Below are 112,152 nucleotides of genomic sequence, written 5' to 3'. Positions count from 1 at the left end.
GAGGCCGGCTACCGTGTCATCACCTACGACCGTCGCGGATTCGGCAAATCCACTCAGCTGACCGTCGGCTGCGACTACGACACCTTCGCCGCCGACCTCAGGGTCGTGCTCGACACCCTCGACTTGACCGACGTCGTGCTCGACACCCTCGACTTGACCGACGTCGTGCTGGTTGGCTTCTCAATGGGCACCGGAGAGGTAGCCCGATACATCGGCAATTACGGGACCACCCGCATCGCGAAGGCTGCCTTCCTTGGCTCACTCCAGCCCTTTCGTGTGAAGGCCGACGACAACCCGACCGGGGTACCGCAGGAGGTGTTCGACGGCATCCGCAATGCGGTCAAGGCCGACCGTTCCGCGTTCTTCACCGGCTTCTACCAAAACTTCTACAACCTCGATGAGAACCTCGGCAGCCGGGTGAGCCAGGAGGTCGTCGACGTGAGCCAGTCGATTGCTGCCGGTTCATCGTTCTACGCCTCGGTCGCCGCGCAGCCCACCTGGCTCGAAGACTTCCGTGGCGACATCCCGAAGATCGACGTGCCCACGCTGATCGTTCACGGCACTGCCGACCGCGTGCTCCCGATCGATTCGACCGGCCGCGTCTTCGTCAAGTTACTACCATCGGCTGAGTATGTAGAGATCGAGGGTGCCCCGCATGGCATGCTCTGGTCGCACTATGCAGAGGTTAACGCCGCACTGCTCGCATTCCTCGCGAAGTAGCGGGTCCCGAAGTAGTGGGGCTCGACGAGTGAGACGCCCCTGCTGGCGGTGCGAACTACTCGACCATCAAGTGCGAGGAGAGCCATCCGATCGTGTCGGCGTAGACCTCGTCGCGGTTGGTCTCATTGAAGATCTCGTGGCGAGCATCCGTGTAGATAATCAGTTTCACATCGCTGAGCTTCGACCGGGTGAGGTAGTCCTGCGCGAGTAACTGCGCGCTGCGCACCCCGCCGAGAGTGTCTTCGCTACCGATCTGAATGAGCACCGGGATGTCGTGGGCCAGATTCCTCGCCGGTCGGCCGAGCAGGCGAAGACTGTCCCTCACCCCGAACAGTTTCATGCCGTTGGCCTTGAAGGTGAGTGGATCGTTGAGGAATGCCTGCCCCACCGACTGGTCACGGCTCAGCCATTCGTATCCGGTCGTGCCGAGGTGGGCGTGCTTCTTGGCGAGGTCACCCCCGTTCATGTGAATCAGGGTGCGGTAGGCGGTGCCGGTGAGTATCAGCGCCTGATAGTCGTCCGCATGCTCATTGATGATCGACTGCGCGATGAGTGATCCCCAGCTGTGGCCGAGCAGCGCGAGGGGCAGCCCTCCATTCTCGTCACGGATGATCGGCAGCAGCTCCCGCACCGCGCGGATGGTCGAACGGATGCCCCCCGGGCCGAGCTTGCCGAGCTGCGAGTGGTCGCCGCCCCACTGCCCGAGACCGGTCTGGCCGTGTCCGCGGTGATCATCGGCATAGACGGAATACCCGGCGGCAACGAGCTTCTGGGCGAGCTCTTCGTAGCGTGCGGCGTACTCGCCGAGGCCGTGCGCGATCTGCACGACGCCGATCGGTTTGCCCGCCTTCCACTGGAGGAAGTGGATCGTCACGCCATCGGAATCGACGAACGTGCGCTCCTGCCGTACGGCGGTGAACTGGACCATCGGGCCTCCTTGCAGCGCGCTGTTCGCGAGTGCTTCAGTGTAGAGGCAGCGAGGGCGGGTTGCGGCTGAACCGCACGCCCACATGCACGAGCCGCGAGCCCGGCACGAGTCCGAAGTGGCCACACTCCTTAGCATGACTAATAAGCTATGCTAAGCAATATGGCACCGGATAATCTGAGCGACGACCAGGACCTGCGCCTGACGATCCAGCGGCTGGCCCGCCGCATCCGCTCCATGCAGGCCGACGATGACGTGACAGAAGGCCAGCGCGCCGTGCTGTTCGCTCTGTCGAAGAACGGCACCCAGACTCTCGGGTCGCTCAGCGAGCACGAGCGGGTGACACCACCGAGCATGAACCGCACCGTCAATGCCCTGGTGCAACTCGACCTGGTGACTCGGGAGCCCGCGCCGGATGACGCTCGCAAGGTGAGCATCGACCTCTCGGCCTCCGGTCGCGCTTTCATCAGCGAGACCCGCCGTCGTCGCGATGCCTGGTTCACGACCCGACTCGATGCGCTGCCATCCGACCAGCGTCAAATGCTGCGCGAGGTCGCCCCGATCCTGCGGGACCTGGCTGACCGGTGAGCGCAACGTTCCGCTCGTTGAGCGGTTTCAACTACCGCGTCTGGGCGGCCGGAGCACTGGTCTCCAACGTGGGCACCTGGATGCAACGCACTGCCCAGGACTGGATCGTGCTGACCCAGCTCACCAACCACGATGCCGCAGCCGTGGGATTCGTGATGGCACTGCAGTTCGGACCTCAGCTGCTGCTGTTGCCCCTCACCGGCCTGGTGGCAGATCGCTTCGACCAGCGCAAGATCATCATGGCCACGCAGGCGGCCGGGGGAGCGCTCGGGCTGGGACTCGGCATCCTCACCGTGACCAACCAGGTGCAGCTCTGGCACGTCTACGTGTTCGCCGCGCTCCTCGGCTGTGTCGCCGCGTTCGATGCGCCAGCCCGCCAGACCTTCGTCTCCCAGCTGGTCGGCGGCAAAAACCTCTCCAACGCAGTCGCCCTCAACTCGGCATCCTTCAGTGCGGCGCGGATGATCGGACCCGCCGTCGCCGGGCTCCTCACCGCCGCTGTGGGGGCCGGGTGGGTTTTCCTGATCAATGCCGGATCGTTCGGCGCGGTGCTACTTTCGCTGATGTTCCTGCGGGTCGGCGAGTTGCAGCATTCCCCGCGTGCGAAAGCGAAGAAGGGCAACCTCGTGGAAGGTTTCCGCTACGTGCGATCGCGGCCCGACATCATGGTGATCCTCGTCATGGTCTTCCTCATCGGCACCTTCGGCCTCAATTTCCCCATCTTCATCTCGACAATGTCGACGACGGTGTTCCACCGGGGCGCCGCGGCGTTCGGGGTGCTTTCCTCGGTGATGGCAATCGGATCCGTCATCGGCGCGCTGCTCTCGGCGCGCAGGGACAAGCCGCGGCTTCGATTCCTGTTCGTGGCATCCGCGGTGTTCACAATCGCCTGCACCGCCGCTGCCCTCATGCCGAGCTACTGGGCTTTTGCCGCCGTTCTTGCGGTGGTCGGTCTCGCGTCACAGACCATGATGACGACGGCAAATGGTGCCGTACAGCTCTCCACGCCAGCGCCGGTGCGCGGCCGGGTGATGGCCATCTATATGGCGATCTTCATGGGCGGCACTCCGATTGGCGCCCCATTCGTCGGCTGGGTTGCCAATGAGTTCGGGCCGCGGTGGGCACTCGGCGTTGGCGCAGCATCCGGAATCGTGGCGACTATCGTCGGCCTGCTCTGGCTCGTGAAGTACCAGCACCTGCGTGTGCACTACTCGCGGCGGCGGCTGAGCGTGTCCCACGACGGCCGCGCGCGCGCAGCGGAGCTCGCAGCAGCGGAGCTCGCGGCAGCAGAGGCCATCGCGCAAAAAGGCTGACCCAGCCTGCCCTGCGCGGGTCAGCTCTCGCGGGTGATCTCCACCGTGACGAACAGCGCCGACTTGAACGGGCCGGCGTAGACGCCACGCAGCGGGGGCACGTCGTTATAGTCGCGGCCTCGACCGACGGTCACGTGACGGTCTCCGATGTCGATCTGGTTGGTCGGGTCGAATCCGCGCCACTGATGGCCGCAGAACCACTCGATCCAGGCATGAGATTCACCCGCGACGGTCTCGCCGATTGCCGCGTTGGGCTTCGGATGCAGGTAGCCAGACACATACCGGGCCGGGATGCCGACCGACCGCAGTGCACCGAGCGCGAGGTGGGCGATGTCCTGGCAGACTCCTGTGCGGTGTGCCCACGCCTCCGTGGCGGTCGTGTGCACGCCCGTGACACCCTGCCGATACTCCACGCTCTCGCCGATCTTCACGCAAATGGCAAGGGCTGCTGCGCACAGATCACCCGTGCCGTCGGCGATCTCCCGCGCGAGAGAAATCACCTCAGCGGGCGGCTCGGTTCGCCTGGTCTGCCGGCGCTGCTCCACGTATTCGGTGGCGCGTTCCGCAGCCTCGGCAAGGTCGGCCCAACTGATCGAATGCTCGGCATGATCGCGCGGCCGCACCTCGACGAGGCTCGTCGCCGTGAGCGAGAGTTCGGTGTGCGGGGAGAGCACCTCGAATGACGACACCCGACTTCCCCAGTAGTCCACATAGCCGTGCTGGGCGGACATCGGCAGAATCTCGAGATGGGAATACAGCACAAGCTGGTCGACGCCGCTGGCGGGAAGCATCCGCGCCTCGTTGTAGCTTGCCGTCACCTCTCCGCCGTAATGGAAGCCGGTCAAATGGGTGATACGAAGTCTATTCACGTGTTCTCACCGACCCAGCTCGGCGCGGCATTGGTCAGGAAGTAGCGCTGGCGGATGGCCTCGGATGCCGCGCTCGTGGCGGCCTGCACGCTGTCCATGTGCAGAGTGAGATCCTCCAGGATCTCAGCGATGGGACGGTATTCCAGCTCGCTGCGGATCTGCCCGAGCAATCGCTGAGCCTGGTCGGAGACCCCGACTCGGTCGGTGCGCGGCTCGATATCACACAGACACATTTCGGCGCGACGTACCGAGAAGAGGATGCTTCGCGGGAACAGCCGATCGAGCAGCAGGAACTCGGCCGCATTGCGTGCGCTCGGCACTCCCCGATAGGTGCGCAGATAGGCCTCGTAGGCGCCGCAGGATCGAAGGATAGTGGTCCACGACGGTCCGCTCGCCTCGGTGAGGCTTCGGGTCGCCAGAAGTCGCGCGGTCATATCCGCGCGCTCGATCGAGCGCCCGAGAGTGAAGAACTGCCAGGCCTCATCGCGGCTCGTCGCCGACTCGATGATACCGATGGCGAGCGCGGCACGTTCCCGCACGAAGCCGAAGAACTCGTGCACCTTGTCGGCGGCGATTTTGCGAGGCATCCGTGCCCGGGTGGTGTTGAGGCACTCCCACAGTTCGCTCGATACGATCTCGCGGGCCCGCCGGGCATTCTCCCGGGCCGCACCGAGCGAATAGGCGATGGATGCCGGCTCGGAGCGATCCACGGCAAGGATCTCGAGCACACTCTGCCGGGTGAGCACCCGATCCTCCGGCACGTGGCTGCCCATCACGCTGAGGAGCGAGCGGCAGGCGAGATCCTCCTCGATCCACGGGTCTTCGAGCAGCAGCTGGAGGTGCACATCGAGGATGCGCGCAGTGCCGTCGGAGCGCTCGATGTATCGCCCGATCCAGAACAGACTTTCGGCGATGCGGCTCAGCACGGGCTGACTTCCGTCTCGGGGCACCCGGATGCCGGGCTGCCGCTGCCGGATGACGGGCCAGTTCGGACAATCGGGGCCGGCATGCCAGCCCGGTTTGTCCGTAATGGCCCGGATTGCGAGGCGCACCCGGATTGCTGCTGCTGCTCCTGCTGCGCCTGGCCGAGCGTGCGGTCGCGCGGAGCCTGGTCGATATGGTGCACCTCGGAGTTGATGATCGGCACGGCATCCATTGCTGTGGCCTGGTCGGCAACCAGACCCTGGATGGAGTGGCGCAGCACCTGCAGCGGGTTCTCGCCCACGACCCAGGTATCTTTCGATCCGCCGCCCTGCGAGGAGTTGACCACGAACTCACCCTCGGGAAGCGCGACTCTGGTGAGGCCACCGGGCAGCACCCAGACATCCTTGCCGTCATTTACCGCGAACGGGCGCAGGTCGGCGTGCCGCGGGCGCATGCCATCTTCGACGAGCGTGGGAATGGTCGAAAGTTGAACCACAGGCTGCGCAATCCAGCCACGCGGATCAGCCAGCAGGGTCGAGCGCAGCTTCTCGAGCTCGGCGGGGCTGGCAGCGGGACCGACAACGAGACCCTTGCCGCCCGATCCGTCCACCGGCTTGATGACGAGCTCGTCGAGACGGTCAAGCACCTCCTCGAGCGATGCCGGATCTTCCAGCCGCCGGGTATCGACATTGGGGATGATCGCCTCCTCGCCGAGGTAATACCGGATGAGATCGGGCAGGTAGGTGTACACGAGCTTGTCGTCGGCCACGCCGTTGCCGATCGCGTTGGCGATGGTCACGTTGCCGAGTCGAGCCGCGAGCAGGAGACCGGGGCTGCCAAGCATCGAATCCGCACGAAACTGAAGCGGATCCAGAAACTCGTCGTCGACCCGGCGATAGATCACATCGACACGCGTCGGGCCGGATGTTGTGCGCATCCACACGCGACCGCTCGAGCAGAACAGATCGCGGCCCTCCACCAGCTCGACCCCCATCAGTCGGGCGAGAAGGGTGTGCTCAAAATATGCTGAGTTGTAGACACCGGGAGTGAGTACGACGATGGTCGGGTCATCCACCCCCTCCGGTGCGCTCGCGCGCAGAGCCTGGAGCAGCTTGTGCGGATAGTCCCCCACCGGACGCACCCGCATGGAGACGAACAGTTCGGGGAGGGTCTGCGCCATCACCCGGCGATTCGAGATGACATAGCTCAGGCCCGACGGCGCGCGCTCATTGTCTTCGAGCACACGCCAGGCACCCTGTTCATCACGGATGAGGTCAATACCGGAGACCTGGATCCGCACGCCGTTAGCCGGATGGATGCCAGCGGCCTCCCGGTGGAAATGACTCGAGGAGCTCACCAGAGCGGCGGGGATCACCCCATCCTTCACCGCGTTCTGAGCGCCGTAAATGTCGGAAAGAAAGGCCTCGAGGGCGCGAACACGCTGTTTTATCCCGGCTTCGACGGTGACCCACTCCGCAAGCTCGATCACCCGCGGAACAGCGTCGAGCGGGAACGGTCATTCCTCGCCGGCGAAGTCGAACGTGACGCCCTGCGCAAGGTAGGAACTGGCGAGGGCATCCGTGCGGCCGCGCAGCTCATCCTGCGTCATCTGTGCAAGCGCGGAATGAATCTCACGGTAGGCCGCGCGCACCGTGGACGGGTCGGCGAACATCTCATCCCATGGCGCCGACCCGATCTTACGACCCTTCACCGACCGGGTGGCGTATCCCTCGAACAGGCCTTCCATGGCTTTACCTTAGGCCCCGCGTGTTGCAGCGTTGTTTCGACCGCGCGTCGCGCCCAGTGCCGGCCGGTCCCTGTCGATATTCACCCAGCGCCCGCCCAAAAAGGGGAAACCCTACACATGTTTCAGTATGTGTACGGCAACCCTCGAACGTCGCGTCCAGATCTTGCTCGACCCCGCACAGTACGCCGCACTCGAGCACGAGGCCTCGGTGCACCGGCAGAGCGTGGCCTCCCTCATCCGCGAGGCGGTCGATGAGCGGCTCAAGCGCAGCAAGCAGACGAAAGTAGAGGCGCTCGAGCGGCTGTTTGCGAGCGCGGACGTTACCGGCCAGCCGATCGTGTGGGAGGAAGTCAAAGACTCCTTCGAACGCGACTACTTGCGAGACCTCCCATGAAGGACGATTCGATACTGCTCGACACTGCCGTCGCGATCTACGCGCTCGGCATCGATAGCGAATGGCGCCTCCCTTGCCAAGCAGTCCTCACCGCGGTGAGTCGCGGCAATCGACGGGCCTATGCGAGCGTCGAGATGATTCAGGAGCTCGTGCATCATCGTCTTCGCCGAAGTGGCGATCACACCCGGTCAGCCCAGCAGGGTCGGGGCGCCGCCGCTATCTGCACCCTGCTCTTCTTCGACCGCGAGGTGCTCGACCTCTCGCTCGACCTGATCGAGCACATCCCCATGATCCGGGGCAGGGATGCTGTGCATGCGGCAACCGCGCTCGCCTACGGCATCGACACCATCGTCTCGCCCGACCACGCCTTCGACGGCATCCCCGGTCTCACCCGGGTTGACCCGCGCGACTTCAGCTGAGGTGGCCCTCCCCGCCGGCGCGTATCTCGCTGTCGGCTGGGCCCGAGCCCTCCTGCAGCTCGACATGCGGGTTCTTCACGAGGTTGAAATACCAGACCGGATGCTTCGGGGCCCCGCCGAGTGAAGCGACGACGGCATACTCACCCTCGTGTTCGACGCGCATCAGGGCGGTCTTCCGCAACATTCCGCTCTTCGCGCCGACCGATGTCAGCACGGTGACAGGCATACCTTTCATCTCGCCGCCCTCGGCGCCGTTGGTCGCCTCCACCAGCTCGGCTTGGACCCGCGCCCAATCGGACGTGCTCGGTGCATAGTTGCCCTGCAGAGGCATAGTTATTCCGCTCCCCGCCAGTCGATGACGATTCCGTTGAGATGGTTGCGCTCCGGGGTGAAGAGGCGCCGGTAGGTGGCGTCAGCCTCGGTCCAGTTCACCTGGTTGGTGATGAGCGGGTCAAAGTCGAGCTCACCGGAGACAATACGGCGCAGCACGGTGCGGCGCACTTCGGAGGTGCCGATGAACCACGGGAACACAGCATTGATCTGGCGTTCATGCGCGAGTTCGTAGGTGAAGGAGACCTGGTCGGGATAGACGCCCTCGAAGACCATGGTGCCCTCGAAGCGCAAGCATTCGAGCGCACTGTCGATAAGCGCCGCTACGCCGGTGGACTCGATCACCATGTCGAATCCGTCGGGAAAGTCGGGCTGCAGCTGCGACCACGGCGAACCGGCTGAGCCGTCGATCACCCGATCGGCGCAGTGCGCAGCGGAGATGGCCCGGCGCTCCGGCGAGACCTCGGACACCACTACATAGGCACCACGGTCGCGTGCGAGCATTGCCGTTGCCTGCCCGATCAGCCCCTGCCCGAGCACGAGCACGGTGTCGCCACTCTCGAGCCCGGCCTTATCGATGGCATTGAGGCCGACCGCAGCTGGCACGAACAGGGCGGCCATGTGGTACGAATCAGTCTCCTCGATTGGATACGTCAGCTCGAGGTCTGCGACGAAGTACGCGCCATGGGTACCATCGCCGAAGCAGGCGACCGCCTCACCGAGCGTGAGGCCGTGTCGCTCTTCTCCATCACCAAACGCGACGATATGGCCGACGCCCTGATAGCCGGGGGTGAATGGTGCCGGGCCCCAAGAGGGTCGCTCCCCGGTGGCGGCCAGCATCTCAGTACCGACACTCACGCCCGTGAAGTCAGTGCGGATGAGCACCTTCCCCGGTCCCGGATGCGCGACGGGGCGTCGCCCCAGCTCAATGCGGCCAAACTCGGGCACGATAAGCGCGGGAGCGTCGGCGGGAATCTTCGTCGGCATGATCCGTCTACGCTATCGTCTCGCACCGCCGGTTCGGGCTGTGATGCGGCCTGCCGAGCAGGCGTTGGAGGATCGGATGCCGTTCTGGAAATCTTGCCCACCACCAAAGCCGCCAGACCGACATTTGACTTATTCAAAACAACTGCTGTCGTTGGATCCATGATGCATTCGGGTTCCGGAGAGTCGGCCAGCCTGGCAGTCTCCGTACGAGCCGCCGGACTGAAGGTCACCGCGCCGCGGTTGGCCGTGCTGGCAATGCTGCAGGATGCCCCACACTCCAGCGCAGAAGATGTTTTTGCTCGCGTTCGGAGCGAACTACCAACAACCTCTGTGCAAGCCGTGTACGGAGTGCTGGCAGCGTTTACCTCCGCAGGTCTAGTGCGTCGTACCGACCCAGCGGGCTCGCCCGCACTGTTCGAGTGTCGGGTCGGAGACAACCACCACCATATTCTCTGCGTTCAGTGCGGGGATCTGAACGATGTCGATTGTGTGATCGGTGCGGCTCCCTGCCTCACCCCGTCCGACGTTTCGGGATTCACCGTTCTCGCCGCTGAAGTCACATTTACCGGCATCTGCGCCAGCTGCCAGCTGCAGCCAGCGCTCGAAGAAACGGCGTAGCGCCAGACCCGCGCCTTGCCGGTATTTTCCATCGGAGCAATAGCGCATCCGCTCGCAGCCTTCATTGGCGACCGCAACAGGCCATCCCGACACATCGTGATGTCGTTGGTCGGTCGACCAGGAAACGGCCGCGGTCTTCTCACCCTGCACAGAACTTCTGTCTCGTGCGCGAGATGACCTGTTGCGGGGAGTTGCCGAGGGCCGCGAGCGACCCACAGGCATCACTCGTCGCAGTCGCAGGCCCGATATCCACTCCATCAAAAATTCCACCCGCAAGACTCACCAATCGAAGGACATCACCATGACAACCACACACGAAATCAACCTCTCCGCTCTCTTTGACCTGCCGAGCGAGCCGCAGGATGTCGCAGCCGCGAGTCACCTGGCCTCCGACTCCTACGTCTCCCTGAGCACCGCCCGGTCGGCGCACCGCGAGGATGGTGGCTACGTGACCGTTTCCGAGCGCGTGGCGACGGCCGACCGCTCCCGCGGCAGCTATGTCTCCGACGCCATCGCATCCGCAACGTCGGCCGGCAGCTACATCTCCCGGTAATTGCTGCCCATTACCGGCCACCGTACCGCGCACTCGCGTCGCGGTACGGCGCGCAGGTGTCGTGATTGACCCGCAGGGCTCAACCGCCTACCCAACCGCCCGCCCGGGCCAGCGGGCGAGGCGGGTGGGCCTTAAAAGACGATTGGGGGAGCACCTCCGGCGCAAACCGATGCATACTTGTCTAACAATGTTGTCGCAAAGCGCCCCCGCTGTCACCGAAAAGCGGCCAGCCCCCCTCCGAACCACCTCGGTGCCCGAGGCCGTGTACGAGGCTCTTCGGGAGAGTATTGTCTCCATCGCAGAGCCGCCCGGTGCGGTGTTCACCGAGACCGCGATCGCCTCCCGCTACGGCGTCGCCCGGCCCACGGCGAAGGCGGCCCTCGAGAGGCTCGTCGCCGAAGGATTGCTTGCGAGGCGGGCCCACCACTCGGCACAGGTTCCGGAGCTGAGCCGGCACGATATCGATGACCTGTACGGCAATCGCGCCATCCTTGAAGAGGAGGCGATGCGCCACCTCGCCCTCGAGGGTGTCGTGCCGGTTGCCGCGCTCGCCAGGCATCGAGAGCTGCTCGAGAACGTGAGATCCGACGACCGCGCCGCCCTCGCCCGCGCCGACATCGACTTCCACCGGGCGCTCGTCCTCGGGCAAAGCAGCCCGCGCCTTGCAAAGATGCACGGCCTACTGATGGGCGAGATCGAACTCTGCATCGGGCAGGTGCAGTCGCACCAGTTGATCCGGCCGACAGATGTCGCCGAGCAGCACCAGGGAATCCTCGACGCCATCGCGGCAGGCGACGCCGCCCTGGCCGGTCGGCTCACTCGCGAACACATCTTCACCGCACGGGACCGACTGCTGAGCAAGTTCGACGCAGACCACACCGTCGACCGTCCGGAGGCGCCATGAGAACCATCACCGTCGCGGTGCCGGACGAAGCGATGCTCCACCGTCTGGCGCCGATCGAGAGAGGGACAGAAATAGGCGGCGGCAGCAAAAATGGAACCGGCACCCCGACCGAAATCGCCCTCGTCCTCTGGACAACGGAGGACGCCCCGCTCGACCGCCCGATCGACCTGTTGGTGCTGCCGTACTCGGTCTCCGCGACTGCGCTGCCGAAGCTCGCCGACTCCCAGGTCTTCGTGGTGCAGAGCCAAGCGCTCGGGTATGACGGCGTCGCCGAGCACCTACCCGCCGGCATCGCCTACTGCAACGCGGTCGGTGTGCACGAGGGTGCGACCGCGGAGCTCGCGCTGGCCCTGATCCTGTCTAGCCAGCGCGGCCTGGATGTCGCGGCGCGCGCCCAGCCGGCTGGCCTGTGGAAGCGGGACTGGTATCCGGGGCTTCTCGGGAGCTCGGTTCTGATCGTCGGTGTCGGCGGAGTCGGCAGCGCGATCGAAACGCGCCTCGCCCCCTTTGATGTCGCGATCACCAGGGTTGCTCGCAGTGCGCGCAGCGACGACCACGGCCTCATCCACGCCATAACCGACCTACCAGCGCTGTTGCCCCTCGCGGATATCGTCATCATTGCCGTGCCTCTCACCGGAGAGACCACGAAAATGGTCGACCAGACCTTTCTCGGCAAGATGAAGCCGAGGGCCCTGCTCGTGAACGTGTCGCGTGGGGCGATCGTCGACACGGATGCCCTGACCGAGCGGGCGGGCGCGGGAGCAATTCGCGTCGCCGTCGACGTCGTCGAACCGGAACCGCTCCCCGCGGACCATCCGCTCTGGATGCTGCCCGGCGTAATCATCACCCCACACCTCGGCGGCAATATCTCGAGCATGTCTTCGAGGGTCGATCCCCTCGTGCGCCAACAGATCGCCCGCCTGCGCAGCGGCCTCTCCCCTCTCAACATCGTCGTCGACAGAAGGACACAACCATGAAACTCGAACGCCACTTCCCGAAGATCCGCGACCTCGCACCCCTGATGCACTTCGCCACACCGGAGTTCAACGCGAAGAAGCGTCGGCTCGAGAAGGCACTGACGATTCAGGATCTGCGCGCGATCGCCCAGCGCCGCACCCCGAAAGCCGCCTTCGACTACACCGAGGGAGCCGCCGAGGCCGAGATCTCGCTCGGCCGTGCGCGCCAGGCCTTCGAGGACATCCAGTTCAACCCATCGATCCTTCGGGATGTCTCGGTGGTCGACACCTCCCGAACGGTGCTCGGTGGCCCAACCGCGCTGCCATTCGGTATCGCCCCGACCGGCTTTACCCGCATGATGCAGTCAGAGGGCGAGATCGCGGGGGCCAGCGCCGCGGCTGCCGCGGGCATCCCGTTCTCGCTGTCGACCATGGGCACAACCACGATCGAAGACGTGAAAGCAGCGAACCCGAACGGGCGCAACTGGTTCCAGCTCTACATGTGGAAGGATCGCGACCGCTCGATGGCACTCGTGGACCGGGCCGCGAAGGCCGGGTTCGACACCCTGCTGGTGACGGTGGATGTTCCAGTGGCCGGTGCGCGCCTGCGCGACAAGCGCAACGGATTCTCCATCCCGCCGCAGCTCACCCTCGGAACCGTGATCAACGCCCTGCCGCGGCCGGAATGGTGGATCAACTTCCTCACCACCGAGCCCCTCGCCTTCGCCTCCCTCGACCGGTGGTCCGGCACCGTGGGCGAGCTGCTCGACACGATGTTCGATCCGACCGTCACTTTCGATGACCTCGCCTGGATCAAGAATCAGTGGCCGGGCAAGCTCGTGGTCAAGGGAGTGCAGAACCTCGATGATGCCAGACGACTCGCGACGATGGGGGTCGACGGCATCATCCTCTCGAACCACGGCGGTCGCCAGCTTGACCGCGCACCCATCCCGTTCCACCTGCTTCCGGATGTCGCCCGCGAGGTGGGGAAAGACCTCGAAGTTCACCTCGACACGGGCATCATGTCCGGGGCCGACATCGTCGCCGCCATCGCCCTCGGTGCGGACTTCACCCTCGTGGGTCGTGCCTACCTGTACGGCCTCATGGCGGGTGGCCGCGAGGGAGTCGACCGAATGATCGAGATCCTCGGCGAGCAGATCACCCGCACGATGCGCCTGCTCGGGGTCACCACGCTCGCCGAACTGACACCGGCCCACGTGACGCAGCTCGAGCGACTGGCCCCTCGGGCACTCAGCAGCGCGGCGGCGAGCGCACCGCGATCTACGCCGCGCACCGCCGCTAAGCCAGCGGCTTCACCGAATACTGCGCCACCAAAGACTGCACCACCAAAATCTGCACCACCGAAGACTGCACCACCGAAAACCGGCCCGCGCAGGTCACCGATCGCGTAGCTGACGCGTCCACGAGCGGACACAGCTCCCCTAATAGCCCGATTATTCGGGCAGTCCCAACTGGCGTCGCGCCTCGTCGATGGTCTCGAGCACGGCAATCGAGACATCGAGCGGATGCAGCGGTGACTCGGTCATCCCGTCAGCAATGTGCTGCGCCGCGGCGACCGCCTGCCACACCAGTCCGTCGCGCCAGCGCAGCGGCGTTGGATCGTCCCAGCGCAGCGGTTCATCGGCGCCATCCCGGTACAGGGTGAACCCTCCGGGAGCGATGAACGGTGCATCAATGTCGACGCTGGCGAGGGAGCCGCTCACCGTGGCCCGCACCGGGGTCGACACGATCATGCTCGTGCTCAGTTGGGCTTCAGCGCCGCTCTGGGTGCTGAACAGGATCGCGGCCTGGCCATCCACTCCCGTCGACGTGATCGAACCACTCGCAACAACCCGGCTGGGACGACCGAGCACGAAATGCGCGAACCAGATCGGATACACCCCCAGATCGAGCAGCGCTCCGCCCCCGAGTGCAGGATCGTACACTCGGCTCACGGGATCGAAGTCGAAGATCGAGCCGTAATCCGCAGCGACGAGGCCGATATCCCCGAGCATCCCATCGGCTAACAGTGTGGCGATCACGGTGGTCTGCGGCAGAAAACGCGCCCACATCGCCTCCATCGCGAACACTCCGGCTGCGCGCGCAGCCTCCGCGATCTCCCGCGCCTCCGCTGCCGTGAGTGCGATCGGCTTTTCGATGAGCACATGCTTACCCGCGGCGATTGCGAGCAGCGCGAGCGCGCGATGCTCACTGTGCGGGGCCGCCACGTAGACGATATCGATGCCAGGATCCGCCACCAACTGCGTGTAACTGCCGTACACGCGATCGATGCCGAATCGAGTGCCGAACGCAGCGGCCCGCTCATACGAGCGCGACGCAACCGCGTGCATCCGCTGGTCTGAATTGGCATGGAGGGTCTCGACAAAGGCAGCGGCGATTCGGCCGGGGGCAAGCACTCCCCAGCGCAGCGCCGGACCACCCCTGAGCGGAGTCGCAGACGATTCGGGAAAATGGTCCATCGCTTCACCCCCTGGCCGGTCACCCACAGTTGGAACGATACTCGACGGGGAGGGTCCGCTGCACCTGCGAAACACGCGCGGGAAAATAGCACTCTCCCGGGAGGACACCCAAGATTTGTGGAATCCACAACATTAGTTTCGACATCCACAGAATCCCGGTTGCACGCCGAGGTTGACGCCGAAACTGAGTGCGGACGGCCGCAGAACGAGTAGCGGTCGGTCCGCCGATGAACGGAGCCAAACCAATGACATCGAAAAAAATCAGCTGTGGGGTTCTGGGCGCACTGGCGCTCAGTGTGGTCCTCATCTCGGGAAGTGGCGCCAGTGCCACGGCCGCAAACAGCCCCGAACTATCGTCCGCCGGGGTCACTACCTGGATCGTGCCTCAGACCCAGCAGGGCGGGAACTATTGGACGGCGGAACGGATGAAGGCGGCCACGCCGGGCGACGCGCTCGTGGCCAACAGGTCATCAGCGGCCGTGAAGGCAGCACAGTCACAGCCGGTCACGGCCGGGAAGTCCGTCAGCGTGCCCGGCCAGCCGGCGGCCAAGAAGGCGATCCCCGCCGCGACACAAGAGTCGACCGTCAGCCATATCGGTAAGGTCTTCTTCACTCTCGGTGGCACCGATTACGTGTGCTCGGGCAACGCAATTGCCGCCACCAACCGGAGCACCGTCGCTACGGCCGGGCACTGCGTGAATGAGGGACCCGGTGCATTTGCCACACGCTGGGTCTTTGTTCCCGCCTATCAGAACGGCACTGCTCCCTATGGACAGTGGACGGCCACCGCACTGACCGCACCAACCCGGTGGACCTCCGGGGGTGACATCAGCTATGACACTGGATTTGCGCGGGTGGCGCCGGTGAACGGCACATACCTCAGCAACATCGTGGGGGCGTCAGGCGTTTCCTTCAACCAGGCACGGGGGCTCACCTACAAGGCATTCGGGTATCCGGCCGCTGCGCCGTTTACGGGCGCCACGCTGCAGTCATGCAGTGGCACCGCGCAGCCTGACCCCTACGGCCAGTCGCAGTCGCAGGGTATCCCTTGCGACATGACCGGCGGCTCCTCCGGTGGCCCCTGGTTCATCGGCAGCAGTTCGGGCGGATCACAGAACTCCGTCAACAGCTTCGGTTACACCAGCGTGCCGAACACGATGTTCGGCCCGTACTGGGGTTCGGTCATCCAGAGCACGTATTCGTCGGCCGCAGCCTAAGGATTCGTGTTGTCCGGCGTTCCCGCCTCGTGCGGGGGCGCCGGGTGCTCGTCGTGCGGGCGAGTTCGTCAGGAAACCCAGCTCATTGGCCGACCGGAACGGCGCCGACCGGAACAGTGCCGATGCAACTCGGCCGTGAGAGCTGCAAGCAGGGTTATCGGCGCAGTTCGAGGGTGCAGCACTTGACGCCGCCGCCGCCGAGAAGCAATTCGGAGAGGTCGACGCCGATGGGGTTGTAGCCGCGCTCGCGGAGCTGTCGCTCGTAGTCCGTGGCGCGCGAGGCGATCACCATGTTGTAGCCGTCGCCGAAGGAGTTGAGGCCGAGCACAGCGGCATCCTCCTCCGTCACCAGAATCGCGTTGGGAAAACGCTCACGCAGCACCGTGAGACCCTGCTCGTTGAAAGCACTCGGCAGGTAGGCGATGTTGGGCCCTGACCCGTCCGGTCCGACGTAGCCCGGCTGGGGGTCCAGCACGGCGATCGCGGTATCGAGATGGTAGAAACTCGGGTTCACCAGCTCGAGTGTGATGACGTCACGCCCGTACAGCTCGGCGAGCTCCTGATGGCTGTTGGAGGCACTGCGAAAACCGGTGCCGGCGAGGATCACATCGCCGACGAGGAGAAAGTCCCCCTCGCCCTCGTTGATGTTGTCCGGCACCTTCACATCGAAGCCATTCTCGCGGAACCAGTCCATGTAGGCCGGTCCCTCGGGCTGGCGCTCCGGGTAGGTGAAGCTCGCACCGTAGGCGATGTTGTCGAGCACGAATCCACCGTTAGCGGCATAGACCATGTCGGGCAGGCCGTCGATCGGATCGATGAGGTGGACATCGAAGCCGAGGTCGAGGTACGTCGCGTACAGTGCCTCCCACTGGCGCACTGCGAGCGCGGTGTCGGTGGGGAGCTGCGGATCCATCCAGGGGTTGATCCGATACACCACCGTGAAAAACTCGGGGCGACACATGAGGATGGTGCGCTTGGACGGGGTGCGGACAGTGGCAACATTCGTTGCAGGCATGGTGGCCGACACGAGGGCTCCTTTGGAGATCGGGGTGTGGGGTCATTCCAGTCTCACACGCACAGTTGTGAGCTTTGGCCGCGTAGGGCGCACGAAATCTTTGAAGATAGCGTGCCCAGCACAACAATGCACCATAAGGTAAGAACATGGACAGTCTCGACTACGGCATCCTCGACTTTCTCCGCCACAACGCGCGCGCCGGATACGGTGATATCGGCGAGGTGATCGGGCTCTCTGCGTCCGCGGTGAAACGCCGCGTGGACCGGCTGGTTGCCGACAAGGTCATCCGCGGGTTCACCATTCAGGTCGATCCTGCGGTCGAAGGTCTCGGCACCGAAGCATACGTCGAGCTCTTCTGCCGCGGCACCGTTGCCCCGGAGGAATTGCGGCGCATTTTGTCGGGCATCCCCGAGGTCGTGGATGCCGGTACCGTCACGGGGAGCGCGGATGCCATCGTGCACATGCGCTCTCGCGATATCCCATCGCTCGAACTCGCGCTCGAGCGAGTGCGGGTAGCCCCCAACGTGGACCACACCCGTAGCGCGATCGTACTGTCGAAGCTCATCCACCGCGCACGCGAAGCATAGGCGTCGCCGGCCTCAGCGCAGCGCGGCCCGCGCAAGCTCGAGAGCATCGGCAGGGCTGATCCGTAATTGGCGGATGCGGGAAGCGAAGGCCGTCGCGGCATCCTGCGCCTGCCGCCTGGTCGCGTCTCCCGAGGGGGCAATAAATGAGCCGGCTCGTCCACGTGTCTCGATCACGGCATCCCGTTCCAGCTCGCGATAGCTGCGTGCGACCGTATTGGCAGCAATGCCGAGGGCATCAGCGAGACCGCGGACAGTCGGGAGTTTCGCGCCGGCTGCGATTGCACCAGCGGCAACCGCATCGATGATTTGCGCGCGCAACTGCTCGAACGGCGCAATCGACGATGACGCATCCACCTTCACGGTAACGCCACCGATCGAGATCTCTCGCGGTGGGACCATGGAAGAATTCGTCATTGGAGCCTGCCGCGATAGGCGACCGGATGCGTAGTTCGGGTACACACCCGGCCGAGTGTGCACGGCCGTGCTCGGGATACCCGGTCGCATTGGGATCACACTGTTTTCTTCCCAAACAAGAGTATGTCGGGACTCCCAAGGTTCTCACAATGGCAGGCATGCGGCCAGTTCGGGGGTGTACAGCAGCGTTGGCCTGTGGATGATCGCACTTCGCAGCCATCGCACTTCGCAGCCATCGCGCCGAGTGCCGGACGCGCGGTTCGACGCGCGGTTCGACTCGGGTTCGACTCGCGGTTCAACTCGGGTTCAACTCGGGTTCAACTCAGTGACGCAGTGGGTCGCCAAGCGACGGGTCGGGTGCACCGAAGCGGTGCGCGGTCATGCTGATCGCCTGCTCCCGCAGGAACGGGAGTAGCTCGATCCGGCCGGAGGTGGTCACCGGGCCGGCATAGATCGCCACATCTGGGTCGCCATCCAGCACCGTTGCAAGCGCGAGCCGGTCCCCGCCGAGCAGACGGATCCGGCTGGGCCGGGCCCCGGACTGCACGCGGGCGTGCCAGCGGGCATCCGTCTCCACGACCACGGACTCGATTGCCACCGGCTGCAGCGCGGAATTCAACAACCGCAGGAGTCTCGACGCCACGGGGACCGCGGAACTGATCGAGAGTGGTGCTCCTGCCCGCGTGGCCGCCGCGATCGTGCGAACGAGTTGGGCTGGGGATGCCCCCTCGGCCAGGCGAACTGTTACGGGCACCGATCGGTAGCGCAGCACATTGCGCTCGACATCGAGATCCGAGGCATCCCGCACCATGCCATATTCAGTTATCCAGGCGCGCTGGTCACTTTCAGCCCCGGCACGCACGCGATCGAACTCGAGGAACTCCATGCCCTGCTGCGCCGCTTCGATCACGCGCGCGACCTTCTCGCTGAGGCCGTCGAGAACGACCGTGCGACCGGGCTCCGCGAATACGGGCCGCCAGTCGCCGAGCGTGAGCAGAAAGTTCGGACCGCCAGCCTTCGCGCTCCCACCGACGGTCGACCGTTTCCAGCCCCCGAATGGCTGCCGACGCACGACGGTGCCGGTGATGCTGCGGTTGATGTAGAGGTTGCCAGCCTGAGCCGTCGCGACCCACAGCGCGATCTCGGCGGCATCGAGGGAATGGATGCCCGCAGTGAGTCCGTAGTCCGGAGCATTCTGCAGCGCGATCGCCTGTTCGAGCGTGTCGGCTCTCATGATTCCGAGCACCGGGCCAAAAACCTCGGTGAGGTGGAATTCGGATCCGGCGGTCACCCCGTCTCGCAGTCCGGGCGACCACAGTCGGTCGCTCTCATCCAGTGAGCGCGGTTGCACCAGCCACGACTCTCCCTCGGAGAGGGTGGTCAGAGCCGCGCGGAGTGCACCGGGCGGAGGCTCAATGATCGGCCCCACCACGGTGGTCGCCTCCTGCGGATAACCCACCCGCAGCGTACTGACCGAATCGATGAGCTGGCGGCGGAACCGCTCGGAGGCCGCGACGGATCCGACCAGGATCACGAGAGATGCCGCTGAGCACTCCTGGCCCGCGTGCCCGAATGCGCTCATCACGACATCCGCGGCGGCGAGATCGAGGTCGGCGCTCTGGGTCACGATGATTGCGTTCTTGCCACTCGTCGCGGCCAGTAGCGGGAGGTCGGGGCGCCAGGAGCGGAACAGCTTCGCGGTCTCCCAAGCACCGGTGAGGATGACGCGATCCACCGACGGATGCGCGATCAGTTCACGGCTGAGGTCGCCCTCGTCGAGATCGACAAGGCTGAGCACGTCGCGAGGTACCCCGCCAGCCCACAGCGCCTCGACCAACACAGCCGCGCTCCGCCGTGCCTGAGGTGCCGGACTGATGATCACGCCAGCGCCCGAAGCGAGGGCTGCGAGCACGGAACCAGCCGCGATTGCGACGGGGGAGTTCCCTGGCGGCACGACCACGATCAGCTTGGATGGCTGGAATTCGGCATCGGCGACCCGGTCGAGCTCGCGGGCGCATTCCGCGTAATAGTTGGCGAAGTCGATGGCTTCGCTCACCTCACCATCGCCCTCCGGAAAAGTCTTGCCGGTCTCGCTCGCCATCACCTCGATCAGGTCGGCCCGGGCCGCGGCAAGCGCCTCACCCGCGCTGTGCAACACGGTGGCCCGGGTATCCGATCGGCGCTGCCCCCAGCTCTCCCCGGCCCGGGCGGTGGCAGTAATCACGGCCTCGAGAGCGGGAAGACCGGTGATGCGGGCGGCAGCGACGCCGGTATCGCCGAGCGTCGATGTCGCGACCCGGGACAGGATCTGACGACCCCACTCCCGATTTCCCGCAATCGACGGATCCGTATCGGGTTCGTTGACGAACGCGCGTGGCGCGGTGTCCACTGCAGCGATCGGCACCGGCTGCCGCCGGTCCTGCACGCGATGCGGTTCTGGAACTTCGTCCCAGTGCCCGTCAAGCGAGTCGAGAAAGCGCCCGGCCTCCCGATCGAAGATGCCGGCATCGAGCGCGAGGTCGAATACTCCGGACAGAAAATTCTCCGGTGCCACATTCTGCTCGAGGAGACGGATGAGATGAGGGGTCGCCGAACCGAATTCGCCCGTGCGCACAACGGGTGCATACAGAAGCAGGCCGCCGGTGTCACGCGTGACGGCATCCGACAGCCCGGTTGCAATGCCGAGAGTCGACTCGAACTCCACTCGTGTCTCCACCCTGCGCTGCTTCGCGAGCAGCCAGGCCCAGGCGATATCGAACAGGTTGTGGCTGGCGACTGAGATGCGCACGGCGTCGGTTCGCGTCGGCACAAAAGACCAGTCCAGGATGCGCTTGTAGTTGGCATCGGTGTCGCGCTTCGTGCCCCAGGTGGCGAGCGGCCAGCCGTGCAGTGTGGCATCCACTCGCTCCATCGCGAGGTTCGCACCCGTGACGACACGCACGGTGATGCCGGCTCCACCCTGTGCTCGACGTTGGCTCGCCCACGCGGTGAGACCCTGCATCGCGCGGAGCGCATCGGGAAGGGACGCCTGAATGACAATTCCGGCCTCGAGATCCTTCAGTTGCGGCTGTTCGAGGATGCGGCGAAATACCTCGATCGTGAACTCGAAGTCGCGAGATTTCTCCAAGTCAAGGGTGATGAATTTGCTGGTGGGGGATGCCGCAGCCCACTCGTAAAGCGGTGTGAGCCGCATGACAGCCCGGTCGACCGCCTCGTCAAATGACCACATCGAGAGCTGGCTCGTGACAGCGGAGACCGTGAGTGAGACGCAGTCCACGTCGTCTCGCTGCAACAGCTCCCTGGTGCCTGCGAACTGTCGATCGGCCTGGTCATCGCCGAGCACAGCCTCGCCGAGCATGCTCAGATTGAGGCGGATGCCCGGGCGGCGGCGTGCGCGAATGCTGCGGTCGAGCTGTCGGGGGCTCGCATCGAGCATGAGGTGGCTCACGATGCCGCGCAGCACCCACCGCGTGAGAGGCACGATCGGCCACGGAAAGAGGGGAGCGAACCCTCCCGCAAGCTGGATCGCGGCGCGAAGATACCAGGGCAGGGACGCCGGAATAGCACGGGAGAGCTGTTCACAGTTGCGGCCAGCTACCCGCAGATCCTCCGGGCGCACGACACGATCAAGCAGCCCGATAATGAAGGCGAGACCGCGCGGGTCCCTGAGCAGTGCAGCCAGGCGCCCTGCCGAGCGGTCGGACGCGACATCCGCACTCTCGACGAGCCAGCGACGCACCGTTGCCACGGCCTCCGCGGCGAGCAGATCGGGGCTCGCGGGCAAATCGGCAGCGGTCGAAAGCATGCATTCAGACTACTTGGGTGCACCACGGGCGGGGATTTCGGGCCCTCGCGAGAGAGCCGCCCTCGTAGAATCTGATTTATGGCGAGCAATCTGCAAGACATCGTGATCGTCGGCGGCGGCCACAACGGTCTGGTTGCGGCGGCCTACCTCGCCCAGTCGGGTCGATCCGTTACCGTGCTCGAGCGGCTCGACCACCTCGGTGGCGCGGCGGTCTCGGCGCAGGCCTTCGAAGGCATTGAGGCGCGACTATCCCGGTATTCGTACCTTGTCAGCTTGCTGCCATCCGCCATCATCCGCGATCTGGGGCTGGAGATTCGCCTCGAACGCCGCCGGTACAGCTCCTACACGCCGCTGCCCGGCACCGATCATGGACTGCTCGTTGACAACGGCGATACCGCTGCCACCCGCCGCTCCTTCGAGTCACTCGGTGCCGACTTCGATGCCTGGCAGTCATTTTACGAACGCACCGCAGCGCTCGCCCGCGCCGTATTCCCCACCGTGACCGAACCGTTGCTTCGTCGTTCGGAGTTGAGACGAATGGTCGGTGAAGCTGACTGGACCGACTTCATCGAACGCCCGATCGGCGAGGTCATCGAGCGCAGCTTCCACAACGACCTCGTGCGTGGTGTCGTGCTGACAGATGCCCTGATCGGCACTTTTGCCCCGGCCAACGATGAAACACTCGCTGCCAACCGCTGCTTCCTCTACCACGTGATCGGCGGGGGAACCGGGGACTGGGATGTTCCAGTCGGCGGAATGGGCGCCGTCACCAGTGCCCTCACGAGTGCTGCCCGCACGGCCGGGGCCACGCTCGTGACCGGAGCCGATGTGGTGTCGATCACCCCCGACGGCGAGGTGCGCTATCGCCTCGGCACCAACGAACACAGCGTGCACGCCGGTACCGTGCTCTCCAATGTCGCACCGCAGGTACTGTCCCAATTGCTCGGTGACTCCGGCTCGCTCGGCCTCTCCGGAATGCTCGGCGAACAGATCGCGCCGGTCGAGGGCGCACAGGTGAAGGTCAATCTGCTGCTACGGCGACTTCCTCGTCTGCGTGACGCATCCCTCGATCCGGCTGCGGCATTCGGCGGCACCTTCCACATCAATGAGGGCTACGAGCAACTCGAGCGGGCCTTCCGTGCGGCGAGTGCTCGTAACATCCCCACCCCCCTCCCAGCGGAGATCTACTGCCATTCGCTTACTGATCCGAGCATCCTCTCCCCGGAGTTGTCGGCCTCCGGTGCCCAGACCCTCACCGTCTTCGGACTGCACACGCCGCACCGGTTAGTCACGTCGCACAATGCGGCCGACCTCAGGCAATTGCTCGAACGGGCAGTGATCGACTCGCTCAACAGCGTGCTCGCCGAGCCGATCGAGCCACTTCTGCTGACCGATGCCGCGGGCCGCCCCTGCATCGAAACCAAGACCACGTACGACCTCGAGTTGGCTCTCGGGCTGCCCGGAGGCAACATCTTCCACGCTCCGCTGTCGTGGCCCTTTGCCGAAGACTCGGCCGATCTCGGCACTCCGGCGGCGCGCTGGGGTGTCGCCACCGCTCACGAGAAAATCCTGATCTGCGGAGCCGGCGCACAACGCGGCGGTGGCGTGAGCGGGCTCGGCGGTCATAACGCTGCGATGGCTGTGCTCGAGGGATAGTTCCCTGCGCTGCGGCTCCCTTTGCCTCTCACCTCAGAGCTGGTTAAACTCGGTGTCAGCGGTGTGATGAGAGCGCTGCGGGATCAGAGGAGCTTCGCCATGGCAACATTCGACCAGTTCGCCAACCAGGGCGGCGCCGCCGCGGGCGACGAGTCAGAGGTGGCTGTAGCCAAGGCCGAGGCCGAGGAGTTGCTACGCCAGAGAGCGGATGTCGCCCAAGCTGCAGACTTTGGTGGCGGCCCGCTCGGTGCCCATCCCGAGCCCGCCGAGGAAGAGCAGGCCGCCGAGCCCGCCGAGGAAGACAAGGCCGACTCCGTCTAGGAAGCCCGCACCGCCCGCACCGCGGTCGAAGTCGCACGTCGCACGTCGCACGTGAGGGGTCATGATCGCATGCCAAGCGGCTCCGTAAGCCTGCGAAGGTGACACTCGAGAAGGGTGGGCCTCGCGAAACCGCGGCCCCGCGAACCCCAGTGCACGGTGCACGGTGCACGGTGCACGGTGCCAAAATAGTGGGGAACTCAGTCCCACTCCCTGGGAGCGGCGGCGCGCGCGGCCGGGAGTGCGACATCCGCGGCCCATCGTGCCACCCATTCGGGCAGCGGATGACCGGAGATGTCGATGCCGGCAACGGCGGCGAGTTCGGCCGTGCCGACGGTGCCGCCGGTCTTCCTCACGAACCGGCCGCGCGTCGTTGCACGAGCATAGATCTCACCCGCAACAACAGCTCGCTGCTCAACGTAGACAGCCTTCGCGTCGTAACCGACAATGCGGGTTTCTAGCGTGAAACGCTGCCAGGGCATCAGCGAGCGTCGAAAACTGATCGTCTCATCCGCCATCACCGGGAAGATCCCGGCTCCGATCAGCCGGGACCAGACGCCGCAACGCTGAAGCAGATCCATGCGGCCGAGGTCCATTATCGACAGGTACACGCCATTGTTCATGTGGCCGAGCACGTCAAGATCGGTGGGGAGTACGCGAAACGTGATGCGGCCGACATCGTGGGGATCCAGCCGCGGACCGTTGCGGCGCAGCCAGACAAGAAAGGTACGAAAGATGAGGTGCACGAGGCAACGCTAGTGGCGCCGGTGATCCTGGATCGTCATCCGCGGCCCAAAGCGAGGCTTCGCGAAGCCACTCGCCTCGATCAGTCGCATCACGCGCTGCCGTTGGCCGGCCCAGGGGGCGAGCAGTTCCAGCATTCCGTCGTCGTCGACGGGCGACCCGATGAGGGCCCAGCCGACGACCGCAGGTAGATGGTAGTCGCCGACACTCACCGAGTCGGCGTCACCGTGGGCGCGCTGGGTGGTCTCCGCCGCAGTCCAGATGCCGATGCCGGGCACGCTGCGTAGTCGTTTCGCCACCTCGGCACCTCCTCGGCCAAGAGCCAGCGTGCGCTCGAGTCCGCTGGCGACGGATGCAGCGGCGATCGCCGTGCGCGAGCGCTGCGGGTCGACACCCGCCGCATGCCATTCCCAGGAGGGAATCAGTCGCCAGGCGCCGGCGGAGGGGAACACCCGCATGCCGCTCGGTGCAGGCCCCGGTGCGGCCTCCCCGTGGGCGCGAACGAGCGTTGCCCAGGCCCGGCGGGCCTCCTTACCTGTCACTTTCTGCTCGAAGATCGCCGCAATCATCATCTCCAGCACGAGGCCCGTGCGCAGCAGCCTCAGCCCGGGATTGCGTCGCTGTGCCTCGAGCAGGAACGGATTGCCCGACACATCAAAGTCGCCGGCGTCATCTCCGGCACCGAGCAACTCTGGCACCGCCGCGATCGCCCACTCCGCGCCATCCCCCCACGCGGTTGCGTCCACCGTGCCGCGGTTCTGGGCGAGGTGCAGTGTCGCCGCGCCGAGTGGCGTCGGCAGCGTTCGCCAGACGCCCGAGGCATCCCACTGCATCGTGGGGTCGGCGGTTCCCCGACTGAGCGGTCGCAGCGTCTGGGCGAGATCGAGCGGGTGCGGCGGGGAAAAGCTGCTTCGCAGCGGTGCCGGATCCATAGTCTCGAGACTACGGGTGGGTGAGTGCCCCGGTAGGCACACCGGCAGGTCCGGGCGATGGTTATCAACAGGAAGGGGTGGTGAGATTGAGTGCTCCCATTGAAAGAGGCCCCGTGACACCCGCAACCCCACCAGTCCCGTCGTCGTCGAAAGCCAGCCGCAACGGCAAGCTCGAGGCTTTTCGCGCCGGCGAAAAGCGTCGCGCACGCGTGCGAATCATCGCCATCACGAGCGGGATCGTGGGGGCTGCGGCCGTAATCACGCTCGTGGTGACGTCGATCACGCTGACGCCGCGGCCCGCCGCTACTGAATCCGCCAGCGGCAGCATCCGGGGCGTCACGACCTTCAGCAACACGGCCGGGCACGTGGAGGGATCGGTCTCCTACGATCAAACCCCACCGGTTGGTGGGCCACACAGCGCGCTCTGGCTCAATTGCGGGATCTACACGCAGCCCGTGCCGAACCAGAACGCGGTGCACGATCTGGAGCACGGTGCCGTCTGGGTCACCTACGATCCATCGCTGCCTGCCGCGACCGTCAGCTCGCTGCGTGACCTGATGCCCTCCACCTACACCCTGCTGTCGCCCTACCCGGGTCTGCCTGCGCCGATCGTGCTCAGCGCGTGGGATGCCCAGTTGGCGGTGTCGTCGGTGACGGACGCCCGAATCGGGCAATTTATTCAGAAGTACCGGCAGAGCGCGAGCGCGCCGGAGCCCGGAGCTCCCTGCACGGGTGGGCTCGACGCGCCGGGCAAGCTCTAGCCCGAGGGCGCGTCGGCTGTTGCCCGCGCGCTTGCCGAAGGCCGGGGGGTGAAGGGCGACCGCCCAACCTACGGGATGATGGGCACATGAGCATTGGAATTCTCACCAGCGGTGGAGACTGCCCCGGGTTGAACGCGGTCATCCGCGGCGCCGTTCTCAAGGGCACCCAGATCTACAACAAGAAATTCGTCGGCTTCCGGCACGGCTGGCGCGGTGTCGTCGAAGGCGACGTCATCCCACTCGAGCGCAAAGACATCCAGGGCATCTCAAAGCAGGGTGGAACCATCCTCGGCACCTCCCGCACCAATCCGTTCGAGGCAAACGGTGGAGCGGATGTTGTGCGAGCCAACATGGAACGTCTCGGCGTCGACTCGCTCATCGCAATCGGCGGAGAGGGAACCCTCGCCGCAGCCAAGCGCCTGACGGACGCCGGAATCAAGATCGTCGGCGTGCCCAAGACCGTCGACAATGACCTCTCAGCCACCGACTACACCTTCGGTTTCGACACCGCCGTGCAGATCGCGACGGATGCCATGGACCGCCTCCGCACCACCGGCGACTCGCACGGCCGCTGCATGGTGGCCGAGGTGATGGGGCGACACGTCGGCTGGATCGCCTTGCACTCCGGAATGGCAGCGGGGGCTCACGCCATCCTCATCCCCGAGCAGAAGACCTCCATGGACCAGATCGCTGCATGGGTGCAGTCCGTGGTGGACCGTGGACGCGCACCACTGGTCGTCGTGGCCGAGGGCTTCCACCTCGACACGATGGATGACGCCCACTCCGAGCGCGGACTCGACGCGTTCGGGCGCCCCCGCCTCGGCGGCATCGGCGAACTCCTTGCCCCGGAGATCGAAGCGCGAGTGGGAATCGAGACGCGCGCGACGACTCTTGGCCACATCCAACGCGGTGGTACCCCGACTGCATACGACCGGGTGCTCGCCACACGCTACGGGATGGCGGCGGTCGACTCCGTGATCCACGCCCGCTGGGGCCGTATGGTCTCACTCAGCGGCACTTCCATCACCCACGTTGCCTTCGAGGATGCCCTCGGCAAGCTCAACACGGTTTCTCAATCCCGCTACGACGAGGCTTCGATCCTGTTCGGCTGACGTGAGCCGTCGGACAACCCTGATCCGGGATCTGCGCTGCTGAGGCGGGCCTGCTGAGGCGGGCCTGCTGAGGCGGGCCTGCTGAGGCGGGCCTGCTGAGGCGGGCCCACTCGGTGAATCCACTTGGTAGCAGTTGCAGGTTTTGCGCCGTGGGAGTCGCAACTGCTACCAAGTCGAATTCTTCAGACCTGCAGATCCGCGATCTTCAGACCCGCAATCTTCAGACCCGCAGTTTTCAGACCTGCAGACCCGCAGACCCGCAATCCCGCAGACCCGCAGACCCGCAGACCTTAGACCGCGGGGGGCAGACCGCAGGCAGCACAGACCGTCGACCTCGGAGCGCAGGGCTCGGACCGCGGGCAGCTCACTGCGGGCGTGGCCGCCGCCGCAGCGCGAGCCGCCGCCGGCAGCGCCTCGAGGATGCGAGAGACCGCCGCATCGTCATGCGCGGCCGTGACGAACCAGGCCTCGAACACCGACGGGGGGAGTGACACCCCCGCATCCAGCATGGCGTGGAAGAACGGTGCGTAGCGGAAACCCTGCTGTGAGCGCACATCATCGTAGTTGCGCGGCTTCGTGGGGGAGAACGCGAACGAGAACAGGTTGCCGGCCCGCTGCACGGAATGCTCGACGCCCTCGGTGCTGAGTGCGGAGGACACGGCGGCGGAGAGCTGGTCGGCGACCGCATCCAGGCGCGCGTACACCGAAGCATCCGCCAGACGCAGTGTTGCGATCCCAGCGGCAACCGCCACCGGATTGCCGCTGAGGGTTCCGGCCTGGTAGACCGGACCGAGAGGCGCGAGAAAGTCCATGACATCCGCACGGCCACCGAGCGCGGCGAGCGGAAGTCCACCACCGATGACCTTGCCGAAGGCGAAGAGGTCGGGCATCCAGCCCGCGCCGTCGGGCACCACACTGGCGGCCTCGAGCCCCCACCAGCCGGCCGGGCCCACTCGAAAACCGGTGAGCACCTCGTCGAAAATCAGGAGAGCGCCATGCTCTCGCGCAATGGCGGCAAGCTCGCGGTTGAATCCGCGATCCGGTGGTACGACCCCCATATTGGCGGATGCCGCTTCCACGATCACCGCGGCGATCTTCGATCCCTGCACGGCGAACAGCGCGCGAACAGCATCGAGGTCGTTATATGGCAGAACAATGGTCTGCGCGGCGGTCGCGGCTGTGACGCCGGCCGAGCCGGGCAGCGCGAGTGTTGCGAGTCCCGATCCGGCTTCCGCAAGGAGCGCGTCGGAATGTCCGTGATAGTGCCCGGCGAACTTCACCAGAAGATCGCGTCCGGTGAATCCGCGGGCGAGGCGGATGGCCGTCATCGTCGCCTCGGTACCGGTGGACACCAGGCGGATCTTCTCGATCGCCCTCTGCACAGTGCCGGTGAGCTGACCAGAACTGTTGGTCGACTCAACGCTTACACGCTCACGCACGAGTTCGGCCAACTCGGTCTCGCCGGGAGTGGACGCCCCGAACGACAGCCCGCGCGCCGCACTATCCTGCACCGCTTTAACGACGGACGGATGCGCGTGCCCGAGAAGCGCAGGCCCCCAGGTGCTGACGAGATCGACATATTCGCGACCGTCAGCATCCGTGATGTAGGGGCCGCGTGCCGACACCATGAATCGCGGCGTGCCGCCGACCGAGCCGAACGCCCGCACCGGCGAATTGACACCGCCCGGGATAGAGAGCTTCGCCCGGGTGAAGTAGGTCTCGTTCGCGCCCATTAGAAGCACAGTCCCATCAGAAGCACAGTCCCATCAGGAGCACAGTCCCATCAGAATCACAGTCCCATCAGCGCAGCCACGCTGCCAGTTCGACGGCCCAGTAGCTGAGGATTGCATCGGCTCCGGCGCGTTTGATGCTCAGCACAGACTCTTCGACCGCTCGGCGACGATCGATCCACCCGTTGGCGGCAGCGGCCTCGATCATCGCGTACTCGCCGGAGACCTGGTAGGCCCACACCGGCACCGGGCTCACTGCGGCGGCATCGGCAAGCACGTCGAGGAAGCTCATCGCGGGTTTCACCATCACGATGTCGGCGCCCTCTTCAATATCGAGCATGACCTCGCGGAGGCCCTCTCGACGGTTACCGGCATCAAGCTGGTAACTGCGACGATCACCGACGAGCGATGAATCGACGGCTTCACGGAACGGCCCGTAAAACGCCGACGCGTACTTGGCCGCATAGCCCAGGATGGCGGTGCCGGCAAAATTATTGGCGTCGAGAGCATCGCGCACAGCGGCGACCTGGCCATCCATCATGCCGCTGAGCCCGAGCAGCTGGGATCCCGCGGCAGCCTGCGCAACGCCCATGTCCCGGTAACGCAGCAGGGATGCGTCGTTATCGACGCTGCCGTCCGCGGCGAGCACTCCGCAGTGGCCGTGATCGGTGAATTCATCGAGACAGAGATCGGTTTGCACCACGATCGCGTCCCCCACCTCGGCAACGACTGCACGGGTGGCCAAGTTGAGAATGCCGTCGTCAGCCGTCGCGCCGGATCCGATGGAATCCTTATGCTCAGGAACGCCGAACAGCATGACACCCCCGACGCCAGCATCGGCGGCCTCGACCACCGCGCGGCGCAGCGAGTCGAGTGAATGATTGACCACGCCGGGCATCGACGAGATCGGTACCGGTTCGCGGAGCCCCTCGCGCACGAACATCGGCAGCACAAGTTCAGCCGGGTGGAGCCTGGTTTCCGCAACCAGGCGGCGCAGGGCCGGAATTGCGCGCAATCGACGGGGACGGATGCTCAGCCCGGTCATGAGGAGGCCACCGGCCCATCAGAAGACCCGCCGTTGTTGTCGCGGGAGCCATCCGCGCTGTGGTCGTCACCGTTGGAGATCACGTATTCAGCCAGACCCTCCACGAGGGAGCCCGCGGAGCGGGATTCAGCGATCACGTGCACGGTGAGTCCAGCAGCGCGGGCGTCGAACGCAGTGCGCGGCCCGATGGCGGCAACGACGGTCTCGCCGAGGAGCGGTGCGAGCTGTGCCTGCACCTGCCGGGCCACGCTCCCAGAGGTCACGAGTACGGCGCGGATGCGACCGGACGCGACATCCGCCGCCACATGCTCCGAGACCGGCACGCCGACCGTGCGGTAGGCCGAGACGTACTCCACCTCGAGTCCGAGGGTAGCCAGTCCGGCGACGAGAGTCGGCTCGGCGATGTCTGACTGCGGGATGAGCACGCGTCCAACGATGTCGGAGGCCGGCCACTCCTTCACGAGTCCACGGGCCGAGTTGTCGCTCTCTGGCACGAAGTCGACACGGTAGCCCGCGAGGATCAGTGCGGCGCTTGTCGTCTCGCCGACGGCCGCGATGCGGGTGCTTGGTGGGATGGTGACCTGCTGGCTGATCAACACATCGACAGTCGTTGCGCTGGTGATTACCAACCAGTCGAACCTGCCATTTTCGAGGCGCTTGAGGGCATCAGAGAGCTCCATCGCGTTCTCGGCGCTTGCAAAGTTGATCATCGGCGCGATCACGGGAACGGCGCCGTAGGTGCGGAGGTCGGCGGCGACCAGGTCGCCCCAGTTACCGCCACGGGGCACGAGCACCCGCCATCCGGCCAGTGGTTTCAGGCTGCGGCACGGGCTCATGCGAGCGCTCCGATCGGCGCGATATCGGCCGCTCCGAGAGCGAGAAGTTCGGCGGCGACCCGATCCCCGAGCTCGCCGGGGAGTGCGGCTCGCTCGGATGCGCTGCCTTCGAGAACGAGGGCGTGCGAACTGGTGAGTGATTTCGTGCCGTCGGGTGCGTACACGGTGGCGGTGAGGAAGAGCATGTCTCCGTCAACGACACCCGCGGCCCCGATCGGCGCGGCGCAGCCAGCCTCGAGGCGTGCGAGCACTGCGCGTTCCGCGAGGACGGCGAGCCGGGTGGAGGAGTGATCGAGGGCTTTCAGCATCGCAGCGAACGAGCTCGAGTAGCTGTCCCGCACCTCGATAGCCAGTGCCCCCTGACCGGGAGCAGTAGCCCACTTCCCGAGCTCGAAGAACTCGCTGACCGCATCCAGTCGCCCGATCCGGCCGAGACCCGCAGCGGCGAGCACAACGGCGTCAAGCTCACCATCGGCGACCTTGCGCAGACGGGTATCGACGTTGCCGCGGATGTCGACGACCGTAACATCCGGCCGCCAGCCGCGCAGCTGGGCGGCGCGGCGCGGCGAGCCGGTGCCAACCCGTGCCCCGGGAGCCAGCTCCTCGAGGGTGAGGCCGTCACGGGCGCAGAGGGCGTCCCTGGCATCCGCCCGCTTCGGAATCGCACCGATGCGCAACCCGGGATAGGCATCGGTGGGAAGGTCTTTGAGGGAGTGCACGACGAGATCGCAGGTGTCCGCGATCAGCGCCTCGCGCAGGGCAGAAGCAAACACACCGGTACCGCCGATAGACGCAAGTGAGGCAGTGGAATGGTCACCCTGGCTGGCGATCGGTACGATCTCCACCCCGAGACCGGATGCCTTGGCAACGGCTGCGGCGACCAGTCCGGTCTGCGCGAGGGCGAGCGCGCTGCCTCGGGTGCCGATGCGCAGCGCACTGCCGGCACCGCTCACGGAATCTGCCCCCCGAGCGCCGGCTTGAATCCGAGTCGCTCGTTCTCGCAGCATCCGGCGCGGCACACGTCGTACCAGGGGCCGAGCGCGGTGAGCGACGGACGTTCGGCCACGGGCAAAGCATCCCGACGCTCGAGAACGAGATCGATGAGCCCGGAGACGTAGGCCGCATGGATGCCGGGAGTCGGCACTCGAATCGCGAGCACACCGAGCTCTTGTGAGGTCTCCATCGCCTCGGTGTCGAGATCCCACTTCACTTCCATGTGGTCACTGACGAAGCCGAGGGGCACAATGACGACCGCGCGGATGCCCGTGGCAGCCAATTCGCGGATGGCATCGTTGATGTCTGGCTCAAGCCACGGCTGGGTGGGTGGGCCACTGCGTGACTGGAATACCAGGCTCCACTCCACCTCGACGCCTTCCACCACGACCTCCGCGACCGCCCGGTGCTGGGCGGCGTAGGCGCCACCCTCACCGAAGTCGCGGAACGGCGGACCGCTCTTCGCGGCATCCGACGACGGGATCGAATGGGTCGAGAACAGCACATGAGTCTCGTTCAGTGGAATACCAGCCGCGGCAACCTCGGCGAGGCCCGTGCGCAGACCCTCGATGAACGGCGTGACAAACCCGGGGTGATCGAAGAACTGGCGGATCTTGTCGATCTGGATCACACCGTCGAGTCCGGTGTCAGTGAGCGCAGCGGCATAATCTTCGCGGTACTGGCGGCAGCCGGAATACGAGCTGTAGGCGCTCGTCCCGATGGCAATGAGCTTCGTGAACCCGCGGTCGTGTGCCTCGGAGACGGCATCGCGGATGAAGGGCGGCCAGTTGCGGTTGCCCCAGAGCACCGGCAGGTCGATGCCGCGACGTTCGAGTTCGGCTTCGAGCGCTACCTTGAGGTCGCGGTTCTGCTGGTTGATCGGGCTGATGCCGCCAAAGGCGCGATAGTGGTGCGCGACCACTTCGAGACGTTCGTCGGGGATACCGCGGCCGCGAGTCACGTTACGAAGGAACGGGATGACGTCATCCTGTCCCTCTGGCCCGCCGAAGCTCGCGAGCAGAATTGCGTCATACGCTGTCGGCTCGGTCACGTGCTCCGGACCGTGCTTCGCGGCATCCGTCGCACCGCGGACCAGTTCGTCGCCCAGTTGACCGGCGAGCTCGCCATTGGTAATTGTCATCGCAGGATCTCAGCAATCTCGGCGACCGGAATGCGGCGGCCGGTGTAAAAGGGAACTTCTTCGCGCACGTGGCGGCGCGCTTCGGTCTGGCGCAGGTGACGCATCATGTCGACGAGGTCGACCAGCTGTGGCGCTTCGAGCGCCAGGATCCACTCGTAGTCGCCGAGGGCGAAGGATGCCACGGTGTTGGCGAGCACTTGCGGGTAGGCGCCGCCCTTGCGTCCGTGATCCGCCAGCATCGCTCGGCGCTCTTCGTCGGGCAGGATGTACCACTCGTAGGACCGCACGAAGGGGTAGACCGTCAGCCAGGCCTCCGGATGCTTGTCGCCCATGAAAGCGGGGCGGTGGCTGGCCGAGAACTCGGCGTCCACGTGAACACCCATCGCGTTCCAGGTGGGCAGGAGGGTGTGGAGCAGCGCGCTGCGACGCAGTTCGCGCAGAGCCCATTGGAGTTTCTCCGGCGCTCCGCCGTGCAGCCAGATCATCAGGTCGGCATCGGCCCGAAGGCTGGAGACGTCGTAGAAGCCGCGCACGGTTACCCCGGCCGCTTCCACGGTGGCGACGGCTGCGGAGAGCGAGGCAGAGTCATCGCCCACCGGCACTGTGCCGTCACGGCGAAGGACGGCCCAGAGGGTGTATCCGGTCAGCGTGTGGTCTTCGAGGGTAGTGGCGCTCTCACCGGGACGCCCATCCGGAATCAGGGTGGTACTCATACCTTCTATCCTCCCCCGCATTACTGCGAGAACACAAAGCGGCCATGCGCCGGTGCGGGAGAGCATCTGTCGTATTGCCGGTGATGAAACCGTCTCTAGTCGTCGCTGAAGATCGCCCAGGCAACGATGCCGCCGATGACGATCGCGGCTGCGATCGCTCCGACCTTCCACGGTACGGGGTTCTGCTCAAAGGACGCCTGCGCCCTTGCTGTCAGTTTGCCGACCCGCTTCGGCACATCGAGCTTGTCCTCGATCGCGTCGAGCGTGCGCTCAAGCTCCGAACGGGTGGCAGCGATCCGGGTTTCGATCGACTCGCCTACTGATTCATCACTCATCGACTCTCCCGCTTTCCCAGACCCGTGAGGGCGTTCACATCTTTTTTCACGCTCGTGATGGTCTTGGTCGGCGTCGGCGGCACTCCCCGCTTCACCTGGCGCACACCGATGAGCAGGAGGACGACCATGATCACGAGCAGGATGGCGGCCACGATGAGCGCGGCGAGCCAGCCGGGCACGACGGTTGCAAACGCCAGGATAGCGGCCGTGATCAGCACTGCGAACAAACAGAAGGCGACAAATCCCGCACCGATGAAGAGACCGGCACCGATCCCGACGTGTTTGAGCTTGGCGATCATCTCGCTCTTGAGCTGCTCGATCTCGTTTTTTACCTGCCCGATGACCAGGCGTGGCAGGTCAGCGATCAGGGCAAAGAGCGACTTGCGGGCCGTGCTGTCGTCGTTCACGACGCTCTACTCAACGCTGGTGGAGGCCGGCTTGGCCGCCGATGATGAACGCGCGGGCGCAGATTTACCCGATTGGGATGTGCCCGATCGCTTTGCAGCTGATCGAGTTGTGTCTGACCGCTTTGTGTCTGACCGCTTTGTGCCTGATCGCTTTGTGTCTGATCGCGTTGTGCCTGATCGTGAGACGACTTTTTTCGCCCCGTCACTGAGAAAGTCGATGACCCCGGATGCCCTGCCCTGGGCGAAATCCAGTGCGCGCTCTTCGGCCTTCTTCACCTGGCGCTGCACTCGCGGGTTGCTCCAGAGCGTGTCGGCGGCCCGTTTAATTTGCTCGTAGCGGTCCCGCCCCGCCTTCGCGCCGAGCACATACCCGGCCGCCAATCCAACAACAAGCAGAATCTTGCTTCGCATGGTTGCTCCGTTCTGTACGTGCCCGGATGAGCATATGAATGCTCCCTTTCCACAGTAGCCCCCGGGGGCTACGCCCCCATATTCTTCAGCAAACGTCCAGATTCGAGCCGCACCTGGGCAATGACGGCAGCAAGGCCGGTTCCTGCAACACCTTCACCAATGACGGTCACGCCCTCGATGGGTGCCGGCCGGTCCGCCGGGGCGCTCCAGTGCACCCGGGCAAACTCGACGACGGATGTCGCGGTCAGGGCGACCCCGAGCAGCACCCCGGCATCCCGCAGCGCGAGATCGCGCAACTCGGAGTCGGTGAACTTCTCGGCTACTGCGCCGTCATACGACAGTCGAAGTACATGGCGATGGCGCGCCGCCCGCGCGGCCAGCCAGTCCCACTTGGCCGTCCCATGGGTGAGGGCCTTGGCCTGAAGTTGTGAGCCGACGGGCGGGCGGGCGACCAGCACGCCAGTGCCTCGCGGTGCAGCATCCAGTTCCGGCGCATCCACAACGAGCGTCGCGAGCACGATAGCTGCAGTAGCGGCCACAGCACCTTCGGCCGTCAGAGGTGCCGCGAGAACCACGGTGTCGGCCTGAAGAGTTTGCCCATCGACCAGAGTCGCGGTCGATGCGCTGATCGCCGCCACCGGGGAGTTGAGTCGTACCCTCACACCGAATCGCTCAAGATCACGGGTCAGCGCTTCGACCAAAGAAAATATCCCGCCAACCAATCCGGAGACCGCTGTGCCAGCCGGGGCAGACTCCCGCAGCGAGCGAACTCCGTTCGACAGCGACCCGGTAGACAGCATCGCCGCCCGAAGCCCCGGGGCGACAACATCCACATCGAGTTCGTCAGGGTGTCGGGAGTGGATGCCGAGCGTTACCGGTGCGACCAACCGTTCGAGCACGCGTCGGCCCATCCTCCGCCGCACCAGGCGCCCGAGGTTGCGTTCCTTCGACCCGGCAAAGCCGAACATCAGGGCGTCGAGCTGGCCACGCAGTGCGCCCCAGAACCCGACGACCTCAATCACGTCTGCCGCGAGCGCTATGCCGGGGATTCCGAGGATGCCAGTGCGGGGCATCGGGTGGGCGAGGCCCTCGGCCGTCAGCAGCCACGCTCCCCGCGGGTTCGGGCGGGCGACATCCGCTCCCAGGCCCAGCTGCTTGGCCAGGTCTTCGACAGTGTTGCGACGGGTGGCGAAGCTCTCCGCGCCGGCATCGAGGTCGATCCCCGCGACCGTATGGCGGGCGACCTTGCCACCGAGATGATCAGAGGCCTCAAGCAGTGTGACGTGCAGTCCGCCGAGTGCAAGGTCGCGTGCCATCACGAGACCGGCGATCCCTCCGCCGACGACGATCGCATTAGGCATGTGCAGCACCATCCCGATGAGCGAGCTGCACGATTCGGGTAAGCACGTCGGGGTCGGTCTCCGGCGGCACGCCGTGGCCGAGGTTCAGCACGTGGGAAGTGGCCGTTCGTCCGCGAGCAATCACGTCGAGTACGTGAGCTTCGAGCACCGGCCAGGGCGCGGCGAGCATGGCCGGGTTGATGTTGCCCTGCAGCGGCACTGCTGCGCCAAGACGAGCGGATGCCGTATCCAGGGGCAGCCGATCGTCGACCCCCATCACATCGGCTCCGATCGCGTGCATTGAGCGCAGCAGTTCACCGGTGCCCACACCGAAATGCACGACCGGCACCGCGAGATCGGCGACGTGCGCGATCGCCTGGCGGGAGAATGGCGCGACCCGTGACTCGTAATCGGCCACCGACAGCGACCCCACCCAAGAATCGAACAGCTGCACAGCGCTGGCGCCAGCAAGCACCTGCGCTCGCAGAAAGGCTCCGGTGACGCCCGCTGCCCAGGTGAGCAGGGCATCCCAGACGAGCGGATCGGCGTGCATCAGGGTGCGAGCGCGCAAGTGGTCCTTCGATGGCCCACCCTCCACGAGGTAGGCGGCCAGGGTGAACGGTGCACCCGCGAAGCCGATCAGCGGGGTGGTGCCGAGTTGCGCGACCGTGCGCGCGACGCCCTCGGAGATGGGAGCGAGGGCATCCGGGGCAAGCTCACGGAGAGCCGCGACATCCGCCGCCGACCGGATGGGGGCCCCGAGCACCGGGCCGCGACCCGGCACGATATCCACGTCGACGCCGGCGAGCTTGAGGGGAACGACGATATCGCTGAAAAAGATGCCGGCGTCCACGCCATGGCGGCGCACCGGTTGGAGGCTGATCTCGCTCGACATTTCCGGGTTGAGACACGCGTCAAGCATTTTGGTGCCCACCCGCAGCGCCCGGTACTCCGGCAGAGAGCGGCCAGCTTGGCGCATGAACCAGACCGGCACGGTGTCTGGACGGTCCCCGCGATAGGCCCGGATGATCGGGGAATCGGCCGTACGACCGTCCATGAGCGGATGACTAACGGGAAGGTTCACATGCTTAAGTATGGTCGAGGGCCCTGCGAGTCGCGCGCGCGTCGACCCCACATCTTGCGGACGTAAGCTATAAGGGTGCTTATGTGTCTGACCGCCAACCACCGCAACACCAGTTTTGAGATGCTCGAGAAGCTCTCGATCGGTGCGCCGCGGGCGGCTGGCATCCTCGTTTCCGACAGCGTCGCCATCTCGGGTGCCGTCGTGCTTGCCACCTGCAACCGTTTCGAGGCCTACCTCGAAATCGATGACTCGCTTGCTGCCGATTCGGCTGCCGCTATGGAGAACTCGATGCAGGTCATCGGGCTGGCGAGCGGCGTGGATGCGGAAGAACTCCGATCGTCGGTAACTGTATTGAGCGGTACTGACGTCGCCGAGCACCTGTTTGCGGTGTCGAGCGGACTGGAGTCAGTGATCGTGGGAGAAGATGAGATCTCGGGTCAGGTGCGTCGCTCGCTCGCACAAGCCCGGATCGCCGGCACCACGTCATCCGGTCTCGAGCGGCTATTCCAGAAGGCAGCGAATACGTCTCGCGAGGTCAAAAGTCAGACAGCCGTTGGCGGCGCCGGACGTTCACTGGTGCGGCTCGGCCTCGAACTTGCGTCAAGTCGCATCGTCGACTGGTCCTCCTCCCGCGTGCTCATCGTCGGCACCGGACAGTATGCGGCGACCACCGTCGCGGCTCTTCGCGATCGCGGCGCAGAAGACCTCACAGTTTTTTCCCCGTCCGGTCGCGCGGCGAAGTTCGCTCTGCGTCTCGGCCTCACCGCGAGCACGAATCTCGTCACAGCACTCGCGGCTGCCGATGTTGTGATCACCTGCACGGCATCCGAAGCTCCTGTTGTCAGTGCCGCGCACCTGGTTGCCGGTGATCGGCGTATCGTCATCGACCTCGGTCTTCCCCGCAATGTGGATCCCGATGTCTCCACGATCACCGGCATCGAACTGCTCGACCTCGAGACGATCAGCCTGCACGCTCCGCTGGAGGAACTCAGCGCCACCCGCGACGCACGGGCTCTGGTGAGCAGCGTCGCGAGCGAATTCGCTGCGTCCACTACGGAGCAGCAACTCACTCCCGCGATAGTCGCCCTGCGCAGCCACGTCTTCGGGCTGTTGGAGGCCGAGATCACCCGGGCCCACTCCCGCGGTGACGAGGATGGACGCATCGAAGCCGCTCTCCGCCACCTCACCGGCGTGCTGCTCCACACGCCATCTGTTCGCGCTCGGGAGCTCGCACGGGCGGGCGACGGGCAGTCCTTCAGCGATGCGGTGACCGCCCTCTTCGGCATTGATGCGGTTTCTGAGACTGCGACTCAACTCACTCGGGACAACCTAAGCGCCTGACGCTAACAGCACATCCAGCGCTTCAGGCGGGTCTCGAGCCTTGGGTCCCGCCAGAGCCACACACCGTCCTCCTTCACGCCGTCCTCGCTTCCGACGTCCTCATTGCCGGGCGGCGCGCGTTGGACTCTCTAGATCATGCGGGAATCCTTCCTCGTCGGCGTCCCAATCGACTCGGTAGCAGTTGTGACTTTGCCACCGAGTGAAATCGCAACTACTGCCACGTCGATTCACACAAGCGAGATGCTCGAGCACTGGTGGGGACCCGAGGGTGGAGCTAGTACACGTACTCAAGCAGGTCGAAACCGAACACGCGCATCGCGTCGAGCACGCGGAGTCGTGCTGCAAGATCGGTTTCACTGAACTGCACGGTGACGGCATAGGCGACGCCGCTGCGGGATCCGCTCAGGAGGCCGGCCTCCGCGCGCACCCCCGCGTCGGTGCCGGTCTTATGAATGAGGCGCAGCCCCAGATCCGGCGTGCGGTGCGAGAGCGGATCCAGCCCGAATGCACTCGACACCAGGGAGAGATCTGGATTGTGGGAGAGCCAGTCGAGCACACGCGTGCTGGTGACAGTGTCGACGATCTGTCCGGCAGCGAGCGCGGAAAACAACCACGCCAGCTCGGCGGTGGATCCGATCGACAGTTGCGGCGCATCATCCTGACCACGATGGTCCCGCACGAGATCGAGCAGTGCGGTTCGCGCGAGCCCGAGAGACTCACCTCGCGCCCGCACGGAATCCAAACCGACCTGGCGAAGAAGCACGTTCGTGGCGAGGTTGTCACTCGTGGCTCCGACGAGAAGGGCCAAGTCGACCACCGGAAAAGCGGGAGCTTGCAGCTGCTGCCAGATGCCGGAATCGCCCACCGCGTCACCCGGTGTCTTATCGAGAATGCCGAACCCCGAAGCATCCCGGGCGGTGATGCGTGCCGAGACCTCAATGAGCAGGAGGATCTTGCCCACACTCGCTGTCGGCATCGCGACCTGATCATCGATTGAGACCAGGGTGCGACCGGTGCGCAGGTCGATGACACTGGCGGATACCGCGGCCCCCGCATAGGCCAGTTCGGCAAGAGCGGAGAACCCGGCGGCAAAGCTCTCCTCCCCGCCGACTCCGCGATGGCGGCCAGTGCGCTGTGCGCGCAGATGCTCCCGGCGTTCGTTGTCCCGGGTGGTAGCTACCAAATGGTCACGCGCTCGTCGGGATTGAGCCACAGCGCATCCGACGCGGTCACGGCGAAGGTGTCGTAGTAGCCGTCGATGTTGCGCACGATCTGGTTGCAGCGGAACTCGTTGGGAGAGTGTGGATCGGTGGCGATCAGGCGGATGACCTCCTCGTCACGCCCCTTCTGCTGCCAGGCCTGCGCCCAGGAAAGGAAGAATCGCTCGGCACCAGAGAGCCCGTCGATCACCGGAGGCTGCTCGCCAGCGAGCGAGATCAGGTAGGCCTTCCATGCGATCGACAGGCCGCCGAGGTCGCCGATATTCTCACCGATGGTGAGAGCGCCGTTGACATGATGCCCGGGCACCTGGCGGGGAGCGAGCGCGTTGTACTGCGCAATCAACGAGCCCGTGAGCTTCTCGAACGCCTCGCGGTCAGCCGCGGTCCACCAGTCGGTGAGTCGGCCATCTCCGTCGTACTTCGAGCCCTGATCATCGAAACCGTGGCCGATCTCGTGGCCGATCACCGCGCCGATCGCGCCATAGTTGGCCGCGGCATCCCGGGTCTCGTCGAAGAATGGATACTGCAGAATCGCCGCGGGAAAGACAATCTCGTTGAACCCGGGGTTGTAGTACGCGTTGATGGTCTGCGGTGTCATGAACCACTCGTCGCGGTCGAGCGGCGTGCCGATCTTGCCCAGCTCCCGCTGGAATTCGAACTCGCTCGTCGCCCGCACATTAGCGATGAGGTCGGTCGGGCTGATCTCGAGGCGGGAATAGTCGCGCCACCGAACCGGATAGCCGATCTTCGGCGTGAACTTGTCGAGCTTCTCGATGGCCCGCAGGCGGGTGGCCGCGGTCATCCAGGCCAGTCCGGTGATGCTCTGGCGATAGGCCTCGACGAGGTTGTCGACGAGCACATCCATCGCTACCTTCGCCCCCTGCGGGAAGTACCGCTCCACATAAATGCGGCCGACGGCCTCGCCCATCGCGCCCTCCACGAGCGAGACGCCACGCTTCCAGCGGTCCCTGAGCTCGGGGGTACCGGTGAGGGTGCGGCCGTAGAAGTCGAAGTTGGCCTCGACGAAGTCATCGGAAAGATAGGCGGCAGACGAGCGGATGACCTGCCAGCGCAGCCAGTCGGTCCAGGCCTCCAGATGCCCGGCATCCAGCAGCGCCGCAACACCATCGAGGAACGACGGCTGCCTGAGCACCAGCTCATCGAAGACGCCGGCTGGAGCATCCAGCGCATCGAGCCAGCGATTGAGGTCTGGCCCGTCGGTCGCCGACGCGTTTTTCGACCCGGTATTTTCGGGCCCGCGCGATGCGCTCGTCACGAGGTCCGCCCAGGTGCTGAGGTTGTAGGTCTTCTCCGAGTCGCGCGAGATCACGTTGTCCCAGTGGCATGCGGCGATGGCGGTTTCGAGGGTGAGTACACGGGCGGCGCGCTCCGGGGCCTGATTTGCGCCGGCAAGTGAAAACATTTTCGCCAGGTAACCGACATAGGCGGTTCGAATATCGGCGAATTTCTCTTCGCGATAGTAGCTCTCGTCGGGAAGACCGAGTCCACCCTGCTCAAAAAGTGCAATATAGCGTTCGGGGTTGCCCGGATCGTTATCGATATATAGCTGGAAGAAGCCGCTCACACCCTGACGCTCGAGGCGCCCGAGGGTCTCGAGCAAGCTCGGGATGTCGCTGACCGCGTCGACCGATGCAAGGTCATTGGCCAGGGGTGCAGCACCGAGTTCGTTGATGCGCGCCTCGTCCATATAGCTCGCGTAAAGATCGCCGAATTTGTGCTCCTCGGTGCCGACAGCAGAGCCCTGCGCCTCAACGATGATCTCGCGCACGGCATTTTCGGCCACTTCTGCGAGTACGTGAAATGACCCGTAGCGGGCCTTGTCCGAGGGAATCTCGGTGCGGTCGATCCACTTACCGTTCACATGCCGGAACAGGTCGTCCTGCGGACGCACCGCCGGGTCGAGTTCGTCTCTGTGGATACCGGACGGGAGCGGGGATGCGGTGGTCATGACGCCCAGCTTAAGCGGTGCAAATGGCCGCCCGGTGACAGCTGTGACAAAGTCGGCAAGAGCAATTCGACTAGAACTCCCGGGTCATCCCTGGCACCGCGAGTTCCACCGACGGGAACCCGGCGAGCGCACGATCGCGGGCATCCGGAGCCTCACAGTGGGTCAGGAGAAGGTGCTTCGCCCCGGCAGTACTGGCGAGCAGTGCGGCATCCTCCGGGGTGCAGTGAACGGCACCGGTGGGCGGATGCTGCGACGCCCCCGCCTCACAGAGCAACAGGTCCGCGCCCTCAGCGAGCTCGACCAGGCCTTCGCAGTACGCGGAGTCACCGGAGTAGGCGAGCACGGAGTCGGCAGCCTGAACGCGGAGTCCGAACGCGGGCATCCCGTGATCGAGCGGACCCCAGCTCAGAGAGAGTTTGCCAACGACTGCGTCGTGCCACCCGCGCATCTCGGTAACCTCGAATACCTCGTCCATCACGGCCGCCGATCGGTGACCGAGGAATCCCACCATCCGCTCGACCAGTCCGGGTGGTCCGATCAGTGGCAGTGGGCGCGCGCGCGGCGGGCCGGCAAATCGCAGCGCGTAGTACGCGGTGAGCAGGTCGGCCGTGTGATCGGCGTGGGCGTGCGAGATCCAGATGGCATCGAGATCGCGCACTGCGACATGGCGTTGCAGCTCGGCAAGAGTGCCGGTTCCGGCATCCACCCAGATCGAGGTGTCGCCCTGCTGAACGAGATAGCCCGAGCACGGGTTGTCGGGTCGGGGATACGGCGCGGCTGTGCCGAGAATCGTCAGTCTCATAGTTACTAATGAATCACAGCTACTCATGAACCACAGACACCGGCTAGCCACAGACACCGACTAACCCGAGGGCGGCGCCGTCGTTGTGCCGAGATGAAATCGCGAGGTGAATGACACGGGAAGCGGATGCTCACCGCCGAGCAGTGCAATGACCGCGCGACCCGCCGCCCGTCCCTTCTCCACCGCAGGCTGCACCATCGTGGTCAGGTCGTATGGCGCAATTCCGTCGAGTTTCACCCCGTCAAACCCGACGATACTCAGGTCGCGCGGCACGCCGAGTCCGAGCTGCTCGGCGGCGCGGATCACTCCCACCGCAAGCAGGTCGCTCTGCGCGATCACCGCAGTGGGTCGTGTGCTCGGGTGCGACAGAAGCGCCAGACCGGCAGTGAATCCCTCGTCGATGCTGCTCACCGCAGCCATCATTCCCGGCGCATCCGTAAAGACCTCCCGCACCCCTCGGATGCGCTCACGCGCGGTGTATCCGGTACTCGCCGCGATCGCCGCCTCCGTGAGCACCCCGCGAGTACGCCGGGCATCGAGCGGCAGCGTCACCATCCCCACCCGACGGTGGCCCAGCTTCGCGAGATGGCGGGCGAGGGCGTGGGAGGCACTGCGATTGTCGAGGTCGATCGCGAGCACATCGTCCATCGGCTCGGCCTCGATCGCCACCAGTGCGATCCCGCGCCGGCGGAAGATTGCGACCTGGGCCGCGAGGTTGGTGCTGCAGCCGATCAGCACCACCGCATCCACTGGTGCATTGCGGATGCTCGCAGCACCCTCACCGTTCTCGGTGAGCAGCAGGAGGCCGGCCCCGACGGATCCGGTCTCGTCTGCGATGCCATCGAGCATCGCGATGTTCATCGGGTCGCGGAAGGCATCGCGAAGGCGGTCCTCGATGACGACCCCGATAATGCCGGAGCGACCGTGCCGAAGCGACTGCGCACGGGGGTCGGGACCCGCGTAGTCCAGTTGGGCAGCGGCGGCGAGTACTCGAGCGCGAGTGGCCGCAGACACCGGCCCTGAGCCGCTGAAAGCGAGGGATGCAGTGGATGGCGAGACCCCGGCGAGCGCGGCAACAGCGGCTAGATTGGGCCGTGCCCGCGCCGCTGTTGCCTCGGTATCCATGTTTTGTTAGCGTAGTCGAATCGGTTCGATCGAATCGATTCGATACTTTCCAGGATCCCCCGTGACTGTCACCCAATCCAGATCCGCCGGGCTTACGCGCCCGCAGGTGCTTGCCTGGCGAAACGCGCTGTTCGCGATCTTCGGTCTATGCGGCCTCTCGATGGCGAGTTGGGCATCCCGTATCCCCGCCGTGAAGGAAGCCCTCGGAGTCTCGACCTCGTCAATGGGCATCCTGATCTTCGGTATAGCGGCTGGCTCAATCGTCGGCCTTCTCGCCTCGAGTCATATCATCGCCCGCATCGGTGCACGGCGCACCATCGCAGTGGTTCTCACGGTCGGAGCCGTTGGATTCGCCCTCGCCGGATTCGGGGTCACGGTGGGCCCGAGCTATGCCGTTGTCATGGTGGGACTCATCATCTTCGGCTCGATGTTCTCGATCTGCGATGTCGCAATGAACCTCCAGGGGGCGGTGAACGAGAGGGTGCTTGCACGCTCGGTGATGCCGATCTTCCACGCCTTTTTCAGCTTCGGAACGGTGGTCGGTGCGGCCCTCGGAGCCGGCGCCGAAGCCATCCGCCTGCCCATTGCGACACACCTGCTCGTCGTCGCGGTGATCTTCGCCGGAGGCGCACTCGTCTCGGTGCGATTCCTTCAATCGGAGCACATCATCACCGAGGAGGCCGTTTCGCACGACGACCACTCGATGACCTGGCGCGGGCGCCTCAGCATCTGGCGCGACCCGCGCACCCTGCTGATCGGTCTCGTCGTGCTCGGCATGGCCTTCACCGAGGGCTCAGCGAATGACTGGCTTGCACTCGCCATGGTCGAGGGTCACGGCACCGCGAAGGCGACCGGTGCGCTCGTGCTCGGCATCTTCGTCGCGTCAATGACGGTCGGGCGCTTGGCCGGCGTGAGCCTGCTCGACCGCTTCGGCCGCGTGCCGGTGCTGCGGGGATCGGCCGTACTCGCCGCCATCGGGCTGGTGATGGTGATTTTCGTGCCCGTGCTCTGGGTCTCGATCGTGGGCGTGGTGTTCTGGGGGCTCGGGGCATCACTCGGCTTCCCGGTGGGGATGTCCGCGGCCGCCGATGATCCGAAGACCGCGGCCGCGCGAGTGAGTGCCGTGGCGACCATCGGGTATTTCGCCTTCCTGGTCGGCCCGCCCGTAATCGGATTCCTCGGGCAGCAGATCGGCCTGCTTCCTGCCCTTCTCGTGGTGCTCGTGCTTGTGCTTGTCGCCGGGCTGGCCTCCGGGTCGGCGCGGGAGCCTCTGCCACCGAAGGTGATGGCGAACTAGCCTCGAGGGATGACTCCATCGATCTCCGGCTCGGCACCCGTCGACAACGTGTCACTTCGCACCGCTGTCGAGGCGTTCGCGGCGGACCCGAACCAATCCACCTACCTCGATGTGGTGCGCGGATGCCTCCAGGGCAGGCTTCTGCTCGATTCGACCGGGTCCGATCGCCCCACCGTCGAGGCCGATGGCAGCTACAGCTTCGCGGCCGGTGCAACCCTCAAGTTCGCGGCCGGCAGCGGACCCGATGGCCGGCTCGCACTATTCGCATTCACCTCGCAGCAGCAGATCAACCGGATGCATCCCGAGGATCTGATAGCTGTGCAAGCCCTTGTGCAGCCCGCTGCCGGAGCACTGCAGCTCGCCTCGACTGATGAATACGGCTGGCTCTACATCGACCCAGCCGGCCCGACCTGCGCGATTTCCCATCGCGATGCGGCGTTCGCGTTGCTCGGGAACCGCAATGATGCGGTCAAGGCAGCCCTCGAGATCGACGACCCGCACATGGGCAAGACGGCAGTGCTCGATGCCCTCGCCACGAACGGCCCACTGCTGCTCGCGGTCGACACCGAGTCGGTGTCCGCTCCCGGGGTAATCGACGGCCCACCCGTGCGCATCCGTGAGTCCGTCGATCCCGACGGCCAGCCGGTGCTCCTCGCCTTCACCTCTGGCCCGGAGGTGAGCGCCCACAACATCGCGGACTCCTTCGCCACAAAGCCAGCAGCTGAGGTGATGCGCGATGCCACCACGGCTCCCTACCGCGGGCTTGTGATCAACCCAGGCGGACCGTCGATGCTGCTGTCCCCAGCCGAGCTTCACGCTGTGCTGCAGCGCATCGCATCGCCAACACTGCCCGGCTGAGACGGGGCAACTATGCTCGTCGGGTGCGTCTTGTCATTGCCCGCTGCTCCGTCGATTATGCCGGCCGCCTGAGCGCGCACCTGCCCCTCGCCACACGCCTGCTGCTGCTCAAAGCGGATGGCAGCGTGCTCGTGCACTCGGACTCGCTGAGCTACAAGCCGCTCAACTGGATCAGCCCACCCTTAGGGGTGTATTTCACCTAGCGAAGGCTGTCTATTTCGTATTACGATGAGTTTATGAAGCGCATCATCCAAGCCCGTGAGGTCGACGAGTCGCAGGTCGACGAGTGGGTTGCCGAGGCTGAGGCGGGTTACGACGTCGACCAGCTCCGTGCCCGCTGGGGTCGCACTCCACGTGGCACCGCGCCTGCGCAGGTGATTCCGGTGCGACTGACGACCGACGAACTCGCCGCAGTCATGGCTCGGGCGGAACGGGAAGGATTGAATCGCTCCGAGGCAATTCGTGCGGCTATAGACGAGTGGACACACGTCGCGTGATCGTTCGGGCGTCGGCCCGGAGGCACGGTGTCACCGACGAGGACGCCATTACGGTGGCCAGTGCCCCGTTGGTCGCCGGGCCGCTCGATGATGAGAACCCGCATCGCCAATTGCGGATCGGATTCGACACCCAGGCACGGCTCCTAGAAACCGTAGTCCTGGTCTGGGACGACGGCACCGAGGAAGTCATCCACGCGATGAAGTGTCGACCTAAGTACCTCGACCTCTTCGACTGAGGCGACTCATCGGAGGATCGGAGACGATCACCATCAGAGAACCTCGGTCAAGCGACGACCAAGCGAAGTCTGGAAGCGCGCGAGGTGGCCGTCGGGGTCAGTGACGAGAAACTGCTCGGTTCCGGCTTCTTCGTTGCTGCCGACTCGGCACCACTTCGTCTCGGGTCCCATGAAGAGTGGATAACCAGCTTCACGGAGAGACGAGAGGATCGGTCTGAGGTCGAGGACAGTGATCTGGAAGTTGACCCCGCGCCCCAATGGACGGTCAAGCGGCGCGGTAATCCAGTTTCGACCGACTTGGTACCGAACGGCAGTGAGCCGACCCCGTACTCTGGGCAAGTGCGTCTTGTCATTGCCCGCTGTTCCGTCGATTATGCCGGCCGCCTGAGCGCGCACCTGCCCCTCGCCACACGCCTGCTGCTGCTCAAAGCGGATGGCAGCGTGCTCGTGCACTCGGACTCGCTGAGCTACAAGCCGCTCAACTGGATGAGCCCACCCTGCACGGTCGCCGCGATCGAGCCGGATAAGCAGCAGGCGCGGGCGGGCGTCGCGGAGATCTGGAAGGTTACGCAGGCGAAGACGGCCGACCTGCTCGTGATCTCGATCCACGAGATCCTGCACGACAGCGCCCACGAGCTCGGTGTCGACCCCGGCCTGCAGAAGGATGGCGTGGAGGCGCACCTGCAGAAACTTCTGGCCGAGCAAATCGAGCTCGCCGGGGATGGCTGGCGTCTGGTGCGCCGCGAGTACATGACGGCCATCGGCCCGGTCGACATCCTGGCGACGGATGATACGGGTGGCAGCGTCGCGATCGAGATCAAGCGCCGCGGGGACATCGACGGTGTCGAGCAGCTCACCCGCTACCTCGAACTCATGAACCGGGATCCCCATCTCGCCCCGGTGGCCGGTGTCTTCGCGGCACAGGAGATCAAACCACAGGCGCGGATGTTGGCCGAGGACCGCGGAATCCGCTGCCTGCTGCTGGACTATGACGCCATGCGCGGCCTCGACGACAGCGACCACCGACTGTTTTGATCGCTGGGCCGGCACACCTCGATCAACTCCTAGGATTACAACAGTGATCGGATTACGACAGTGACCACGCCCTGGAGCTGCTTCCTTTTCGACCTCGATGGCACGATCATCGATTCGGCACCCGGCATCACCGCGAGCCTCGCCTGGACCTTCGAGCGTCTGGGCCGCCCCGTGCCGAGCCAGGCTGAGCTGCTGGCATACGTCGGCCCGCCCCTCCTCGACTCATTTCGTGACCTGGCCGGGATGACGGTCGATGAGTCCCACCATGCCCTCGATGTCTACCGCCCGCACTACCTGCAGACCGGCGTGTTCAACAGCACGGTCTACCCGGGTGTTGCGTCGCTGCTCAAGCGGATTCACGAGAGCGGGATCCCGATCTCGCTCGCGACATCGAAGCCCGAGCTTCCCGCCACCACCGCACTCGACTTCTACGGGTTGGCCCACTACTTCACGGTGATCACCGGGGCGTCCGAGGACGAGGTGCGCAGTCGAAAGGCGGATGTCGTCGAAGAGGCCCTGCGCCGACTGGTCGCGCTCGGTGCCGATACGAGCACACCCGTGATGGTGGGCGACCGCGAGCACGATGTGCACGGGGCGGCCGAGCACGGTGTTCCCGCAATCTTCGTCGAGTGGGGGTACGGCACTGACGCCGAGCAGGTTGGCACGATCGGCGTGGCCGCCACCGCAGAGGAGCTCGGCACCCTGTTGCTCGGCTGAGTCGCTGGCCTCCTCCGGCACCACATCCACAACGACTTGACGAAGCTCATCCAAGCGGCGACCGTAGAGGCATGACACCTCTGACAATCCTCTTCATCGGCGGCACCGGCACGATCAGCTCTGCGGCGAGCGCCCGCGCCCTCGAGGAGGGTCACGAGGTGACGCTTCTCAATCGCGGCCAGACCACCCTGCGTCCGAGCTCTCGTGGAGCGGAGGTGCTCGTCGCCGACGTGCGAAACCCCGCCTCGGTGACGAGTGCCCTGGCGGGCCGCGAGTTCGATGTCGTCGTCGACATGGTGGCATTCACTCCCGAGCACGTTGCACAGGACATCGAACTCTTCTCTGACCGAGTCGGGCAGTATGTGTTCATCTCCTCGGCATCCGCGTACCAGAAGCCGCCGCTGCGGCTGCCGATCGTTGAGTCGACCCCGCTGCGCAACCCGTTTTGGCAGTATTCGCGCGACAAGATCGCCTGCGAGGACCTGCTCGTTGCGGAATATCGGGCCAGCGGATTCCCCGCCACAATCGTGCGCCCCTCGCACACTTATGACCGAACGAGCCTCCCGCTCAACGGCGGCTGGACCGCGATCGACCGCATGCGCCGGGGCGCTCCGGTCGTGCTGCACGATCACGGATCCTCGCTCTGGGCGCTCACTCACGCCCGCGACTTTGCGGTCGGATTCGTGGGGCTGCTCGGCAATCCACACACGATCGGCAGCGCCATCCACATCACCTCTCACGAACTGCTGAGCTGGACCCAGATCACCCATCTGCTGGCGGATGCCGCGGGCGTCACCCCGAACATCGTGCATGTCACCTCTGAGGCGATCGCCGCAGCCGACCCCGACATGGGTGCGGGCCACCTCGGGGACCGCAGCCACTCGATGATCTTCGACAACAGCCTGGTGAAGTCGCTCGTGCCGGCCTTCAATCCCACGATCGGCTTCGCAGAGGGTGCACGCGAGATCATCGGCTGGTACGACGCACATCCCGAGCAGCAGGTCGTGGATCCCGAGCTCGACACGCTGTTCGACCGGCTGGTGGCCGGCACGGCGTAGTCGACCAGGGTCGGCCCGAGGAGCGTGCACGTTGACCACCTCCCGTTTTACTCACCACCCCCGTGTTTCCACGTGGTGATGGTCGCAAAAACGGCAGGTGGACGAGGAGAAGTGAGAAACGGGAGGTGGACGATGAGAGGTGCGCGCCCGAGACCTTACCGCGCGAGCCGCTCCACCACCGCGCCGAAGACCCGCGGGAGAGCGGATGCCGCTGGCACGATCGCCGCACGCAGGGGCGAGTTCGCCGCGGCTACCAGCCCTGCCGTAAGCACCCGGAAGTCCCGGGTGCGCTGCTTCCACGCCCGCTCGTAGCCCGCCGGATCATCCCGTGCGATGCAGTCGATCGCGGCCTCGGCCTGGGCGAGTCCCACGCGAATGCCCTCACCCGTGATCGCGTCGACATAACCGGACGCATCGCCGACGAGCAGCACGCGCCCGACTGACCGCCGCGTCGTGCTCTGCCGAAACGGCCCGGCACCGCGCAGCTCACTCGCCGGCTCGGCACCCGCGACCAGCGCAGCAAGCGGACGGATGCCGGCGAGCGCAGCATCGAAGTCGAGCCCTTTGCGACCGAGCATCGCGATGCCGACAACGCCGTCGCCCACGGGTGTCACGTAGGCCTCAACGGTCGGCGTCCAGTAGACCTCGATCAGATCGGTCTGCGGATCGGCGCGAAAGTGCCGCCGTACACCGTAACGGCGACCGCGGGCCGCGACCGGTCGCTCGAGGCCGGTCAGCCGGCGCACGGTGGAGTGCAGGCCGTCCGCCGCCACAAGATAGCGGGCCCGGATGCCGGCGGCCGTCACCGAGGTCGCGTCCTGCTCGAGGGCATCCACCTTGCCGCCGACCACGTCAACCCCAAGGGATCTGGCCCGCTCAGCGAGCGCGTCGTGCAGCGCTGTACGCCGCACCCCTCGGCCCTCACCGGATGCGAAGCGGTGATCAACGCGAGTTTCGACTCCACGAGAATTCAGGCTGCGATAGCTCACCCCGCGCAGCGCGAACCCCGGCGGATCGACGCCGAGGCGGGCGAGGGCGGGCAGCGCCCCGGGCATCAGCCCCTCACCGCAGGCCTTATCGATCGCACTTCCGGCAGCACCACCATCGGCGCCGGCGCTATGACGCGGCTCGACAACGGTGACCGTGAGTCCGCGCAGCCGCGCCTCGATCGCGGTCGCAAGACCCACCGGGCCACCGCCCACCACGAGAACATCGAGAAGGTCCGCCGTCATGCCGCAGCATCCAAAGTCTTGAGCGCCCGCTCTTCGGTGGGGATGCGGAACCCGAACAGCAGGATTGCGTTCAGCACCGTAAATGTCAGCGCGGTCACCCACGCGGTGTGCACGAGCGGCAGTGCAATACCCTCGGCGATCACGACGACGTAATTGGGGTGGGTGAGAAAGCGGTAGGGACCACCGGTGACCCGCCCGAGGCCGGGCACGACGATTACGCGGGCGTTCCACTGACGACCGAGCGTGCCGATGCACCAGTAACGCAGCCCCTGGCAGGCGATAGCGATCACCAGCATCGGCCAGCCGAGCCAGGGCAGGAACGGGCGATCGGCGAAGAACACCTCGGCGAGGCAGGCGAGCAACATGCCCGTGTGCAGCACGACCATGAATGGATAGTGGCGCTGCCCAAACTCGCGGCCACCGCGCTCGAACGCCCATGCCGCGTGCCGGGCGGAGAGCACGACTTCGACGATGCGCTCGGCTCCGGTCGCGAGAATCAGGATGCTGAACCAGATCACGTCGGCCACCGCAGCAGAACCAGCTCGGCACTCACTCCCGGACCGAGGGCGAAAAGAGTGCAGGTGGTTCCGGGCAGGTGCGTCTGTGCCAGCTCATCCGCGAGGATATGCAGCACCGAGACCGACGAGAGATTGCCGACAGCGGCGAGGGACCGCCAGCTGTTGTCCAACGCCCCGTCAGCGAGCCCGAGCGACGACTGGAACTGCTCGAGCACCCGCGGCCCGCCCGGGTGGGCGATCCAGGTGTCGATATCGGCTATCCCCAAGTCGTTATCGCCGAGGAAGCTGCTGGCATCCCGGCCGAAATTCGCCTCGATCACATCGGAGACCTGGGCGGTGAGGATGATGCGAAAGCCGGTCTCACTCGCGGTGAATCCAATGACGGACTCGGTGTCGGGGTAGAGCGCGCTGCGGGTGTCCACGACATCGGGGCCGGTCACGGGCATCCGCTGTGCTCGCGCGTCTCCCACCATGATGACGGCAGCGGCACCGTCGCCAAACAGTCCGGTGGCCACGAGGTTAGCGGTGGAATCATCGTCGCGCTGGAAGGTGAGGGAGCAGAGCTCGACGGCGATCAACACCGCGACGCTGTCGGGATGCCCGGCGAGGTAGTCGGCGACGCGCGCGATTCCGGCGGCTCCGGCCACGCACCCGAGGCCGTACATCGGCACTCGCTTCACGTCGGAGCGCAGCCCGAGGCGGGCAACAAGAATCGCATCGATCGAGGGAGCGGAGATTCCGGTCACGGAGGTGAACATGAGGTAGTCGACCTCGCCCGGCTCGATCCCCGCGATCGCGAGCGCATCCCGCAGCGCCCGTTCGGCCAGGTCGGTCGCCACCTCGATAAACATGTCATTCGACTGGGTGAAGGTGCTGGCGTTCCGATAGCGCTCGATGGGCATCACCAGGTGCCGCGTGTCTACGCGACTACCGGCATGAAGTCGGCGCAAAACGGCTTGCTTGGTGGGATCCGAGGTGACCATCGGTGCGATCGTGTCCGTGATCTCGGACTGTGCGTACACGTTGCCCGGCAGTGCAGGAGCGACGGCGACTATTCGGGCCATCCGGCGACGCTAACACTGTTGCATGCACTGTTGCGAACCAGTTGCGAACCAGTGGCGTGCTTGTTGCGAACCAGTGGCGCGCCTGTTGCGAACCAGTGGCGCGCCTGTCCAGCATCAGTTGAGCGGTCGGGCGTGATCACGTGACAGACATCCGGGGTCGCGCGTTGGCCCTAGCGTTACTTCCATGACCGCCGCATCCGCCCCCCGATCGCCAGCTCGAGACGCGGGTGCGCCGTTCGGGGCGGTCGGACTCGTCGCGATCGGCCTCATCTGCCAGGAGGTCGGCGCATCTTTCGCGGTGCTGCTGTTTCCCGCGGTGGGCCCGATCGGCATGGTGGCCCTTCGACTCGCTTTTTCGGCGGTCGTACTGCTCGCCATCGCCCGGCCGCGGCTGCGCGGTCACAGTCGCTCGGACTGGCTCACCGTGATCGCCTTCGGCGTGGCGCTCGCCCTGATGAATGCCCTCTTCTACGAAGCACTCGCCCGCGTGTCGCTCGGTGCCACGATCACGATCGAGGTGCTCGGACCTCTCGTGCTCTCGATCGTGCTGAGCCGCCGCGCCTCAAGCTGGCTCTGGGCGGTGCTCGCCTTCGCCGGAGTGGTGATCCTGAGCCAGGGCAGCTTCGGCGACCTGGATCCGGTCGGAGTCGCATTCGCATTCGGCGCCGCCGCACTGTGGGCCGCGTACATCCTGCTCTCCGCCCGCACCGGGGCGCGGTTTGCCCGGCTTGATGGTCTTGCTGTCGCGATGACCGTTGGTGCAATAATTACGGTGCCCTTTGGCATCACCAGCGCCGGACCAGCGATCTTTCAGCCCAACATCCTGCTTCTCGGAGCGGCCGTCGCACTGCTGTCATCGACGATCCCGTACACCCTCGAACTTGTGGCTCTTCGAAGGCTGCCATCGGCGACGTTCTCTATTCTGATGAGCCTCTCGCCGGCGATCGCGACGACGGCCGGGTTCCTGATCCTCGGGCAAACGTTCACCTGGGTGGCCTTCGTGGCGATAGGCCTCGTGATCACCGCAAGTATCGGCGCCGTGCTCTCGGCCTCCCGCACGGCTCAGGCTGGCCAGACGGATGCCGGTCTCGGCGAGCCGCTCAGCTAACCGGTCGGCGAGCCCCTCAGCTAACCCCTCAGCTCCCCCAGGTTTGGCAATGCACAGACGGGTTAGTCTAGGGAATACGGAGCCAAACCTAGGGGACGAACGTGTCTGAAACGAAACGCAGTGGGCTGCTGCGCTCGATGCTCGGACTGTTCGGCTTCAGTACCCTCGCTGCCGTGCTCATTGTCGCGCTCGCCACGCCAGCCATCGTCGTAACGAGCCAGCTCACCAACAATGTGGCCGGCCTGTTTGGGAACCTGCCCGACTATGTGAAGATCGGCAACCAGTCCCAGCGCAACGTCCTCTACGGGCTCCGCGGCGGCGTGCAAGTGCCATTCGCGCAGGTCTTCGATCAGAATCGCCAGGAAGTGGCGTGGGACGCGGTCTCGCCGTTCGCAAAGGATGCACTGGTCGCGGCGGAGGACGTGCGCTTCTATTCGCATGGCGGTGTTGACCTCGCGGGTATCGCACGGGCAGCGATCAATAACGCGACCGGAAACGATCTGCAGGGTGCCTCGAGTGTCGAGCAGCAGCTCGTGAAGCAATTGGCAATCCAGCAAGCGATTGCAACAATCAGCGATCCGAAGAAGCTGGCAGCGGCCAAGGCTAAAGCTCAGGAAAACACTCTCGATCGCAAGCTGAAAGAGGCCAAACTCGCCATCGGACTCGAAAAGAACTATACGAAACATCAGATCCTGCTCGCGTATCTAAACATCGCCGGTTTCGGCGGAAACACTTACGGGATCGAAGCCGCGGCCGAGCAGTATTACTCCACGACTGCTGCGGGCCTCACTCTGGCCCAGTCCGCAAGTCTTATCGCCGTTGTGCAGAATCCTCCCCTGCGCAACCCCGGCTCATCAGACAACTGGGAACGCAACAAGAACCGGCGCGACCTGATCCTCGCGACCATGCTCACGGAGAAGATGATCACCGGTGCGCAGTACACCGAGGCTGTCGGCACTCCGGTTGACGCCACAACGGTCAAGGTCAAAGCGGCGACCAACGGATGCGCATACGCCTCGGCCGCCAAGGCCTTTTGCGACTACGTGATCAAGAATGTGAAAAATCTGCCCGGTCTAGGGGAAACCCAGGATGATCGCCTTGCGGCATGGCGGCGCGGCGGCAACTCGGTGTACACCACCATCGACTTGGACCAGCAGGCTGTCGCTGAGAAGGACCTCGCTCAGTACACGCCAGCGGACGATCCACGTTTCCCTTTCGGTAGCGCCGTTTCCACTGTGCAGGTCGGCACCGGGCGCATTGTGATCATGGCTCAGAACCGAGGATTCGATGACACCGGCGAGGGTGATCCGGCGTCGACGACCGCGGTCAACTTCAACACGGATAAGGAGTACGGCGGGTCATCCGGTTTTCCCGTGGGATCCACCTACAAGCTCTTCACCCTGATCAACTGGCTGCAGAACGGCCACGGTATCCAAGACACGGTCAATGGAAACATCCAGACCTATCCCGCCCGGTCCAAGTCGTTTCCTGCGGCCTGCGACGGGGGTTATTACCCGCTGGGTGAAAGTTATACACCCCGCAATGACAGCGGATACAGCGAGGGCCAAATGAGCGTCTTGAACGCGACCAAGGGCTCGGTCAATGCGGCATTCATGAATATGGCGTCGCAGCTCGACCTCTGCGACATCCGCAATGTGGCCATATCGATGGGCGTGCACAACGCCGACAATCGTGAGCTCGATCACGGGCCAGGGTCGATCCTCGGAACCAACAACCCGTCGCCGCTCACGATGGCCAGCGCCTATGCAACAGTGGCCAGCGGCGGCAAGCTCTGCCGGCCGATCGCGGTCGACAAGATCGTGGGGCCGGATGGCACGGAGTTGCCCGGCCAAGCGCAGAGCTGCACTCAGGTGATCAGTCCCGAGGTGGCCGCCGCCGCCGCCTACGATCTGCAGGGCCCGTTGCAGCCCGGCGGTACGGGCGCGATCGCTAACCCCAGGGACGGAACAGCTCTCTTCGGCAAGACCGGCACCGCTGAGGCCTTGCACAGCTATATGGTGGCCTCGAGCACACAGACCACAACCGCTGTCTGGATCGGCAACATCCAGGGCGATCAGAACATGCGACGCATCTTGATCGGCGGAATCCTCACCTCCAACCTCCGCACCTATGTGATGAAACCGATCCTGGCCTCACTGAATGCCAGCACGGTGTACGGCGCAGGAGGTACCTTCACTCAACCAACCGGCACCCTGCTGCGCGGCTCGACCTACCGTGCACCGACTCCCGCACCAGCGCCGACGCCTCCGACCGGCCCCAGCAATGGAAACGGCGGAGGCGATAACGGTGGGGGCGGCGGTGGCGGTGGCGGCCGCAAGCCGTAGCACGTCATGCTCGCTCAGGCGCTAGTCTCGGCGGGATGACACCTGCATTGCCCGAGGCACCACTCGCCGGAATCCTCGTGGCCGACTTCTCCCGGGTGCTCGCTGGGCCGCTCGCCACGATGACCCTTGCCGATCTCGGCGCGCGTGTCATCAAGGTGGAGCGGCCGGGTACCGGCGATGACACCCGGTCTTGGGGGCCACCCTTCTCTGCCACCGGCTCGACTTATTTTGAAAGCGTCAATCGCAATAAAGAATCCATCTGCCTCGACTTGACGGATGCCGGCGATCTCGACCTCGCCCGTGAACTCGTTGCGCGGGCCGACGTCGTTGTGGAAAACTTCAAGCCCGGCGGCGTGCAGAAGCTCGGCCTTGGCTACGACACGGTGCGGGCCTCGAACCCCGGCATCGTCTACGCTTCGATCTCCGGCTTCGGCAGTGCTGGCGGCCGCGACCTGCTCGGATACGACTTCATCGTGCAGGCTCTTGGCGGACTCATGAGTATCACCGGCGAAGCGGATGGCGCGGCCCTCAAGGCCGGCGTCGCTCTCGTCGACGTACTCACCGCGAAGGATGCGGTGGCCGGTATTCTCGCGGCGCTGTTGCAGCGCAAGTCCACCGGCACCGGCGCACTGCTCGAACTGAATCTGCTCTCGAGCCTGCAGGGATCCCTGGTCAACCAGGCGCAGGCCTACCTCGGCGCAGGGGTGATTCCGGAACGCCTCGGCAACACACATCCGTCCATCGCGCCCTACGAGACCCTCGAATGCTCCGACGGACCACTCGCCATTGCGTGCGGTAACGACGGTCAGTTTCGACGCCTGGCCGAAGTGCTGGGAACTCCACAGTTGGCGGATGACCCGCGCTTTTCAGACAACGCCCATCGCGTCGCCAATCGGCCAGCACTCGTGCCGCTGCTCGAGGAGCGACTTCGGCTGTGCGACGCCGCGGAGTGGCAGCGTCGCCTGACCGAAGTTGGGGTGCCCGCTGGGCGGGTCGGCACCATCGCCGACGGTCTCGAGCTCGCACAGTCTTTGGGGCTCGAGCCGGCCATCGAAGTCTTCGATTCAGCCGGGGTTGCCGTCGCGACCCAGGTGCGACATCCAATCAGGTGGAGTCCACCGATCACCCGACGCAACTCCGCCCCACCGCTTCTTGGCGAGCAGGATGTGGCGGTGCGCGAGTGGCTCGCGCACCCTCTCAGCTGACTCGGTCTTGGTCGACTCTCTTGGGGTGCAGCAGGCTGCTCCGCAGGGCGATCCACAGCGTTGCAGCGATATCCGGGTCGGTGAGATCGACCCCGAGCAGCTCGGTCGCCACCGCGATGCGCTGACGCAGAGAATTGCGATGGATGTCGAGCTCACGAGCAGTTGTTTCCCAGTGTCCCCGGTGGGCGAGGTAGCTCCGCACCGTGTTGCGGAGGTCGCCGCGTGGATGGTGGGCGAGCGCGTCCACCCAGGTTTCTCCGCGAATGTCAGCAGACCCGTCCACGACGACCACTGCCGAAAGCGCGGCGGTGCGACAGGCCAACACCACCGCACTGACGGCAGCGGGGACGGTGACAAGCGGCATCGGCCGGCTGAGCGCAACGGCATGGCCTGCGGCAACCACTCCGGTATCTGCGTTGACCGCGGCGGTCTCGCCCAGAATGAAAATAGCGACGCCACCGACCGTGGCAGACAGCGTGGACTCCGGCAGGCCGAGGGACCCGACGATCCTCTCCAGCTCAGGCGAGTCCAGCACGCCCGGCCCGGCCCGGCGTACCGCAAGAATCCGAACGACTCCACCGATCGCGGGAAGGCCGGCATGCTCGGCGGCGAGGCGCGCGGCATCCGCGTGGCCCCCCAGGATCAACGCCGCGATCGTGCCGCCCACGACCACGGCCACCCGAGATGCCTCCTGCGCGCGCTGGGCGGTGACCGAGAGCAGCATGCACGCCGTGATAATGAGCTGACGGTCGGCCTTCTGCAGCCCCCGCCCGGCACCGACGGCAAGGAACCCCACTGTGCGCGGGCCAACGGTGATCGAGTGTTCGACGACATCTGTGCCGTTCACCGGAAAGGTGGCAGCCGAATAGGTGCCGACCAGGTCGAAGCGGGTGGATTCGGCGCGGAGTTGCGGCACGACTTCTGCCGCGGTGGAGGGCCAAATCGTCTCGGCGGTGCCGTCCGCTGGCAGGTAGGCCGCCCATCCGCCGAGCCCCTTGGCTAGCACAGTGACGATGGACTCGACGGCATTGTCACGGGTCGCCGCCCGCGCCAGAGCCGTCTGCAGGCCAAGCCGCGAAGCCAGGTCGGCCTGCTCCGACTTGCCAACCAGCTGCCAGAATCCCCTCGAGATGTGAAGAAAAGGCACGGCTTCCGGCACGAGCAGCAGGTCGAGAGAGGCATCGGCACACGCCGAAACGAGTTGCGGATCGACCCGGTCAGTGCCCGCACCGAGCCCGAGAGCAAGCGCCGCAACCCCCTTGTGCGCGAGTCGGTGCACGTAATCGCGGATGACTACGGGTCCGCCCCGAAGGGGGATTCCTGTGGTCAGCAGCAACTCACCGCCCTCGAGATATGGCGTTGGATCGGCAAGCTCTGAGATGTGGACACCGGTGAGCTGTTGGCGTCCGATCGGTCCGGTTACCGCCGGTCGGAGGTTGTTGCCGAGCCGTTCGCAGAGCTGCTCAAGCGTGACCATAACTGCGCTCTCTCATCGGGCGGGATGTCTTGTCTAAAGATAAGCATAAATGGGATAGAACATCCCATGACCAGAGCGCACACAGTGGCTAGCGTGATGGCATGGTGTCCACTCTCGCTCCCGTGCTGCAGTCCCGTCACATCGCCCATCCGATTCCCGGGCCACGGTCCCGGCACCTGCACGAGCAGCGCAGCAGCGAAGTGACCTCTGCGTTCGGTGCCGCGCTACCGGTCTTCATTGAGCGGGCCGAGGGCGGCATCCTGCTGGATGTCGACGGCAACCGCATCATCGACTTCGCGTCCGGTATCGCGGTCACGAGCGTCGGAGCGACGAACACGTTCGTGCAGGCCAGAGTCGCTGCCCAGCTCGATCGCTTCACCCACACCTGCTTCATGGTGACCGAGTACGAGGGATTCACCGAGGTCTGCCGCTGGCTCAATGCGCACACGCCGGGCACCTTCGACAAGCGCAGCGCGCTGTTTTCTACCGGAGCAGAAGCAGTGGAGAACGCGATCAAGATCGCACGCGCTGCCACCGGGCGTCCGAACGTGCTGGTCTTCGACGAGGCCTATCACGGGCGATCTCTGCTCACCATGGCAATGACCGCCAAGGAGAATCCCTACAAAATGGGATTCGGGCCGTTTCCCGAGCAGATCTTCCGCGCTCCGAATGCGGCGCCGCTGCGCTGGCCAACCGGACCAGAGAACGCCTGTGCCGAGGCGTTAGCCGCCGTCGAAGCGATACTCGCCGCACACGGGCCCGAGACCTTCGCGGCAATGGTTATCGAGCCAATCCAGGGCGAGGGCGGCTTCCTTGTGCCGGCGGATGGGTTTCTCACCGGGCTTCGCCGCATCGCCGACGAGCATGAAATCATCTTCGTTATCGACGAGATCCAGGCCGGTATGGGCCGCACCGGCAGGCTGTTCGCCAGCGAACATGAGGGTGTCGTCGCCGATCTCTTCATCACCGCAAAGGCTCTCGCCGGCGGGCTCCCACTCTCCGCCGTCACCGGCCGCACCGCTCTGATGAATGCCGTACACACCGGCGGACTCGGTGGCACCTATGCGGGCAATCCACTTTCCTGCGCCGCCGCCCTCGGTGTCTTCGAGGCTTTCGAAGACGGATCGCTTCTTGCCAACGCGAGAGTGATCGAGACCATTGCGCGCGCTCACCTCGAACCACTGCTCGATTCGGTCGCCGTGGTGGCCGAGGTACGCGGTCGCGGAGCGATGCTTGCCATCGAGTTCGCCGATCCCCTCACCCTGACTCCGAGAGCAGATGTCGCCAAAGCAGTCGCTGCCGCCTGTCACGCCGATGGCCTGCTCGTCCTGGTCTGCGGTACCTTCGGCAACGTCATCCGGCTTCTTCCGCCGCTGGTGATCGGCACCGATCTCCTGGAGGACGGGCTGCGGGTGCTCACCACAGCAATCAAGCAGCAGAACGGTGTGGCGTGACCCTCATCGCGGGCACTGGGGCGGGCGAGGCGACCACTCAAGCGATCACTCCGGCGGCGGCCGAGCTGACCGCCGAGGCGACCTGCGCGGAAGACCCCAGCTTCGATCCACATACCGGCAAGCGCACCGGCGCGGTCCCTCACTCGATGCCCGATGAGGTCTCCCGCATCCTCGAGCGTGCGAGCCGGGCGGCACCGACACTTGCCGGGCTCAGCCCCTCCATTCGCGCGGGCTGGATCGGCGCAGCGGCCGACGCCGTCGCGAACGCATCCGCTGAACTCGTTGAGCTCGCCGAAAGCGAGACCGGTCTCGTCCTCACCCGACTCGAGGGCGAACTGACCCGGATGGCGGCGAGCGCCCGGTTTTACGCGGCTGTCGCGCAGGAGGGCAGTTATCTCGGGGTCAGCCGCGACGATCTTGAGGGCGGATCGACCATCGTGCGCGGCAACTTCCCCGTGGGTGCGGTCGCCGTCTTCGGTGCAAGCAATTTTCCATTCGGATTCGGTGTCTTCGGTCATGATGTTGCCTCCGCTCTTGCGGCGGGATGCCCGGTGATCGTGAAGGCGCACCCCGCCCATCCGCGACTCAGTGTGCGGCTCGGCGAGGTGGTTCGGGATGCCCTGGCCAGCGCCGGTGCCCCGGAGGGCACCTTCGACGTCGTGGTGGGCTTCGACGCGGGGCTGCAGATCGTGGACTCCGATGTCATCCGCGCGGTAGCCTTCACCGGCAGCCAGCGAGCGGGGATGTCGCTTGCCGAACGCGGTGCTCGCCGTGGCATCCCCGTGTACGCGGAGATGGGCACGGTGAATCCGGTGTTTGTCACTCCCGCCGCCGCCGCGCACCGGGAGTCGATTGTGCAGGGATTCGTGGCGTCCTTCACCCTGGGAGCCGGTCAGTTTTGCACCAAGCCCGGCCTCATCCTCGTGCCGGCAGGTCACGGCTTCCTCACGGCGATCACTGCCGCGGTCTCCGTCGTGCACCCCGCCCCGCTCCTCACGATCGGAATCGCGGATGCCTACGCTCGAGGCCTCTGCGAATTGGATCCCGCAGGGGTATCGGTCGCGCCGGATCCTGCCGCCGGGTACGCCGTTGCCGCCCGTGCGATCGCTGTATCTCTCGACCAGTTGGTTTCCGGGTCCCGTCTGCTCGATGAGTGCTTCGGTCCTGTCGCGCTCGTGGCTGAATACATCGACGTCGCCGATGCCTTGGAGGCTCTCGACCGACTTCAGCCGTCGCTCGCCGCCTCGGTCTTCACCGGCACAGCCGACGAAGACGGCGACGATCCAGATGCGGTCGTCGCCATTACGCAGCTCACCCAGCGGGTCGGCCGCGTGGCTGTCAACACCTGGCCGACCGGCGTGGTGACAACCTGGTCGCAACAGCACGGTGGGCCTTGGCCTGCCACCTCCCGGCCGGATGCCACGAGTGTCGGCGCCGGTGGACTCGCCCGCTTCGTGCGCCCGGTCAGCCTGCAAAACGCAACACCCTCCCAGCTTCCGGCCATGCTGCGGCCGGAGAACCCGTGGCATCTGCCGCGTCGCCTCAATGGTCGACTGGTACTGTCCGAATGACTCCAACCAAAGGAAGATCCGTGCCCGACACCTCCGACCTCATCGATGTCGATTCCCTACTCAGCGAATCAGAACTCGAGTTGCGCCATTCGGTGCGTGACTTCGTCGATACCGAAATCAAGCCGCATATCGCGCACTGGTACGACGCCGGAGTGTTCCCGGTCACCCTCATCCCGCACCTCGCCAAGCTCGGGTTGCTCGGGATGCACCTCACCGGCTACGGCTGCCCCGGCCGGTCCGCGGTGGAGTACGGCATTGCCGCGCTCGAACTCGAGGCTGGTGACTCGGGGCTACGCACCTTCGTGAGCGTGCAGGGATCCCTCGCGATGACCGCGATCCACCGACACGGCTCTGAGGAGCAGAAGCTGCAGTGGCTGCCGCGGATGGCGGCGGGCGAGGCAATCGGATGCTTCGGACTCACCGAGCCCACGGCAGGGTCTGACCCCGGGAGTATGACCACCTTTGCCAGGCGTGATGGTGACGACTGGGTGATCAACGGCACGAAACGCTGGATCGGGCTCGCCTCGATCGCTGATATCGCCGTGATCTGGGCGATGACCGACGAGGGCATCCGGGGCTTCCTTGTGCCCACCGACACAGCGGGCTTCACTGCGACGGTCATTCCCCAGAAGCTGTCGATGCGGGCATCCATTCAGTGCGAGATCGAACTTGCCGAAGTGCGCCTGCCAGCATCGGCGATGCTGCCAAAGGCCAAGGGTCTGCGCGGTCCCTTCGAGTGTCTCAATGAGGCCCGCTACGGCATCATCTGGGGGGCGATGGGGGCCGCTCGTGACAGCTACCTGGCCGCCCTGCAGTACTCACAGCAGCGACTGCAGTTCGGCAAGCCACTCGCGGGCTATCAGCTCACGCAGGAGAAACTCGTGAATATGGCCCTTGAGATCAATAAAGGCACTCTGCTCGCGCTCCAGCTCGGCCGACTGAAAGATGCGGGGAATTTGCAGCCGCACCAGATCTCGATCGGCAAACTCAATAACTGTCGCGAGGCGATCCAGATTGCCAGGGAGGCCCGCGCCATGCTCGGTGGCAATGGCGTCACTCTCGAGTACTCGCCGATGCGCCACGCTAACAACCTTGAGAGCGTGCGCACCTATGAAGGCACTGACGAGGTGCACACCCTGGTAATCGGCAATCACATCACCGGAGTCGCGGCGTTCCGCTGACGGTGCGCCGCGAACCGGGGCTCCGCGCACCGTCAGCCACGTCTTATTTGAGGATGCGGATCATCTTGCGATTGACGAACTCCTCGATTCCAAAGCGCCCGAGCTCACGACCGAAGCCGCTGCGCTTGACGCCTCCGAATGGCAGCTCCGGGCTGTCGAGCCCGACTCCATTGACGAAGACCATGCCGGCCTCGATCTGATCGGCTACGCGCAGCACTTGCTCCGGGTCGGTGGAGAACAGGTAGGATCCGAGGCCGAACGGGGTGTCATTCGCTAGGGCGACGGCGGCGGCTTCGTCTTCTACGCTGTAGACGATGGCCACCGGTCCGAAGAATTCTTCGTGGTGGGCATCCATCGTCGGGGTCACTCCCGTGAGCACCACCGACGAAAAGTAGGTGCCGGTGCGATCGCCGCGAGCAACGACAGTCGCTCCCTGGTCGATCGCGCGGTCGACCTGCTCGTCAAGGCGATCCGCGGCCAGGGCTGACGACAGGGGGCCGAGCACCGTGCCATCCGCCATCGGATCTGACGGAGTCGCCGCGGTGAGTTTCGCGGTGAAGCGAGTGAGGAAGTCGTCATACAGATCCCCGAGCACAATGAAGCGCTTGGCCGCGTTGCAGGCCTGACCGTTGTTGTCGATGCGACCCGAGACGGCGGCATCCACCGTTGCGTCCAGGTCATCGGTGCTGAGCAGGATAAACGGATCCGACCCGCCGAGCTCGAGCACGACCTTCTTGAGGTTGCGGCCGGCCACCTCGGCGACCGCGGCGCCGGCGCGCTCCGAGCCGGTGAGCGAGACGCCGACCAGGCGCGGATCGGCGATGAGGTTAGCGATCTGCTCGCTTGACGCGTAGATATTGGCGTAGGCGCCCGCAGGGAATCCGGCGTCGTGGAAGATCTGCTCAATCGCCGCGGAGGATTCCGGGCACTGCCCCGCATGCTTCAGCAGGATCGTGTTGCCGAGCACCAGGTTGGGTCCGGCGAAGCGGGCCACCTGGTAATAGGGAAAGTTCCACGGCATGATGCCGAGCAGCGGGCCGAGCGAGGAGCGTCGGATAAAGGCGCTGCCCTCGCCGTCGAGCAGGTCGATCTGTTCGTCGGCAAGGAACTTCTCGCCGTTCTCGGCGTAGTAGGAGTAAATGGCTGCGCTGAAATCGACCTCGCCGAGGGCCTGATCCAGCGGCTTGCCCATCTCGCGAACGATGATCTCGGCGAGCGCCTCGCGGCGTTCGACGTGCAGGTCGGCGACCCGCTGCACCAGTGCGCTCCGCTCGGCGAGAGTGCTGGTGCGTGACCAGGTGCGGTGCGCCGTGTCGGCGGCGCCGAGGGCTGCGTCCAGCTGGGCGTCGGTGGCCGGCGGGAAGACGGACCCCTGAGCTCCGGTTGCAGGATTGATGACGACGTACTGGCTCATATGTGCTCCTCGATCTGAGTTCGTTCACGGCTCGCGCACGACAGCGTGCACCACATCGGGTCAACGAAACATGTTCTCAAATCTACCGGGAACGGGCCGGGGAGTGAAGCCAGGAAGTGAAGCCGGGGCTGGCTGCGCGCCTGCCTACACGCGGTTGACCGCTACCGCACGTGCGGCGCTTACCGAAGCCATATACGACGCGGTCATCCCCAGACCGTCTACCCCATCCAGCTCGCCTCGCTGCACTCCTCAGCAGCTGACGAACCGTACGGCGGCAACGACGGGGGGCTCATCGGAGTCCACTACAACCCGGTCGCCACCGGAGATGTTTCCCACGGGTGCGTGCGGCTGTCAAAGGAGGCGATCACCGCGGTCAACAGACTTCCGCTCGGCACCCTCATCAACATCGTGCCCTGACCCGCACCCCACTGTCGGCACCTCGCTGCACCGGCGCCATCGCTCTGCCCCGCAGTCATGATCGAAATGGTGAACGCGACGATGCTCCCTGATAATCCCACGCAAACTTCAGTCGCGGGTAAAACCGCCCCTCACCGTGAGGTTAGATTGAGCGCTGAGGTATCCCGCGATCTGCGGGTGCTCCAAGCGGGCTCCGCGAGGTTGAAGATATGGCCCGTGACCGCGCGCCCACCTCTGTTTCCTCGAAGATCCCCGATAGCGCGCTCACAGCCGAGCTTCGTTGATCCTTCCTGTCACGAAAGGTTCAGCAGTGTCTGACCCAGAAACACCTTCCACCCCCACCTCCTCTACGCGTGCCGATGTGCCATCCACGGGATTACAGATCGGTGTTGTTCGCGAAACCGGACCTGACGAGCGTCGGGTCGCACTCGTACCGCGCGCAGTCGCATCCCTCATCGCGAAAGGGCTCGATGTGGTGGTCGAATCAGGGGCCGGTGTCGCGGCACTGATGAGCGATGATCTGTACGTCGCCGCGGGCGCGATAATTGGCGACGCCTGGCGTGCGGATGTCGTGCTCAAGGTCGCGCCGCCCACCGACGACGAGATCGCGCGTCTGAAGTCGGGAAGCAGCCTCATCGGATTCCTGGCACCCCGAAACGCAGACAACAAAATCTCCGCCCTGCGCGATGCTGGCATCACCGGGTACGCGGTCGAAGCGATTCCCCGGAGCTCTCGAGCCCAGGCCATGGATGCGCTCTCATCGCAGGCTAATGTCGCCGGCTACAAGTCCGTGATCCTCGCCGCGTCGTTGTCGACCCGATTCTTTCCCATGCTCACCACCGCAGCCGGCACAGTCAAGCCGGCCGGAGTGCTCGTGCTTGGCGTCGGTGTTGCCGGGCTGCAAGCGCTCGCTACTGCCCGGCGTCTCGGTGGTCGCGCGACCGGGTATGACGTTCGTCCGGAGGTCGCCGACCAGGTGCGCTCGGTGGGGGCGCAGTGGCTCAGCGTCGGAATCGACGCGCAGGGAGAGGGTGGCTACGCCCGTGAGCTCACGGATGACGAGGTCGCAGCACAGCAGACCGCTCTCGAGACCGCGATTTCCACCTTCGACGTCGTCATCACCACTGCTCTCGTTCCTGGACGACCCGCACCGCGCCTCGTCACGGCTGCTGCTGTCCACGGAATGAAACCCGGCAGTGTGGTGATCGACATGGCGGGCGAGACCGGCGGAAACTGCGAGTTGACTGCGCCGGGCGAGACCATCGTCGTGGGAGGGGTCACGATCGCTTCCCCACTCAATCTGCCGTCGACCATGCCCGAGCATGCAAGCGAGCTGTATTCGAAGAACCTCACCGCGCTGCTCGACCTGCTGGTGCACGATCGTGTGCTTGCCCCCGACTACTCCGACGATATTATCGCGCTCTCCTGCGTCACGCGCGAACCCGTCACGAACAGGATCTGATCATGGACTACACCGGTTTTCTGGCGAATATCGCCATTCTGGTGCTTTCGGGCTTCATCGGCTTTGCCGTGATTTCGAAAGTGCCTAACACCCTGCACACCCCGCTCATGTCGGGCACGAACGCGATCCACGGCATCGTCGTGCTCGGGGCTCTCGTCGTGCTCGGCACCGCCGAGAATCCGGGCATCCCCCTGCAGATCATCTCGTTCATTGCGATTGTCTTCGGCACCGTCAACGTCATCGGCGGATTTGTAGTGACCGACCGGATGCTGGCGATGTTCAAGACTCGTCCGGCCAGTGTTGACTCGACCGACGGGAAGAACTGACCATGGACATCCTCGTCTACGTGCTCTACATCGTCGCCTTCGCGATGTTCATCCTCGGACTCTCCGGGCTGACCGCACCGCGTTCGGCGGTGCGCGGCAACAAGATCGCCGCGGCCGGAATGGCGGTCGCGTTCATTGCGACGCTCATCCACATCCGCACCACCAGCAGCTGGGTCATCATCATCGCAGCGTTGGCCGTTGGTGTAATCGCGGGAATCCCGCCCGCTCGCCGGGTCAAAATGACCGCTATTCCACAGCTGGTTGCCCTGTTCAACGGCGTAGGCGGCGGCACCGTCGCCCTGATCGCCTGGGGTGAGTTCATCGAAAGCGATGGCTTTACCGCGTTGCGCGTCAGTAGCGGCCCGCCCATTCCACTGGTCGTCGCCTCTCTCTTTGCAGCGATCATCGGATCACTGTCGTTTTGGGGATCGATCATCGCCTTCCTCAAACTGCAGCAGATTCTGCCCAGCAGGCCCCTCACCGTCGGCCGCCTGCAGCGCCCACTCAACGTTGTGGTGTTTCTGGGGTCAGTCGCCGCGTCGGTTGTCGTGGGAATCGGCGCAATCACCACGGGTGCCGCACCGATCTGGTTTGTGGCAATTCTCATCTTTGCCGGCCTTCTCGGTGTCGTCACCGTGCTCCCGATCGGCGGTGCCGACATGCCCGTTGTCATCTCGCTCCTCAACGCGCTGACCGGGCTCTCGGCCGCTGCCGCGGGGCTTGCGCTCAACAACATCGCGATGATCGTGGCTGGCATGATCGTGGGAGCATCCGGCACCATCCTTACCAACCTGATGGCGAAGGCAATGAATCGCTCGATTCCCTCCATCGTCGCAGGAGGGTTCGGTGGTGGAACCGGTGCCGCCAGCGCAACAGCCGGCATCGGTGACCAGCAGGCCAAGTCCACTTCGGCATCCGACGCAGCGATCAAACTCGCCTATGCCAACCAGGTGATCGTGGTGCCCGGATACGGGCTCGCCGTGGCCCAGGCGCAGCATGCGGTTAAAGATATGGCCAAGGTGCTCGAGGCGCGGGGGGTCGAGGTGAAGTACGCCATCCATCCAGTAGCGGGGCGGATGCCTGGACACATGAACGTGCTGCTCGCCGAAGCCGATGTCGCCTACGACGCGATGAAGGAGATGGATGACATCAACGCGGAGTTTTCCCGCACCGATGTCACCATCGTGATCGGTGCAAACGACGTGACCAACCCGGCAGCCCGCACCGATCCGAATTCGCCGATCTTTGGTATGCCGATCCTCAACGTGGACGAATCCCGCTCTGTGATCGTTCTCAAACGCTCGATGAGCTCGGGATACGCGGGCGTTGAAAACCCGCTCTTCTTCGCTGCCAACACCACAATGCTGTTTGGCGATGCGAAAAAGTCGGTCACCCAAGTCACCGAGGAGCTGAAGGCGCTGTAGCACGCCGGTGTCTCACCGATGCCCTCGCTGTCTCGCGTCGACCATCACCCGTTTTTCTCACCACCTCGCCGCTGACACACGGTAGTGGTGGGAAAAACGGGAGGTGGATGGTGCGGCCAAGCCCCGCAGACCTGGGTGGAGCCGCCCGGGAAAACGCAGAAACGGCCACCCTTTTCCGGGTGACCGTCTCCGTGTCATGCTCCACTACGTCAATTTACCGACGGGATCCTTTCGTGTCGAAAGGATCCCAACTGTGCGCGAGGGGGGACTTGAACCCCCATGCCCTCACGGGCACACGGACCTGAACCGTGCGCGTCTGCCAATTTCGCCACTCGCGCAGACTTAGTGACGCTACCACAGGAGGAACGCTCCGAAGGAGCCGGGCCGTGAACAGCACAGCACAGGCCGTGCGGCTAACATCAAATGACACGTCTGCACAGTGATGAGGGAGAACGTTGGGCCTGCTTGACAGCTTCGAGAAGGGTTTGGAGCGCGCCGTCAATGGAGCGTTCGCCAAAACCTTCAAGTCCGGCCTGCAGCCGATCGAAATCACTTCCGCGCTGCGCCGCGAACTCGACACCAAGGCCGTGGTGGTTGCGCGCGATCGCATTCTGGTACCCAACAACTTCACCGTTCGCCTCTCCATCGGCGACCATGCCAAGATCATCGCGCTCGGCCCGATCCTCATCGACGAACTCAGCAGGCTCGTGCAGCAGCACGCCGCCGCTCAGCACTATCAGTTCTCCGGCGGCATCACGATAACCCTCGCCGAGGATCCCGCACTCACGCAGGGCGTGCTCGGCATCGACTCCGTGAGTGTCAAGGGAACTGTTGCCTGGACTCCGGTGCTGGATGTCGCGGGTAAGCGTTACCCCATCGTCAAGAGCCGCACGATCATCGGCCGGGGCCACGATGCGGACATCACGGTGGATGACACCGGCATCTCCCGCAAGCACGTCGAGATCCTCTGGGATGGCACCCGGGCCGAGGTCAACGATCTCGGCTCTACCAACGGTTCGCAGCTCAACGGTGCCACCGTGCACAAAGCACCCCTCGCTCCCGATTCCGTCATCAACATCGGACGAACCCGTATCGTGTTCCGGGTGCTCGCCCAATCATCACCGGATGACAGGTTCTCCGATCACCGCGCTCGCGACGGCCGCGCCGACACCAACGGCCGCAGCGATAACAACGGCATCGGCGGCCGACGATGAGCGAACTCACTCTTCTTCTGCTGCGGTTCGGCTTTCTCATCATCCTCTGGGCGTTCGTCTTCGCGGTCGTCTACGCACTGCGTACCGACCTCTTCGGACAGCGCGCGCGACGTCTCCCCGCGGACATCGCGTCAGGCGCCGCATCGGCCCAACCGTTCGTCGCCTCCGCGGTCGCGCCGCCGGTCGCATACCCTGTAGCCGCCCCCGTAACCGCCAAGGGAGGCGGCTCAGCCTCGACCGCCACCGAGGCATTCTCGGTGCAACCCAACGGCCGCTCTTCCATCGGCATGGCAACCCGTCTGGTAATCACCTCCGGGCCGAAGGAGGGGCTTGAACTGAGCCTTCCCCAGGAGCCGCTCACCATCGGCCGGTCGAGCGAGAGCGGTCTCGTCATCCGTGACGATTACACCTCGACGCATCACGCACGCCTGATGCTCTGGAGCGAGGACTGGGTAATCCAGGACCTAGACTCGACCAACGGCACGTTCCTCAACGGCACTCGGGTCACGCTTCCCACGCCGGTACCGATCAACACACCGGTCCGGATCGGCACGACCAGTTTCGAACTTCGGCGGTAGGTGAATGGCCACATCGGGCAAGAGCACGGCCGTTTCGCACGTCGGAAAGATCCGGGTGAATAACCAGGACTCCGGCTATGCGGGCACCCAGCTCTTCATCGTTGCTGACGGTATGGGTGGCCATGCGGGCGGGGATGTCGCTTCAGCGATTGCCCTGAAGCGGATGATGGAAGCCGACCGCAAGTACGCCTCAGCCGCCGACGCCGAGTTCGCATTGCAATCGGCCCTCGGTGCGGCAAATACGATGCTTGCCGAGACCGTGTTCGAGCATCCCGAACTCACCGGCATGGGCACGACGGTGAGTGCGATTCTGCGCTCCGGCTCCCAGGTCGCGATCGCACACATCGGCGACTCACGCATCTACCTGCTGCGGGCTGGCACACTCTCCCAGATCACCGCCGACCACACCTTCGTGCAGCGTCTCGTCGACAGCGGCCGCATCACTCCGGAAGAAGCGGCCGTACACCCTCGCCGTTCCGTGCTCATGCGCGTGCTCGGCGACGTCGATGCCACCCCCGAAATCGACACCACCGTATTCGATGTTCTGCCGGGCGACCGGTGGTTGCTGTGCTCCGATGGCCTATCGAGCTACGTTTCAGACGTCAAAATATCACAGGTGCTCACTGCACAGACGGCAGTGAAAGATGCCGCGGATCGCCTGGTCAAAGAAAGCCTCGACCAGGGAGCGCCAGACAACGTGACCGTCGTCATCGTCGACATCGATGACACAGAGGAATCCGCGTCGTCGCCGGTGATGGTGGTCGGATCCGCCTCCGCCCCGCTCACGTTCGAGAGCGAGTCGGGCCGTCGTCCGCTTCGCCTGCCCAGCCTGCTGCTGCATCCACTCAAGTCAACGCAGGCGCACGAAGACAGTCATTTCGAACCGGAATCCGACGAGTACCTCGATGAGCTGATCGCCGAGGATCGCCGCCGTGCACGGCGGCGGCGCATCACCTGGCTCGTGGGCATCGCCGTTATTGCCGCGCTGGTCGTGGCGGCCCTGTTCATCGGCTACCGGTGGTCACAATCCCTCTTCTACGTGGGCGCCAACGGCCAGACTGTGGCGATCTACCGCGGCATTCAACAGGATCTTGGCCCGATCTCCCTGCACAGCGTCTACTCCGAGACGAGCGTGCAACTCGACAGCTTGCCGAGCTACACCCGCAGAACCGTGGAAGACACGATCGGCGCCACCACCCTCGCCGACGCGCAGGCGATCATTACACGCCTGACAGAGGCCAGCAGGTAGGGCACTGACATGACACGAACCGAAAGCACCACCCAGATCAGCAGTGCCGCGCGAACCGGCTCTGCTGAGACTGCCACCGGCGTTCTCTCCACCTTCACCAACTCGATCCGCCTGCGATTGCGTGAACCGGCGAAACTGCGCAATCTCGAGCTCGCACTGCTGTTATTCGCCTTCGGAATCGTCGGCGCAGCGATCGCCCTGGTCGAGCTCGGCGCACTCGGCAGCGTGCAGGGACCGGTGCTCGCGCTGGCAGCGGTGCTCGGGGTCATCATCCTGATCATTCACGTGGCGTTGCGCTTCGTCGCCTCCCAGGCCGACCCGTTCATCCTGCCGGTGATCACCCTGCTCAACGGTCTGGGCATCGCGGAGATCTATCGGCTCGACATCGGCAAGAACCAATCCGGCTGGGAAGCCGCTGGTGTGCGGCAGATCGCTTGGACGGCGCTTGCGATGCTTCTTGCGCTCACGGTTGTGGTGGTGATCCGCAATCACCGGGTGCTGCAGCGTTACCGCTACATTGCGATGTTTGTGGGGATCGCACTGCTGCTGCTGCCGATGCTGCCCGGTATCGGCCAGACGATCAACGGAGCCCGACTCTGGATCCGGTTCGGCGGTTTCAACTTTCAACCCGGCGAGCTCGCGAAGATCGCCCTCGCGATCTTCTTCGCAGGCTACCTGGTGACCGCCCGCGATAGTCTCTCGCTTGTCGGGCGCAAGTTTCTCGGCATGCGGTTTCCCCGGGTGCGCGATCTTGGTCCGATCCTGGTGATCTGGCTCGCCGCGATGGCAGTGTTGGTGTTCCAGCACGATCTCGGAATGGCGCTGCTGTTCTTCGGTCTGTTCCTCGTGATGACCTACGTCGCTACGGGGCGCCTGAGTTGGGTCGTCCTCGGGCTCGTCCTCTTCGTCGGCGGCGCTCTCATCGCAAGTCAGGTTCTCGGCTACGTCGGCGCTCGATTCACCTCCTGGCTTGACGCGTTCAACCCGAAGGTCTACGAAGCCGCCGGTGGCAGCTACCAGATCGTGCAGGGCATCTTCGGTCTCGCTCACGGTGGCCTGATCGGCACGGGATTGGGGCAGGGCAGCCCCGGAATCGTGCCTCTCGCCGAGAGCGACTACATCATCGCCAGCCTCGGCGAGGAGCTCGGGCTCGCTGGCGTCTTCGCCATCCTCGCGCTCTATTTGCTCTTCGTCTCGCGCGGTTTCCGAATCGCGTTTGCCGGACAGGACGACTTCGGTCGCCTGCTCGGAATCGGACTCTCCTTCGCCATCGCACTTCAGGTGTTCATCGTGCTCGGTGGAGTCACCCGGGTCATTCCCCTCACCGGCCTCACCACCCCATTCCTCGCCGCGGGTGGATCCTCCCTCGTCGCCAACTGGATCATCGCAGCCCTGCTGCTTCGGCTTTCGGATAGCGTGCGCAATCAGCCCCGACTGGTGGTGGACGCATGAACCGTCATATCAAACGCGTGACCATCGCCGTCTTGCTCATGTTCGTCGCGCTGTTCACCTCCACCACGATCATCGCTGTGTTTCAGGCGGATTCGCTCAACGCGGACAGTCGCAATGTGCGCACTCTCAATGACAGCTACTCAGCCGAGCGCGGCCCGATTCTCGTCGACGGCCAGGCGGTCGCGGAGTCGAAAGCGGTCGCCGACAAATACAAGTTCCAGCGCGTGTACAGCAATCCGCAGCTCTACTCCGCGGTCACCGGATATTTCACGCTGAACCAGGGCAATACCGGGGTCGAGGGGGCACTGAACGACTACCTCAGTGGAACAGCGAACGACCAGTTCCTCGCCAAGGCCAATTCGATCCTGCGTGGACAAACCCCCAAGGGCGGATCGGTCTCCCTCACCATCGAACCAAAAATTCAGCAGGCGGCCTGGGATGCCCTTGGCAACAATTCCGGCGCCGTGGTTGCGATCAACCCGCGCACCGGTGCCATCCTCGCCATGGTCTCCAAAGCCGCCTACGACCCCAATCTGCTTGCATCCCACAACTCCAACGATGTGATCAGCGCCTACAAGACCCTCCTGGCCGACCCGACCAAGCCCCTGGTCAACCGTGCCATCGCCGGCGACCTCTACTACCCCGGATCCGTGTTCAAGCTCATCACGACCTCTGCGGCCATCGACAGCGGCAGATACACGCCGCAGGACACCTTCCCAAACCCAAGCACTTTCACCCTCACGGGCACGTCACGAAACATCAACAACGCGGAAGGGGGCAACTGTGGCGGAGGTGCCACAGTCTCAATCGCCGATGCGCTTCGCCTCAGCTGCAATATCCCCATGGCTCAGCTCGGAGCTGCGCTCGGCGGCGAGGAGTTGAAGAAGTACGCAACCGCGTACGGCTACGGCCAGAAGCTCGCGATCCCGATGACCGTCACGCCGAGCGTGTACAACATCGGGGATGCTGCGCAGGTGCAGCTCTCGTCCTTCGGACAGTTCGAAGACCGCGTCACCCCGCTGCAGGTGGCCATGACCTCCGCGGCGATCGCCAACGGCGGCTCCCTCATGCAGCCGACACTCATCAAACAGATCACCGCTCCCGATCTCACTGTCATCCAACCCTTTGAGCAAAAGGTCTTCAGCCAGCCGATCACTCCAGCCACCAGCGCCACCATGACGCAGCTCATGATCAACAACGTGAACAGCGGTGCGGCGAGTAATGCGAGAATTAGCGGCGTGGATGTGGCGGGTAAGACCGGAACAGCAGAAACTGGCGCCGGCTCGCGATACACACTGTGGTTCACTGGGTTCGCACCGGCCAACAACCCTGAGGTTGCTATTGCGGTCGTCGTCGAAAATGGAACAGGCTTCGGTAATGAGGTCGCAGCACCAATTGCAAAAAAAGTCATAGAGGCGGTGCTGAACAAATGAGACCCACGAGCGGCCTCACTTTCGGTGGACGGTATCAGCTCTCCAGCCGGGTCGCCATCGGCGGCATGGGCGAGGTGTGGCAGGCCACCGACCTCGTGATCGGGCGAACTGTCGCCATCAAGATCCTCAAGGACGAGTACCTCGGTGATCCCGGCTTCCTCGAGCGTTTCCGCGCCGAGGCCCGACATGCGGCGCTGGTCAATCACGAGGGTATCGCCAACGTCTTCGACTACGGCGAGGAAGAGGGCAGCGCCTATCTCGTGATGGAGCTGGTGCCCGGTGAGGCGCTGTCCACCATCCTCGAACGCGAGCGGATGCTGTCAACCGACCGCGTGCTCGACATCGTGGCGCAGACGGCATCCGCCCTGCACGCCGCCCACTCCGCCGGGCTCGTGCACCGTGATATCAAGCCGGGCAACCTGCTGATCACCCCGGATGGCCGCGTCAAGATCACCGACTTCGGTATCGCCCGCATCGCCGACCAAGTGCCGCTCACCGCCACCGGCCAGGTGATGGGCACCGTGCAATACCTGTCGCCGGAACAGGCGAGCGGACACCCAGCGTCGCCCACCACCGATATCTACTCTCTCGGGATTGTGGCGTACGAAGCCCTCGCCGGCAGGCGTCCGTTCACGGGCGAGTCGCAGGTTGCGATCGCGATGGCACAGATCAACGAGGCTCCGCCCGAGTTGCCGGTCACGGTGTCCGAACCGGTGCGCAATCTCGTCTACGCCTGCATCGCCAAGAACCCGGCCGACCGGCCGGCATCGGCAGCGCACCTCGCGCGTGCCTCCCAAGCGCTCCGCCGTGGGGATGTCGCTGGTGCGGCATCCGCTGTGCCCGGGATTCTCGGCGCCGGAACCCTGCCTGCCCTGCTGAGGGAAAACCCCACGACCCAGGCCACTCGCCTGCTCACCACCGCTGACGCCATCGATTCACCACCGCCGAATACGGTGCCGACGAAGACCCGCAGCCCATGGACCTGGCCGCTCATCGCCCTGGTCGCAATCCTCGCCATCGTTCTCATCGGTGCGCTGATCACTCTGCTCGGCAACCCATCGCCGGCACCGTCCCAGCCGCCTTTAGCCACGTCGCAAACACCGTCTGCGACCCCCTCGTCTCCGTCCCCGTCGCCGACGAGCGACATCGTCAACATCAGTCCGACCATGTTCATCGGCGAAAAACTCTCCGTGGTTCAGGCGAAGCTCGACCAGCTGGGACTGGGGGCCAACATGGTGCCGGATGCGACGCCAGCACCCGACGCATCGAAGGTCGGCACTGCCTACTTCGTGAACCCCACCGGCAACGTGCGGAAGAACGACACCATCACAGTGCGCTTCTACGGTGAGGTTACCGCGACGCCCAGTCAGCCTGAACCACTCAGTCCGGGTGCGAATGAAGCCAACGTGGTGACCGTAACGATTCCCGCCTACACCGGCTGCCCCACCGGGTCGACGCTGTTGAACTTCGTCGTCACCGCGAGCACGGGATCCACCTTCGCGCCAGCCAACCCCGTTGGTCCGAAGGTGACCAGCCTCACCTGGACGCTTTCGGCAGTGCCCGGAACAAAAAACACGATGACTTACGTGGCGCAGTGCTCCGGTGCTGCCTCCCCATCGTCTCAGACCCTCGAGCAGGTGTCGGGTCCCTAGCCGACGGCCGCCGGGCCCCGACGCATTACACTGGCAAGGTCTTGCCCCCCGCACCACCCAGGAGATCATTCGTGACTGAAGGCAATCGGCTGCTCGCCGGCCGCTATGAGGTTGGTGCGCTCATCGGCCGGGGCGGTATGTCGGATGTTCACGTCGGAACCGACATCAGACTCGGCCGTCGTGTAGCGATCAAGTTGCTCAAGCCGGCGCTGGCAACGGATCCGCGGTTCCGCGTGCTGTTCCGCGAGGAGGCGCAGAAGGCTGCTCGTATGGCTCATCCCACGATCGTGCGGGTATTCGATGCCGGCGAAGAGACGGTTCGCGAGCCAAATGGCATCGAGTCCCAGGTGCCATACATCGTCATGGAGTTCGTCGACGGACGCCTGCTCAAGGACATTGTCGCGGAGGGACCGCTCGAGCCGAAGGAGGCCGTGCGCATCGTGTCGGGCATTCTTACCGCTCTGGAGTACAGCCACCGCGCACTGCTCGTGCACCGAGACATCAAGCCGGGCAATGTCATGGTCACCCAAAATGGCCAGGTCAAGGTGATGGACTTTGGAATCGCCCGAGCCGTCTCTGACAACTCCGCGACCGTCTCCGACACCAGCGCTGTGCTCGGCACCGCGCAGTATTTCTCTCCCGAGCAGGCGCGGGGCGAAACGGTGGATGCCCGCACCGACCTCTACTCGACCGGGGTCGTGCTCTTCGAACTCCTCACTGGTCGGCCTCCGTTCCGCGGGGATCGGGCCGCCGCCGTCGCCTACCAGCACATCAGCGAAGCTGCTGTCGCGCCGAGCATGATCAACCCACGAGTGTCGCCCTCGATCGACTCCGTTGTGCTCCGGGCTCTTGTGAAAGACAAGTTTCAACGGTTCCAGACCGCCGCCGAGTTCCGCCAGGATCTCGAGGATGCGAGTGCGGGCGGCGTACCGCCGCGCAAGCCCCCGGCCGGTGATTTCAACTCGACACTTCTCGGGGTGAATCCGTCGGCGACAGCCGGATCAGAGGCCACACTTCGCCAGTTGTCCACGCCTGCTGACACCCGCTCCATCCGCACCCAGAATCGGCCCCCCGTCGCCTGGATCTGGGTGGGGATCATCGCCCTCGCGGTAATGCTCGTCGCCGTGGTCATCTGGGTGGCGAACCTGCCGCCCGCCACCATCGGCAACAATCTCTCGGTGAACGTGCCGAGCGTGGCTGGGCAGCTGTATGACCAGGGCGCGGCCAAGCTCACCGGAGCGGGCCTCAAGACGACACGGCTCGAACAGGCGAGTTCCACGGTGGAGAACGGTCACATCATCAGCACGGAACCATCCGGCGGGGAGAAGGTGGCGCAAAACACCACCGTGCTTGTCACCGTCTCGTCAGGCAAGACTCCCACGTCGATTCCGAGCCTGAGCAACCTCACTGTCGAAGCTGCCAAGACAGCTCTTCAATCGCGGAAACTCGCCATGGGCACCAATACCCCGGAGAATTCGGCGACCATCACGGCAGGCACCGTGATCCGCAGTGATCCGGCAGCCAGCACTGCCGCGCGCGAGGGGGATGTGGTCAACCTCTTCATTTCCACCGGCCTTGTCGCCATCCCCTCTGTCGTCGGTGCCGACATCGGTAATGCGAATACGCAGCTGGGCGAATTACAACTCACCATCAGTCCGGTGGCCGATTCTAGCTGCGCCGGAAACAAAGTGACATCGCAGTCCATTACCGGCGACCAGCCACAACGGTCGACGATCACGCTCACCTATTGCAGCGGATGAGCACTCCGGTGGTCGACACAGGGCCGGCAGCCGCTAACCCAGGTTGACCAGCGGGGTGAGTCCTCGCGACGCCTCGCGAGCCGTCTCCAGCCCGGCGACCGTCAGCCAGCTTGCGATCATGCTGTAACCGCCCTCGGTGAGCACCGATTCCGGATGGAACTGCACACCGTAGATCGGGGCAGCTTCATGCCTCACGCCCATGATCACGCCACCATCGGTGCGCGAGGTTACGACCAGTTCGTCGGGCACGGTCGAATCGACGACGGCGAGGGAATGGTACCTGGTCGCCCGAAATGGCTGCGGAACCCCGAGGTAGAAGTCGCTGTCGTCGTGGGTGATCAGCGAGGTCTTGCCGTGCATGAGTTCCTCGGCGTGAGTAACGGTAGCGCCGAGCGCTTCGGCAATCGCCTGATGTCCCAGGCACACCCCGAGCAGCGGCAGGCCGCTCTCGAGTGCGGCCGTCACGATCGGGATGGAGACGCCAGCAGCTGCGGGCGTGCCCGGTCCGGGCGACAGCAGTACCCCGTCGTACTCGGCAATGCGCGCCGCAGCATCCCGTGCCAAGAAGGAGTCGTTGCGCACGACATCCGTCGCTGCACCGAGCTGAAGCAGATAGCCGTTCAGTGTGTAGACGAAGCTGTCGTAGTTGTCGATTACCAGAATTCGTGTCATGTTCCCACCGTCACCTCGTTTGTGTTCACGAAGGTATCGAGCCACGGGAACACAAAAAGTACCAACCCGGCGAGGACCGCCGTGAATAGGAATGCGAGCAGCAACACCCGCAGCCAGAGGGGGCCGGGCATCAGTCGCCAGAGTGCTGCGTACATGGCCGTCCTAACTCTTCGCCGTGACGGCCGCGCTGATGGCGGCGGGGGCCCCGGCAGAGGTCGGCTGCCATGACTCGAGTGCCGCATAGGCAATGATGCGCTCGGCCGCAGAGAACTCCGGATTGCAACTCGTCATCGTCAGAATACGATCGGTCGTTTCCGCACCGGCGAACTGGGGTACGGGGCTGAGCACGCCGACGCCGGTCGGTCGCACGTATTCGAGGCCACGGAAGCTGTAGGTGTAATACCCGTCCGGGGTGCGCACATAAATCTTGTCGCCAACCTGGAGGTTCGCCAGTGGCTTGAAGGGTGCTCCGTGGGTGGTGCGGTGGGCAGCGATTGCGAAGTTGCCGACTTGTCCGGGCATCTGAGTGTCTGGATAGTGCCCGATGCCGTTCCTATCGAGCACCTCCGCGGTCTCGACGCCCTCGGAAATCGATCGCGCATAGTCCGCACCGAAGCGGGGCACATAGAGCACCGCGAACTTCACGGTGTCCCGCGGCGCGCTTCCCACTACGGGCTCACCGAAATCGGTGGCCAGACCGGGCGAGGGGCTGACGGAGGGAGTCGCGGACGGGGTGGTGGCCGGAGCTGTGGCGTGCTGGCGACTCGGAGGCGTTTTATCCCAACCTTCGCCAAGAGCAGTCCCGGCTCTATTCTGGTCTGCACCCACGATGAGGTCGTTGAGCCAGACCTGCCAGCCGAGGAAGAGGAAGACCAGCACACCGCAGGTGACGAGGACCTCGCCGAGCACCCCGACGACGCTGGCGCGCGGCCGCGGTTTCGCCGGCACGGCACCCTCGCCCCCATCCTCATCCATGGGGTCGATTCTAGGCGTTTGGTCTGAATGCGCTGGCCTCCTCAGGCTATCCGAGGGGGTGCAACCCTTTCAGGCTAAGATTTTGGCATGGCAAAATCCACTTCGCGCTCGAATGCCGTTGGTTCCGACGAGAACCGCTCGGGAGACGACGCCCCTAACCCGGTGTGGTTCAAGCCAATCATGTTCGGACTGATGCTCCTGGGCTTCGCCTGGATCATCGTCTTCTATGTGAGCAACAACACGCTGCCTATCCCCTTACTCGGCCCGCTCAACATCCTCATCGGTTTCGGGATTCTGTTCCTCGGCTTCCTCATGACCACGCGCTGGCGCTGAGCTGGCCCAGACCACGCCATTTCCCGGGCCAATTACACCGGTGTAATTATCCCCACTGTGGAGAATCTTGTGGAAAACTATCCACTCAGCTTCCGATGAGTTGAACTCCCACGACGCTCGCGATGAGCAACAGAACAAAAACGACCGCGAGCAGTAGGAGTTGGATGCCACTTTTGCGGCGGTCCCGCGTGCGCACGAAAACGAATGCAACGAGCGCCCCGACCAGCAGGCCACCCACGTGGGCCTGCCAGGCAATTCCGGGCACTATGAAACCGATGACGAGGTTGATCACGATCACGATGATGAGCTGGCGGCTATTGCCGCCCAAGTGCCTCGCAATGACAAAGTAGGCGCCGAACAGCCCGAAAATCGCCCCGGATGCCCCGATGACCGCCGAGTTCGGAGTGCTCAGCAACACCGCGACCGAGCCACCGAGGCCGCTCAGCAGGAACAGGGTTGCAAAACGCCATCGCCCGATCATCCGCTCCAGCTCCGGGCCGAGCACGAAGAGCGAATACATGTTAAAGAGAATGTGCAGGATCGAGCCGTGCACGAACAGCGAGGTGAGCATCCGCCACGGTTCGATTACCGTGTAGGGCGGGTAGTACAGCAGGGCAGTCACGATAGGGCTACCCTGCCCAACCAACTGACCGGTAAACACCTCGGCAACGAACACGAGCACGCACAGAGCCATGATTGTGTAGCTGACAATGGGTGTTCCCGGCTGCGCCAACCGGCGCACTGAGGTCACGATCGCCGGCTTGGTGCGCGGCGCGCTCTGACGCGATTCGCGCATGCATTCCGGGCAGTGCACACCGACCGCCGCCGGGGTCTGACATTCGGCACAGATCGTGCGTCCGCAGCGCTGGCAGAGCACGTAGCTTTGGCGGTCGGGATGCCGATAGCAGAAATTATCGGAACGTGCCGATCCCTCGCTCACTTAGCGTGCACGACAAGTCGACCGGGCCCGCGCATCAGGCTTCGTCGATCGACACCGAATTGATCACGATGTCGGTGAGCGGGCGGTCGCTGCGATCCTTCTTCACTGCCTCGATCTTCTTGACGACATCGCGGGATGCTTCATCCGCGACCTCACCGAAGATCGTGTGCTTTCCCTGCAGCCACGTGGTTGGCACGGTGGTGATGAAGAATTGCGATCCGTTAGTTCCTTTGCCGCCACGAGTTCCCGCATTGGCCATAGCCAAGAGGTACGGCTTGGTGAAGGTGAGCTCGGGGTGGATCTCGTCGTCAAAGTTATAGCCCGGGCCGCCGGTGCCCTGGCCGAGCGGGTCGCCACCCTGGATCATGAAGTCGTCGATGATTCGGTGAAAGACCACACCATCGTAGAGTTTGTCCTTCGAAACGGTTCCGGTGCCTGGATGAGTCCACTCGATCTCCCCGCTCGCGAGGCCGACGAAATTCTTCACCGTCTTCGGTGCGTGGTTACCGAACAGGTTGACCGTGATGTCACCTTCGGTGGTGTGGAAAATGGCGGTGTGGGTATGGATAGACATTTGTCCATTCTTCCACAGCAATCCCGAACGTTCGGGGTTCGTTCGGTCACCCGGCTTTGACTGCGGGGGGGTGCGTGGCAAGATTGGAGTATTCTCCGACGGACTACTGGAGGTCCCCCTTGACACTGTCACGTAAGCGCGCGAAAGAATTGAAACGTCTGAGGTCTGCCGCCTCCGATCTCTGGGAAGACCAGAAGGATCTGCTCGAGCATGCCTCTCACGTGGTTCGCGAAGCCGGTCGCCAAGCGGCCAATGCCGGTCGGGAAGAGGTCGTGCCGCGAGTTCGCGAAACCTACGACCACCGAGTACGCCCGGTCGTCGACCTGGGTGTCGCGTCGGGGCGCGCCGTTGCGGGCAGTGCCCGCGACAAAGTGCAACGGGATGTACTCCCGGCCGTCTACTCCGCTCTTGCGTCGGCTCTCGCCGTGCTCGAGGTATCCAAGGACCCGCGTGTTCGCGAAGCCCTCAGCAACGTTCGTAAAGCGGGAAGCCGGTTCGGCAGCACAGTCGGCATTGTGCCGGCGAAGCCCCAGCCCGGACCGGGCCGCTACATCCTCGTCGGTGTCGCGCTAGCGGCGGCTGCTGGTGTGGCCTACGCCGCTTGGCAGACGTTCCGCGCCGACGACGAGCTCTGGGTGAGCGATGACGAAGCGGATGACCCGATCGCGCCTATACTTCCACCGCGCCCGTAGCGCCGCCACACCCCGGAAGACACAGAAATGAGGAGTGCTCGTGCTGTGCCCGGGGAAACTGTGAAAGTGGAGCTTAGGAGAATCGAACTCCTGACCTCCGCCTTGCAAAGGCGGCGCTCTACCAATTGAGCTAAAGCCCCGTGGGCCGTTGGGCCACACCGGTGTTCACACACACGTGGGGATACCAGGACTTGAACCTGGGACCTCTTCGTTATCAGCGAAGCGCTCTAACCGCCTGAGCTATATCCCCATTGCCCAATTCACGCGCGGGCAGATACGAGAGTATCGCACCTGCCGAGTTTCACCGAATCGAGCGAAGGGCCCTGCTAGTTGTTCGTAAATCCGACCAGAAGCCCACCGGTAACACGCACGCTGAAGTTGTACAGCATCGCGGTTACCGCCCCGAGAGCCGTGCCGACGACAGTGTTCAAAATGGCGATGACCAGGGCAAACAGGGCCACCTGCCCCAGGGAGAACACCGCCGTCACGCTGAATTCTGGCTGGCCGAGGATGCTCTGAAACAGGCTGTCCAGGCTGCCGAAGATGCCCGTGCCGTCGAGCACAATCCAGATGAGCACGCTCACCACGATCAGGATGATTCCGAGAGTCACGCCGATCAGGAACGAAAGCTTCACTGCCGACCAGAAGTCGACGTAAACGAGCTTGAGACGAACCTGCTTCGTGGTGGCAGCCCGCGGGGATTTTCGCTGGAGCTTCTCGGCGATGCTACTCATCTACTGACTCACTCTCTCCGGGCTGGATCTCTCTGACAAGCGGCTCCTCTTCGGGAGCGTCCTGGTCATCGACTTCCAGTTTGCGTTCACTGTTTTTCGCTACTGCAATGATCTTGTCGTCGTCCGCGAACCGTGCAAAAACGACTCCCATGGTGTCGCGACCCTTGGCCGGCACCTCGGCGACAGATGAGCGTACCACCTTGCCACTGGCCAGAACCACAAGCACCTCGTCGTCATCCTCCACGATGAGGGCTCCCGCGAGGTCGCCGCGAGCCTCCTGCAGCTTGGCAACTTTGATACCGAGCCCGCCGCGATTTTGCACGCGATACTGATCGGCGGCGGTTCGCTTGGCGAAGCCACCCTCGGTAACAACAAAGACGAATCCCGTGTCCGCGACGACGGATGCGTCGAGCAGCGTGTCTTCATCACGGAAGTGCATCCCGATGACTCCGGAGGTTGCGCGGCCCATCGGACGCAGCGCCTCATCCGATGCCGTGAAGCGAATGGACATGCCCCTACGGGACACGAGCAGAAGGTCGGAGTCCTCCTCCACGAGCATCGCCGAGACCAGCTCATCGTCTTCTCGCAGGTTGATCGCGATGATGCCACCCGTACGGTTGGTGTCGTATTCCGACAGCAGCGTCTTCTTCACCAGCCCGCCACGCGTCGCGAGTGCGAGGTACTTGGCCACCTCATAGTCGCGTATGTCGAGGATCTGTGCGATCTCCTCATCTGCCTGGAGCGCGAGCAGGTTTGCCACGTGCTGGCCTTTGGTATCACGGCCGCCCTCCTGCACCTCATACGCCTTCGCACGGTACACGCGGCCCTTATTTGTAAAGAACAGCAACCAGTGGTGAGTGGTGGTGACGAAGAAGTGCCCCACGACATCGTCTGCCCGTAACTGGGCACCCTTGACGCCTTTGCCGCCACGGTGCTGGCTGCGGTAATTGTCGCTGCGTGTGCGCTTTATGTAGCCGCCACGGGTGACCGTGATCACCATCTCCTCTTCGGGGATGAGGTCTTCCACGTTCATGTCGCCATCGAAGCCGAACATGATCTCGGTGCGACGGTCGTCGCCGTATTTGGCGATGAGTTCCGTGAGTTCTTCACTCACAATGTCGCGCTGGCGCTGCGGGCTCGCCAGAATCGCCTGGAAGTCAGCGATTTCGAGCTCGATTTTCTCGCTCTCCTCGATTATCTTCTGGCGCTCAAGGGCGGCGAGGCGCCGCAGTTGCATCTCGAGGATGGCACGAGCCTGCTGCTCATCGATGTCGAGCAGTGTGATCAGGCCATCGCGGGCATCCTCAACCGTCGCAGAGCGGCGAATCAGGGCGATGACATCGTCGAGGGCGTCGAGGGCCTTCAGATAGCCACGCAGGATGTGTGCGCGCTCTTCGTGCCGGCGCAAGCGGAACGCGGTCCGACGCACAATCACGTCGATCTGGTGATCACTCCAAGCGGTGATGAAGCCGTCAATTGCGAGGGTGCGCGGGATGCCATCGACGATCGCGAGCATGTTCGCTCCGAAATTCTCCTGCAGCTGCGTGTGCTTGTAGAGGTTGTTGAGCACCACCTTGGCCACCGCGTCGCGCTTCAGCACAATCACTAGCCGTTGACCGGTGCGGCCCGAGGTCTCGTCGCGGATATCCGCAATACCGGAGATCTTCTGTTCCTTGACGAGCTCGGCGATTTTGAGAGCCAGGTTGTCGGGGTTCACCTGGTAGGGAAGCTCGGTGACAACAAGGCAGGTGCGACCTTGGAGCTCCTCCACGTTGACGACCGCGCGCATCGTGATCGAGCCACGACCGGTGCGGTAAGCATCCTGGATGCCCTTGAGCCCGAGGATCTGGGCGCCGGTAGGGAAGTCTGGACCCTTGATGCGCTGGATGAGCGCCTCGACCAGTTCCCCCTGCGAGGCATCCGGATTAGCCAGGTGCCAGAGCGCGCCCTCGCCGACCTCGCGGAGGTTGTGCGGCGGGATGTTGGTAGCCATCCCGACAGCGATGCCCACCGACCCATTAACGAGCAGGTTGGGAAAACGGCTCGGCAGGACGAAGGGCTCCTGCGTTCGACCGTCGTAGTTGTCTTGGAAGTCGACGGTCTCTTCCTCGATATCCCGCACCATCTCCATGGCGAGCGGCGCCATCTTGGTTTCGGTGTAGCGATGCGCTGCAGCGCCGTCGTTGCCCGGAGACCCGAAGTTGCCCTGACCGAGGGCGAGCGGGTAGCGCAGGCTCCACGGCTGCACGAGCCGCACGAGCGCGTCGTAGACCGAGGAGTCACCATGCGGGTGGAACTGACCCATGACGTCACCGATGACGCGGGTGCACTTCGAAAATCCCTTGTCTGGTCGGTAGCCTCCGTCATACATCGCGTAGATCACGCGGCGGTGAACGGGCTTCAGACCGTCCCGCACCTCTGGCAGCGCGCGCCCAACGATGACGCTCATCGCGTAGTCGAGATACGAGCGCTGCATCTCGAGCTGGAGGTCGACCTGCGTCACCTTGTCGTGCGCGAGGTCGATCTCCTTGCCCGCAATCTGCGGGTCGTCGCCTGGTGTGATTTCGTCAGCCATGTGTGTTCTTTCTTAGCGGTGGTGATCGAGTGGCGAATGTCTAGATGTCGAGGAAGCGAACGTCTTTCGCGTTCTTCTGAATGAAGCTCCGGCGTGATTCCACGTTCTCACCCATGAGGGTGTCGAAGATCTCGTCGGCCGCAGCCGCATCGTTGAGCGTCACCTGGAGCAGAGTGCGCGTGACCGGATCCATGGTCGTCTCCCACAGTTCCTTGTAGTCCATTTCGCCAAGCCCCTTGTAGCGCTGCACTCCGCTGTCCTTCGGCATGCGCTTTCCTGCGGCAGAGCCCGCGGCGAGCAGCGCTTCCTTCTCCCGGTCGCTGTAGACGTATTCATGGGGGGAGTTGGTCCACTTGAGACGGTACAGCGGAGGTTGGGCCAAATACACGTAGCCGAGATCGATCAGTGGCCGCATGTACCGGAACAGCAGGGTGAGCAGGAGTGTCGTGATGTGCTGGCCATCGACATCCGCATCGGCCATCAATACAATTTTGTGATAGCGGGCCTTCTCCGGGTTGAAGTCCTCACCAACACCAGCTCCAAAGGCCGTGATCATGGCCTGCACCTCATTATTGGCGAGTGCTCGGTCGAGGCGGGCCTTTTCGACATTGAGGATCTTGCCGCGCAGCGGGAGAATCGCCTGGAACTCCGGATTGCGCCCCTGCACAGCAGAGCCACCGGCCGAGTCACCCTCCACCATGAAGATCTCGGAGAGCGATGGATCTTTGCTTGAGCAGTCGCGCAACTTCCCGGGCATTCCACCGGACTCCAGCAGTCCCTTGCGTCTGGTCTGCTCGCGCGCCTTGCGGGCAGCGAGTCGGGCAGCGGATGCCTGGATCGCTTTACGAATCACATCGCGCGCCTGGGTCGGGTTGCGGTCGAACCAATCCCCGAGTTGGTCTCCGGCAATGCGCTGCACGAAGGACTTTGCAATGGTGTTGCCGAGCTTGGTCTTCGTTTGGCCCTCGAATTGCGGCTCGGCGAGCTTCACTGAGATGACCGCAGTCAGGCCCTCGCGCACGTCGTCACCGGTGAGGTTCTCATCCTTTTCCTTGATGATCCCCTTCTCCCTCGCGTATTTGTTTACGAGAGTCGTGAGGGCAGCACGGAAGCCCTCTTCGTGGGTTCCCCCCTCGTGCGTGTTGATGGTGTTCGCGTAGGTATGCACGGACTCCTGGTAGGAGGTGGTCCACTGCATTGCGACTTCGAGGGAGATCTTGAGATCTTTGTCCTCCAATTCGAAGGAAATAACATCCGGATGCACCACCTCGACCTTCTTCGCAGAATTGAGGTATTCCACGTAGTCGACAAGCCCGTTCTCATACATGTAGGTCACGCTGACGGTCTCTGTCTCATCGATCTCACGCTCGTCGGTGAGGGTGATCGATAGGCCCTTGTTGAGGAATGCCATCTGCTGGAGACGCGCGCGGAGTGTCTCGTACTCGAAGATCACGGTCTCGAAAGTATCCGGGCTCGGCCAAAAGGTGACCGTCGTACCGTGGTCCTCGGATGATTCACCCTTGGCCAGTGGAGCCTGCGGGGTCCCGTGCTGATAGCTCTGGCGCCAGACATGTCCCTGTCGACGCACCTCGACGTCCAGTTCCTTCGACAGCGCATTGACAACAGAAATCCCCACGCCGTGCAGCCCACCGGATACCGAATAGCCGCCGCCGCCGAACTTGCCGCCGGCGTGCAGGATTGTCATTACGACCTCCACCGTCGATTTTTTTTCCGACTTGTTGAGATCTACCGGGATACCACGTCCATTGTCGATGACTCGGATACCACCGTTTTTCAGCATGGTGATCAGGATCGTGTCACAGTACCCGGCGAGAGCTTCGTCCACGGAGTTGTCCACAACTTCGTACACGAGGTGATGCAGGCCACGGGGACCGGTGGACCCGATATACATGCCGGGGCGCTTCCGCACCGCCTCGAGCCCCTCGAGCACTTGGATCTGATCTGCTCCGTAGCTGTCTTCAGACTCGGATATAGAGCGATTCTCTGCCATGTGAAATTGGGCTCCTGCCGAGTAGATCGATTGTTCGTTCGCGGCTTGGGTTTCTCCACGAGAAACTGCCATGACGACCCGACAATCCTACCAAATCCACAAGGACAATAGGCGCGAATCGGCGATCTGGGGACTTAGGCCTAAGGCAGCGACCTATTTTGCCCTGTCAGCCATAAGTATCGCGTGGACCACGCCCTGGAATTGATCTGGGACCGCGTTTCCAGGAGGGGGCACCCGGCCCTTCGAAACGTATCGACTCGATGCCCGCATCCGGGTACCTCGCCGTGATGCGATTCATGATTTGCACACGCATGAGTCGAAGCTGTGTTGCCCAGGCAGTCGAGTCGCACTTCACGGTGAGTACGCCGTCTTCAATCCCGACCGGAGCAGAGCGATCCGCGGTGTCGGCTCCGGCGATCTCACCCCAGGAGGCGAGAATCTCCGACCGTGCAAGCGGCGAACTCCACCCCAATTTCACGGTCAGCGAGTCCACGACAGCGCCAAGCCCCTCGGGATCGCGGCCCCCGCCGAAGGGAATTGTGGAACCCGGTTCCTTCTTTGCCCGCTTACGCGCATCCGCGGTGCGGGTAGAGCCATCACCAAAAACACGGCGAAAGCGCAAGTAAACCGAGACTGGCTCGGATTCTTTCGGGGCATCACCCATCTCTTTCATGAATCTGGCCCCGTAATACTGATCGCGAGGGCTTGCCGGCGAAGAGTGGGGCCCGCGCGACAGCTTGGTGGGCGCAGCGTCACGATACTGTCCTCTCGACGATCGTGCCGCGACTGATATGAACGGTGTTACCAGTGAGCTCTTGCGGAACATCATCGAAGACCGCCGCGGTGATGAGCACCTGCTCGAAGTCGCGCACGGCGTAAGCAAGGCGGTCTCGCCGTGACTGATCCAGTTCGGCGAATACATCATCGAGCATGAGCACCGGATCCCCTGTGGAGGACTCCCGCCGCAGCAGGATCGCAGATGCCAGCTTCAGGGCGAGTGCAAATGACCAGGACTCGCCATGACTGGCATAGCCCCGCGCGGGGAGGGAATTCAGCTCGAGTACGAGGTCATCGCGGTGCGGACCAACGAGGGTGACCCCGCGCTCCAGCTCATGTCGACGGCGGCGGGACAGGGAACTACGAAACGCGACCGCGGCATCCGCCGCCGTAACCCCACCGTGCCGAAGTCCGACCGCGCCCGCCTCGTCATCATTCGCCTCGCCCGCCCCCGACGGGGAAGTGAAGATGCTGAGCTGGTTGGCGAGAGTCGCCCGGTGATCCTCGCCTGCAATCGATGTGTACGCAGCTGCCACTTCTGGCGACAACTCGGCGACGAGACCGGTGCGTGCCTCAATCAGCTGGGATCCGAGCGTGACCAGCCGCTCATCCCAGATGTCGAGGGTAGAAAGCAGGTCACCGCGGACAGCGGATGCCCTGGCTGACTTGAGGAGCGTGTTGCGTTGGCGCACCACCCGGTCGTAGTCCATGATCACTCCCGAGATCCGAGGCGAGCGCAGCACGAGCAGCTCGTCGAGAAAACGTCGCCGCACCGCCGGATCCCCCCGGATCAGTGCGAGATCCTCCGGCGCGAACAGCACGCTGGAGAAATAACGCGGCAACTCACGGGTCTTAATGACCGAGCGATTGATCTGCGCTCGATTTGGCGAGGAGCGGTTGAGTTGCACCTCCGCGAGAATCTGACGCTCACCGCTGACTAGACGGGCTCGGATGATCGCAGAGTCGGTACCCTGCCGAATCATTGCGTGGTCTACAGACACCCGATGCGATCCGAGCGTGCTGAGGTAGGCAAGAGACTCAACCAAATTGGTCTTACCCTGTCCATTGCTTCCGACAAATAGGTTCGCCCCGGAGGTCAGGGCCACCTCTGCGGAACGGTAGTTACGAAAATCAGTCAGGCTCAGATGGGTGACGATCACAGCATCAGTCGACCGCTTTGACCGAATGCCCACCGAACTGGTTACGCAGTGCAGCCACGGCCTTCATTGCGGGCGAGCCATTCGGTTGTCGAGAGACAAACCTGGCGAAAATCGAGGCGCTGATCGTCGGCACCGGCACCGCATTGGCGAGGGCTTCCTCGATCATCCAGCGTCCCTCACCGGAGTCTTCGACATATCCTTCGATGTCCGCAAACTCGGGATCCTCCTCGAGAGCTCGCACCAGGAGCTCAAGCAACCAGGAGCGCACGACCGTGCCGCGCTGCCAGGCCTTGAATGTGCCGGTGACATCTTTGATGATGTCGTCGCGTTTATCGAGGAGTTCATAGCCTTCGGCGTATGCCTGCATCAGGGAGTATTCGATTCCGTTGTGCACCATCTTGGCGTAGTGGCCTGCGCCAATCTCGCCAGCGTGTACGAATCCCTCATCCCGGGGGCCTTCGGGTCGCAGCGCGTCGAAGACCGGCATCAGGAGGTCGATGTTCTTCTTGCCGCCGCCGACCATCAGGCCGTATCCATTGGCAACACCCCAGACACCTCCGGAAACACCCGCGTCCACGTATTCGATTCCGTGTGTCGCGACCTGTTCGGCATGCCTGATGTCGTCGGTAAAGCGCGAATTGCCGCCGTCAATAATCACATCGCCAGCCGCGAGCAGCTCGGCTAGATCAGTAACCACCGAGTCGGTGATCGCGCCGGCCGGCACCATCACCCAGACGATACGAGGTGAAGGTAAGGCAGACACGAGCTCAGACAGGCTCGGGACATCTGTCACCGCAGGGTTGTGATCGTAACCGGTGACTTGAACGCCATTAGCCCGCAGCCGTTCGCGCATATTATTGCCCATTTTGCCAAGACCGATGAGGCCGATATGCATATGCGAACTTCTTTCGAGAGATGTCGCTGCGGAGTGGATTCGAAGCTACCTCAGCAGCAGGTTCGGCTGCAGGAGGTATTTGTAATTATCCGCGCCGGGCTGGTCCTTTGCGGACTGGCTGGTTATGAGCACTGGGCCTGGCTTGTTGGGATTCTCCGTTTTGGTGAACGAGATTCGCACAAACTCTGACCGCACCGCGCCAAGTCCATCCAGAAGAAACGCCGGTTTCAACGAGACGACAGTGTCCCCGCCATTCAGGTGCGCGTCGATTGATTCCGACGCCTGGGCCTGCTCTGAGCCGATGGCTTCGAGAGTGAGGCCATCGATGGTAAAGGTAAATCTCAGCGCCGCTTCACGCTCGAGCACCAGGGACACCCGCCGTACCGCCTCGATGAGCTCCGCGGTATTGATGACCGCGTAGTTGTCCACAGTCTCGGGAAATAGGCGCTTAACTGGCGGGAAATTCCCTTTGATGAGGAGGGATGTCACCGTCTTGCGGTCGGCGCGGAAAGCAATGAGCTCGCGATCGTCGGTATTGGTGATCGCCACCGAAATCGTGCCGCTGTGACCAAAGGTCTTGCCGATCTCCTGCAGCGTCCGTGCGGGGACAAGAGCGGTGAGGGTCTCTGCGGCCGGGGTCTCTCCCGAATCCCAGTCGATCGAACGCACCGCAACCCGATAACGGTCAGTGGCCACCATGGTGAGGCTATTGTGTGAAACTTCGAGCTGGACCCCGGTGATGACGGGGGTCACATCGTCGCGAGAGGCCGCCACACACACCTGTGCGACTGCAGTGGCAAAAGCCTCGGCCGGCAACAGTCCCGATCGCGCCGCGACTTGAGGAAGGGTCGGATATTCCTCCACCGGCATGCTGAGCAGGGTGAACTTCGCGGGGCCGCAAGTGACAGAGATCCGCCCGTCCTGGGTAGAGAACTGCACGGGTGCGTTCGGAAGCCGGCTCGCGATGTCTGCGAGCAGGCGCCCGGAAACGAGAATCTTGCCCGGCTCCTCGACTTCTGCCGAGATCTCGGTTTGAGCGGATACCTCGTAGTCGAATGAGGATAACGTGAGGCCGGTTTCGGTGGTTTCGATTAGCACCCCGCTGAGGATCGGCAGCGTGGTCCGCTGGGGAAGAAGCTTCACCGCAAACGAGACGGCTTCGCTGAAGACGTCACGATTGACTTGGAATTTCATGGGCACCCCTTGCTATCGAATCGGCCGTCGAATTGGCACGCTCGGAGGGAGCGTTGATCCGGGAGGTTAATACTGGCACAGCCAATGATTTCGTCCCACCCAAGGGTTATCCTCCCCAAAATAATTCTTATTAAGGATTAACACTCTTAACCGTTGTGTGATGTGTGGATAACCCGCTCGGGCGCCGCTGAACGCGGGGAATTACACCAGTGTGAGTTGTGGGGAACTTGGGGTATCCGTGGGCGACTATTTGTCATTCGTGACTGGCCCTCCGGTTGAGTTTCTACAGTTATGGTTTTCTGCGCACAGTGTTTATCGGCGTGTTCGAAAGTTATCCACAAGTTATCCCCACTGTGTGTGCCCCATCGGCCGCGATCAGATGGCGCCATAACGGTGATGTTGTTTGATCCGACTCGTCAGCTCGGTGACCTGGTTGTAGATCGAGCGTCGTTCCTTCATGAGTTCGGTGATCTTTTTATTGGCGTACATCACCGTGGTGTGGTCGCGATTGCCGAACAGTTGGCCGATTTTGGGTAGTGAGAGGTTGGTCATCTCGCGGCAGAGATACATGGCGATCTGGCGTGCGGTAGCCACTGCCTGTGACCGGGAGGAGCCGTACAGGTCGTCGACGGTGAGCTTGAAGTATTCGGCTGTGTGGTTGATGATGTCGACCGGTGCGATCACGTTGTCGTCGTCGAGAGTGATGAGATCTTTCAACACCGTCTGGACAAGAGCGAGGTCGACCGGTGTTCGATTAAGACTGGCGAAGGCGGTAACACGAATGAGTGTCCCCTCCAGCTCGCGGATATTCGATGAGACCTTGGTTGCCATGTACTCGAGGATCTCCGCACTCACCTGAAGCTTCTCGCTTTGGGCTTTCTTCCTCAGGATGGCGATACGTGTCTCGAGGTCGGGTGCCTGCACGTCAGTGATCAACCCCCACTCAAAACGTGACCGCATCCGATCCTCAAACCCGGTAAGGGCCTTCGGTGGCAGGTCGCTGGTAATCACCACCTGCTTGTTGTGGTCGTGCAGAGTGTTGAAGGTGTGGAAAAAGGCCTCCTGGGTTTCCACGGCGCGCTGAAGAAACTGGATGTCATCGATAAGGAGGATGTCTATCTCGCGATAGCGCGACTGGAAGACCGAGGCACGGTTATTAGCAATTGAGTTGATGAAGTCGTTGGTGAACTCCTCCGAACTCACATAGCGAACACGAATGCCCGGGTAGAGGCTTTCTGCGTAATGCCCGATCGCATGGAGGAGGTGGGTCTTGCCAAGACCGGAGTCGCCGTAGATGAAAAGTGGGTTGTATGCCTTCGCCGGAGCTTCGGCTACAGCAACTGCCGCGGCGTGGGCGAAGCGATTCGAACTGCCGATGACGAAGCTGTCGAAGTTGTACTTGGGATTCAGGCGTGAGTCAACACGCCGGGCGCCAGATGTAATAGATTCCGGCGGTGGCGCGGGCGCAACGGGTTGCTCGATGTAATCCTGGTTGCCCGTGTTCGTATTCGGGTGGGCCAAAGCATCATGCGCGATCTCGGGATTTACCACGATCGCGAAATTGCTGACCTGTTGCTCGTGGTCGAGTCCAGTCAGCGCATCGAGCAACGGAAGTCGGATGCGCTGCTCGAGCATGCCGCGAGTGAGATCGTTGGGAACTTCGAGGTAAATGGTTCCCGCCATCACACCCCTGGGCGCAACCAGGCTGAGGAAGCCCTGCAACTGTGGTGTGATTCGTTCGTCACCACGCAGAGTGGCAAGCACGGATTTCCAGATCGTCTGTGTCGAATCCGTGATGTCTGACATTGTTTCCCCGTTGTGGTTGAGTGCGGTTATGCACAGGTTTATCCACCGTTTGCGCAGTGTCACCACCTTAGTTCCGGTCGCATGTCGTTGCCGTGCTGTCCCCGGACAAGTGTGGATAATGTGCGAGATTCCGCCAGAGTTTGACCGCAGCACTTTAAGCCCGTATTTTTAAGCAGTTGACTTCAGCCTGATGGCTAACCTCCACTCCTCTGACCGCCCGGTGCTTTCCGAGCTGGTCCTGTGGAGTTCTGACACGCGAGAGAACTAAATCATGAGCAAGAGAACTTTCCAGCCCAACAACAGGCGTCGCGCCAAGGTGCACGGCTTCCGCTTGAGGATGCGCACCCGCGCCGGCCGCGCCATCCTCGGTGCGCGTCGTCGTAAGGGGCGCACCGAGCTCTCTGCGTAGACCGCGTCGTGTTGGCCAAAGCCAACCGGCTGGTCCGGGCTGATGACTACCGGCGGCTGGTACGCCGCGGCCGGCGAATAACAACGCGCCATATTGTCATTTACCTGCTCCAGGAGGATGACCTTCGGCCGCCACGATTTGGCTTCATCGTTCCAAAGACCGTGGGGATAGCGGTCAGACGCAACATCGTTCGCCGCCGTCTGAAGGCGATCGGTTTCGGCGCAGTCAGGGAACTGCCTCCGGGTACCGATGTGGTGATTAGGGCATTGCCAGGCTCAGCGCAGGCGGACTGGGATACCCTACGGAGTGCAGTCTCGGAAGTTCTGAGCGGGGGAGTCACACGAGCGTGAGTTCTGTCGCTGCTTTCGTGCTCCTTCTCCCCCGCAATCTCAGCGTGGTAGTTCTGCGGATCTACCGGGCTGTCATTTCCCCGCTTTACGGTGACGTGTGCCGCTATTACCCCTCATGTTCGTCCTATGCTTTGCAAGCCATTCAGCGGTATGGGGTGGTTCGCGGTAGCTGGATGGGAATGCGCCGGATAGCCCGATGTCACCCCTGGGCGGCCGGGGGGATTGATGATGTACCCCCACGCGACAAGCAAAAGTACGCGGTAACGCGGTTTGGATTTGTTGTATCGACGGCTACGGAAAGGTGACCCAGGTCCATGAACATCATTGACACGATTCTCTGGCCAATCAAGTGGGTGGTTGAGCTCATTCTCGTGGCGTTCCACGAATTGTGGGCGGTCATCGGACTCAACCCAGATGCGGGAATAACGTGGGTGCTGTCCATCGTCGGACTCGTGTTGGTCATTCGCGCGGCCCTCATCCCTATTTTTGTGCGCCAAATCAAGAGCCAACGCCGAATGCTCGAAGTTGCGCCCCAGCTCAAAAAAATCCAGGACAAGTACAAAGGCAAGAAGGATCAGTTCTCCCGTGAGGCGATGTCTCGCGAGACGATGGGGCTGTACAAAAAGACGGGCACCAATCCGCTGAGCTCGTGTCTCCCGCTCTTGCTTCAGATGCCGATCTTCTTCAGCCTGTTTTCTGTTCTGAGTAACGCACAGCATGTCAACGCCGACGGGTCGCGCGTTCCCGGTGTCGGGCTCCTTAACCCCACCCTGTCTGAATCATTCGGGACGTCTTCACTTTTTGATATCGCCCCCCTGCATCTTGCGATCAGCACCGCGAATGGCAATCCGGCGGTCATTGTGATTGCGATCATCATGATCATCCTGATGACCGCGTCGCAGTTCATCACCCAGCTTCAGATCATGTCCAAGAACCAGTCGGCGGAGATGAAGGCCAGTCCGATGTTCAAGCAGCAGCGCATTCTGCTGTACCTGCTGCCTCTGGTGTTTGCATTCTCCGGCTATACCTTCCCTCTCGGGGTCATGTTCTACTGGCTCGTCTCGAACTTCTGGACCATGGTCCAGCAGTTCCTCGTTATCAGAAATATGCCTACGCCCGGCAGTGAGGCAGCGCTGGAGCGTGAATCGCGCATGGCGAAGAGGGCACAGCGCCGGGGTTTCTCAATCATCGAGGATCAGCCTCTTGCGGTCGACGATGCCAAGATCAACACTCAGCGGGTGCAGCCAGTGAATAAGAACCGCTCCAAGAAGACCGGAAACAAAAAGTAGATCCCTGTCCGTTCCCTCGGCCTCCCCCGAAAGAAAGCGTCACCATGTCAGACACCATCCCACAGCGCGCCGACGACACTGCAGGGCCCGCTGTTCTGGCGAGTACAGCGACCGGCGCGACCAATTCACTCCGTCCTGATTCCGAACGTCCCAGTGCAGGCGACGGCGACTGCGCCACACTCGACGCGATGGGTGCCATTCCGGTGGTAGCCACTGAGGGTGCTGTGGTGGCGGGATCTGCTCGACTCGAGATGACTCGATCCGCCACCCAGTTAGAGGAGGAGGGCGAAATTGCCGCAGACTACATCGAGGAGCTCCTCGACATCACTGACCTCGATGGTGACATCGACATTGATGCTCACGATGGGCGAGCGTATCTTGCGGTGAACTCGAGTCTGGACAGCAATCTTCGCCTACTGTCAAAACCCGATACGGTCAACGCCCTTCAGGAGTTGACGCGCATTGCGGTTCAGGCGAAGACCGGAGTCTTCTCACGCCTGATTCTGGATGTTGGAGGGTCACGCCAGGCCCGCGAGTCCGAGCTCTCCCAGCTAGTGGGGCGTGCGGCGGAACGTATTGAGGGAGGGGCGCAATCGGCTGCTCTCCCCCCCATGTCGTCCTACGAGCGCAAATTGGTCCACGACCTCGTTGCCGCACGCGGCTTCGTGTCACAGTCCGAGGGTGAAGGCGCCGACCGCCACACGGTTATCACGCGCGCATAGTTTCACGTGAAACATAGAACGTCCGCGATGTCCGAAGAGACCAGCATGGAGCCCGCCGGGCAGGCACCTGTTGAATCCGAGCCTCCCCTGGCCGCCGCCCTATTTGGCGAGCAGATCAATCGGGCACGCCAATTCACGGCCGATCTCGTGGCCCATGGTGAGGAGCTTGGTCTGATCGGCCCGCTCGAGATGCCTCGAATTTGGACTCGGCACATCCTGAACAGTGCCTTACTGGCTTCGCTGATCAAGCCGGGACAGGTCGGTGACATTGGCAGTGGTGCCGGTCTTCCTGGCCTGGTACTAGCTATCGCCCGTCCCGACGCGCAGTTCATCCTGATCGAGCCGATGGAGCGGCGGGTTGAATGGTTACGCCGCGAGGCCGAGGCGCTGGAACTCGAGAACGTCGAGGTCGTGCGCGCCAGAGCCGAGGAGGCCAAGCTGTCGCCCTGGCTCGATCAGGTCACTGCCCGCGCGGTGAGCGCACTGGCAAAGCTAATCCCATTGACCGTGCCGCTGGTGCGATCGGGCGGGGAGTTGCTCTTCCTCAAGGGGGCAAGCGTTGATGCTGAGGTCGCCGCCGCCGCCACCGCGATTCGCCGCACCCGGTTGACAGCGGTCGAGGTTCTGACGCTCGGTGAGGGTGCCGCAGCGACTCGCGTCTTTCGGGCTACAGTTGATTGACCTCTCAGGCTAAGAATTTTGCGCGGTCGCGAGCCTACATTTTGCGATGGGGGCGCGCGCTGCGGGTCTGTGACGAGGGTCTGTGACGAGGGTCTGTGACGAGGGTCTGTGACGAGGGTGCGTGGGTGTGCCAAGTGAGTGCGCTCAGTGAAGGCTCGCGGCGTGAATGTGCGGCATGAATGTGCGGAGTGGATGTGCAACCAGGTGTCACGCGGAGTCCTCGAGAGGGTGCGAAATTGGTTGATCCTATGCAATTGCTTTTACCATGACACTGCGCACTGTCCCGGTATCGTGGCTGTCGAGCATTAGCCCCATGGCACGAGCCCCATGGCCTGCGTTTCCTGGCACGCGTTCCACGGCACACTGTCCACGGCACACTGTTGTTGCACTGCGGAGGTCCACCTCTCACCAACTGTCCTCGCTTCATTTTCGAGAGGTTGAGCATGACGAATCACCAGATCGAGAAGGTTTCACGTGAAACATCCGGATGACGATGGAATCCGAGTCGACTACGCTGCAGAGATTTATGCGGCGATGATGGGGGACACAGAAGAGGTGGGGAATACAGCAGAGGTGGGTGCCGCAGCAGCAGTGACCAGCTCGGCCACATCGGCACCTGCCACGTCATCTTTCACGTCATCTTCCGCGTCGGTCTCGATGCCAGCCGGGTCACCGTCCACCAATCTGCAGACCACGTCGGCCTCTCAGTGCGAGCCGTCGGCGGCTGCGGCGCTGCTGTCGGCGGCCACGCATGCGGGGCCCTCCGCCCACAGTGATACCCCGTTGGCGCGGGAGCTCTCTGAGATCACCCGGCGACGGCACGCGTTGGCAGCCGAGGTGCTGCCGGTGCCAGACAAGACACGCGTTCTCACGGTCGCCAATCAGAAGGGTGGCGTCGGTAAAACCACCACCACGGTAAATCTGGCCGCCGCACTCGCCCGGGGCGGAGCACGAGTGCTCGTGATCGACCTCGATCCCCAGGGCAACGCATCGACGGCCCTCGGCATTGACCACCGCGCGGAGACAGTGAGTGTGTACGAGGTGATCATCAATGACGAACTGATCGCGACTGTGATCCAGAAGAGTCCCGACTTCGACTCGCTGTTCTGCGTGCCCGCGACGATTCATTTGGCGGGCGCGGAGATTGAGCTGGTCTCGATGGTGGCGCGGGAACAACGGCTGCGGACGGCTCTTGAGAAGTTTCTCGCCGAGAGCGAGCAGCCATTCCACTATGTTTTTATCGACTGTCCCCCTTCGCTCGGTCTGCTCACGATCAACGCTTTCGTCGCCGCGCAAGAGGTGCTCATCCCGATTCAGTGTGAGTATTACGCGCTCGAGGGCCTGAGCCAACTTCTCACCAACATCAAGCTGATCGAGCGGCACCTCAACCCGGTGCTGGCCGTTTCGACGATTCTCCTCACCATGTTTGACTCCCGTACCAATCTGGCTAACCAGGTTGCACAGGAGGTGCGTGATCACTTTCCCGACCAGGTTCTCACGACGCTCATCCCCCGGTCGGTGCGGATCTCTGAGGCGCCGAGTTATGGTCAGACCGTGATCAGTTATGACGCCAATTCGCCGGGGTCGCTTTCGTATCTCGAAGCCGCTGCTGAAATCGCCAAAAGAGGAGCCCCGCAATAATGGCCGCACCAAAGAGAACCGGACTGGGGCGCGGTATCGGAGCGCTCATCCCCACTGACCTCGGCAGCCCCGCGCGCCCAGTGGATGTCTTCTTCCCGACCTCATCAGAGGAGGCCGCGGATGTTGCGGCCGATCAATTGGTCAGTGTGCCGGGTGCGCGGCTTGCAAACCTCTCACCGAACGACATCGCACCGAATGCGGCGCAGCCCCGCATGACCTTCGTACAGGAGGACCTGGACGAGCTCGTGGCCTCTATTCGTGAGGTGGGGGTGCTGCAGCCGATCGTTGTGCGTCCCATCACCGATGCGGCTCCGGGCCAGCCGCAATATGAACTCGTCATGGGTGAGCGGCGGCTGCGGGCCAGCAAGCTCCTCGGGCTGCAGAACATCCCGGCCGTAGTGAAGAACACCGCGGACGACGCGATGCTGCGTGATGCGCTCCTCGAGAACTTGCACCGCGCCAACCTCAACCCGCTTGAAGAGGCCTCGGCATACCAGCAGTTGCTCGCCGATTTCGGGATTACCCAGGACGAACTCGCTATCAAGATCGGCCGCTCCCGCCCGCAGATCACCAATACCATCCGCCTGCTCCGACTTCCAATTACGGTGCAAAATCGCGTCGCGGCCGGGGTGCTGAGCGCGGGGCATGCCCGGGCGATCCTGTCTGCGGGGGACGAGGCGACGATGGAGCGTCTTGCCGACAAGATCGTCAACGAGGACCTCTCGGTGCGCGCGGCTGAGGCTGCCGCCGGTGCGGTGACCACGAAGCCGGTGCGCACTAAACCGAGCGCCGGTCGGCGGCAGGGGCAGCTCGACGAGATAGCGGAGCGTTTGAGTGACCGGCTTAATACCCGGGTTAAAGTGAGCCTCGGTTCGAGCAAGGGCAGCATAGTGATCGACTTCGCAACGGTTGCGGACCTCAACCGGATCCTGGCCGAGCTGAACGAGCCGGGATTTGGATGATTTGCCGATCAGAGGCTAAATAATTACCTTTTGAGAATCCCTGATTGCCGCCTCAGCAAGCGCGGAATAGACCCAGCCGACGTCGTGTCCGGCGGCTTCTAAAGCGAGTGGAAGCAGCGATGTCTCGGTGAGACCCGGCAGTACATTTGCCTCGAGAAACCAAGGGATTCCCGCCGCATCCACAATGAGGTCGATGCGAGAAATGTGCCGCAATCCGAGGCACTGATGGGCGGTTAGCGCTGCCGTCGCGGCTGCCTCTGAAACAGCGTCGGGGAGCCGTGCCGGAGCATAGAAACGGGTCTCACCGGCGTTGTACCTGGCTTCAAAACTGTAGACACCGGCGAGAGGCTGGATTTCCACGGCGGGCAGGGCGACCGGACCGTCACCGGTGTCGATGATGCTGATGGCGATCTCTGTGCCGGCCACGCGGTCTTCTACAATCGCGACATCACAGTAGGTGTAGGCATCCACCATTGCGCGGGGCAGATCATCGCGATCGTCGACAAGGGTGACACCCTGTGCTGAACCGCCTTGGGCCGGCTTGACCACGAGTGGTACAGGCAATCCAGCCGAGAGACTGTCAAGGACGCTCGCCGCTCCCAGCTCACGAAACGCATCGCGGGAGAGGGCGATGGAGCGGGGCGTGTGCACTCCGGCGCGGGAGACGAGAACCTTCGCGGTGGGTTTATCCCAGGCGAGGCGGGCAGAGGCCGAGGTTGAGCCGACGCAGGGGATTCTGAGGAGGTCAAGAAGACCGCGCAGGGCGCCATCCTCACCGCTTGCGCCGTGGAGGGCTGGCCAGACCACGTCTGGGCGGGTGTCGGCGAGAAAGGCAAGGAGCGAGGCATCCGGATCTTTCAGGGTCACCACCAGCCCGTGCTCCTGCAGCCGGTCGGCGACCTGGCGGCCACTGCGCAGCGACACGTCCCGTTCGTGGGAGATGCCTCCGGCGAGAACGATGACGGACCTGGGGGGGAAGGTCATCGGCTATCCGATATTCGCGGGCGGGCTTGCGATTCCCTGCCTGAGGGGAATTGTCGCAAGCGGCGATGTCTGCGAGAAGGTGTTGAGCAGGTCGAGTTCACCGTTGACGACGACGGACAGACGGCGAATTCCTTCTCGGATGAACTCGGGGGTGGGATAACAAAATGACAGGCGGATGTTGTTACGCCCGCTGCCATCCGCATAGAACGCGGTACCGGGCGTGTAGGCCACCAGCTCCTTGATCGCTCGCGGAAGCATCGCTTTGGAATCCATGTAGTCGGGCAGGGTCACCCACACGTAGAAACCACCGCGCGGCACCGTCCAGGACAGCTGTGGCAAATATTCTGCGAGGGCCGCAAGCATCGCGTCCCTCCGCTCCCGGTAGATCGTGCGGAAGGTGTTGATCTGAGCCTTCCAATCAGCGGTGTTGAGGTATTCAGAGATCATGAGCTGGCCGAATGTGCTTGGCGAGAGGACGGCCGCTTCGTTGGCGAGGATGAGTTTTTCACGGATCGCATGCGGTGCGAGAGCCCAGCCGACGCGAAACCCCGGCGCGAGGGTCTTCGAGAAGGTGCCGAGGTAGACGACGCCGTCTTCATCGACCGAGCGCATGGCCTGCGGGGGAGGCGTGTCGAAATACAACAAACCATAGGGGTTGTCTTCCAACACCAGAATGTCGTTGGAATGGCAGATTTCGAGAATTTCGAGGCGTCGCTCCCAGCTGAGCGTCACCCCGGCCGGGTTGCTAAACGAGGGGATGGTGTACAGGAACTTGATCGTCTTGCCTGCGGCCGTCAGGCGGGCGATCGCCTGGCGAAGCGCCTCCGGGATAAGCCCGTGCTCATCCATCGGAACATGGTTGATGTCGGCCTGGAACGAATTGAATACCACCATGGCGGTGACGTAGCTCGGACCTTCCGCGAGCACAACGTCTCCCGGATTGATGAAGAGTTTTGTCACGAGTTCGAGCGCATGCTGGGATCCGGTCGTCACAACGACATCGTCGACGCTTGCGCGGATGCCCTCGAGTTCCATGACTTCGAGGATTCGCTCGCGGAGGGACTGGACGCCCTGCCCTGAGCTGTACTGGAGAGCCTGCAGTCCCTGTGTCGCCATCACCCGTTCGAAGGCGTCGGCGATGAGCTCTGGTGGAAGTGCGGCGACGAACGGCATTCCTCCCGCGAGAGAGACGACCTCCGGACGGGATGCCACGGCGAACAGCGCGCGTACCTCCGAGGCGCTGAGGCCCGCGGTTCTGTCGGCGTAACTGTTGTACCAGGGATCGAGGTTCGTGCCGTCGTTTGTCACGTCGTGAGTCATAGGGGTTCCGCGTTGTTCAGGGGATGAAGCTTCAAGAATAGTCGGGGCACGACAGAGGGCCCGTTCACTCTGCTGTGAACGGGCCGCGAACTCAGCGTCGTGTGAGTTCTACTTCAGCCACTCAGCGAAGTCGGCTTCGAGCTGGGGCTTCGGCTTGGCACCGATGACGCTCTTCACGACCTCGCCACCCTTGAAAAGCTTCATCGCGGGAATGGAGGTGATCTGGTACTTGGCAGCAATTTCCATATTGTCGTCGACGTTGACCTTGACGAGCTCGATCTTGTCGGAGTGCTCCGCCGCGATCTGGTCGAGAATTGGGCTGACGGCGCGACACGGGCCACACCATTCAGCCCAGAAGTCGACGAGCACGAGCTTCTCGGAGTCGAGCACGTCAGCCTGGAAGCTGGCGTCGGTCACATCTTTCGCAGTGGACATCGTGTTCTCTCTTTCGATTGGGAGTGGCCGTCAGGCCGGGATCTTCTCGGTGTTGGCAACGGTGTCAGCCATCGCCACCAGTTCTTTTGGGAGCGAGGCCAGGTAGTGCTCGGCGTCGAGGGCGGCCACCGTACCGGATCCAGCGGCCGTGACAGCCTGGCGGTAGGTGGGATCGAGCACGTCGCCGGCTGCGAACACCCCTGGAAGGTTCGTGCGGGAGCTTCGCCCATCAACTGCGATGGTGCCTTCGGCGGTGAAGTCGAGCATGCCGTGTACCAAGTGGGTGCGCGGGTCGGCTCCGATCGCGATGAACAGTCCGCTGAGGTCGAGAGACAGCTCCGAGTCATCCGCCGTATTGCGGAGGCCGACTCCGGTGACCGCGCTTTCGCCGTAGATGTGCTCGACGGTCTGATTGAAAAGGAACTCGATCTTAGGATTTGCAAAGGAACGGTCCTGCATCGTCTTGGACGCGCGCAGCGTGGCTCCACGGTGGATCACGTAGACCTTGTCGGCGAACTTGGTGAGGAAGTTCGCTTCCTCCATCGCGGAATCTCCTCCTCCGACGACCGCGATGGTCTTGTTGCGGAAGAAGAACCCGTCGCAGGTGGCACACCAGGAGACTCCGTAGCCGCTGAGACGTTCTTCATCGGGCAGGCCGAGCTTGCGATAGGCCGAGCCGGTGGCGAAAATCACAGACAGCGCTTCGTGCACGTCTCCGTTGCCCAGGGTCACCGTCTTCACCTCTCCACTCAGATCGAGGGAGGTGACGTCGTCGAGCACGATTTCGGTGCCGAATCGCTCGGCCTGCGCCTGGAATGCGGCCATGAGGTCCGGCCCCATGATGCCTTCGGGAAAGCCGGGGTAGTTCTCCACCTCCGTGGTCTTCATGAGTTCACCGCCGGCCTCAACCGAGCTTGCGATCAGCAGGGGACGCAGGTTGGCGCGGGCAGCGTAGATCGCGGCGGTGTAGCCGGCAGGACCGGAGCCGATGATGATGGTCTGGCGCAACGAAGACAACTCCTTAGGTGGTGCGGATGTGTGTGGTGTCGGTTCGGTTCGTGCCCGTCCCACTGAAGGCTGTAACACATCCTATTCGCCCGATATTCCGCAAACCGGGTGTGCCCGGGAGCGCTCTACCGCCCGCGACGGAAACGCGCGGAGACAAGGCCGGTCACCGCACCAAGCTCCGGATTGCGGAACCCGGCAAGGAGCCCGAGGTAGACGATGCCCATCGTGCCGACGATCAGGATCATGGCCACGAGGGCAGGGATGCGACCCGACTGGGCGAATCCACCGACATCCAGTCCACCAAGCAGCAGCAGCAGCCCGAAGCCGACCGCCCCAGCCACGAGGGCGAAGCCGATGAATACCAGATAGCGGGAGACCACTCGGCGGCCGTCGAATCCGTTGATCCGGCGACGCACCAGAACCAGCGTGATAATCGCCTGGATTCCGAACGTGACGGTGGTGACGACGGCGATCCCGACAGCAATCCATTCGGTGTCGAGCACAGAGCAGGCGAGCGCCCCCGCGATGAAGAGGGTGGACTGGACGCACTGCACGAGGAACGGGGTGCGGGTGTCGCCCAGCGAGTAGAAGACGCGCTGGAGCACGAAGAGCACCGTGTAGAGGATCAGACCCGGCATAAACGCGAGGATGATGCGACCGAGCCCCACAACATTGGCGAAGCCGTCGGTAAAGAGCCTGGCGAAGGGGAAGGCGACCACGCAGAGGGCCACCGTCGCGAACACGATGAGCAGTCCGATCGAGCGAAGCGACTCGGAGAGGTCCCCACGGATTCCCGGGAGGTCGCCGGTGCTCGCGTGTGCGCTCATCCGGGTGAAGTAGGCGGTGACTATCGAGACTGCGATGACGGAAAAGGGCAGCATGAAGACGAGCCAGGCGTTTTGGAGGGCGAACACTGACGGATGGCTTCCCGACGCGATCGATGCGATCCGGCTCTGGAAGACCCCGGCGATCTGGGTGACGAGAACCATGCCGAGGAGCCAGCCTGCGGCCTTACCTGTGGCCGCGAGACCGACTCCGCGCCACCGAAAGTCGAGGCGGAAGCGCAGCCCAGCGCGACGCCAGAACAGGAAAAGCACGAGCGCTTGCGCGGTGACAGCGAGCGTAGTCACACCGCCGAGAAGGATGATCTTGCCCGGGCCCCAGTCGGAGACCGACGCGTTCTGTGCCGATCCGCCGAATAGCGCCATGAAGGCGACAAGGCCCCCGATGCTGACGATGTTGTTGAGCACCGGCGCCCACGTGAACGGCCCGAAGATCCGTCGGGCATTCAGCACCTCACTCAACAGGCTGTAGAGCGCGTAAAAGAAAATCTGGGGAAGGCACCAGTACGCGAAGCCGATGGCCAGCGAGACCTGCTCGGGAGTGAACCCACGCCCGGAGGTCGACTGGGACGTGTAGAGAGACACCAGCGCTGGAGCGGCGAGCGTCGCGATCACCGTCACAAGACCGAATACGACGATTCCGAGCGTGACAATTCGGTTGATGAACTGCTGGCCGCCGTCGTGATGGGCAGCCGCCTTCACGATCTGCGGAACAAGTACCGCACTCAACACCCCGCCGGCGACGAGGGCGTAGATGTTGTTCGGCAGCTGGTTTCCGACGGCAAATGCGTCTCCGGCCGCCGTAGTCGTGCCGATCGCGGCCACCAGAACGATGGTGCGCACGAACCCGAGCACGCGTGAGACGACCGTGCCGGCGGCGAGGATCGCGCTCGCCCGGCCCATTCCTCCGGGTTCGGCTGGGCTGGTGCCGACGCCTGTCATGGAGACGTCGGGGCATCGCCGACAGGGCTGACGGACCCCGAGGTAGCCTTCGCTCGCTTCGTCTTTCGGCGCCGGGCTACTGTGCGGTAGATGCCGAAGCCGAACACCCCCACTACGAATACGGCGATGACGGCAGTGAATGCGGTCTCCCATTGAGCCTGTACATCGACGTCAATTGTCGTCGGGGTGCTGATCTGCACATTCGTGCTGCTCGACAGTGCAACGGTGAGGGTGACCGGTCCGTTGGCATTTGAGGTGACCGGAACGGTGGTCTTTGCCTGCGATTGGGCCTCCACCACGAGTTCGACTCGATCCCGGTCGATGGTGATGATGGTGGATGGGGAACGCACGCTTACGTAGACGGTGACCGGCCAGCGCAGCTCGTTCGTGACCGTGATGGGAAGCGGGCTGTTACGCGAGGTGAAGACTGTGGCACTGCTCCGGGCAACTGTGACCGATTTCGTGACGAAGAAATTTGATCTGGCAAGATACTTTTCGGTCTCCGACGGCCAGGTGTCATCGCCGATCCAGGAGTTTGAGAGCAGAGCGAGCAGGGTCAGCCGGCGCTCGCCGGTGATCTCGCTCGGATCGGTGAGAACCGATGAGAAGTTTCCGGCCGTGGTCTCAGCGGCGAGGAGATCGGCCACCGTTGCGATGCGTTCCGCGGTCTCGGGCCGGGCCGTGACAGTGGCGGTAGCTGGCGCTCTGGTTGAGCCGGTCGCGAATTCGGCATCCGCCTCGGAGAGCGATGCAGATGCTGCCCACGGAAGTGTTGAGAGGGCCGCGAGAGTCTGTGCGAGACGGGCATTTGCTCCCGGCGACGCGCGGTCGAAAGTGGCAAGAAGGGTGCGCGGCAGCGTGGGGCGCTCACTCGAGACAACGGCAATCGCGGCCGACAGTTGCGACATGGCCTTCTCCCACAGTGCAGTGGTTGGAGCCCGTGCTGCGGTGTCGATGTACGTCGATAGGGCGTCATCTGAGACGAGTGCCCGGTGTGTGCCGACGAGTGCAGCGGAACTCGGTGTGTAGCCGAGATCTCCGTAACCGACATTGCCAGAACTGAGGATTACCGTTGTGAGTCCGCCGGCCTCGAAACTGTCGAGATCGCTCTCAACGACGCTTCCAGCGGCAGGCCACGCGATCGCGGGAAGGGTGTAGTTGAAGGCCTGGAGCGATAGCAGGTCAGGTAACACACTGCCCCCACCATTCGACGGAGCAGGGGTCGGTGTGCTGCTTGGCGTTGCGCTCGGTGTGGCGCTTGCTGCCCCGGGAAACAGCGTCGCGTCGATCGGGAAGCTCGTTGGTTTGAGGAGGCTGGAGGCCTTTGCCTGGCTTGCCGCAGCGAGGTCGGAGTCTCCATAGCTCAGGGGGAAACTGTTGTTGGTCGCCGCCTCCAGGCGGAGAAGCCAGGCGACCGCCGAGGGTGGGGTTGACTCGCCGAGGATGCGAATGGACGCAAGCACCCGCGGATCGATGCCGATTGTGACTCCCGGCTGATCGTAGGCTGCGTCGAGCTGGCGGGCGAGTAAGCCACCGTCCGCTGTATAGCTCGCCAGCAGGTCGATGGGAATGAGGCCATCCGCACTCGTGGTCACGGTGAGCGGCATCACGAGTGCGAGCCTGGTCTGCTGTACGCCGGTGCCCGGGTTCCAGACGATGCTGCTGCGCACTTGGCCGACTTCGGAACCGCCGCTGGATATCCGGATGGCGAGGGTGCGCGTTCCCCAAGCCGAAGCCCGCGTGCCGAAGTCGATGGATGCCGCTGGCACGGTGAATTGCATCGGTACGGTGCGCCCAGACGGCACTTCCGGTGTCGGGGCGGAGAGCACCTCGGTGCCGAGGGAATCCTCGGATGAGGTGGAGGCCGGAGCGAGCCAGCTTGAGAGCTCGGCGCGGGAACGCACCGCCGACCGGTTGAGCACGATGCTCGCCGTTCCGGCTGGGATGGCCTTCGCGGAGGGGTTCGCGACAGTGCCGGAGATCACCAGATCCTGCCCGGGTGCGAGTGATCCATACGCGGCCGGTACGAAGGTGAGTACGGCACTCGACCCATCCGTCGCCCGGATCGCGCCGGCCGCCGAGGCGGCGGCAACGCCGGGCAGGACGCCAGTTCCGGCGCTGGGCGCGATGGCGGCGCCGATGGCAAGCACCACCGCGAACAGGGATGTAAAAGGTCTCATAGCGAAAAGGGCCGGCGGAGTCAGTGCCCCGGCCGCCCTCCAGTGATTCTAGGGTCTCCACGCGTTGTGTAAGGCTCAGGCACTACGGCGGTGTGCGGTGACGCGCGCCGCTAGTGTGGGGGGCATGGAGAGTGTCGCTTCGGCAATTCAGCGACTGGCAGACCTCGCATCCACGCCCCATATCTCTCGGCTGTCAGCGGCGTTCGCAGCGGCGGGATTCGAGCTCGCTCTTGTGGGTGGACCGGTGCGTGACGCATTCCTGGGGCGTGCGCTCACCGACCTCGATTTCACCACCGATGCCCGCCCCGACGACATTCTCGCCCTCGTTAAGCCGATCTCGGAAGCGCATTGGGATATCGGTCGCGCATTCGGCACGATCGGTGCTCGCATTGACGGCCACACGGTCGAGATCACGACCTATCGTTCCGACGCCTATGACGGTGAGTCCCGCAAACCGATCGTCGCGTTCGGTGACTCCCTTGAAGCCGATCTCGTGCGGCGCGACTTCACCGTCAACGCGATGGCCCTGAGACTGCCGGGACGCGTGCTGGTGGATCCTTCCGGTGGGCTCGAAGATCTTGTGGCGAAACGTCTCACGACGCCTGGGGCGCCCGAAGACTCCTTCGGTGACGATCCGCTCCGGATGATGCGGGCTGCACGTTTCACTTCGCAGCTCGGGTTCACCGTGGACGGCCCGACCACCCGTGCGCTCCACGCCCTCGCTGAGCGTATTTCGATGATCTCGGTGGAACGGGTGAGCGATGAGCTCGGCAAGTTGCTGCGGAGCCCGGCTCCGCGGGCTGGACTCCAGCTGCTGGTCGACTCCGGCATTGCGGCAATCGTGTTGCCCGAGTTGCCAGCGCTCAGCCTGCAGATCGACGAACATTTTCACCACAAAGACGTGTACGAGCACAGTCTCACCGTTCTCGACCAGGCGATTGAGCTCGAGCAGTCGCGGCATCCTGGATCCGCACCCGACCTGATCCTGCGCCTCACCGCTCTCCTGCACGACATCGGAAAGCCAGCGACCAAGCGCACTGAGGGTGACGGCGTCGTCACCTTCCATCATCACGACGTGGTGGGGGCAAAGCTTGCGAAGAAGCGGTTGAGGGAGCTGCGCTACGACAATGACACGATCGCTGCCGTCGCACGGCTGATCGAGCTGCACCTGCGGTTCTTCGGATACACCGAGGGTGCATGGAGTGATTCAGCCGTGCGGCGGTATGTACGCGACGCCGGGCCGCAGCTCGAGCGCCTCCACATCCTCACCCGGGCAGATGTCACAACGCGCAACCGGCGCAAGGCCGACCGCCTGTCGTTCGCCTACGACGATTTGGAGCAGCGGATCGCGGCGCTGGGTGAGCAAGAGGAGCTCGATGCGATGCGCCCAGACCTCGACGGCGAGCAGATCATGGCAATCCTCGGCCTGAAACCCGGGCGCGAGGTCGGCGAGGCGTATCGCTTCCTGCTCGAGCTCCGGCTCGAAGAGGGCAGCCTCGGCGCGGATGTCGCGACTGATCGTCTCCGCGACTGGTGGGCAGCTCACCCCTGAACCGCGCCCGTTCCATCCCCGCCGCTCGCCGCCCCGCTCGCGTAACAGGCGCTCCTGAATTTGCGACGGGGTTCGAACGACGGGGTGGGCCCAGACGGACTAGCCGTGGTCGCGGATGAACTGCTCGAGCAACTCGCGAGCCACCGGGTCGGGATACTGCTTCGCCGGGCTCTTCATGAAGTAGGCGGATGCCGCCTCCACCGGACCACCGAGCCCAGCATCCAGGGCGATCTTGGCGGCGCGGATGGCGTCGATCACGACCCCTGCGGAGTTGGGCGAGTCCCACACCTCGAGCTTGTATTCGAGCGAGGTGGGAGCATTTCCGAAGCCGTGGCCCTCGAGCCGAACGAAGGCGAGCTTGCGATCATCCAGCCACGGGATGTGGTCGCTCGGCCCGATGTGCACGTCGTGCGAGTTGAGCTGGGCCTCGATATTGCTGGTCACGGCCTGGGTCTTGGAAATCTTCTTGGACTCGAGGCGGCGGCGCTCGAGCATGTTCTTGAAATCCATGTTTCCACCGACATTGAGCTGATAGGTGCGGTCGAGTACGAGGCCGCGCTCCTCAAACAACCGGGCAAGCACGCGGTGAGTGATGGTCGCTCCGAGCTGGCTTTTGATGTCGTCTCCGACAATCGGCAGTCCTGCATCGGTGAACTTTTTTGCCCACACCGGATCGCTCGCAATGAAGACCGGCAGCGCATTGACAAAGGCGATACCCGCATCCAGTGCGGCTTGGGCGTAGAACTTCGCACCGTGCTCCGATCCGACGGGCAGGTAGCAGACCAGCACCTCTGCGCCGGAGTCGCGCAGTGCCTGGGCGACGTCCACTTCGGGAGCCGGTGACTCGTCGACCAGCTCACGGTAATACTCGCCAAGGCCGTCGAGGGTCGGTCCGCGCTGCACGAGCACGCCGGATGTCGCCACGTCGGTGAACCGCAGGGTGTTGTTCTGACTCGCCCAGATGGCATCCGCCAGGTCGAGACCCACCTTCGCGGCATCCACGTCGAAGGCCGCGACAAAAGAGATGTCGCTGATCGCGTATCCGCCAAATCGTGTGTGCATGAGGCCAGGGACCACCTGGGACTCGTCAGCATTCGCGTAGAACGTGACCCCCTGCACGAGGGAGTTGGCGCAGTTTCCGACACCGGCAATGGCAACTTTCAGGGACATGCGTGTAGAGCTCCTTGATTGATAGTGATGCGACTGACTACACTAGGCAGGTTGTCTGCGAGCGATTGCGCATTCGGACAACGATGCCAAAACCCTCCTGTCACAGATCGTCTGTGGCCGTTCTAGTCCAAAGGAGGTGGGTTAGTTATGCATCAGTACGAACTAATGGTAATTCTCGATCCAGAGATCGATGAGCGCACCGTGGCTCCGAGCCTCGATAAGTTCCTCAACGTCATCCGCAATGACGGTGGTTCGATCGACAAGGTCGACGTCTGGGGACGTCGTCGACTGGCGTACGAGATCAACAAAAAAACTGAAGGTATCTACGCCGTCGTCGCCCTCACAGCGAACCCCGCCGCGACCGTCGAGCTCGACCGCCAGCTGAAGCTCAGCGAAGCGGTCATGCGCACCAAGGTGCTCCGCGCCGAGGAAGCCATCGCACAGGTCGCCGAGGCCGCACAGCTCTCAGCCGAGAAGGCCGCCCGCAAGGCAGCTGCCCCAGCGAAGGCCAGTGCAACCGCGGGAACCGCAACGAAGGCAGCGGATGTCGCATCCGCTCCGGCAACGTCAGTATCAACGGCAACTCCGGCCGCGCCCTCGGCTCCGGCAACACCTGCCGCCCCGGTCGCAATCGAAGCGCCTGCGACCGAAGCGCCCGCGACCGAAGCGCCCGCCGCCGCGGGTGCCGAGACCCCGGCTGGTAACTGACCCATGGCTGGCGAAACCGTAATCACCGTGGTGGGCAACCTCACGAGCGACCCGGAACTGCGGTACACGCAGAACGGGTTGGCGGTTGCCAACTTCACCATCGCATCCACCCCGCGCACCCTTGACCGGGGCAGCAACGAGTGGAAAGACGGTGAAGCACTCTTCCTTCGTGCGAGCGTTTGGCGTGAGTATGCCGAGCAGGTGGCAGGATCCCTCACCAAGGGATCTCGTGTCATCGCGATCGGCCGGCTCAAGCAGCGCTCTTTCGAGACCAAAGAGGGCGAGAAGCGCACCAGTATCGAACTCGAAATTGACGAGATCGGTCCGAGCCTCCGGTATGCAACCGTGCAGGTGACCCGCACCTCCCGTGAGGGCGGCGGTCCTGGCTCAAACGGCGGCGGCGCGCCCCGGGTCGGTCAGGGCGCACCCGAGCCGTGGGCAGCATCTGCTCCCGCCTCGGCGTCATCGGCAAGTGCTGCAGGCGGAGACGTCTGGAACACCCCGGGCAGTTATAACGACGAGACGCCCTTCTAGGCCGATCCCGACCGATCTCGATACGGTCGCTTGGCGACCTATTCGACCACCGAATATTCAAGAAAGAAGCAGAAACCATGGCTGGAAAGAGCAGCGGCGATCGCCGCAAGCCCCTCCGCACTCTCAAGGGCGGCAAGAACGCCGCCCCGGCGAAGTCCATTCGCGTCGGAGTCATCGACTACAAGGACGTTGCAACCCTCCGCAAGTTCATTTCGGAGCGTGGAAAGATCCGCGCCCGTCGCATCACCGGTGTCTCCGTGCAGGAACAGCGACTCATTGCCCGCGCGGTTAAAAACGCGCGTGAGATGGCACTGCTCCCCTACGCCGGCTCAGGCCGTTAGGAATCAGGAAAAATGTCAAAATTGATTCTCACGCACGAGGTCACCGGCCTCGGTGCACCCGGAGACGTCGTCGACGTCAAGACCGGCTACGGCCGCAACTTTCTCATCCCCCAGGGCTTCGCTGTCGCGTGGACCCGGGGTGGCGAGAAGCAGGTCGAATCGATCAAAGCCGCGCGTGTAGCGCGCGAGCACGCCACCATCGAGGAAGCACAGGACCTCAAGGCCAAGCTCGAGGCCACGACCGTGAAGCTGACCGTCAAGGCAGGCGAGGGCGGACGACTGTTTGGTTCGGTGAAGACGACGGATGTCGCCGATGCCGTGGCCGCTGCCGGGCTCGGTGCCGTCGACAAGCGCAAGATCGAGATCTCGTCGCCCATCAAAGCCACTGGACAGCACGAGGCCACCGTGCGCCTTCGTGATGACCTGGTCGCCACGATCACCCTGACGGTAGTCGCCGCAAAATAACGGCAACTCCTGCCCGCCAGGAACGAGTTCCCCGAGGGGATAGCAGGAAGCGCAAGCTTCTCGCTATCCCCTCTTTGCGTGTCAATTTATCGACCAATTCTTCGCCCTGACCGGGTTTTTATGCACAGCCCTTCACCTCTCAGTCCCAACCTTCAACCTGCACTCTAAGCATGTTTCTACACATTCCACGTTGATATAAAAAAAGCTGTTCAGACGGGATATATAGCTAATAAACCGATAGTTATCCCCAGCTGATTGCACAGGTTGTTCACACACTGTGCGGCGTTTCGCGCAACTTACCCACACCTTTATCCACAGGTCGTTGTTGTGCTGGCGGATACGGGCTTGCCGACCATGTGGCGGATCCCTAATGTGTACCAATGTGTCACGGGAGACCGGGTCGCAGGCGGGTTGGCTTGGCTGGATGTCGGAGGCTTTCGGTAGACCTGGGAGCGCCCCAATTGTGCAGCGGCGAACGCGGCACGCACCCCCCCCGCACCGAACACACGAACACCGAACACACGAATAGGCGCAGGCCGCGAAAAGAGAGAGTGGGCGAACGATGTCGATAGCCCACCTGGGTCTCGCGCCTAACCAGGGCGACGGCCAGCGTGACTCAAACATGCGTGATTCGAGCATTCGTGACTCGAACCAGCGGTCCTCCGACCGCGTGCCCCCGTACGACCTCCTTGCCGAACAGAGTGCGATCGGCGGAATGCTTCTCAGCAAGGACGCCGTGGCAGACGTCATCGAGTCTGTGCGTGCGGTCGACTTCTACATTCCGAAACACGAGATCATCTTCGACGCGATTCTCTCGCTCTATGCTCACGGCGAGCCGACGGACGTGATCGCCGTCACCGATGAGCTCACCAAGACCGGGGAGCTGGTCAGGGCTGGCGGGGCTGAGTATCTCCACACGCTCACCGGGATCGTACCCACCGCGGCCAACGCGGGTTTCTACTCGACCATCGTTGCCGAGAAGGCGGTGTTGCGCCGTCTGGTCGAAGCCGGCACCCGCATCGTTCAAATGGGTTACGCCAGCGAGGGCGAGGTTGTGGACCTGGTCAACAACGCCCAGGCCGAGATCTACGGCGTGATGGGTGGTGTCGAGGCGGAAGATTTCGTCCCGCTCACCGTCGCGGTCACGACGGCGATCGACGAGATCGAAGCGGCACGGGGGCGCGACGGCTCGATGACGGGAGTTCCCACCGGCTTTGCCGAGCTCGACGAACTGACGAACGGCCTGCACGGCGGGCAGCTCATCA

At 63.8% G+C, this 112,152-nt stretch carries 107 protein-coding genes, 3 tRNA genes and 4 pseudogenes (2 of these 114 running past the window's edge); 58 read left to right on the top strand and 56 right to left on the bottom strand.

The annotated features are described in order from the left end of the window. A pseudogene (locus IWX88_RS11875) lies at positions 1-720 on the top strand (alpha/beta fold hydrolase); it begins 144 nt to the left of the window's first position. Positions 721-775: 55 nt separating this feature from the next. Here IWX88_RS11875 and IWX88_RS11870 read toward each other — a convergent pair. Beyond that, entirely contained in the window at positions 776-1,648 is an 873-nt protein-coding gene (locus IWX88_RS11870) for an alpha/beta fold hydrolase (protein ID WP_196830563.1), read from the bottom strand. A 159-nt stretch (positions 1,649-1,807) separates the two neighbouring features. Between IWX88_RS11870 and IWX88_RS11865 the strand changes: the two genes are divergently transcribed. Beyond that, a complete protein-coding gene (locus tag IWX88_RS11865; protein ID WP_196830561.1) occupies positions 1,808-2,233 on the top strand; it encodes a MarR family winged helix-turn-helix transcriptional regulator in 426 nt (141 codons plus the stop codon). Further along, positions 2,230-3,546 carry an MFS transporter gene (locus IWX88_RS11860; RefSeq protein WP_196830558.1) on the top strand — a complete coding sequence of 439 codons (1,317 nt, stop codon included), beginning with the start codon at positions 2,230-2,232 and terminating at the stop codon, positions 3,544-3,546. The genes IWX88_RS11865 and IWX88_RS11860 overlap by 4 nt, the downstream gene beginning before the upstream one ends. 20 nt (positions 3,547-3,566) lie before the next feature. Here IWX88_RS11860 and IWX88_RS11855 read toward each other — a convergent pair whose 3' ends face one another. The 3 genes and pseudogenes from IWX88_RS11855 to IWX88_RS11845 form a co-directional block, all read right to left on the bottom strand. Further along, a complete protein-coding gene (locus IWX88_RS11855) occupies positions 3,567-4,415 on the bottom strand; it encodes a transglutaminase family protein (protein WP_196830556.1) in 849 nt (282 codons plus the stop codon). Next, positions 4,412-5,341 (bottom strand): alpha-E domain-containing protein, encoded by a 930-nt coding sequence (locus tag IWX88_RS11850; protein ID WP_196830554.1) that lies wholly within the window; start codon positions 5,339-5,341, stop codon positions 4,412-4,414. Before IWX88_RS11850 ends, IWX88_RS11855 begins: the two co-directional genes overlap by 4 nt. Then, positions 5,335-7,086: pseudogene (locus IWX88_RS11845) on the bottom strand (circularly permuted type 2 ATP-grasp protein). The gene IWX88_RS11850 and the pseudogene IWX88_RS11845 overlap by 7 nt, the downstream one beginning before the upstream one ends. Before the next feature lie 127 nt (positions 7,087-7,213). On the opposite strand from IWX88_RS11845, the gene IWX88_RS11840 reads away from it, so the two are divergent. Continuing rightward, on the top strand, positions 7,214-7,480 hold the full coding sequence (locus IWX88_RS11840; protein WP_196830552.1) for a ribbon-helix-helix protein, CopG family: 267 nt from the start codon (positions 7,214-7,216) through the stop codon (positions 7,478-7,480). Continuing rightward, positions 7,477-7,899: a type II toxin-antitoxin system VapC family toxin gene (locus IWX88_RS11835; protein ID WP_196830550.1), complete on the top strand. Its 423-nt coding sequence runs from the start codon at positions 7,477-7,479 to the stop codon at positions 7,897-7,899. The genes IWX88_RS11840 and IWX88_RS11835 overlap by 4 nt, the downstream gene beginning before the upstream one ends. Here the strand turns inward: IWX88_RS11835 and IWX88_RS11830 are convergent. Both IWX88_RS11830 and IWX88_RS11825 read right to left on the bottom strand, forming a co-directional pair. Next, on the bottom strand, positions 7,892-8,230 hold the full coding sequence (locus tag IWX88_RS11830; RefSeq protein WP_196830549.1) for a nitroreductase/quinone reductase family protein: 339 nt from the start codon (positions 8,228-8,230) through the stop codon (positions 7,892-7,894). The two genes, IWX88_RS11835 and IWX88_RS11830, sit on opposite strands and share 8 nt — an antisense overlap. A gap of 2 nt (positions 8,231-8,232) precedes the next feature. Continuing rightward, positions 8,233-9,216 (bottom strand): zinc-binding dehydrogenase, encoded by a 984-nt coding sequence (locus tag IWX88_RS11825; protein WP_196830548.1) that lies wholly within the window; start codon positions 9,214-9,216, stop codon positions 8,233-8,235. Between IWX88_RS11825 and IWX88_RS14300 the strand changes: the two genes are divergently transcribed. From IWX88_RS14300 to IWX88_RS11800, 5 genes are all read left to right on the top strand, one after another. Then, positions 9,130-9,834 (top strand): Fur family transcriptional regulator, encoded by a 705-nt coding sequence (locus tag IWX88_RS14300; protein ID WP_370568339.1) that lies wholly within the window; start codon positions 9,130-9,132, stop codon positions 9,832-9,834. The two genes, IWX88_RS11825 and IWX88_RS14300, sit on opposite strands and share 87 nt — an antisense overlap. 301 nt (positions 9,835-10,135) lie before the next feature. Further along, positions 10,136-10,387, top strand: coding sequence for a hypothetical protein (locus IWX88_RS11815; protein WP_196830547.1), 252 nt, complete (start codon positions 10,136-10,138; stop codon positions 10,385-10,387). A 187-nt stretch (positions 10,388-10,574) separates the two neighbouring features. Continuing rightward, complete coding sequence (locus IWX88_RS11810; protein WP_196830546.1) at positions 10,575-11,291, top strand: GntR family transcriptional regulator; 717 nt, start codon at positions 10,575-10,577, stop codon at positions 11,289-11,291. Beyond that, positions 11,288-12,268, top strand: a complete 981-nt coding sequence (locus IWX88_RS11805; RefSeq protein WP_196830545.1) for an NAD(P)-dependent oxidoreductase — start codon at positions 11,288-11,290, stop codon at positions 12,266-12,268. The genes IWX88_RS11810 and IWX88_RS11805 overlap by 4 nt, the downstream gene beginning before the upstream one ends. Continuing rightward, complete coding sequence (locus IWX88_RS11800) at positions 12,265-13,659, top strand: alpha-hydroxy acid oxidase (RefSeq protein WP_196830544.1); 1,395 nt, start codon at positions 12,265-12,267, stop codon at positions 13,657-13,659. Before IWX88_RS11805 ends, IWX88_RS11800 begins: the two co-directional genes overlap by 4 nt. A gap of 42 nt (positions 13,660-13,701) precedes the next feature. On the opposite strand, the gene IWX88_RS11795 is transcribed toward IWX88_RS11800, so the two are convergent. Then, on the bottom strand, positions 13,702-14,727 hold the full coding sequence (locus IWX88_RS11795; RefSeq protein ID WP_196830542.1) for a Gfo/Idh/MocA family protein: 1,026 nt from the start codon (positions 14,725-14,727) through the stop codon (positions 13,702-13,704). A gap of 245 nt (positions 14,728-14,972) precedes the next feature. On the opposite strand from IWX88_RS11795, the gene IWX88_RS11790 reads away from it, so the two are divergent. Continuing rightward, on the top strand, positions 14,973-15,944 hold the full coding sequence (locus tag IWX88_RS11790) for a serine protease (RefSeq protein ID WP_196830540.1): 972 nt from the start codon (positions 14,973-14,975) through the stop codon (positions 15,942-15,944). 154 nt (positions 15,945-16,098) lie between these two features. Here the strand turns inward: IWX88_RS11790 and ddaH are convergent, their stop codons facing one another. Beyond that, on the bottom strand, positions 16,099-16,959 hold the full coding sequence (ddaH, locus tag IWX88_RS11785; protein WP_196830632.1) for a dimethylargininase: 861 nt from the start codon (positions 16,957-16,959) through the stop codon (positions 16,099-16,101). Positions 16,960-17,105: 146 nt separating this feature from the next. On the opposite strand from ddaH, the gene IWX88_RS11780 reads away from it, so the two are divergent. Further along, positions 17,106-17,546 (top strand): Lrp/AsnC family transcriptional regulator, encoded by a 441-nt coding sequence (locus IWX88_RS11780; protein ID WP_196830538.1) that lies wholly within the window; start codon positions 17,106-17,108, stop codon positions 17,544-17,546. A gap of 12 nt (positions 17,547-17,558) precedes the next feature. On the opposite strand, the gene IWX88_RS11775 is transcribed toward IWX88_RS11780, so the two are convergent. Continuing rightward, a complete protein-coding gene (locus IWX88_RS11775; protein ID WP_196830536.1) occupies positions 17,559-17,945 on the bottom strand; it encodes a GntR family transcriptional regulator in 387 nt (128 codons plus the stop codon). Between the two features lie 337 nt (positions 17,946-18,282). Then, complete coding sequence (locus tag IWX88_RS11770; protein ID WP_196830534.1) at positions 18,283-21,765, bottom strand: bifunctional proline dehydrogenase/L-glutamate gamma-semialdehyde dehydrogenase; 3,483 nt, start codon at positions 21,763-21,765, stop codon at positions 18,283-18,285. 78 nt (positions 21,766-21,843) lie between these two features. Here IWX88_RS11770 and IWX88_RS11765 point away from each other — a divergent pair, with 78 nt between their 5' ends. Continuing rightward, positions 21,844-23,421 carry an NAD(P)/FAD-dependent oxidoreductase gene (locus IWX88_RS11765; protein WP_196830533.1) on the top strand — a complete coding sequence of 526 codons (1,578 nt, stop codon included), beginning with the start codon at positions 21,844-21,846 and terminating at the stop codon, positions 23,419-23,421. A 99-nt stretch (positions 23,422-23,520) separates the two neighbouring features. Further along, positions 23,521-23,742 carry a hypothetical protein gene (locus tag IWX88_RS11760; protein ID WP_196830531.1) on the top strand — a complete coding sequence of 74 codons (222 nt, stop codon included), beginning with the start codon at positions 23,521-23,523 and terminating at the stop codon, positions 23,740-23,742. 197 nt (positions 23,743-23,939) lie between these two features. On the opposite strand, the gene IWX88_RS11755 is transcribed toward IWX88_RS11760, so the two are convergent. Together IWX88_RS11755 and IWX88_RS11750 are read right to left on the bottom strand one after the other, a co-directional pair. Next, positions 23,940-24,485 (bottom strand): thioesterase family protein, encoded by a 546-nt coding sequence (locus tag IWX88_RS11755; RefSeq protein ID WP_196830529.1) that lies wholly within the window; start codon positions 24,483-24,485, stop codon positions 23,940-23,942. Between the two features lie 9 nt (positions 24,486-24,494). After that, the gene (locus IWX88_RS11750) at positions 24,495-25,415 is read right to left on the bottom strand and encodes a DNA-3-methyladenine glycosylase (RefSeq protein ID WP_196830527.1); all 921 of its coding nucleotides are present in this window, start codon (positions 25,413-25,415) and stop codon (positions 24,495-24,497) included. Positions 25,416-25,528: 113 nt separating this feature from the next. Here IWX88_RS11750 and IWX88_RS11745 point away from each other — a divergent pair, with 113 nt between their 5' ends. Next, a complete protein-coding gene (locus IWX88_RS11745) occupies positions 25,529-26,176 on the top strand; it encodes a DUF3105 domain-containing protein (RefSeq protein WP_370568338.1) in 648 nt (215 codons plus the stop codon). A gap of 86 nt (positions 26,177-26,262) precedes the next feature. Further along, positions 26,263-27,288 carry a 6-phosphofructokinase gene (locus tag IWX88_RS11740; protein WP_196830523.1) on the top strand — a complete coding sequence of 342 codons (1,026 nt, stop codon included), beginning with the start codon at positions 26,263-26,265 and terminating at the stop codon, positions 27,286-27,288. Positions 27,289-27,578: 290 nt separating this feature from the next. Here IWX88_RS11740 and IWX88_RS11735 read toward each other — a convergent pair whose 3' ends face one another. The 11 genes from IWX88_RS11735 to hemE all read right to left on the bottom strand — a co-directional run bounded on the left by IWX88_RS11735 (position 27,579) and on the right by hemE (position 37,296). Next, positions 27,579-29,021: a glutamate-1-semialdehyde 2,1-aminomutase gene (locus IWX88_RS11735; RefSeq protein WP_196830521.1), complete on the bottom strand. Its 1,443-nt coding sequence runs from the start codon at positions 29,019-29,021 to the stop codon at positions 27,579-27,581. 67 nt (positions 29,022-29,088) lie between these two features. Continuing rightward, on the bottom strand, positions 29,089-30,063 hold the full coding sequence (gene hemB, locus IWX88_RS11730; RefSeq protein WP_196830519.1) for a porphobilinogen synthase: 975 nt from the start codon (positions 30,061-30,063) through the stop codon (positions 29,089-29,091). Next, entirely contained in the window at positions 30,060-30,899 is an 840-nt protein-coding gene (locus IWX88_RS11725) for a uroporphyrinogen-III synthase (protein WP_196830517.1), read from the bottom strand. Before IWX88_RS11725 ends, hemB begins: the two co-directional genes overlap by 4 nt. Beyond that, the gene (hemC, locus tag IWX88_RS11720; protein ID WP_370568337.1) at positions 30,896-31,852 is read right to left on the bottom strand and encodes a hydroxymethylbilane synthase; all 957 of its coding nucleotides are present in this window, start codon (positions 31,850-31,852) and stop codon (positions 30,896-30,898) included. The genes IWX88_RS11725 and hemC overlap by 4 nt, the downstream gene beginning before the upstream one ends. Continuing rightward, on the bottom strand, positions 31,849-33,033 hold the full coding sequence (locus IWX88_RS11715) for a ferrochelatase (RefSeq protein ID WP_196830513.1): 1,185 nt from the start codon (positions 33,031-33,033) through the stop codon (positions 31,849-31,851). The genes hemC and IWX88_RS11715 overlap by 4 nt, the downstream gene beginning before the upstream one ends. Further along, positions 33,030-33,746 (bottom strand): hydrogen peroxide-dependent heme synthase, encoded by a 717-nt coding sequence (gene hemQ, locus IWX88_RS11710; protein WP_231369210.1) that lies wholly within the window; start codon positions 33,744-33,746, stop codon positions 33,030-33,032. Before hemQ ends, IWX88_RS11715 begins: the two co-directional genes overlap by 4 nt. 95 nt (positions 33,747-33,841) lie before the next feature. Beyond that, positions 33,842-34,081 carry a DUF3618 domain-containing protein gene (locus IWX88_RS11705; RefSeq protein WP_196830509.1) on the bottom strand — a complete coding sequence of 80 codons (240 nt, stop codon included), beginning with the start codon at positions 34,079-34,081 and terminating at the stop codon, positions 33,842-33,844. Further along, positions 34,078-34,488, bottom strand: coding sequence for a phage holin family protein (locus IWX88_RS11700; RefSeq protein ID WP_196830507.1), 411 nt, complete (start codon positions 34,486-34,488; stop codon positions 34,078-34,080). Before IWX88_RS11700 ends, IWX88_RS11705 begins: the two co-directional genes overlap by 4 nt. A 6-nt stretch (positions 34,489-34,494) precedes the next feature. Next, the gene (locus tag IWX88_RS11695) at positions 34,495-34,899 is read right to left on the bottom strand and encodes a YtxH domain-containing protein (RefSeq protein ID WP_196830505.1); all 405 of its coding nucleotides are present in this window, start codon (positions 34,897-34,899) and stop codon (positions 34,495-34,497) included. 68 nt (positions 34,900-34,967) lie between these two features. Next, the gene (locus tag IWX88_RS11690) at positions 34,968-36,260 is read right to left on the bottom strand and encodes an NAD(P)/FAD-dependent oxidoreductase (RefSeq protein WP_196830503.1); all 1,293 of its coding nucleotides are present in this window, start codon (positions 36,258-36,260) and stop codon (positions 34,968-34,970) included. After that, positions 36,253-37,296 (bottom strand): uroporphyrinogen decarboxylase, encoded by a 1,044-nt coding sequence (hemE, locus tag IWX88_RS11685; protein WP_196830630.1) that lies wholly within the window; start codon positions 37,294-37,296, stop codon positions 36,253-36,255. The genes IWX88_RS11690 and hemE overlap by 8 nt, the downstream gene beginning before the upstream one ends. A gap of 102 nt (positions 37,297-37,398) precedes the next feature. On the opposite strand from hemE, the gene IWX88_RS11680 reads away from it, so the two are divergent. Continuing rightward, positions 37,399-38,664 carry a glutamyl-tRNA reductase gene (locus tag IWX88_RS11680; protein WP_196830502.1) on the top strand — a complete coding sequence of 422 codons (1,266 nt, stop codon included), beginning with the start codon at positions 37,399-37,401 and terminating at the stop codon, positions 38,662-38,664. A 274-nt stretch (positions 38,665-38,938) separates the two neighbouring features. Here IWX88_RS11680 and IWX88_RS11675 read toward each other — a convergent pair whose 3' ends face one another. From IWX88_RS11675 to IWX88_RS11660, 4 genes are all read right to left on the bottom strand, one after another. Further along, positions 38,939-39,847: a serine hydrolase gene (locus tag IWX88_RS11675; RefSeq protein ID WP_196830501.1), complete on the bottom strand. Its 909-nt coding sequence runs from the start codon at positions 39,845-39,847 to the stop codon at positions 38,939-38,941. Beyond that, positions 39,841-41,853, bottom strand: a complete 2,013-nt coding sequence (locus IWX88_RS11670; RefSeq protein ID WP_196830500.1) for a M13 family metallopeptidase — start codon at positions 41,851-41,853, stop codon at positions 39,841-39,843. The genes IWX88_RS11675 and IWX88_RS11670 overlap by 7 nt, the downstream gene beginning before the upstream one ends. Positions 41,854-41,923: 70 nt before the next feature. Beyond that, positions 41,924-42,655 carry an MBL fold metallo-hydrolase gene (locus tag IWX88_RS11665; protein ID WP_196830499.1) on the bottom strand — a complete coding sequence of 244 codons (732 nt, stop codon included), beginning with the start codon at positions 42,653-42,655 and terminating at the stop codon, positions 41,924-41,926. Positions 42,656-42,715: 60 nt separating this feature from the next. Continuing rightward, the gene (locus tag IWX88_RS11660) at positions 42,716-43,780 is read right to left on the bottom strand and encodes a LacI family DNA-binding transcriptional regulator (RefSeq protein ID WP_196830498.1); all 1,065 of its coding nucleotides are present in this window, start codon (positions 43,778-43,780) and stop codon (positions 42,716-42,718) included. A gap of 61 nt (positions 43,781-43,841) precedes the next feature. Here IWX88_RS11660 and IWX88_RS11655 point away from each other — a divergent pair, with 61 nt between their 5' ends. The 5 genes and pseudogenes from IWX88_RS11655 (at position 43,842) to IWX88_RS11635 (ending at position 46,668) form a co-directional block, all read left to right on the top strand. Continuing rightward, a complete protein-coding gene (locus IWX88_RS11655) occupies positions 43,842-45,077 on the top strand; it encodes an MFS transporter (protein ID WP_370568335.1) in 1,236 nt (411 codons plus the stop codon). A 9-nt stretch (positions 45,078-45,086) separates the two neighbouring features. Further along, a complete protein-coding gene (locus IWX88_RS11650) occupies positions 45,087-45,935 on the top strand; it encodes an SseB family protein (protein ID WP_196830497.1) in 849 nt (282 codons plus the stop codon). A 23-nt stretch (positions 45,936-45,958) separates the two neighbouring features. Continuing rightward, a pseudogene (locus IWX88_RS11645) lies at positions 45,959-46,117 on the top strand (endonuclease); the annotation flags it as partial. Positions 46,118-46,171: 54 nt separating this feature from the next. Continuing rightward, positions 46,172-46,432 carry a ribbon-helix-helix protein, CopG family gene (locus IWX88_RS11640; RefSeq protein ID WP_196830496.1) on the top strand — a complete coding sequence of 87 codons (261 nt, stop codon included), beginning with the start codon at positions 46,172-46,174 and terminating at the stop codon, positions 46,430-46,432. Then, a complete protein-coding gene (locus IWX88_RS11635; RefSeq protein WP_370568334.1) occupies positions 46,414-46,668 on the top strand; it encodes a hypothetical protein in 255 nt (84 codons plus the stop codon). Before IWX88_RS11640 ends, IWX88_RS11635 begins: the two co-directional genes overlap by 19 nt. Positions 46,669-46,701: 33 nt before the next feature. Here IWX88_RS11635 and IWX88_RS11630 read toward each other — a convergent pair whose 3' ends face one another. Then, entirely contained in the window at positions 46,702-46,839 is a 138-nt protein-coding gene (locus tag IWX88_RS11630) for a hypothetical protein (RefSeq protein WP_196830494.1), read from the bottom strand. A gap of 168 nt (positions 46,840-47,007) precedes the next feature. On the opposite strand from IWX88_RS11630, the gene nucS reads away from it, so the two are divergent. The 3 genes from nucS to IWX88_RS11615 all read left to right on the top strand — a co-directional run bounded on the left by nucS (position 47,008) and on the right by IWX88_RS11615 (position 49,478). After that, positions 47,008-47,703 carry an endonuclease NucS gene (nucS, locus tag IWX88_RS11625; protein WP_196830492.1) on the top strand — a complete coding sequence of 232 codons (696 nt, stop codon included), beginning with the start codon at positions 47,008-47,010 and terminating at the stop codon, positions 47,701-47,703. Between the two features lie 60 nt (positions 47,704-47,763). After that, on the top strand, positions 47,764-48,420 hold the full coding sequence (locus IWX88_RS11620; RefSeq protein WP_196830491.1) for an HAD hydrolase-like protein: 657 nt from the start codon (positions 47,764-47,766) through the stop codon (positions 48,418-48,420). A 71-nt stretch (positions 48,421-48,491) separates the two neighbouring features. Further along, positions 48,492-49,478: an SDR family oxidoreductase gene (locus IWX88_RS11615; RefSeq protein WP_196830489.1), complete on the top strand. Its 987-nt coding sequence runs from the start codon at positions 48,492-48,494 to the stop codon at positions 49,476-49,478. 155 nt (positions 49,479-49,633) lie between these two features. Here the strand turns inward: IWX88_RS11615 and IWX88_RS11610 are convergent, their stop codons facing one another. The 3 genes from IWX88_RS11610 to IWX88_RS11600 are packed head-to-tail and all read right to left on the bottom strand — an operon-like array spanning position 49,634 to position 52,292. Next, complete coding sequence (locus tag IWX88_RS11610; protein WP_196830487.1) at positions 49,634-50,710, bottom strand: NAD(P)/FAD-dependent oxidoreductase; 1,077 nt, start codon at positions 50,708-50,710, stop codon at positions 49,634-49,636. Then, complete coding sequence (locus IWX88_RS11605) at positions 50,707-51,228, bottom strand: isoprenylcysteine carboxyl methyltransferase family protein (RefSeq protein WP_196830485.1); 522 nt, start codon at positions 51,226-51,228, stop codon at positions 50,707-50,709. The genes IWX88_RS11610 and IWX88_RS11605 overlap by 4 nt, the downstream gene beginning before the upstream one ends. Further along, complete coding sequence (locus tag IWX88_RS11600) at positions 51,225-52,292, bottom strand: type III polyketide synthase (RefSeq protein WP_196830482.1); 1,068 nt, start codon at positions 52,290-52,292, stop codon at positions 51,225-51,227. Before IWX88_RS11600 ends, IWX88_RS11605 begins: the two co-directional genes overlap by 4 nt. Positions 52,293-52,476: 184 nt before the next feature. On the opposite strand from IWX88_RS11600, the gene IWX88_RS11595 reads away from it, so the two are divergent. The 3 genes from IWX88_RS11595 (at position 52,477) to IWX88_RS11585 (ending at position 56,950) form a co-directional block, all read left to right on the top strand. Continuing rightward, complete coding sequence (locus IWX88_RS11595) at positions 52,477-53,400, top strand: DMT family transporter (RefSeq protein ID WP_196830480.1); 924 nt, start codon at positions 52,477-52,479, stop codon at positions 53,398-53,400. A 101-nt stretch (positions 53,401-53,501) separates the two neighbouring features. Next, the gene (locus IWX88_RS11590) at positions 53,502-55,745 is read left to right on the top strand and encodes a transglycosylase domain-containing protein (protein ID WP_196830478.1); all 2,244 of its coding nucleotides are present in this window, start codon (positions 53,502-53,504) and stop codon (positions 55,743-55,745) included. Positions 55,746-55,780: 35 nt separating this feature from the next. Further along, positions 55,781-56,950 (top strand): CaiB/BaiF CoA-transferase family protein, encoded by a 1,170-nt coding sequence (locus IWX88_RS11585; protein WP_196830476.1) that lies wholly within the window; start codon positions 55,781-55,783, stop codon positions 56,948-56,950. Here IWX88_RS11585 and IWX88_RS11580 read toward each other — a convergent pair. After that, entirely contained in the window at positions 56,943-58,427 is a 1,485-nt protein-coding gene (locus IWX88_RS11580; protein WP_196830474.1) for a PucR family transcriptional regulator, read from the bottom strand. The genes IWX88_RS11585 and IWX88_RS11580 overlap by 8 nt on opposite strands. A gap of 101 nt (positions 58,428-58,528) precedes the next feature. Here IWX88_RS11580 and IWX88_RS11575 point away from each other — a divergent pair, with 101 nt between their 5' ends. Genes IWX88_RS11575 through IWX88_RS11565 form a run of 3 tightly spaced genes read left to right on the top strand, consistent with a single transcriptional unit; the run spans position 58,529 to position 62,633 of the window. Next, positions 58,529-59,881, top strand: a complete 1,353-nt coding sequence (locus IWX88_RS11575) for an aminotransferase class III-fold pyridoxal phosphate-dependent enzyme (protein WP_196830472.1) — start codon at positions 58,529-58,531, stop codon at positions 59,879-59,881. Continuing rightward, positions 59,878-61,452 (top strand): aldehyde dehydrogenase family protein, encoded by a 1,575-nt coding sequence (locus tag IWX88_RS11570; protein ID WP_196830471.1) that lies wholly within the window; start codon positions 59,878-59,880, stop codon positions 61,450-61,452. Before IWX88_RS11575 ends, IWX88_RS11570 begins: the two co-directional genes overlap by 4 nt. Continuing rightward, positions 61,449-62,633, top strand: coding sequence for an acyl-CoA dehydrogenase family protein (locus IWX88_RS11565; protein ID WP_196830468.1), 1,185 nt, complete (start codon positions 61,449-61,451; stop codon positions 62,631-62,633). Before IWX88_RS11570 ends, IWX88_RS11565 begins: the two co-directional genes overlap by 4 nt. 43 nt (positions 62,634-62,676) lie before the next feature. Here the strand turns inward: IWX88_RS11565 and IWX88_RS11560 are convergent, their stop codons facing one another. Further along, on the bottom strand, positions 62,677-64,047 hold the full coding sequence (locus tag IWX88_RS11560; RefSeq protein WP_196830466.1) for an NAD-dependent succinate-semialdehyde dehydrogenase: 1,371 nt from the start codon (positions 64,045-64,047) through the stop codon (positions 62,677-62,679). A gap of 132 nt (positions 64,048-64,179) precedes the next feature. Between IWX88_RS11560 and IWX88_RS14095 the strand changes: the two genes are divergently transcribed. The 4 genes from IWX88_RS14095 to IWX88_RS11540 all read left to right on the top strand — a co-directional run bounded on the left by IWX88_RS14095 (position 64,180) and on the right by IWX88_RS11540 (position 67,676). Beyond that, a complete protein-coding gene (locus IWX88_RS14095; protein WP_196830624.1) occupies positions 64,180-64,464 on the top strand; it encodes a L,D-transpeptidase in 285 nt (94 codons plus the stop codon). A gap of 310 nt (positions 64,465-64,774) precedes the next feature. Next, positions 64,775-65,926, top strand: coding sequence for an NAD(P) transhydrogenase subunit alpha (locus tag IWX88_RS11550; protein ID WP_196830464.1), 1,152 nt, complete (start codon positions 64,775-64,777; stop codon positions 65,924-65,926). Positions 65,927-65,928: 2 nt separating this feature from the next. Next, on the top strand, positions 65,929-66,252 hold the full coding sequence (locus IWX88_RS11545; RefSeq protein ID WP_196830462.1) for an NAD(P) transhydrogenase subunit alpha: 324 nt from the start codon (positions 65,929-65,931) through the stop codon (positions 66,250-66,252). A gap of 2 nt (positions 66,253-66,254) precedes the next feature. Further along, positions 66,255-67,676 (top strand): NAD(P)(+) transhydrogenase (Re/Si-specific) subunit beta, encoded by a 1,422-nt coding sequence (locus IWX88_RS11540; protein ID WP_196830460.1) that lies wholly within the window; start codon positions 66,255-66,257, stop codon positions 67,674-67,676. A 254-nt stretch (positions 67,677-67,930) separates the two neighbouring features. Here IWX88_RS11540 and IWX88_RS11535 read toward each other — a convergent pair. Next, positions 67,931-68,014 (bottom strand) — tRNA-Leu (locus IWX88_RS11535). A gap of 117 nt (positions 68,015-68,131) precedes the next feature. On the opposite strand from IWX88_RS11535, the gene IWX88_RS11530 reads away from it, so the two are divergent. The 7 genes from IWX88_RS11530 to pknB all read left to right on the top strand — a co-directional run bounded on the left by IWX88_RS11530 (position 68,132) and on the right by pknB (position 77,014). Next, a complete protein-coding gene (locus IWX88_RS11530; RefSeq protein ID WP_196830458.1) occupies positions 68,132-68,890 on the top strand; it encodes a DUF3662 and FHA domain-containing protein in 759 nt (252 codons plus the stop codon). Further along, positions 68,887-69,468 (top strand): FHA domain-containing protein, encoded by a 582-nt coding sequence (locus tag IWX88_RS11525; RefSeq protein WP_196830456.1) that lies wholly within the window; start codon positions 68,887-68,889, stop codon positions 69,466-69,468. The genes IWX88_RS11530 and IWX88_RS11525 overlap by 4 nt, the downstream gene beginning before the upstream one ends. Before the next feature lie 4 nt (positions 69,469-69,472). Next, positions 69,473-70,717, top strand: a complete 1,245-nt coding sequence (locus tag IWX88_RS11520) for a Stp1/IreP family PP2C-type Ser/Thr phosphatase (protein WP_196830454.1) — start codon at positions 69,473-69,475, stop codon at positions 70,715-70,717. 9 nt (positions 70,718-70,726) lie between these two features. After that, entirely contained in the window at positions 70,727-72,169 is a 1,443-nt protein-coding gene (locus tag IWX88_RS11515; protein WP_196830452.1) for an FtsW/RodA/SpoVE family cell cycle protein, read from the top strand. Between the two features lie 17 nt (positions 72,170-72,186). Next, positions 72,187-73,602, top strand: a complete 1,416-nt coding sequence (locus IWX88_RS11510) for a peptidoglycan D,D-transpeptidase FtsI family protein (RefSeq protein ID WP_370568333.1) — start codon at positions 72,187-72,189, stop codon at positions 73,600-73,602. Continuing rightward, positions 73,599-75,254, top strand: a complete 1,656-nt coding sequence (locus tag IWX88_RS11505) for a protein kinase (protein ID WP_196830448.1) — start codon at positions 73,599-73,601, stop codon at positions 75,252-75,254. The genes IWX88_RS11510 and IWX88_RS11505 overlap by 4 nt, the downstream gene beginning before the upstream one ends. Positions 75,255-75,325: 71 nt before the next feature. Then, complete coding sequence (gene pknB / locus IWX88_RS11500; RefSeq protein WP_196830446.1) at positions 75,326-77,014, top strand: Stk1 family PASTA domain-containing Ser/Thr kinase; 1,689 nt, start codon at positions 75,326-75,328, stop codon at positions 77,012-77,014. 33 nt (positions 77,015-77,047) lie between these two features. Here pknB and IWX88_RS11495 read toward each other — a convergent pair whose 3' ends face one another. From IWX88_RS11495 to IWX88_RS11485, 3 genes are read right to left on the bottom strand one after another with little or no spacing between them, the layout of a single operon-like run. Further along, positions 77,048-77,686 (bottom strand): aminodeoxychorismate/anthranilate synthase component II, encoded by a 639-nt coding sequence (locus IWX88_RS11495; RefSeq protein WP_196830444.1) that lies wholly within the window; start codon positions 77,684-77,686, stop codon positions 77,048-77,050. Then, positions 77,683-77,841: a hypothetical protein gene (locus tag IWX88_RS11490; protein WP_196830442.1), complete on the bottom strand. Its 159-nt coding sequence runs from the start codon at positions 77,839-77,841 to the stop codon at positions 77,683-77,685. Before IWX88_RS11490 ends, IWX88_RS11495 begins: the two co-directional genes overlap by 4 nt. Before the next feature lie 7 nt (positions 77,842-77,848). Further along, positions 77,849-78,661 carry a class E sortase gene (locus IWX88_RS11485; RefSeq protein ID WP_196830440.1) on the bottom strand — a complete coding sequence of 271 codons (813 nt, stop codon included), beginning with the start codon at positions 78,659-78,661 and terminating at the stop codon, positions 77,849-77,851. Between the two features lie 87 nt (positions 78,662-78,748). On the opposite strand from IWX88_RS11485, the gene IWX88_RS11480 reads away from it, so the two are divergent. Beyond that, positions 78,749-78,994, top strand: a complete 246-nt coding sequence (locus IWX88_RS11480) for a cell division protein CrgA (protein WP_196830438.1) — start codon at positions 78,749-78,751, stop codon at positions 78,992-78,994. 85 nt (positions 78,995-79,079) lie between these two features. Here the strand turns inward: IWX88_RS11480 and IWX88_RS11475 are convergent, their stop codons facing one another. Then, positions 79,080-79,790, bottom strand: a complete 711-nt coding sequence (locus tag IWX88_RS11475; protein WP_231369208.1) for a rhomboid family intramembrane serine protease — start codon at positions 79,788-79,790, stop codon at positions 79,080-79,082. A 178-nt stretch (positions 79,791-79,968) separates the two neighbouring features. Further along, positions 79,969-80,508, bottom strand: a complete 540-nt coding sequence (locus tag IWX88_RS11470) for a peptidylprolyl isomerase (RefSeq protein ID WP_196830434.1) — start codon at positions 80,506-80,508, stop codon at positions 79,969-79,971. A 119-nt stretch (positions 80,509-80,627) separates the two neighbouring features. Between IWX88_RS11470 and IWX88_RS11465 the strand changes: the two genes are divergently transcribed. Next, the gene (locus IWX88_RS11465; protein WP_196830432.1) at positions 80,628-81,200 is read left to right on the top strand and encodes a hypothetical protein; all 573 of its coding nucleotides are present in this window, start codon (positions 80,628-80,630) and stop codon (positions 81,198-81,200) included. Between the two features lie 67 nt (positions 81,201-81,267). Here IWX88_RS11465 and IWX88_RS11460 read toward each other — a convergent pair. The 10 genes from IWX88_RS11460 to dnaA form a co-directional block, all read right to left on the bottom strand. Beyond that, positions 81,268-81,340, bottom strand: a tRNA-Ala gene (locus IWX88_RS11460). Between the two features lie 36 nt (positions 81,341-81,376). Further along, positions 81,377-81,450 (bottom strand) — tRNA-Ile (locus tag IWX88_RS11455). Between the two features lie 76 nt (positions 81,451-81,526). After that, positions 81,527-81,934, bottom strand: coding sequence for a DUF3566 domain-containing protein (locus IWX88_RS11450; RefSeq protein WP_196830430.1), 408 nt, complete (start codon positions 81,932-81,934; stop codon positions 81,527-81,529). Then, positions 81,927-84,509 (bottom strand): DNA gyrase subunit A, encoded by a 2,583-nt coding sequence (gene gyrA, locus IWX88_RS11445; RefSeq protein WP_196830428.1) that lies wholly within the window; start codon positions 84,507-84,509, stop codon positions 81,927-81,929. The genes IWX88_RS11450 and gyrA overlap by 8 nt, the downstream gene beginning before the upstream one ends. A 40-nt stretch (positions 84,510-84,549) precedes the next feature. Continuing rightward, complete coding sequence (gene gyrB, locus IWX88_RS11440) at positions 84,550-86,520, bottom strand: DNA topoisomerase (ATP-hydrolyzing) subunit B (protein WP_196830426.1); 1,971 nt, start codon at positions 86,518-86,520, stop codon at positions 84,550-84,552. A 166-nt stretch (positions 86,521-86,686) separates the two neighbouring features. Further along, entirely contained in the window at positions 86,687-87,193 is a 507-nt protein-coding gene (locus IWX88_RS11435; protein ID WP_231369207.1) for a DUF721 domain-containing protein, read from the bottom strand. 79 nt (positions 87,194-87,272) lie between these two features. Beyond that, positions 87,273-88,457 carry a DNA replication/repair protein RecF gene (gene recF / locus IWX88_RS11430; protein WP_196830424.1) on the bottom strand — a complete coding sequence of 395 codons (1,185 nt, stop codon included), beginning with the start codon at positions 88,455-88,457 and terminating at the stop codon, positions 87,273-87,275. Between the two features lie 4 nt (positions 88,458-88,461). After that, entirely contained in the window at positions 88,462-89,391 is a 930-nt protein-coding gene (gene gnd / locus IWX88_RS11425) for a phosphogluconate dehydrogenase (NAD(+)-dependent, decarboxylating) (RefSeq protein ID WP_370568347.1), read from the bottom strand. Between the two features lie 6 nt (positions 89,392-89,397). Beyond that, positions 89,398-90,546 carry a DNA polymerase III subunit beta gene (gene dnaN / locus IWX88_RS11420; RefSeq protein WP_196830420.1) on the bottom strand — a complete coding sequence of 383 codons (1,149 nt, stop codon included), beginning with the start codon at positions 90,544-90,546 and terminating at the stop codon, positions 89,398-89,400. A gap of 375 nt (positions 90,547-90,921) precedes the next feature. After that, positions 90,922-92,352 carry a chromosomal replication initiator protein DnaA gene (gene dnaA / locus IWX88_RS11415; protein ID WP_196830418.1) on the bottom strand — a complete coding sequence of 477 codons (1,431 nt, stop codon included), beginning with the start codon at positions 92,350-92,352 and terminating at the stop codon, positions 90,922-90,924. A 271-nt stretch (positions 92,353-92,623) separates the two neighbouring features. On the opposite strand from dnaA, the gene rpmH reads away from it, so the two are divergent. From rpmH to IWX88_RS11375, 8 genes are all read left to right on the top strand, one after another. Further along, positions 92,624-92,761: a 50S ribosomal protein L34 gene (gene rpmH / locus IWX88_RS11410; RefSeq protein WP_010204566.1), complete on the top strand. Its 138-nt coding sequence runs from the start codon at positions 92,624-92,626 to the stop codon at positions 92,759-92,761. Positions 92,762-92,769: 8 nt separating this feature from the next. Beyond that, entirely contained in the window at positions 92,770-93,111 is a 342-nt protein-coding gene (gene rnpA, locus IWX88_RS11405) for a ribonuclease P protein component (RefSeq protein ID WP_196830415.1), read from the top strand. Next, entirely contained in the window at positions 93,108-93,416 is a 309-nt protein-coding gene (gene yidD, locus IWX88_RS11400) for a membrane protein insertion efficiency factor YidD (protein WP_196830413.1), read from the top strand. Before rnpA ends, yidD begins: the two co-directional genes overlap by 4 nt. A gap of 9 nt (positions 93,417-93,425) precedes the next feature. Next, complete coding sequence (gene yidC, locus IWX88_RS11395; RefSeq protein ID WP_196830411.1) at positions 93,426-94,400, top strand: membrane protein insertase YidC; 975 nt, start codon at positions 93,426-93,428, stop codon at positions 94,398-94,400. A 251-nt stretch (positions 94,401-94,651) separates the two neighbouring features. After that, positions 94,652-95,122 carry a R3H domain-containing nucleic acid-binding protein gene (locus IWX88_RS11390; RefSeq protein WP_231369237.1) on the top strand — a complete coding sequence of 157 codons (471 nt, stop codon included), beginning with the start codon at positions 94,652-94,654 and terminating at the stop codon, positions 95,120-95,122. A 27-nt stretch (positions 95,123-95,149) separates the two neighbouring features. Beyond that, on the top strand, positions 95,150-95,803 hold the full coding sequence (gene rsmG / locus IWX88_RS11385; RefSeq protein ID WP_231369205.1) for a 16S rRNA (guanine(527)-N(7))-methyltransferase RsmG: 654 nt from the start codon (positions 95,150-95,152) through the stop codon (positions 95,801-95,803). 591 nt (positions 95,804-96,394) lie between these two features. Continuing rightward, complete coding sequence (locus tag IWX88_RS11380; RefSeq protein WP_370568346.1) at positions 96,395-97,444, top strand: ParA family protein; 1,050 nt, start codon at positions 96,395-96,397, stop codon at positions 97,442-97,444. After that, positions 97,444-98,406 (top strand): ParB/RepB/Spo0J family partition protein, encoded by a 963-nt coding sequence (locus IWX88_RS11375; protein ID WP_196830409.1) that lies wholly within the window; start codon positions 97,444-97,446, stop codon positions 98,404-98,406. The genes IWX88_RS11380 and IWX88_RS11375 overlap by 1 nt, the downstream gene beginning before the upstream one ends. A gap of 15 nt (positions 98,407-98,421) precedes the next feature. On the opposite strand, the gene IWX88_RS11370 is transcribed toward IWX88_RS11375, so the two are convergent. The 6 genes from IWX88_RS11370 to IWX88_RS11345 all read right to left on the bottom strand — a co-directional run bounded on the left by IWX88_RS11370 (position 98,422) and on the right by IWX88_RS11345 (position 106,117). Beyond that, positions 98,422-99,390, bottom strand: coding sequence for a D-alanine--D-alanine ligase (locus IWX88_RS11370; protein WP_196830407.1), 969 nt, complete (start codon positions 99,388-99,390; stop codon positions 98,422-98,424). 3 nt (positions 99,391-99,393) lie between these two features. Then, positions 99,394-100,710: a PLP-dependent aminotransferase family protein gene (locus tag IWX88_RS11365; protein ID WP_196830405.1), complete on the bottom strand. Its 1,317-nt coding sequence runs from the start codon at positions 100,708-100,710 to the stop codon at positions 99,394-99,396. Positions 100,711-100,818: 108 nt separating this feature from the next. Then, on the bottom strand, positions 100,819-101,145 hold the full coding sequence (gene trxA / locus IWX88_RS11360) for a thioredoxin (RefSeq protein ID WP_196830403.1): 327 nt from the start codon (positions 101,143-101,145) through the stop codon (positions 100,819-100,821). Between the two features lie 30 nt (positions 101,146-101,175). Continuing rightward, positions 101,176-102,153, bottom strand: a complete 978-nt coding sequence (gene trxB / locus IWX88_RS11355) for a thioredoxin-disulfide reductase (protein ID WP_196830401.1) — start codon at positions 102,151-102,153, stop codon at positions 101,176-101,178. A 125-nt stretch (positions 102,154-102,278) separates the two neighbouring features. Continuing rightward, positions 102,279-103,937: a murein biosynthesis integral membrane protein MurJ gene (gene murJ / locus IWX88_RS11350; RefSeq protein ID WP_196830399.1), complete on the bottom strand. Its 1,659-nt coding sequence runs from the start codon at positions 103,935-103,937 to the stop codon at positions 102,279-102,281. After that, positions 103,934-106,117, bottom strand: coding sequence for a DUF6049 family protein (locus IWX88_RS11345; RefSeq protein WP_196830398.1), 2,184 nt, complete (start codon positions 106,115-106,117; stop codon positions 103,934-103,936). The genes murJ and IWX88_RS11345 overlap by 4 nt, the downstream gene beginning before the upstream one ends. A gap of 124 nt (positions 106,118-106,241) precedes the next feature. Here IWX88_RS11345 and IWX88_RS11340 point away from each other — a divergent pair, with 124 nt between their 5' ends. Next, on the top strand, positions 106,242-107,669 hold the full coding sequence (locus IWX88_RS11340) for a CCA tRNA nucleotidyltransferase (protein WP_196830397.1): 1,428 nt from the start codon (positions 106,242-106,244) through the stop codon (positions 107,667-107,669). Positions 107,670-107,768: 99 nt separating this feature from the next. Here the strand turns inward: IWX88_RS11340 and IWX88_RS11335 are convergent, their stop codons facing one another. Continuing rightward, positions 107,769-108,839: an inositol-3-phosphate synthase gene (locus IWX88_RS11335; RefSeq protein ID WP_196830396.1), complete on the bottom strand. Its 1,071-nt coding sequence runs from the start codon at positions 108,837-108,839 to the stop codon at positions 107,769-107,771. Positions 108,840-108,986: 147 nt separating this feature from the next. Between IWX88_RS11335 and rpsF the strand changes: the two are divergent. From rpsF to dnaB, 5 genes and pseudogenes are all read left to right on the top strand, one after another. After that, positions 108,987-109,349: pseudogene (gene rpsF, locus IWX88_RS14295) on the top strand (30S ribosomal protein S6); the annotation flags it as partial. 201 nt (positions 109,350-109,550) lie between these two features. After that, positions 109,551-110,081 carry a single-stranded DNA-binding protein gene (locus IWX88_RS11325; protein WP_196830394.1) on the top strand — a complete coding sequence of 177 codons (531 nt, stop codon included), beginning with the start codon at positions 109,551-109,553 and terminating at the stop codon, positions 110,079-110,081. A gap of 77 nt (positions 110,082-110,158) precedes the next feature. Further along, positions 110,159-110,422, top strand: coding sequence for a 30S ribosomal protein S18 (gene rpsR / locus IWX88_RS11320; protein WP_196830392.1), 264 nt, complete (start codon positions 110,159-110,161; stop codon positions 110,420-110,422). A gap of 12 nt (positions 110,423-110,434) precedes the next feature. Beyond that, entirely contained in the window at positions 110,435-110,887 is a 453-nt protein-coding gene (rplI, locus tag IWX88_RS11315) for a 50S ribosomal protein L9 (RefSeq protein WP_196830389.1), read from the top strand. 622 nt (positions 110,888-111,509) lie between these two features. Then, positions 111,510-112,152, top strand: the 5' end (the start) of a protein-coding gene (gene dnaB / locus IWX88_RS11310) for a replicative DNA helicase (protein WP_231369204.1). The gene runs 713 nt beyond the window's last position; 643 of the gene's 1,356 nt are visible here — the first part of the coding sequence; its start codon is at positions 111,510-111,512; its stop codon lies off the right edge, out of view.

The sequence above is a fragment of the Frigoribacterium sp. CG_9.8 genome (genome assembly GCF_015751965.1).
Lineage (GTDB): Bacteria > Actinomycetota > Actinomycetes > Actinomycetales > Microbacteriaceae > Lacisediminihabitans.
Note: the sequence above shows the minus strand (reverse complement) of the source record. Positions and strands in the feature narration are given on the sequence as shown.

What these genes read in the sequence shown, in the direction of transcription:
- IWX88_RS11870 (WP_196830563.1), bottom strand. Translation starts at nt 1,648, where the DNA reads ATGGTCCAGTTCACCGCCGTACGGCAGGAGCGCACGTTCGTCGATTCC.
- IWX88_RS11865 (WP_196830561.1), top strand. Translation starts at nt 1,808, where the DNA reads ATGGCACCGGATAATCTGAGCGACGACCAGGACCTGCGCCTGACGATC.
- IWX88_RS11840 (WP_196830552.1), top strand. Translation starts at nt 7,214, where the DNA reads ATGTGTACGGCAACCCTCGAACGTCGCGTCCAGATCTTGCTCGACCCC.
- IWX88_RS11835 (WP_196830550.1), top strand. Translation starts at nt 7,477, where the DNA reads ATGAAGGACGATTCGATACTGCTCGACACTGCCGTCGCGATCTACGCG.
- IWX88_RS11830 (WP_196830549.1), bottom strand. Translation starts at nt 8,230, where the DNA reads ATGCCTCTGCAGGGCAACTATGCACCGAGCACGTCCGATTGGGCGCGG.
- IWX88_RS14300 (WP_370568339.1), top strand. Translation starts at nt 9,130, where the DNA reads ATGCGCGACGGGGCGTCGCCCCAGCTCAATGCGGCCAAACTCGGGCAC.
- IWX88_RS11825 (WP_196830548.1), bottom strand. Translation starts at nt 9,216, where the DNA reads ATGCCGACGAAGATTCCCGCCGACGCTCCCGCGCTTATCGTGCCCGAG.
- IWX88_RS11815 (WP_196830547.1), top strand. Translation starts at nt 10,136, where the DNA reads ATGACAACCACACACGAAATCAACCTCTCCGCTCTCTTTGACCTGCCG.
- IWX88_RS11810 (WP_196830546.1), top strand. Translation starts at nt 10,575, where the DNA reads ATGTTGTCGCAAAGCGCCCCCGCTGTCACCGAAAAGCGGCCAGCCCCC.
- IWX88_RS11805 (WP_196830545.1), top strand. Translation starts at nt 11,288, where the DNA reads ATGAGAACCATCACCGTCGCGGTGCCGGACGAAGCGATGCTCCACCGT.
- IWX88_RS11800 (WP_196830544.1), top strand. Translation starts at nt 12,265, where the DNA reads ATGAAACTCGAACGCCACTTCCCGAAGATCCGCGACCTCGCACCCCTG.
- IWX88_RS11795 (WP_196830542.1), bottom strand. Translation starts at nt 14,727, where the DNA reads ATGGACCATTTTCCCGAATCGTCTGCGACTCCGCTCAGGGGTGGTCCG.
- IWX88_RS11790 (WP_196830540.1), top strand. Translation starts at nt 14,973, where the DNA reads ATGACATCGAAAAAAATCAGCTGTGGGGTTCTGGGCGCACTGGCGCTC.
- ddaH (WP_196830632.1), bottom strand. Translation starts at nt 16,959, where the DNA reads ATGCCTGCAACGAATGTTGCCACTGTCCGCACCCCGTCCAAGCGCACC.
- IWX88_RS11780 (WP_196830538.1), top strand. Translation starts at nt 17,106, where the DNA reads ATGGACAGTCTCGACTACGGCATCCTCGACTTTCTCCGCCACAACGCG.
- IWX88_RS11775 (WP_196830536.1), bottom strand. Translation starts at nt 17,945, where the DNA reads ATGGTCCCACCGCGAGAGATCTCGATCGGTGGCGTTACCGTGAAGGTG.
- IWX88_RS11770 (WP_196830534.1), bottom strand. Translation starts at nt 21,765, where the DNA reads ATGCTTTCGACCGCTGCCGATTTGCCCGCGAGCCCCGATCTGCTCGCC.
- IWX88_RS11765 (WP_196830533.1), top strand. Translation starts at nt 21,844, where the DNA reads ATGGCGAGCAATCTGCAAGACATCGTGATCGTCGGCGGCGGCCACAAC.
- IWX88_RS11760 (WP_196830531.1), top strand. Translation starts at nt 23,521, where the DNA reads ATGGCAACATTCGACCAGTTCGCCAACCAGGGCGGCGCCGCCGCGGGC.
- IWX88_RS11750 (WP_196830527.1), bottom strand. Translation starts at nt 25,415, where the DNA reads ATGGATCCGGCACCGCTGCGAAGCAGCTTTTCCCCGCCGCACCCGCTC.
- IWX88_RS11740 (WP_196830523.1), top strand. Translation starts at nt 26,263, where the DNA reads ATGAGCATTGGAATTCTCACCAGCGGTGGAGACTGCCCCGGGTTGAAC.
- IWX88_RS11735 (WP_196830521.1), bottom strand. Translation starts at nt 29,021, where the DNA reads ATGGGCGCGAACGAGACCTACTTCACCCGGGCGAAGCTCTCTATCCCG.
- hemB (WP_196830519.1), bottom strand. Translation starts at nt 30,063, where the DNA reads ATGACCGGGCTGAGCATCCGTCCCCGTCGATTGCGCGCAATTCCGGCC.
- IWX88_RS11725 (WP_196830517.1), bottom strand. Translation starts at nt 30,899, where the DNA reads ATGAGCCCGTGCCGCAGCCTGAAACCACTGGCCGGATGGCGGGTGCTC.
- IWX88_RS11715 (WP_196830513.1), bottom strand. Translation starts at nt 33,033, where the DNA reads ATGACAATTACCAATGGCGAGCTCGCCGGTCAACTGGGCGACGAACTG.
- hemQ (WP_231369210.1), bottom strand. Translation starts at nt 33,746, where the DNA reads ATGAGTACCACCCTGATTCCGGATGGGCGTCCCGGTGAGAGCGCCACT.
- IWX88_RS11705 (WP_196830509.1), bottom strand. Translation starts at nt 34,081, where the DNA reads ATGAGTGATGAATCAGTAGGCGAGTCGATCGAAACCCGGATCGCTGCC.
- IWX88_RS11695 (WP_196830505.1), bottom strand. Translation starts at nt 34,899, where the DNA reads ATGCGAAGCAAGATTCTGCTTGTTGTTGGATTGGCGGCCGGGTATGTG.
- IWX88_RS11690 (WP_196830503.1), bottom strand. Translation starts at nt 36,260, where the DNA reads ATGCCTAATGCGATCGTCGTCGGCGGAGGGATCGCCGGTCTCGTGATG.
- hemE (WP_196830630.1), bottom strand. Translation starts at nt 37,296, where the DNA reads ATGGACGGTCGTACGGCCGATTCCCCGATCATCCGGGCCTATCGCGGG.
- IWX88_RS11670 (WP_196830500.1), bottom strand. Translation starts at nt 41,853, where the DNA reads ATGACCACCGCATCCCCGCTCCCGTCCGGTATCCACAGAGACGAACTC.
- IWX88_RS11665 (WP_196830499.1), bottom strand. Translation starts at nt 42,655, where the DNA reads ATGAGACTGACGATTCTCGGCACAGCCGCGCCGTATCCCCGACCCGAC.
- IWX88_RS11660 (WP_196830498.1), bottom strand. Translation starts at nt 43,780, where the DNA reads ATGGATACCGAGGCAACAGCGGCGCGGGCACGGCCCAATCTAGCCGCT.
- IWX88_RS11650 (WP_196830497.1), top strand. Translation starts at nt 45,087, where the DNA reads ATGACTCCATCGATCTCCGGCTCGGCACCCGTCGACAACGTGTCACTT.
- IWX88_RS11640 (WP_196830496.1), top strand. Translation starts at nt 46,172, where the DNA reads ATGAAGCGCATCATCCAAGCCCGTGAGGTCGACGAGTCGCAGGTCGAC.
- IWX88_RS11630 (WP_196830494.1), bottom strand. Translation starts at nt 46,839, where the DNA reads ATGGGACCCGAGACGAAGTGGTGCCGAGTCGGCAGCAACGAAGAAGCC.
- IWX88_RS11615 (WP_196830489.1), top strand. Translation starts at nt 48,492, where the DNA reads ATGACACCTCTGACAATCCTCTTCATCGGCGGCACCGGCACGATCAGC.
- IWX88_RS11610 (WP_196830487.1), bottom strand. Translation starts at nt 50,710, where the DNA reads ATGACGGCGGACCTTCTCGATGTTCTCGTGGTGGGCGGTGGCCCGGTG.
- IWX88_RS11600 (WP_196830482.1), bottom strand. Translation starts at nt 52,292, where the DNA reads ATGGCCCGAATAGTCGCCGTCGCTCCTGCACTGCCGGGCAACGTGTAC.
- IWX88_RS11595 (WP_196830480.1), top strand. Translation starts at nt 52,477, where the DNA reads ATGACCGCCGCATCCGCCCCCCGATCGCCAGCTCGAGACGCGGGTGCG.
- IWX88_RS11585 (WP_196830476.1), top strand. Translation starts at nt 55,781, where the DNA reads ATGACACCTGCATTGCCCGAGGCACCACTCGCCGGAATCCTCGTGGCC.
- IWX88_RS11580 (WP_196830474.1), bottom strand. Translation starts at nt 58,427, where the DNA reads ATGGTCACGCTTGAGCAGCTCTGCGAACGGCTCGGCAACAACCTCCGA.
- IWX88_RS11575 (WP_196830472.1), top strand. Translation starts at nt 58,529, where the DNA reads ATGGTGTCCACTCTCGCTCCCGTGCTGCAGTCCCGTCACATCGCCCAT.
- IWX88_RS11565 (WP_196830468.1), top strand. Translation starts at nt 61,449, where the DNA reads ATGACTCCAACCAAAGGAAGATCCGTGCCCGACACCTCCGACCTCATC.
- IWX88_RS11560 (WP_196830466.1), bottom strand. Translation starts at nt 64,047, where the DNA reads ATGAGCCAGTACGTCGTCATCAATCCTGCAACCGGAGCTCAGGGGTCC.
- IWX88_RS11545 (WP_196830462.1), top strand. Translation starts at nt 65,929, where the DNA reads ATGGACTACACCGGTTTTCTGGCGAATATCGCCATTCTGGTGCTTTCG.
- IWX88_RS11540 (WP_196830460.1), top strand. Translation starts at nt 66,255, where the DNA reads ATGGACATCCTCGTCTACGTGCTCTACATCGTCGCCTTCGCGATGTTC.
- IWX88_RS11525 (WP_196830456.1), top strand. Translation starts at nt 68,887, where the DNA reads ATGAGCGAACTCACTCTTCTTCTGCTGCGGTTCGGCTTTCTCATCATC.
- IWX88_RS11520 (WP_196830454.1), top strand. Translation starts at nt 69,473, where the DNA reads ATGGCCACATCGGGCAAGAGCACGGCCGTTTCGCACGTCGGAAAGATC.
- IWX88_RS11515 (WP_196830452.1), top strand. Translation starts at nt 70,727, where the DNA reads ATGACACGAACCGAAAGCACCACCCAGATCAGCAGTGCCGCGCGAACC.
- IWX88_RS11505 (WP_196830448.1), top strand. Translation starts at nt 73,599, where the DNA reads ATGAGACCCACGAGCGGCCTCACTTTCGGTGGACGGTATCAGCTCTCC.
- IWX88_RS11495 (WP_196830444.1), bottom strand. Translation starts at nt 77,686, where the DNA reads ATGACACGAATTCTGGTAATCGACAACTACGACAGCTTCGTCTACACA.
- IWX88_RS11490 (WP_196830442.1), bottom strand. Translation starts at nt 77,841, where the DNA reads ATGTACGCAGCACTCTGGCGACTGATGCCCGGCCCCCTCTGGCTGCGG.
- IWX88_RS11485 (WP_196830440.1), bottom strand. Translation starts at nt 78,661, where the DNA reads ATGGATGAGGATGGGGGCGAGGGTGCCGTGCCGGCGAAACCGCGGCCG.
- IWX88_RS11480 (WP_196830438.1), top strand. Translation starts at nt 78,749, where the DNA reads ATGGCAAAATCCACTTCGCGCTCGAATGCCGTTGGTTCCGACGAGAAC.
- IWX88_RS11475 (WP_231369208.1), bottom strand. Translation starts at nt 79,790, where the DNA reads ATGCGCGAATCGCGTCAGAGCGCGCCGCGCACCAAGCCGGCGATCGTG.
- IWX88_RS11470 (WP_196830434.1), bottom strand. Translation starts at nt 80,508, where the DNA reads ATGTCTATCCATACCCACACCGCCATTTTCCACACCACCGAAGGTGAC.
- IWX88_RS11450 (WP_196830430.1), bottom strand. Translation starts at nt 81,934, where the DNA reads ATGAGTAGCATCGCCGAGAAGCTCCAGCGAAAATCCCCGCGGGCTGCC.
- gyrA (WP_196830428.1), bottom strand. Translation starts at nt 84,509, where the DNA reads ATGGCTGACGAAATCACACCAGGCGACGACCCGCAGATTGCGGGCAAG.
- gyrB (WP_196830426.1), bottom strand. Translation starts at nt 86,520, where the DNA reads ATGGCAGAGAATCGCTCTATATCCGAGTCTGAAGACAGCTACGGAGCA.
- IWX88_RS11435 (WP_231369207.1), bottom strand. Translation starts at nt 87,193, where the DNA reads ATGAAAGAGATGGGTGATGCCCCGAAAGAATCCGAGCCAGTCTCGGTT.
- dnaN (WP_196830420.1), bottom strand. Translation starts at nt 90,546, where the DNA reads ATGAAATTCCAAGTCAATCGTGACGTCTTCAGCGAAGCCGTCTCGTTT.
- dnaA (WP_196830418.1), bottom strand. Translation starts at nt 92,352, where the DNA reads ATGTCAGACATCACGGATTCGACACAGACGATCTGGAAATCCGTGCTT.
- rpmH (WP_010204566.1), top strand. Translation starts at nt 92,624, where the DNA reads ATGAGCAAGAGAACTTTCCAGCCCAACAACAGGCGTCGCGCCAAGGTG.
- yidC (WP_196830411.1), top strand. Translation starts at nt 93,426, where the DNA reads ATGAACATCATTGACACGATTCTCTGGCCAATCAAGTGGGTGGTTGAG.
- IWX88_RS11390 (WP_231369237.1), top strand. Translation starts at nt 94,652, where the DNA reads ATGACTCGATCCGCCACCCAGTTAGAGGAGGAGGGCGAAATTGCCGCA.
- rsmG (WP_231369205.1), top strand. Translation starts at nt 95,150, where the DNA reads ATGTCCGAAGAGACCAGCATGGAGCCCGCCGGGCAGGCACCTGTTGAA.
- IWX88_RS11375 (WP_196830409.1), top strand. Translation starts at nt 97,444, where the DNA reads ATGGCCGCACCAAAGAGAACCGGACTGGGGCGCGGTATCGGAGCGCTC.
- IWX88_RS11370 (WP_196830407.1), bottom strand. Translation starts at nt 99,390, where the DNA reads ATGACCTTCCCCCCCAGGTCCGTCATCGTTCTCGCCGGAGGCATCTCC.
- IWX88_RS11365 (WP_196830405.1), bottom strand. Translation starts at nt 100,710, where the DNA reads ATGACTCACGACGTGACAAACGACGGCACGAACCTCGATCCCTGGTAC.
- trxA (WP_196830403.1), bottom strand. Translation starts at nt 101,145, where the DNA reads ATGTCCACTGCGAAAGATGTGACCGACGCCAGCTTCCAGGCTGACGTG.
- murJ (WP_196830399.1), bottom strand. Translation starts at nt 103,937, where the DNA reads ATGACAGGCGTCGGCACCAGCCCAGCCGAACCCGGAGGAATGGGCCGG.
- IWX88_RS11345 (WP_196830398.1), bottom strand. Translation starts at nt 106,117, where the DNA reads ATGAGACCTTTTACATCCCTGTTCGCGGTGGTGCTTGCCATCGGCGCC.
- IWX88_RS11340 (WP_196830397.1), top strand. Translation starts at nt 106,242, where the DNA reads ATGGAGAGTGTCGCTTCGGCAATTCAGCGACTGGCAGACCTCGCATCC.
- IWX88_RS11335 (WP_196830396.1), bottom strand. Translation starts at nt 108,839, where the DNA reads ATGTCCCTGAAAGTTGCCATTGCCGGTGTCGGAAACTGCGCCAACTCC.
- IWX88_RS11325 (WP_196830394.1), top strand. Translation starts at nt 109,551, where the DNA reads ATGGCTGGCGAAACCGTAATCACCGTGGTGGGCAACCTCACGAGCGAC.
- rpsR (WP_196830392.1), top strand. Translation starts at nt 110,159, where the DNA reads ATGGCTGGAAAGAGCAGCGGCGATCGCCGCAAGCCCCTCCGCACTCTC.
- rplI (WP_196830389.1), top strand. Translation starts at nt 110,435, where the DNA reads ATGTCAAAATTGATTCTCACGCACGAGGTCACCGGCCTCGGTGCACCC.